This is a genomic window from Pseudomonas promysalinigenes (assembly GCF_014269025.2).
Lineage (GTDB): Bacteria > Pseudomonadota > Gammaproteobacteria > Pseudomonadales > Pseudomonadaceae > Aquipseudomonas > Aquipseudomonas promysalinigenes.
The window spans coordinates 3,539,853-3,655,195 of record NZ_CP077094.1 but is presented as its reverse complement, the minus strand read 5'-3'; the positions used below and the strand labels follow the sequence as shown (position 1 = coordinate 3,655,195).

General features: G+C 61.6%; 71 protein-coding genes and 6 tRNA genes (2 of these 77 cut by a window edge). 44 read left to right on the top strand and 33 right to left on the bottom strand.

The genetic code is table 11. The features are described from left to right. From HU725_RS16550 to HU725_RS16540, 3 genes are all read right to left on the bottom strand, one after another. On the bottom strand, positions 1-840 hold the 5' portion of the coding sequence (locus tag HU725_RS16550) for an HlyD family type I secretion periplasmic adaptor subunit (RefSeq protein ID WP_186478960.1). Its footprint begins 513 nt before the window's first position; only the first 840 of its 1,353 coding nucleotides appear in the window; the start codon lies at positions 838-840; the stop codon falls past the left edge of the window. A gap of 9 nt (positions 841-849) precedes the next feature. Then, entirely contained in the window at positions 850-2,985 is a 2,136-nt protein-coding gene (locus HU725_RS16545; protein WP_186478963.1) for a type I secretion system permease/ATPase, read from the bottom strand. A 75-nt stretch (positions 2,986-3,060) separates the two neighbouring features. Next, entirely contained in the window at positions 3,061-4,434 is a 1,374-nt protein-coding gene (locus HU725_RS16540) for a TolC family outer membrane protein (protein WP_186478961.1), read from the bottom strand. Between the two features lie 466 nt (positions 4,435-4,900). Here HU725_RS16540 and HU725_RS16535 point away from each other — a divergent pair, with 466 nt between their 5' ends. Next, positions 4,901-13,504 (top strand): retention module-containing protein, encoded by an 8,604-nt coding sequence (locus HU725_RS16535; protein ID WP_217872358.1) that lies wholly within the window; start codon positions 4,901-4,903, stop codon positions 13,502-13,504. Positions 13,505-13,595: 91 nt separating this feature from the next. Here the strand turns inward: HU725_RS16535 and HU725_RS16530 are convergent, their stop codons facing one another. Then, the gene (locus HU725_RS16530; protein ID WP_189658166.1) at positions 13,596-13,997 is read right to left on the bottom strand and encodes a YbaN family protein; all 402 of its coding nucleotides are present in this window, start codon (positions 13,995-13,997) and stop codon (positions 13,596-13,598) included. Next, positions 13,969-14,556 (bottom strand): YecA/YgfB family protein, encoded by a 588-nt coding sequence (locus HU725_RS16525; protein ID WP_186478984.1) that lies wholly within the window; start codon positions 14,554-14,556, stop codon positions 13,969-13,971. Before HU725_RS16525 ends, HU725_RS16530 begins: the two co-directional genes overlap by 29 nt. A gap of 244 nt (positions 14,557-14,800) precedes the next feature. Here HU725_RS16525 and recQ point away from each other — a divergent pair, with 244 nt between their 5' ends. Next, entirely contained in the window at positions 14,801-16,945 is a 2,145-nt protein-coding gene (gene recQ / locus HU725_RS16520; RefSeq protein ID WP_186478985.1) for a DNA helicase RecQ, read from the top strand. Positions 16,946-17,084: 139 nt separating this feature from the next. Continuing rightward, complete coding sequence (locus tag HU725_RS16515) at positions 17,085-17,522, top strand: MarR family transcriptional regulator (RefSeq protein WP_060480092.1); 438 nt, start codon at positions 17,085-17,087, stop codon at positions 17,520-17,522. A 32-nt stretch (positions 17,523-17,554) separates the two neighbouring features. Here the strand turns inward: HU725_RS16515 and HU725_RS16510 are convergent, their stop codons facing one another. Next, the gene (locus HU725_RS16510) at positions 17,555-19,741 is read right to left on the bottom strand and encodes a patatin-like phospholipase family protein (protein ID WP_186478986.1); all 2,187 of its coding nucleotides are present in this window, start codon (positions 19,739-19,741) and stop codon (positions 17,555-17,557) included. 68 nt (positions 19,742-19,809) lie between these two features. On the opposite strand from HU725_RS16510, the gene HU725_RS16505 reads away from it, so the two are divergent. Further along, positions 19,810-20,091: an Rdx family protein gene (locus tag HU725_RS16505; RefSeq protein ID WP_186478987.1), complete on the top strand. Its 282-nt coding sequence runs from the start codon at positions 19,810-19,812 to the stop codon at positions 20,089-20,091. Here the strand turns inward: HU725_RS16505 and HU725_RS16500 are convergent, their stop codons facing one another. Together HU725_RS16500 and HU725_RS16495 are read right to left on the bottom strand one after the other, a co-directional pair. Continuing rightward, a complete protein-coding gene (locus HU725_RS16500; protein WP_186478988.1) occupies positions 20,092-20,982 on the bottom strand; it encodes a DMT family transporter in 891 nt (296 codons plus the stop codon). 333 nt (positions 20,983-21,315) lie between these two features. Next, complete coding sequence (locus HU725_RS16495) at positions 21,316-21,627, bottom strand: Mpo1-like protein (protein WP_060480096.1); 312 nt, start codon at positions 21,625-21,627, stop codon at positions 21,316-21,318. 155 nt (positions 21,628-21,782) lie between these two features. Between HU725_RS16495 and HU725_RS16490 the strand changes: the two genes are divergently transcribed. Beyond that, complete coding sequence (locus HU725_RS16490) at positions 21,783-22,844, top strand: AraC family transcriptional regulator (RefSeq protein ID WP_186478989.1); 1,062 nt, start codon at positions 21,783-21,785, stop codon at positions 22,842-22,844. Here HU725_RS16490 and HU725_RS16485 read toward each other — a convergent pair. Next, positions 22,801-24,255: a TrkH family potassium uptake protein gene (locus HU725_RS16485; RefSeq protein ID WP_186478990.1), complete on the bottom strand. Its 1,455-nt coding sequence runs from the start codon at positions 24,253-24,255 to the stop codon at positions 22,801-22,803. The two genes, HU725_RS16490 and HU725_RS16485, sit on opposite strands and share 44 nt — an antisense overlap. A 102-nt stretch (positions 24,256-24,357) precedes the next feature. Between HU725_RS16485 and HU725_RS16480 the strand changes: the two genes are divergently transcribed. Beyond that, positions 24,358-24,915: an NAD(P)H nitroreductase gene (locus HU725_RS16480; RefSeq protein ID WP_186478991.1), complete on the top strand. Its 558-nt coding sequence runs from the start codon at positions 24,358-24,360 to the stop codon at positions 24,913-24,915. Positions 24,916-25,059: 144 nt separating this feature from the next. Here HU725_RS16480 and HU725_RS16475 read toward each other — a convergent pair whose 3' ends face one another. The 5 genes from HU725_RS16475 to HU725_RS16455 form a co-directional block, all read right to left on the bottom strand. Then, entirely contained in the window at positions 25,060-26,400 is a 1,341-nt protein-coding gene (locus HU725_RS16475) for a sensor histidine kinase (protein WP_186478992.1), read from the bottom strand. A 57-nt stretch (positions 26,401-26,457) separates the two neighbouring features. Further along, on the bottom strand, positions 26,458-26,874 hold the full coding sequence (locus HU725_RS16470; RefSeq protein ID WP_060480101.1) for a Spy/CpxP family protein refolding chaperone: 417 nt from the start codon (positions 26,872-26,874) through the stop codon (positions 26,458-26,460). Positions 26,875-26,998: 124 nt separating this feature from the next. Further along, positions 26,999-27,676: a response regulator transcription factor gene (locus HU725_RS16465; protein ID WP_186478993.1), complete on the bottom strand. Its 678-nt coding sequence runs from the start codon at positions 27,674-27,676 to the stop codon at positions 26,999-27,001. A gap of 131 nt (positions 27,677-27,807) precedes the next feature. Next, a complete protein-coding gene (locus HU725_RS16460) occupies positions 27,808-28,107 on the bottom strand; it encodes a YciI family protein (RefSeq protein WP_186478994.1) in 300 nt (99 codons plus the stop codon). 1 nt (position 28,108) lies between these two features. Continuing rightward, a complete protein-coding gene (locus HU725_RS16455; protein WP_186478995.1) occupies positions 28,109-28,702 on the bottom strand; it encodes a septation protein A in 594 nt (197 codons plus the stop codon). Positions 28,703-28,769: 67 nt separating this feature from the next. On the opposite strand from HU725_RS16455, the gene HU725_RS16450 reads away from it, so the two are divergent. From HU725_RS16450 to HU725_RS16425, 6 genes are all read left to right on the top strand, one after another. After that, the gene (locus tag HU725_RS16450) at positions 28,770-29,630 is read left to right on the top strand and encodes a PHP domain-containing protein (RefSeq protein WP_060480105.1); all 861 of its coding nucleotides are present in this window, start codon (positions 28,770-28,772) and stop codon (positions 29,628-29,630) included. Between the two features lie 13 nt (positions 29,631-29,643). Then, positions 29,644-30,273, top strand: a complete 630-nt coding sequence (locus tag HU725_RS16445) for an L-threonylcarbamoyladenylate synthase (RefSeq protein ID WP_060480109.1) — start codon at positions 29,644-29,646, stop codon at positions 30,271-30,273. Next, positions 30,270-31,106, top strand: a complete 837-nt coding sequence (locus tag HU725_RS16440) for a segregation and condensation protein A (protein ID WP_496197688.1) — start codon at positions 30,270-30,272, stop codon at positions 31,104-31,106. Before HU725_RS16445 ends, HU725_RS16440 begins: the two co-directional genes overlap by 4 nt. Continuing rightward, positions 31,093-31,863, top strand: coding sequence for an SMC-Scp complex subunit ScpB (gene scpB / locus HU725_RS16435; protein WP_186478997.1), 771 nt, complete (start codon positions 31,093-31,095; stop codon positions 31,861-31,863). The genes HU725_RS16440 and scpB overlap by 14 nt, the downstream gene beginning before the upstream one ends. Before the next feature lie 200 nt (positions 31,864-32,063). Then, positions 32,064-33,134 (top strand): 23S rRNA pseudouridine(2605) synthase RluB, encoded by a 1,071-nt coding sequence (gene rluB / locus HU725_RS16430; RefSeq protein WP_186478998.1) that lies wholly within the window; start codon positions 32,064-32,066, stop codon positions 33,132-33,134. Between the two features lie 1,041 nt (positions 33,135-34,175). After that, the gene (locus HU725_RS16425; protein WP_186478923.1) at positions 34,176-35,594 is read left to right on the top strand and encodes an amino acid permease; all 1,419 of its coding nucleotides are present in this window, start codon (positions 34,176-34,178) and stop codon (positions 35,592-35,594) included. A 158-nt stretch (positions 35,595-35,752) separates the two neighbouring features. On the opposite strand, the gene HU725_RS16420 is transcribed toward HU725_RS16425, so the two are convergent. Continuing rightward, a complete protein-coding gene (locus HU725_RS16420; RefSeq protein ID WP_186478924.1) occupies positions 35,753-36,637 on the bottom strand; it encodes a LysR substrate-binding domain-containing protein in 885 nt (294 codons plus the stop codon). A 151-nt stretch (positions 36,638-36,788) separates the two neighbouring features. On the opposite strand from HU725_RS16420, the gene ydiJ reads away from it, so the two are divergent. After that, positions 36,789-39,809 (top strand): D-2-hydroxyglutarate dehydrogenase YdiJ, encoded by a 3,021-nt coding sequence (ydiJ, locus tag HU725_RS16415; RefSeq protein ID WP_186478925.1) that lies wholly within the window; start codon positions 36,789-36,791, stop codon positions 39,807-39,809. 21 nt (positions 39,810-39,830) lie between these two features. Here the strand turns inward: ydiJ and HU725_RS16410 are convergent, their stop codons facing one another. The 5 genes from HU725_RS16410 to phhA form a co-directional block, all read right to left on the bottom strand. Then, positions 39,831-41,036, bottom strand: a complete 1,206-nt coding sequence (locus HU725_RS16410; protein ID WP_186478926.1) for an MFS transporter — start codon at positions 41,034-41,036, stop codon at positions 39,831-39,833. 104 nt (positions 41,037-41,140) lie between these two features. Further along, positions 41,141-45,325 (bottom strand): deaminase domain-containing protein, encoded by a 4,185-nt coding sequence (locus tag HU725_RS16405; RefSeq protein WP_186478927.1) that lies wholly within the window; start codon positions 45,323-45,325, stop codon positions 41,141-41,143. 154 nt (positions 45,326-45,479) lie between these two features. Further along, positions 45,480-45,608 (bottom strand): hypothetical protein, encoded by a 129-nt coding sequence (locus HU725_RS22975; RefSeq protein ID WP_261743855.1) that lies wholly within the window; start codon positions 45,606-45,608, stop codon positions 45,480-45,482. A 256-nt stretch (positions 45,609-45,864) separates the two neighbouring features. Then, positions 45,865-46,221 (bottom strand): 4a-hydroxytetrahydrobiopterin dehydratase, encoded by a 357-nt coding sequence (locus HU725_RS16400; RefSeq protein ID WP_060480176.1) that lies wholly within the window; start codon positions 46,219-46,221, stop codon positions 45,865-45,867. Between the two features lie 38 nt (positions 46,222-46,259). Continuing rightward, the gene (phhA, locus tag HU725_RS16395; RefSeq protein WP_186478928.1) at positions 46,260-47,048 is read right to left on the bottom strand and encodes a phenylalanine 4-monooxygenase; all 789 of its coding nucleotides are present in this window, start codon (positions 47,046-47,048) and stop codon (positions 46,260-46,262) included. A 257-nt stretch (positions 47,049-47,305) separates the two neighbouring features. Here phhA and HU725_RS16390 point away from each other — a divergent pair, with 257 nt between their 5' ends. Beyond that, positions 47,306-48,865: a sigma-54-dependent transcriptional regulator gene (locus HU725_RS16390; RefSeq protein WP_186478929.1), complete on the top strand. Its 1,560-nt coding sequence runs from the start codon at positions 47,306-47,308 to the stop codon at positions 48,863-48,865. Positions 48,866-48,960: 95 nt separating this feature from the next. On the opposite strand, the gene HU725_RS16385 is transcribed toward HU725_RS16390, so the two are convergent. Further along, on the bottom strand, positions 48,961-49,215 hold the full coding sequence (locus tag HU725_RS16385; RefSeq protein ID WP_060480179.1) for a DUF2790 domain-containing protein: 255 nt from the start codon (positions 49,213-49,215) through the stop codon (positions 48,961-48,963). A 414-nt stretch (positions 49,216-49,629) separates the two neighbouring features. Between HU725_RS16385 and acs the strand changes: the two genes are divergently transcribed. The 22 genes from acs to mgtE all read left to right on the top strand — a co-directional run bounded on the left by acs (position 49,630) and on the right by mgtE (position 71,529). Continuing rightward, complete coding sequence (acs, locus tag HU725_RS16380) at positions 49,630-51,591, top strand: acetate--CoA ligase (protein ID WP_060480180.1); 1,962 nt, start codon at positions 49,630-49,632, stop codon at positions 51,589-51,591. Positions 51,592-52,175: 584 nt separating this feature from the next. Next, positions 52,176-52,961 (top strand): ABC transporter substrate-binding protein, encoded by a 786-nt coding sequence (locus HU725_RS16375; RefSeq protein WP_186478930.1) that lies wholly within the window; start codon positions 52,176-52,178, stop codon positions 52,959-52,961. A gap of 92 nt (positions 52,962-53,053) precedes the next feature. Further along, positions 53,054-53,743, top strand: coding sequence for an ABC transporter permease (locus tag HU725_RS16370; RefSeq protein WP_186478931.1), 690 nt, complete (start codon positions 53,054-53,056; stop codon positions 53,741-53,743). Beyond that, entirely contained in the window at positions 53,740-54,438 is a 699-nt protein-coding gene (locus HU725_RS16365) for an ABC transporter permease (protein WP_186478932.1), read from the top strand. Before HU725_RS16370 ends, HU725_RS16365 begins: the two co-directional genes overlap by 4 nt. A 22-nt stretch (positions 54,439-54,460) precedes the next feature. Next, positions 54,461-55,225: an ABC transporter ATP-binding protein gene (locus HU725_RS16360; RefSeq protein WP_186478933.1), complete on the top strand. Its 765-nt coding sequence runs from the start codon at positions 54,461-54,463 to the stop codon at positions 55,223-55,225. A gap of 98 nt (positions 55,226-55,323) precedes the next feature. Further along, positions 55,324-56,304, top strand: a complete 981-nt coding sequence (gene argR, locus HU725_RS16355) for a transcriptional regulator ArgR (protein WP_186478934.1) — start codon at positions 55,324-55,326, stop codon at positions 56,302-56,304. 339 nt (positions 56,305-56,643) lie between these two features. Continuing rightward, positions 56,644-57,864, top strand: a complete 1,221-nt coding sequence (locus HU725_RS16350; protein ID WP_186478935.1) for an aspartate aminotransferase family protein — start codon at positions 56,644-56,646, stop codon at positions 57,862-57,864. 133 nt (positions 57,865-57,997) lie between these two features. Further along, positions 57,998-59,017, top strand: a complete 1,020-nt coding sequence (gene aruF / locus HU725_RS16345; protein ID WP_186478936.1) for an arginine/ornithine succinyltransferase subunit alpha — start codon at positions 57,998-58,000, stop codon at positions 59,015-59,017. 63 nt (positions 59,018-59,080) lie between these two features. Next, a complete protein-coding gene (gene astA / locus HU725_RS16340) occupies positions 59,081-60,109 on the top strand; it encodes an arginine N-succinyltransferase (protein WP_186478937.1) in 1,029 nt (342 codons plus the stop codon). After that, positions 60,110-61,573: a succinylglutamate-semialdehyde dehydrogenase gene (gene astD, locus HU725_RS16335; RefSeq protein ID WP_060480420.1), complete on the top strand. Its 1,464-nt coding sequence runs from the start codon at positions 60,110-60,112 to the stop codon at positions 61,571-61,573. Between the two features lie 23 nt (positions 61,574-61,596). Further along, positions 61,597-62,946 (top strand): N-succinylarginine dihydrolase, encoded by a 1,350-nt coding sequence (astB, locus tag HU725_RS16330; protein ID WP_060480421.1) that lies wholly within the window; start codon positions 61,597-61,599, stop codon positions 62,944-62,946. A 15-nt stretch (positions 62,947-62,961) separates the two neighbouring features. Next, the gene (locus HU725_RS16325; RefSeq protein WP_060480422.1) at positions 62,962-63,252 is read left to right on the top strand and encodes a hypothetical protein; all 291 of its coding nucleotides are present in this window, start codon (positions 62,962-62,964) and stop codon (positions 63,250-63,252) included. A 10-nt stretch (positions 63,253-63,262) separates the two neighbouring features. Further along, a complete protein-coding gene (gene astE / locus HU725_RS16320; protein WP_186478943.1) occupies positions 63,263-64,270 on the top strand; it encodes a succinylglutamate desuccinylase in 1,008 nt (335 codons plus the stop codon). A gap of 351 nt (positions 64,271-64,621) precedes the next feature. Continuing rightward, a complete protein-coding gene (gene alaS / locus HU725_RS16315; protein ID WP_186478938.1) occupies positions 64,622-67,246 on the top strand; it encodes an alanine--tRNA ligase in 2,625 nt (874 codons plus the stop codon). 85 nt (positions 67,247-67,331) lie between these two features. After that, entirely contained in the window at positions 67,332-68,567 is a 1,236-nt protein-coding gene (locus tag HU725_RS16310; protein WP_060480425.1) for an aspartate kinase, read from the top strand. A gap of 166 nt (positions 68,568-68,733) precedes the next feature. Next, positions 68,734-68,922, top strand: a complete 189-nt coding sequence (csrA, locus tag HU725_RS16305) for a carbon storage regulator CsrA (RefSeq protein ID WP_003254503.1) — start codon at positions 68,734-68,736, stop codon at positions 68,920-68,922. A gap of 72 nt (positions 68,923-68,994) precedes the next feature. Further along, positions 68,995-69,085 (top strand) — tRNA-Ser (locus HU725_RS16300). A 106-nt stretch (positions 69,086-69,191) separates the two neighbouring features. Then, positions 69,192-69,268, top strand: a tRNA-Arg gene (locus HU725_RS16295). 72 nt (positions 69,269-69,340) lie between these two features. After that, a tRNA-Arg gene (locus HU725_RS16290) sits at positions 69,341-69,417 on the top strand. A gap of 69 nt (positions 69,418-69,486) precedes the next feature. After that, positions 69,487-69,563, top strand: a tRNA-Arg gene (locus HU725_RS16285). Between the two features lie 69 nt (positions 69,564-69,632). Continuing rightward, positions 69,633-69,709: transfer RNA gene (locus HU725_RS16280), tRNA-Arg, on the top strand. A gap of 377 nt (positions 69,710-70,086) precedes the next feature. Then, entirely contained in the window at positions 70,087-71,529 is a 1,443-nt protein-coding gene (mgtE, locus tag HU725_RS16275) for a magnesium transporter (protein ID WP_060480426.1), read from the top strand. A gap of 49 nt (positions 71,530-71,578) precedes the next feature. Here the strand turns inward: mgtE and HU725_RS16270 are convergent, their stop codons facing one another. Then, complete coding sequence (locus HU725_RS16270; RefSeq protein WP_060480504.1) at positions 71,579-71,815, bottom strand: hypothetical protein; 237 nt, start codon at positions 71,813-71,815, stop codon at positions 71,579-71,581. A gap of 175 nt (positions 71,816-71,990) precedes the next feature. Continuing rightward, positions 71,991-72,317, bottom strand: coding sequence for an Arc family DNA-binding protein (locus tag HU725_RS16265; protein WP_060480503.1), 327 nt, complete (start codon positions 72,315-72,317; stop codon positions 71,991-71,993). Between the two features lie 349 nt (positions 72,318-72,666). Between HU725_RS16265 and phnN the strand changes: the two genes are divergently transcribed. The 7 genes from phnN (at position 72,667) to HU725_RS16230 (ending at position 100,739) form a co-directional block, all read left to right on the top strand. Beyond that, positions 72,667-73,281: a phosphonate metabolism protein/1,5-bisphosphokinase (PRPP-forming) PhnN gene (gene phnN, locus HU725_RS16260; RefSeq protein ID WP_186478939.1), complete on the top strand. Its 615-nt coding sequence runs from the start codon at positions 72,667-72,669 to the stop codon at positions 73,279-73,281. 138 nt (positions 73,282-73,419) lie between these two features. After that, positions 73,420-73,491: transfer RNA gene (locus HU725_RS16255), tRNA-Arg, on the top strand. A gap of 315 nt (positions 73,492-73,806) precedes the next feature. Further along, the gene (locus HU725_RS16250) at positions 73,807-74,784 is read left to right on the top strand and encodes a TauD/TfdA family dioxygenase (protein ID WP_186478940.1); all 978 of its coding nucleotides are present in this window, start codon (positions 73,807-73,809) and stop codon (positions 74,782-74,784) included. Between the two features lie 168 nt (positions 74,785-74,952). Continuing rightward, the gene (locus HU725_RS16245) at positions 74,953-78,357 is read left to right on the top strand and encodes a non-ribosomal peptide synthetase (protein ID WP_186478941.1); all 3,405 of its coding nucleotides are present in this window, start codon (positions 74,953-74,955) and stop codon (positions 78,355-78,357) included. A gap of 2 nt (positions 78,358-78,359) precedes the next feature. After that, positions 78,360-86,126, top strand: coding sequence for a non-ribosomal peptide synthetase (locus HU725_RS16240; RefSeq protein ID WP_217872357.1), 7,767 nt, complete (start codon positions 78,360-78,362; stop codon positions 86,124-86,126). Continuing rightward, positions 86,119-99,732, top strand: coding sequence for a non-ribosomal peptide synthase/polyketide synthase (locus HU725_RS16235; protein WP_217872356.1), 13,614 nt, complete (start codon positions 86,119-86,121; stop codon positions 99,730-99,732). Before HU725_RS16240 ends, HU725_RS16235 begins: the two co-directional genes overlap by 8 nt. A 59-nt stretch (positions 99,733-99,791) precedes the next feature. Then, positions 99,792-100,739, top strand: coding sequence for an alpha/beta hydrolase (locus HU725_RS16230; protein WP_186478779.1), 948 nt, complete (start codon positions 99,792-99,794; stop codon positions 100,737-100,739). Positions 100,740-100,966: 227 nt separating this feature from the next. Here the strand turns inward: HU725_RS16230 and HU725_RS16225 are convergent, their stop codons facing one another. The 5 genes from HU725_RS16225 to pvdM form a co-directional block, all read right to left on the bottom strand. Continuing rightward, positions 100,967-103,444, bottom strand: a complete 2,478-nt coding sequence (locus tag HU725_RS16225) for a TonB-dependent siderophore receptor (protein WP_186478780.1) — start codon at positions 103,442-103,444, stop codon at positions 100,967-100,969. Positions 103,445-103,528: 84 nt separating this feature from the next. Then, entirely contained in the window at positions 103,529-105,187 is a 1,659-nt protein-coding gene (locus tag HU725_RS16220) for a cyclic peptide export ABC transporter (protein ID WP_186478781.1), read from the bottom strand. Positions 105,188-105,339: 152 nt separating this feature from the next. Continuing rightward, entirely contained in the window at positions 105,340-106,194 is an 855-nt protein-coding gene (gene pvdO, locus HU725_RS16215; protein WP_186478782.1) for a dihydropyoverdine dehydrogenase, read from the bottom strand. A 25-nt stretch (positions 106,195-106,219) separates the two neighbouring features. Next, the gene (pvdN, locus tag HU725_RS16210; RefSeq protein WP_060476968.1) at positions 106,220-107,509 is read right to left on the bottom strand and encodes a pyoverdine-tailoring periplasmic protein PvdN; all 1,290 of its coding nucleotides are present in this window, start codon (positions 107,507-107,509) and stop codon (positions 106,220-106,222) included. After that, complete coding sequence (gene pvdM / locus HU725_RS16205) at positions 107,509-108,867, bottom strand: pyoverdine-tailoring dipeptidase-like protein PvdM (RefSeq protein ID WP_186478783.1); 1,359 nt, start codon at positions 108,865-108,867, stop codon at positions 107,509-107,511. The genes pvdN and pvdM overlap by 1 nt, the downstream gene beginning before the upstream one ends. Positions 108,868-109,039: 172 nt before the next feature. Between pvdM and pvdP the strand changes: the two genes are divergently transcribed. Beyond that, the gene (gene pvdP, locus HU725_RS16200; RefSeq protein ID WP_186478784.1) at positions 109,040-110,671 is read left to right on the top strand and encodes a pyoverdine maturation tyrosinase PvdP; all 1,632 of its coding nucleotides are present in this window, start codon (positions 109,040-109,042) and stop codon (positions 110,669-110,671) included. Between the two features lie 68 nt (positions 110,672-110,739). Here the strand turns inward: pvdP and HU725_RS16195 are convergent, their stop codons facing one another. The 5 genes from HU725_RS16195 to HU725_RS16175 form a co-directional block, all read right to left on the bottom strand. Continuing rightward, a complete protein-coding gene (locus HU725_RS16195; RefSeq protein ID WP_186478785.1) occupies positions 110,740-111,699 on the bottom strand; it encodes an endonuclease in 960 nt (319 codons plus the stop codon). A gap of 138 nt (positions 111,700-111,837) precedes the next feature. Further along, complete coding sequence (locus HU725_RS16190) at positions 111,838-112,164, bottom strand: AzlD domain-containing protein (protein ID WP_186478786.1); 327 nt, start codon at positions 112,162-112,164, stop codon at positions 111,838-111,840. Continuing rightward, on the bottom strand, positions 112,161-112,880 hold the full coding sequence (locus HU725_RS16185) for an AzlC family ABC transporter permease (RefSeq protein ID WP_186478787.1): 720 nt from the start codon (positions 112,878-112,880) through the stop codon (positions 112,161-112,163). Before HU725_RS16185 ends, HU725_RS16190 begins: the two co-directional genes overlap by 4 nt. A 170-nt stretch (positions 112,881-113,050) precedes the next feature. Then, a complete protein-coding gene (gene lpdA / locus HU725_RS16180; protein ID WP_060476963.1) occupies positions 113,051-114,430 on the bottom strand; it encodes a dihydrolipoyl dehydrogenase in 1,380 nt (459 codons plus the stop codon). A 2-nt stretch (positions 114,431-114,432) separates the two neighbouring features. Further along, positions 114,433-115,343 carry the 3' portion of a dihydrolipoamide acetyltransferase family protein gene (locus HU725_RS16175; protein WP_186478788.1) on the bottom strand. It continues 358 nt past the right edge of the window, so the window shows 911 of its 1,269 coding nt (coding positions 359-1,269); its start codon lies off the right edge, out of view; the stop codon is at positions 114,433-114,435.

The following is a 115,343-nucleotide window of genomic DNA, read 5'->3' as shown; positions in this document are numbered from 1 at the left end:
GCGTTTGTCGTTGAGCTCTTTGGCTGCGTCCGAGCGGAAGCTTGCTTCGGACTCTTCGATCTTGCTCTTGATCTCGGCGATCGCCGCTTCGGCCCGTGGGATGGCCAGGCTGGTGGCGTTGAGTTGGCCACGTGCCTCCACGGTGCGCTGTTTGAGGCGAAGAATTTCCACTGGGGAAATGGCCCCTTTGCTGACCAAGGGCGCCGACATGTCCGTTTCCTGCTGCAGCAGCGCTACCGCCGAGCGGTATTGATCGACTTTGGAGCGAAATTCGGCAAGCTCCTGGTTCTTCTGCCGTAGTTGCTCGTTGAGGGTTTGTTTTTCGCTGGCCAGGCGTCGCTGACGCGAGCCATACAGGGCAATCTCGTCTTCAGCGACCTGGGGGGCTTTGGCGCGCACTTCGTCCGACAGCACGAAGGGCCGCCCCTCGGCCTCTGCCGCTAGGCGCTCGACCTGGGCTGTCAGGGCGTATCGGTCGGCTTCGCTTTCGCCTTTGTTGGACTTGAAGCGGGTGTCGTCCAGACGCAGCAGCGTGGCACCTTTCTCGACCATCTGGCCTTCGCGCACGAAGATTTCGGTGACGATACCGCCTTCAAGGTTCTGCACCACCTGCACTTTGCTTGATGGGATGGCCTTACCTTCACCTACCGTCACTTCGTCGAGCACCGCCAGGCTCGCCCAGACCAGCGCCGCCAGTAACAGTGCTGCAGCCAGCCATACGGTCAGGCGCGAGAAGCGAGGCGAATCCTGTAAGGTGGCGCCGGCCAATTCCGGCATGTAGTCATGTTCGGCCCGTTTGTCGGTGCCATGGCCGCTGCGTACGTTGTGCGTGAGAGGCATGGTGAACTCCTACAAAGCAGAGCCAATACGACCTTTGCGCAGGGCGTCGACAACGGCATCTTTCGGCCCGTCTGCGACGACTTTGCCGTTGTCCAGCACCACCAGGCGGTCCACCAGGCTGAGCATGGAGGTGCGGTGGGTGACCAGCAGCAGGGTTTTACCGGGCACCCAGGCAAGCAGACGCTGGCGCAGTTGCTCTTCGCTGCTGTTATCCATGTGGCTAGTGGGTTCGTCCAGGATCAGGATCGGCGGCTCCAGCAGCAGTGCGCGGGCCAGCAGCACGGCCTGGCGCTGGCCGCCGGACAGCAGCTGCCCGCGTTCGCCCACTGGGCGATCGAAGCCGTTGGGGTGCTGCCTGGCCAGTTCGCTGACCCCGGTCAGTTCGGCTACTTCCAGCATGCGTGCATCGCTGATGTGGCGTGCGCCCAAGGTCAGGTTGTCACGCAGGCTGCCGGCCAGCAGTGATAGGTCATGGGCAACGTAGCCGATCTGGCTGCGCAAGTCGGCGATGTCCAGTTGGCGCAAGTCGAGGTTGTCCAGCAACACCTGGCCCTCATCGGGGTGGTGAAAACCCATCAGCATGCGGCCCAAGGTGCTTTTGCCCGAACCGCTGCGGCCGATGATGCCGATACGCTCGCCCGGAGTTACCACAAGGCTCACATCCTGCAGGGCTGGGTTTGTCTGCCCTGGGTAGCGGAAGCTGACGTGGCTCAGCGCCAACTCGCCTTTGAGCGTGGTGTGCTCCAACGCTTGCTGGTCGGGCTGACGTTCCTGGGGCAGGGCCATCAGGGCGTCGGTGCTGCGCATGGTCAGCTGTGCCTGCTGGTAGCGGGTGATCAAGCCGGCGATCTGCCCCAGCGGTGCCAGTACCCGGCTACCGAGCATATAGCTGGCGACCAGCGCGCCGACGCTGAGGTTACCGGCGATGATGCTGTACACGCCGGCAACGATGGTGGCCATGCCGCAGAACTGCTGGATGAACAACGTGCCATTGCTGGCCAGCGATGACAAGTTACGGGCATGGGCATCGAGCCGGGCGATGGCGGCGTTGGTGTGTTCCCATTGGTACTGACGCTCGCTTTCTGCACCGCAGGCTTTGAGGGTTTCCAGGCCGCCAAGGGTTTCGATCAGAAGCGCCTGGCGCACGGCGCCCAGGCTCAGGCTTTTTTGCACGGTGTCGCGCAGGCGGGCTTGGATCAGCAAGGCAAAGCCTACCGCCACCGGGAAGGCGATCAGTGGTATGGCTACCAGCCAGCCGCCGAGCAGGCCGATCACCAACAGCATCAGGGCGACGAAAGGCAAGTCGATGATGCTGGTCAGGGTGACCGCGGTGAGGAATTCACGCAGGCCCTGGAAGTCGTGGATACTTTGGGCGAAGCCACCGATGGTGGCGGGCTTGGCCTTCATCGCCATCCCGGTGATGCGTTCGAACAGCGTGGCGGAGAGAATCAGGTCAGTCTTCTTGCCGGCTTGGTCGAGCAGGTGGGCGCGGACCATGCGCAGCACCAGCTCGAAGGCGGTGCCGATGAACAACCCGGCCACCAGCATCCACAAGGTCGACAGTGCCTGGTTGGGCACTACCCGGTCATAGGTCTGCATGACGAACAGCGGCACCATCAGGCCCAGCAGGTTGATCAGCAGGCTGGCCAGCAAAGCGTCGCCGTACAGCCAGCGGGAATGGCGCAAGGTATCGCGGAACCAGGCGTTGACCCTAGGGAGCAAGGGGGCGCGCACGTCTTCCAACGTATGCCGCGGGCGGGCGAACAAGGCGTGGCCGTTGTAGGCTTGCTCCAGCGCCTGACGCTCTACCCATTGCTCACCACCGTCGGCCTCGCAGGGCAGAATCAGCGCGCGGCCGTCTTCCCCCCAGCGCTGCAAGACCGCGCTGCGGCCATTGCCTAGCAATAACAGCACAGGCAGGTTCAGTGCCGAGATGTCGTCCAGCGCCCGCTTGAGCACCCGTGCTTGCAAGCCTGCGCGTGCGGCCGCCCGTGGCAGCAGCGCTGGGCCCAGGCGCTGATGGGCCAGCGGCAGGCCGCTGCACAGGCCGGCCCGGCTGGCTGGCCGGCCGTGCAGCCGGCATAGAATCAGCAAGCCATCGAGCAGTGGGTCATCGACATCCGGGCGCGGCTGCGCACTTTGCATACTGGTCACGATGGCCTCCTCCCGTCAGGGTGGATGGGTAGCTGTGCGGGTGATGCAGGCCAGCGCGAACGAGGCTTAGCGCATATCGGGCAGCCTGGCCTCGGTGCGAACATCGTTAGTAGCGATGGCCTCTGGTGGTAGCGAGATGCGCTGCTTGCTCAGCAGTTCACCCATGGTCGCCAGCACACGGTACATCGAGAACTCTTCGGTGTAGCGCACTTCGGTGTAGCGACGGTTGGCGTTGTACAGCTCGTTCTCGCTGTCGAGCACATCCAGCAGAGTGCGCTGGCCAAGGCCGAACTGGTCTTGGTAAGCAGCACGGACGCGTTGGGTGGTTTCGGCGTACTCACGGGCAGTCGGTGTTTGTTTACGCGCGTTGTTCATCGCGTTCCAGGCCAGGCTGAGGTTTTCGGTCAGCTCGCGCAATGCATTGTTGCGGATGTCCAACGCCTGATTGATCTTGTGCGCATCCGATTGCAGGCGGGCCTTGTCACTGCCGCCGCGGAACAGGTTGTAGCTGAGCTCGACGCCAGCCTGCCAGTCGTTGTTGCTGTGGCCTTTCTCGCCACCCAGGTTGTTGTTGGCACCAGTGGCCAGCACTGCGTCCAGGCGTGGATAGAACGGCGATTTGGCGACTTCGTACTGCTTCTCGGCAGCGTTGACGTCAGCCTGGGCAGACTTGAGGTAAGGGTTGTTCTGGCGCAAGCCTTCACGTGCTTCATCGAGTGTGGTTGGCATCTCGATCTTTACCGACTGCGGCCCCTCCAGCTCGTCGGGCATACGGCCGACCACGCTGTAGAAGTTGGCTTCGGCATCGGCGAGGTCGACCTCGGCGGTGTCCAGGTTGTTTTCTGCCAGCGCGCGACGGGCACGGGACTGGTCGAGGTCGGCGGTGCTGCCGACGCCACGCTCACTGCGCAGGCCGATCTGATCGTTGACGCGCAAATGGGCTTGCAAGTTGTTCTTGGCCAACGTCACCAATTCACGACGCTTGAGCACTTCCAGGTAGACCTCGATGGCGCGCAAGGCAACGTCTTGAGCGACCGCCTGGGTGTAGTAGGCGCGAGAGGTGGCTACCGCTTCGGTGCGGCCCACTTCATTGGCAGTGTTGAAACCGTCGAAAATCATCTGCCGCAGGCGCAGCTCGGACTGGGTGTAGTTCAGGGTTTCCTTGTTGTGGTTTCTGCTGCCGTCGGCATTTAGGCCGCGGGTGTTGAGGTTGTCCGAGCGCTGGCGCCCGTAGCCTGCAACCAGATCCACGCTCGGGTAGTAGCCGCCCCGGGCAAATTTCACATCTTCATCGGCGGAAAGCTTGCTGTTGCGGTTCGAGCTGATTTGCGGGTGGTAGTCAACGGCGCTCTGGATAGCTTCGTTGAGGGACATCGCCTCGACGTTGGTGCATGCGATAGCTAGCAGCATCGCGCTGGCGAGGGGGGTTAAAACACGCATGGGGTTACTTCTCCCTGGTCACAAAAAAAATCTTGGATTCGCCAATAAAATGGCGATTTTTATAGTTCGAATAGTTTCACGTTTGTAACAACAGAGCTAAGAACATTTGACGTCCGACCTAAGAAGATTTTGTCATAAGTCCTATGCGAAAAAAAACTTATGCGGTCTATCAAAAGCAAGACATTGTTTCCTTCATGAGAATTCGCGAGCCTTTGCAGCCCGCGACTTACGAGCATTTTATAAAGTTCCATAGATTTTTGGCCAAGAACGCGAGACGGATAGGTGAAAGCAGTATTTGGCGACAGAAATTTGGCGCTTAGTTACGCCGGCTCTAATAGTTTCTATCGCCGCAGTAGTGCCTGAGAGAACGATTCTCACCGTTGAGATTTTTCGAACTCCATGCCCACACCTGCCTGCGCTAAGTCATTGGCTGAAATAGCTGATCAGGAAGGGGAGGCGTGCGCTCATGGCTAAGTTAGTCGGTGTGGTCAGTAAGGTGGTAGGTCAGGTCTTCGCCGTCGACACCGATGGTAGCCGGCGCGCATTGATCGAGGGCGATCGTCTGTTCGCGGGCGAGCAATTGGAAACAGGCTCGGCCGGTGCCGTGGCTGTTCGTCTGCAGAGCGGCGCCGAGTTGACCTTAGGGCGCGACAGCAGTTTGCAGATGACCACGGACTTGCTCGCGGGCAGAGCGCCTGATGTGCAGCCTCACGATGTAACACCAAACGACGCGCAATTGAGTGATGTAGAGCGTATCCAACGGGCTATCGCAGCCGGCGACGATCCTACCCAGAGCGCCGAAGCTACCGCCGCAGGGGCAAGCAATGGCGGTGCGCCAGGTGCGCTGGGAGGCGGGCACAGTTTTGTGATGTTGAGTGAAGTCGCCGCGCGGGTGGACCCCGAGGTAGGTTTCCCAACGGCCGGCTTCAATGGTTTGCCCGAACTGGCAAACCGCGAAGTGGGGGGGCTTGACCCAAGCAATGGCAGTGCTCTGAGTGCCCCTCCATCAGTTGATGCAGGCCCGAACCCCGCAGTACCTTCGTCTCCTACAGTAGATCAAAACCACCCGGTCACTTTACTTGGGCTGGATATCGCCCCTGCGGAACTTAACCTTCTCGAGGCCAACCTGCCGCTGGGCTCTGCCAGCAATGCCGCTGCATTGACGCAACAGGGTAGTTTCACCGTGACGGCGCAAGATGGTGTGCTTAACCTGAGCGTGGGCGGCATCAATGTGGTGGCTGGCGGCGTGGTGACCGGCATCGGTCAGTCGATCACGACCGGGTTGGGTAACATCCTTACGGTTACCGGCTACAACCCGAGCACTGGCCAGGTGAGCTATAGCTATACGCTCACTGAATCCGGGCAGCACCTCGAGAGCGATGGCGCCAAGTCGTTGACCGAGCAGTTTTCTGTGCAGGTCACTGACCGTGATGGCGATGTCGCTCAGGGTACGTTGAATGTCATCATTCACGACGACGCGCCGAAGGCTTTCGACGACAGCAATGCCGTGACCGCAACCGAACAGCAGATGGAGCTGACGGGTAATGTATTGACCAACGACGTGCAAGGCGCCGACCGTGTAGCAGGTGGGCCGGTGATTGCAGGCACCTTTAACGGAACCTACGGCACGCTGGTCCTGGCAGCCGATGGTTCGTACACCTACACACTTAACCCCAATGCACCGGGCTTCAAAAATCTGGGCGGTGGCGGCAGTGGCGTAGAGACCTTCGCCTACACAATCAAGGATGCCGATGGCGATACCAGCACGGCGACCCTGACGCTGAACGTCAACAACCTCGATGACCCGGTCACCCTTAACGGCTTGGATGTGCAGAGCGGTGAGTTGACCGTCTACGAGAAAAACCTCAGCGACGGCAGCGCGCCGGATGCCAATGCGCTGACCCAGCAAGGCACGTTCAAGGTCACCGCAGCAGATGGGCTGCAAAGCCTGACGGTGGGTGGTATTGCCGTGGTCACTGCTGGCGTGGCTGCAGGCTTCCCGCAATCGGTGATTACGCCTGAGGGCAATACCCTGACCGTCACCGGCTACGATTCCGCAACCGGTACTGTGAGCTACCGCTACACCCTGACTGGCAACGAAAGCCACCCAGACGGCGCCGGTAGCAACAGCATCGGCGAACACTTCGAAGTGGTGGCCAAGGATATTGATGGCAGCACTGCCACCGGTAGCCTGGACGTGAACATTGTCGATGACGTGCCCAAAGCCGTGGACGATAGCAACGCCGTGACCGCAACCGAACAGCAGATGGAGCTGACGGGCAATGTATTGACCAACGACGTGCAAGGCGCCGACCGTGTAGCAGGTGGGCCGGTGATTGCAGGCACCTTCACCGGTACCTACGGCACGCTCGTCCTGGCAGCCGATGGTTCCTACACCTACACACTCAACCCCGATGCACCGGGCTTCAAAAATCTGGGCGGTGGCGGCAGTGGCGTAGAGAACTTCGCCTACACAATCAAGGATGCCGATGGCGATACCAGCACGGCGACCCTGACGCTGAACATTAACAACCTTGATGATCCTGTCACCCTCAACGGCCTGGATGTGCAGAGCGGCGAGGTGACCGTCTACGAGAAAAACCTCAGCGACGGCAGCGCGCCGGATGCCAATGCGCTGACCCAGCAAGGCACGTTCAAGGTCACCGCAGCAGATGGGCTGCAAAGCCTGACGGTGGGTGGTATTGCCGTGGTCACTGCTGGCGTGGCTGCAGGCTTCCCGCAATCGGTGATTACGCCTGAGGGCAATACTCTGACCGTCACCGGCTACGATTCCGCAACCGGTACTGTGAGCTACCGCTACACCCTGACTGGCAACGAAAGCCACCCAGAAGGCGCCGGTAGCAACAGCATCGGCGAGCACTTCGAAGTGGTGGCCAAGGATATTGATGGCAGCACTGCCACCGGCAGCCTGGACGTGAACATTGTCGATGACGTGCCCAAAGCCGTGGACGACAGCAACGCCGTGACCGCAACCGAACAGCAGATGGAGCTGTCGGGCAATGTATTGACCAACGACGTGCAAGGCGCCGACCGTGTAGCAGGTGGGCCGGTGATTGCAGGCACCTTCACCGGTACCTACGGCACGCTGGTCCTGGCAGCCGATGGTTCCTACACCTACACACTTAATCCCGATGCACCGGGCTTCAAAAATCTGGGCGGTGGCGGCATTGGCATAGAGAACTTCTCCTACACAATCAAGGATGCCGATGGCGATACCAGCACGGCGACCCTGACGCTGAACGTCAACAACCTCGATGACCCGGTCACCCTTAACGGCTTGGATGTGCAGAGCGGTGAGTTGACCGTCTACGAGAAAAACCTCAGCGACGGTAGTGCGCCGGATGCCAATGCGCTGACCCAGCAAGGCACGTTCAAGGTCACCGCAGCAGATGGGCTGCAAAGCCTGACGGTGGGTGGTATTGCCGTGGTCACTGCTGGCGTGGCCGCAGGCTTCCCGCAAACGGTGACCACGCCTGAGGGCAATACCCTGACCGTCACCGGCTACGATTCCGCGACCGGTACTGTGAGCTACCGCTACACCCTGACTGGCAACGAGAGCCACCCCGACGGCGCTGGTAGCAACAGCATCGGCGAACACTTCGAAGTGGTGGCCAAGGATATCGATGGCAGCACTGCCACCGGTAGCCTGGATGTCATTATCGTCGACGATGTGCCCCAAGCTCGCAGTGACTACACCAGCGTGTACAAGGGCGATGAGGTGCGCGGCAACGTGCTGTACAACGACGTGGTCGGCGCCGATGTGCGCAGCGACGGCAATTACGTGGTGGGTGTGCGGGCAGGCAGTGACACGTCCACATCGGCCATCGGCCAGTTGAATACCCAGGTGAATGGCCAATACGGTTACCTGACGATCGATGAGCAAGGCAACGCGATCTATCACTCGAACCCAGATGTGGCCTCTGCCCGCGATGCCGTCGACACCTTCGTCTACACCATTCGCGATGCCGATGGCGATGAAAGCACCACGACCATCACCATCAACGTGCACAACTCGTTGATGGCGTGTGCCGATCGGGATGTGACGGTCTACGAAAATGCCCTTGATCTCAATAAGGACGGCAACGACCTGGCTGCCGGCAGCGTGACCGGCAGCGACCCGGACTCGACCCGGGAAACGGCCACCGGCACGTTGGTGGGTTCCGCCAGCGGCGGTGTTGGCGCGTTGACTTACAGCCTGGTAAGCGATGTCACTGGGCAGTACGGCCAGCTACACCTGAACGCCGACGGCACTTATACCTACACCCTGACTTCCCCGGCCGACTCGCCCACTCACGCCAATGACGGTGCCAATACCGTGACTGAAACCTTCACCTATCAGGTGAAGGACTCGGTCGGCAATTCGACCACCAGCACCATCGTCATCACCATCGTCGACGATGTGCCCCAAGCTCACAGTGACTACACCAGCGTTTACAAGGGCGACGAAGTGCGCGGCAACGTGCTGTACAACGACGTGGTCGGCGCCGATGTGCGCAGCGACGGCAATTACGTGGTGGGTGTGCGGGCAGGCAGTGACACGTCCACATCGGCCATCGGCCAGTTGAATATCCAGGTGAATGGCCAATACGGTTACCTGACGATCGATGAGCAAGGCAACGCGATCTATCACTCGAACCCAGATGTGGCCTCTGCCCGCGATGCCGTCGACACTTTCGTCTACACCATCCGCGATGCCGATGGCGATGAAAGCACCACGACCATCACCATCAACGTGCACAACTCGTTGATGGCGTGTGCCGATCGGGATGTGACGGTCTACGAAAATGCCCTTGATCTCAATAAGGACGGCAACGACCTGGCTGCCGGCAGCGTGACCGGCAGCGACCCGGACTCGACCCGGGAAACGGCCACCGGCACGTTGGTGGGTTCCGCCAGCGGCGGTGTTGGCGCGTTGACTTACAGCCTGGTAAGCGATGTCACTGGGCAGTACGGCCAGCTACACCTGAACGCCGACGGCACTTATACCTACACCCTGACTTCCCCGGCCGACTCGCCCACTCACGCCAATGACGGTGCCAATACCGTGACTGAAACCTTCACCTATCAGGTGAAGGACTCGGTCGGCAATTCGACCACCAGCACCATCGTCATCACCATCGTCGACGATGTGCCCCAAGCTCACAGTGACTACACCAGCGTTTACAAGGGCGACGAAGTGCGCGGCAACGTGCTGTACAACGACGTGGTCGGCGCCGATGTGCGCAGCGACGGCAATTACGTGGTGGGTGTGCGGGCAGGCAGTGACACGTCCACATCGGCCATCGGCCAGTTGAACACTCAGGTGAATGGCCAATACGGTTACCTGACGATCGATGAGCAAGGCAACGCGGTCTATCACTCGAACCCAGATGTGGTCTCTGCGCGCGATGCCGTCGACACTTTCGTCTACACCATTCGCGATGCCGATGGCGATGAAAGCACCACGACCCTGACTATCAACGTGCATGACCCCCGAATCGAAGTGTGCATGGACGGCACAGCCACTGTGTTCGAAAATGCTTTGGACTTGAACAAAGATGGCAGCGATCTCGCCGCAGGTACGGTCACTGGCAGCGACCCGGCGTCGCCCCTGGAAACAGCCTCTGGCAGCCTGGCCGGTTTGGCCAGCGGCGGCATCGGTGCGTTGTCTTACAGCCTGGTGGGAAGCGCCGTTGGTCAATATGGGCAGATTCAGCTCAATGCAGATGGCAGCTACACCTACACCTTGACGTCCCCGGCAAGCTCCCCGGTTCATACCAACGACGGCGCCAACACTGTCACAGAGTCCTTTACCTATCAGGTACAGGACGTCTATGGCCATTCGGCCACCAGCACCCTTGTCATATCCATCGTCGACGACGTACCACACGCACATAGCGATGAGGTCAGCGTGTACAAAGGCGACGAAGTGCGCGGCAACGTGCTGTACAACGACGTGGTCGGCGCCGATGTGCGCAGTGACGGCAACTACGTGGTGGGTGTACGGGCAGGCAGTGACACGTCCACATCGGCCATCGGCCAGTTGAATACTCAGGTGAATGGCCAATACGGTTACCTGACGATCGATGAGCAAGGCAACGCGGTCTATCACTCGAACCCAGATGTGGTCTCTGCGCGCGATGCCGTCGACACCTTCGTTTACACCATTCGCGATGCCGATGGAGACGAAAGCACCACGACCCTGGCTATCAATGTGCATGACCCAAGGCTCGAAGCCTGCACGGATCGTGATGTCACGGTGTACGAAAAAGCTCTGGACCTGCACAAGGATGGGAATGATTTGGCCGCAGGCAGCGTTACTGGCAGCGACCCGAGTTCGACCGGGGAAACGGCCAGTGGCAGCCTGGTAGGTTCGGTTGCCAATGCTGTGGATGCCCTAACCTTCAGCTTGGTGGGCAATGCGGTCGGCCAATACGGGCAGATCAGCATTCACCCCGACGGCAGCTATACCTACACACTTACCTCACCTGCCAACACACCTGGCGCTGATTCGGCAGTTGAATATTTCACCTACAAGGCCACCGATTCGCTGGGCCATAGCATCACCAGCAACATCGCCATCACCATCGTCGACGATGTGCCCAAGGCGGTGTGCGCCGAGCGCAGCATCACCCCCGGCCAGGTGGACTCCAACGTGCTGCTGGTCATCGATGTGTCCAGCAGCATGGCGGCTGCCTCCGGCGTACCGGGCATGACCCGGTTGGAAGCGGCCAAGCAGGCCATTGCTGCATTGCTCGATAAATACGATGACATGGGTGACATCAAAGTGCAGATCGTCACCTTCGGCAGCGGCGCGCAGGTACAGGCAGCCGAATGGGTCAGCATCGATGTGGCCAAGACCATCGTCAATGGACTGCACGCAGGGGGTTCGACCTATTATGACAGTGCAGCTAGCGCAGCCCAGACAGCCTTTGCCCAGAGTGGCAAGCTGGCCGGCGCGCAGAATGTCAGCTACTTCTTCTCCGATGGCGAACCGACCTTCGGGCACGCGATAACTGGAGCACGCGAGGCCAGCTGGGAAAGCTTCCTCGACAGTAATGGCATCAAGTCCTACGCCGTAGGTCTTGGCCGAGACATCAATGCGGGCAACCTCAATCCATTGGCCTACGACGGCAGTACTCACACCGACACTGATTCGGTGATCGTGACCAACCTCAACCAACTCGATAGTGTGCTTTCGGGTACTGTGCAAGGCTCACCGATCACCGGCAGCCTGCTCAGTGGTGGCACCTTCGGTGCCGATGGCGGCTTCATCAAGGCCCTGCTGGTGGACGGGACAACCTACACCTACGACCCCAAAGCCAATGCAGGGCAGGGTGGCTATCAGGCCAGCGGCGGCGCCGACCAGGCCAGCTTCGACAGCACTGCCAATACCCTGGCCATCAAGACCAGTATGGGCGGCAGCCTGCTGGTGAACATGGATAGCGGCGAGTATACCTACACGCCGCCCAAGGGCAGCGACAGTAGCCAGGCCGAGCACTTCGGTTTCACCGTCAGTGACAACGACGGCGATACCAGCAGTGCCAGCCTCGTCGTGCGTATCGATGGCAATCATGCACCGGTAGCGGTCGCCGACCACATCATTACCAATATCACTGGCGCCAATCTGACCGTGCCGTCCGAAGTATTGCTGGCCAATGACCAGGATGCCGACAACGACCGCCTGAGTGCTTCCCCCATCACCGTCAACACCGGCTTTGCCGACAAGGGTGCAGGCTTCAGCCTGGGCAGTGGCATCCCGACCATCACCTTCGATGCCCATGCCAACTCGTTCAGCAATCAGTTCAAAGCCCTGGAACGCAGCGCTTTCACCAGTGCCGCTGGCAGCATGAGTGCGGCGCTGGTGGTGCTCGGGTACCTTGGTGCTATCACTAGCAGCAACGCCAACAGTGAGGATGTGATCACCGTGAGCCTGCGCAAGGGCGAAACCTTGCAGGTTGACCACGATCGCCCCGACGGCAACCTCAGCCTTGAGTGGAAGGATGCCAACGGCAGCTACCAGGCGCTTGCCGACGGCGGCAGTTTTACGGCCAGCCATGACGGCATCTACAGCATCCATGTGGTCAATCAGATCAACCCATCAGACAACAGCAAAGCCGCCGAGAGCTATAAATTGAGCATGGTGGTCGACTACAGCAATGCTGTGAACGACGTGCACCAGGCCAGCTACGCGCTTACCGATGGCCACGGGGGTAATGCAACTGGCGCGGTGGACATCACCTACCATGCCGGCAGCACACTCGACGGCACTCCAGGCGATGATGTGCTGATGGCTAGCAACGCAGACGCTCTGCTCGATGGCGGGGAAGGCAATGATGTGTTGGTGGGGGGCGCGGGCAATGACACCCTGCATGGCGGCAATGGCAATGACCTGCTGATCGGCGGCCTTGGCAACGACCTGCTTGATGGCGGGGCGGGCAACGATACCGCCAGCTATGCCTCGGCCACTGCCGGGGTGACTGTCGACCTGAGCCTGAGCGGCCCTCAAGATACCGGTGCTGCCGGTGTCGACACCTTGACCGGCATCGAGAACCTGATCGGTTCAGACTATAACGACACTTTGATCGGCGATGCCGCCGACAATACCCTCAACGGAGGCCGCGGCAACGATGTACTCAAGGGTGGTGACGGCAATGACATCCTTGTTGGTGGGCCTGGCAACGATGTCATGACGGGTGGCAATGGCAATGACACCTTCGTCTGGCAGAAGGGTGACAGCGGGCATGACACGGTCACTGACTTCACGCCAGGCAGTGATCACCTGGATCTTTCGCAGCTGCTGCAGGGCGAGAATGCCACTGCCGCTTCCCTGGACGACTATCTGCACTTTAGGGTCAGTGGTAGCGGCAACGCGGTGGTTTCCACCATCGAAGTCAGCAGTGTAGCCGGGGCGGCAGCCACCCAGACCATCGACTTGGCAGGCGTCGACCTGGCCCAGCATTACGGCGTGACGGCAGGGGCGGGCGGGGTGATTTCAGCGGGGCAGGATACGGCGACGATCATCACCGGCATGATCAATGATCATTCGTTGAAGGTGGATACGGTGTGATGCTCACCTGCTCACACAGGTGCTGTGCTGCTTCAACCGCGGCACAGCACCCTGCGGATTCACGCGCCAAGGCGTGAGCTCAGGCAATACCTCAAAAGGGCCTGCGCAGGGTTTTCTGCTTGAGGATATACACGCTGACCAGCACGGCACTGGTCAGCATGAAAACTCTTGCCCAGAACAACGGCACCAGGTAGCAGGATAGACCGATGCTGGCCCACATCAGCCCGATGGCGTAAACCTTGCCTTTGAGCGGAATGCCTTCGCCATTGAGGTAATCCCGAATCCATGGCCCGAGCTTGGGATGGTTGACCAGCCACTCATGAAAGCGCGGCGAACTACGTGCGAAGCAAGCGGCCGCCAACAGCAGAAACGGGGTGGTGGGCAACACCGGCAGAAAGATGCCCAGCACCCCCAGCGCAACACTGAGCCAGCCCAGCGCCAGCAGCAGGTAGCGCACGGTCGACTCAGTGATGGCGCGGCTTGAGCAGTGCAGGCTTCTCTTCAGGTGCGTGCAGCAGCAGGAACAGCGCGCTCAACGCTTCAGGGATCTGCACGATCATATCGTCCTGCAGGTTGGCATTGCTGGCGATGTCGGCGAACTCGGGCTGTTCGTCGAACAGGCCGGACCCGACCATGATCGGCAGCAGCATCTCGCTGACTTCTTCCTCAGCATTTTCGAACCAGGCTTCTTCACGCAGGAATACACCCTCCATGAAGCCGATGCACCAGCCGCGCAGGTCGGAGTCGTCCGGCTCGTCGGTCAGGTCCAGGTCGCAGGGCAGGTCGAATTCCTCGTCGCTTGCCAGTTGGCGGGCGATGTGGCCTTTGAGGGCTGCCAGGGTCGCCTCGATTTCGGTGCGCTGCGCATCGCTGGCGTAGTGAGGCTCTTCAGCGAACAGCGCGTCGATCCATTCACGTTCGGGAACATCCTCGGAACAGATCGACAGCGCGGTCAGGTAGCCGTGTGCGGCGACGTAGTCCAGCGCTTCTTCGTGCAGCTCGTCGGCGTCGAGGAAGGCTTGCAGGCGGGTCAGTTGCTCGGCGAAGGACATTACAGGGCTACCTTGGGGAATAAACGATAGTGAATTCTAGCACCTTGCGGCGGCGGCGGGGCAAAGGGAACGTCTGTCACCGGGCATCCTGTAAGGGTCAGCACTGCGGTATACTCCGCCGTTTTTCATCCAAGGGCGAGATTTACCGGCCCTTGGTAAAAGCCGCTTACGCTTCTTGCGTGTGCGGAGCGGGTTTTTCGTCCAGCCTGTGTCCAGGGTGGTACGGCGATTTCTGGAGTTGCACATGCTCGAACAGGCTCAGCGCGTTCTCAAGGATATCTTCGGTTACGACAGTTTCCGTGGGCGCCAGGCAGCGATCATCGAATGCGTGGCCAATGGCGGCGATGCCTTGGTACTGATGCCTACCGGTGGCGGCAAGTCGCTGTGCTTCCAGGTGCCGGGCCTGCTGCGTCCGGGCCTCACGGTGGTGGTGTCGCCACTGATCGCGTTGATGGATGACCAAGTCGCCACATTGGACGAACTCGGCGTTCCCGCTGCAGCGCTGAATTCAACCCTGAGCCCTGAGCAACAGCGTGATCTGGCCGGGCGTCTGCGCCGGGGCGAGGTGAAGATGCTGTACTTGGCGCCAGAGCGCCTGGTTCAGCCGCGGATGCTGGATTTTCTGCGCGGGCTGGACATCTCGCTGTTCGCCATCGACGAAGCCCACTGCGTATCGCAATGGGGCCATGACTTCCGCCCCGAATATCTGCAACTGGGGCAATTGGCCGAGTTGTTCCCCCACGTACCGCGCATTGCCCTGACCGCCACCGCCGATATGCGCACCCGTGAAGAGATCGTCCAGCGCCTGCACCTGCAGGGCGCCGAGCGTTTCCTGTCGAGCTTCGACCGCCCCAACATCTTCTACCGTATCGTGCCCAAAGAGGCGCCACGCAAGCAACTGATGGCCTTCCTCGCCGAGCGCCGTGGCAACGCCGGTATCGTCTACTGCCTGTCGCGCAAGAAAGTCGATGAGACCGCGGCGTTCCTGTGCGATCAAGGCTTCCCGGCATTGCCGTACCACGCAGGGCTTGCCGCCGAAACCCGAGCGGCCAACCAGCATCGGTTCCTCAACGAGGAAGGGCTGATCATGGTCGCTACCATTGCCTTTGGGATGGGCATCGACAAGCCCAACGTGCGTTTCGTTGCTCACCTCGATTTGCCCAAGTCGCTGGAGGCCTACTACCAGGAAACCGGGCGTGCCGGCCGTGATGGGCTGCCCTCCGATGCCTGGATGGCTTACGGTCTGCAGGACATGGTGATGCTCAAGCAGATGCTGCAGAACTCCGAAGGCGACGAGCGCCATAAGCGCGTCGAGCAGCACAAGCTTGACGCCATGCTGGCCCTGTGTGAAGAAACCCGCTGCCGGCGCCAGGCGTTGCTGGCCTACTTCGATGAAACCCTCAAACAGCCCTGCGGCCATTGCGACAACTGCGTAGATCAGGTCCAGACCTGGGACGCCACCGAGCCTGCTCGCCAGGCACTGTCGGCGGTGTTCCGTACCGGGCAACGTTATGGGGTGGGTCACCTGATCGATGTGTTGCTGGGCAAGGACACTGAAAAGGTACGCAACTTCGGCCACGAAAAGCTCTCGGTTTTCGGTGTGGGCAAGGGCTTGTCCGAGGCAGAATGGCGTTCGCTGTTCCGCCAACTGGTGGCGCGCGGCTTGGTTGATATCGATCTTGAAGGTTATGGCGGCCTGCGCTTGTCCGACCGCTGCCGGCCGCTGCTGCGTGGGGAGGTGAACCTGCAGCTGCGTCGTGACCTCAAGCCACAGATCGTGGCCAAAACTTCCTCCAGCGGCGGCAGCCCGGCCAGCCAGCTGGTGCGCGCCGAGGAGCGCGAGCTGTGGGAGGCTTTACGCGCCCTGCGGCGCAAGTTGGCCGAAGAACACAGCGTGCCGCCCTATGTCATTTTCCCCGATTCCACCTTGCTGGAAATGCTCCGTAGCCAGCCTACTAGCCTCAGCGACATGGCTCAGGTCAGCGGTGTTGGGGCGCGCAAGCTGGAGCGCTATGGCCAAGCCTTCCTTGAAGTGCTCAACGGCGCAGGCGGTACTGCCGAAGCACCTAAGGTTGTGCTCGACCTGCGCCATGAATTGGTCAGCCTGGCTCGCGCTGGTATGACGCCAGCGCAAATCGCCGGCCAGCTCAACTGCAGCGAAAAGAACGTGTACAGCCTGTTGGCCGAGGCCCTTGGCCGCCAGGAGCTGAGCCTTGAGCAGGCGCTTGATCTGCCGCAAGATCTGATGATGGAGGTCCAGGATGCTTTCCTCGATGGCGAGGGCGAACTGCCGCCGGTTTCGGCAATTGCCCCCTTGTTTGGCGCACGGGTGCCAGAGGGTGTGCTGTATTGCATACGAGCAGCATTGGCGGCCGAGTTCGAGCTCTGATTGGGCGGCATTTCAGTCAAATACTGACGTTTGTCATGCTTTTTGACGATTTTCACACGTATCTTTAGAGGTCAGCCTTGCCTCATGCCATGGGGCATGGTTAGCTGGCTAATAATTAGTTCAAGTCTATGAGTTGCTTATGCCCCTGACCGACAATCAACACCGCTTCGGCATGCAGCTGGCGCAGATGTCCCGTGGCTGGCGTGCCGAACTGGACCGCCGTTTGGCCGGGCTCAATCTGTCCCAGGCGCGCTGGCTGGTGTTGCTACACCTGGCCCGCTTCGAGGAGGCGCCTACTCAGCGGGAGCTGGCGCAGAGCGTCGGTGTCGAGGGCCCGACCCTGGCGCGCTTGCTGGATAGCTTGGAAACACAAGGCCTGGTGCGGCGCCAAGCGGTTCTGGAGGATCGGCGGGCGAAGAAAATTCTGCTGTGCCCACCCGCCAAACCTTTGATCGAGCAGATCGAAACCATTGCTAATGCCCTGCGCATTGAGCTGTTCACCGGCGTAGACGAGGCGGACCTGCAAGTGTGCATGCGTGTGCATGCCAAGATTCTCGCCAACCTTGAAAGGTCCTGATGCCCCACGGCCTGCATGGCCGCGCCTGCAGGCTAGAATGTATGCCCAAGGTTGAGATACACCGCCTGTTCATGGGCGGTGTTGGCGCCATAGCTGAGGTTCAACGGGCCCAGCGGCGTCTCCAACCCTAGAAATATGCTTGCCGCATTGATATAGCCGCTGTCGAAGGCGTTGTCGTTATTCCACACCCGGCCTCTCTCAAGCGACCCACCCAGGTACAGTGGGAAGTCCAGTGGCAGGTAGGCCCGTGGGGTCAGGCGCCGGTAGTACACCACCCGCAGCAGGCTGGCGTTCTGCCCCGAAAGCGAGTCCTGGCGCAAGCCCGAAAGCTCCCTGGCCCCGCCCAGTACGAAGCTTGAGGTCACCACTTCAGTATCATCGAGTGTTCGCCCATAGCGTCCACCCAGCACGAAAGTGTTCGGGCCACTGCTGATCGCCTTGTCCACGTTCAGCAACCATTGCCGGTAATCGTAATCCGAATCCAGGGATTTGTCGTACTTGCGCAAGGTCAGGCTGATGTCTTCGCCACTGTGCGGAAAATACACATTGTCGAGTGTGTCGAAGGAGTATTTGAGCTCGTAGAAACCTTCATTGAAACTCACCGAAGGCAGGTCTTGTTCGCCTACTCGCACGTCAGCCTTACCCCAGGCTTTGCCCAGCCCCAGGCGGACCTCACCTGAGGTGCCGATCTGACGGCCAAGGTTCAGGCCAAAGCCGTAGCGTTCCAGGCGGTACTCGGCGATCGGGTCGTTATCCAGGGTCGCTTCGATGTTCTGAGAGCCCAGGTCCAGATAAGGAGCCACGAAGTAGCGCGACCCGACGTCAAGGGGCTGGTAGAACTCGCTGTAAAGTTCCTGTTGTTCGCCGATCTGGGCGCGCGTAAGCCATTCGGCGCCCAGCCGATTGATGCCGTTCATGCGGTAGCTGGCGCCGAGGTTGAAGGCACTGTCGCCGCGTAGGTCATCCGATAGATTAAGGCCTAAACGCAGATAGTCAGTGCCACCGCGCTTGCCTCGCGCATTGATGACCAGGATGTTGTCCTGGCCCTTGTGCACCACGCGGTACTGCACCCTGTCGAAGTAGTCCAGGCCGTACAGCGTGCCCATGTCGGTCTGCAGACGGTCGAGTGCCAGCGGTTCGCCAAGCGGCTGGCGGATGTAATAGCGGATCACATCGTCGCTGACCTTGGAGTCGTTTTCTATTCTGATCGCGGTGATCAGGGGCGTTCGCTGGCTTGAGGAGCGGGCTACGGCCAGGTTGGCGTCCCCATCGGGTTGGCGCAACACTGCCAGACGCGTGCCTAGTAAGCGGGTGGCTCTGTAGCCGGCATCGATCATGTCTTGAGCGCGGCCGAAGTCGGTGACACCGAAGGCGGCCAGTTGCGGCTGGATCAGAATGTCGTCGCGGTGCAGATTGGCCAGTTGTTCTTCGGAATTGCGCCGGGTCATCAGGGTGATCGACTGGTTGAGCACGTCGACCACTGTGGCCAGTTGCTTACGGTCGCGTAGCGGCGTACCAATATCGACGACGATGGCCAGATCCACACCCATTTCACGCGCCACATCAAGCGGAATGTTGTCGACCATGCCTCCGTCCACCAACAGCCGACCTTCCAGTTCGACAGGTGCGAACACGGCCGGGATCGACATGCTGGCGCGGATCACCTGGGGCAAGTGGCCACGGCGGAACACGACTTTTTCGCCACTGGCGATGTCGGTGGCAACGGCGCGGAAGGGTATCGGCAGCTTGTCGAAGTCGCGGGTGTCGGCTGTGTGCGCCAGCTTGCTTTCCAGCAGCAGCGCCAGGTTTTGACCCTGGATCACGCCAAGGGGCAGGCCCAGGCTGCCGTCGTCGCGAAAACTAAGTTTCTGCTTGACCAGAAAGTCGCGGTCATCTTGCTTGCGCCGGAATGGCACATCGCGACGTGGCGGGGCATCCGACAGTGCCTGTTGCCAGTCCAGCGTGGTGGCGAGCGTTTCCAGCTCTTGGACGCTGTAGCCCGACGCGTACAGCCCGCCGACCACTGCGCCCATGCTGGTGCCGGCGATGGCATCGATGCGCACGCCCTGTTCCTCCAGGGCCTTGAGCACGCCAATATGGGCCAGACCGCGAGCGGCGCCGCCAGATAGCACCAGGCCGATCTTAGGGTGCGCAGGCTCGGCGGCCCATACGGTGAGAGCGGTGGCGGTCAGTAAAAGGCATAACAGCAGGCGGCGCATCGTGAGTCTCAAACCGAAGGCGAAAGACCGCTAGTATAAGCGGCCCCTCACCAGGAGAGATCTCAGCAATGGCTGACAACAAGCCGCAAATCGTCATCACATATTGCACGCAGTGCCAGTGGTTGTTGCGCGCAGCCTGGCTTGCCCAGGAGTTGCTCAGCACCTTCAGCGACGACATTGGCCGGGTGGCGCTGGAGCCGGCTACCGGCGGCATATTTCGCATCACCTGCGATGGCGTGCAGATCTGGGAGCGCAAAGCCGATGGTGGTTTCCCCGAGGCGAAGGTGCTGAAGCAGCGCGTGCGCGACCAGATCGACCCTCAGCGCCATCTGGGCCATAACGACCGTTGATCATGGGGCTTGGGCCGGCACTTTGGGTCTGGTCGGTTGTTCGGCGGACATTCGGCTGGAAAGCACGATGGCAAAGATGATCAGCGCACCACCCAACAGCATGCGCAGGGTTGGCGTTTCGGCGAAGATCGCCCAGGCGACAGCGATACCGTAAACCGGCTCCATGGCGAACACGACAGCGGCGGTGCGCGCCTTGATCACCGCCAAGCTGGCCACGAACAGGCTATGGGCAATACCTGTGCAGAATACGCCGAGCAAGGCGATCCACAGCCAGTCCCGGCCCGCGACCTGGCTCAGGCCGGGGCCTGCGAACGGCAGCAGGCACACGCCGACCACCAGGTTCTGCCACAGCGCCGCCTGCACGGCTGGCAAGCGCCCAGAACCTGCACGGTTGGTCAGCGACAGCAGGGAGAACAGCAAGCCTGAAAGCAATGCCCAGAGCAGCCCGCCGGTGGCTTGGCTGGCCAGGTCGAATGATGGGGTAACCAGAATCAGCCCGATACTGACCAATAGCACTAGCACGCCTTCGTTGCGGCGGATGCGCTCACGGAACAACAGCCCCTCGAGTATCACGGTGAAGGCCGGGAAGCTGGCAAAGCCCAGTGTGGCGATGGCCACGCCGCCGACCTTCACGGCGATGAAAAAGCTGACCCAGTGGCCGGCCAGCAGCATGCCGCCAAAAAGCAGGCGGCGTGTGTCCTGGCCACTCAGGCGTTGCCAACCCGGCCCGGTCAGGCTGGCGAACAGCGCCAAGGCCAACACGGCGAACGCTGCCCGGCCGAACACGATGACCGCCGGGCTGGCGCTGGCTGCCAGCTTGCCGAAGACGCCGGTCAAACCGAAGAACAGCGCACCGAAGTGCAGGGCGGCGAGGGCAGTGCGGTGGTTCATTGCAAATCCTTGGGTCGTTTCTGGCAGCCTGTTAAGTGGCCTGATTTGCCAAAGCGCTGGTGCAGCGCAGTGTAAAACTTCTGAAGGGAGGTTGCTGGCGCTGTTGAGCCAGATACACGCGGCCTGGCCAGCAGCAGGCAAGGATGCATAAAGCACAAAAAAATCGCAGCCCAGGGCCTGTTTGCGCAGGGTAGGGCAAAAGCGTCACGGTGTTGGCGTTGATCAGGTGGGGAATGCCCGGCGTTGATCACGCATCAGCAGGGCAGTAAACAGCTGCGTGGCTTCGTTGATGCCAGGCGTGCAGGGGGGGCGGGCAGCGACCCGGGTTATCAGCTACAGGCTGATGCGCCCGAGGAGGATGTCGCGGAACATGGCGAAGTCACCCATCAGGCTGTACCAGGGGTGCTTGAACGTGGCCGGCTTGTTCCGCTCGTAGCAAAAATGCCCAACCCAGGCAAACCCGTAGCCGAAGACCGGTACTGCCAACAATAGCAACCATTTCCCACTGGCGATCGTATAGGCCAGCAGCGCTATCACCAGGCTGGTGCCCACGAAATGCAGGCGCCGGCAGGTGGGGTTGCTGTGTTCGCCCAAATAGTACGGATAGAACTCGGCGAAGGTGCGAAACGATGTAGAGGTGGCCATGAACAGTACTCCGGCATTATCACTTTTAGACGGGATACACAGCGTGGAGCCTGAATCGAGTCTAGAGTGAATGGCGGAGCCAGCCAGTGACAATCGGCGCCAAATGAGTATCCTTGGGGGTAACCGCACGAAGCGGTCAGCAAAAGAAGCCTGCCATGAGTGAAAGAACCACGTCCGCCAGCTGGGCATCAGGGATTGTCAAGGCGCTGGAGCTCGAAGGGCTCGACTGCCCGGCCATGTTCAAGCAATTGGGGCTTGATTTCGCCGCTCTCGACGACCCGGACGCGCGGTTTCCACAAGACGCCATGACCCGCCTCTGGCAGCTGGCGGTGGAGCTTTCTGGTAATGAAGCCATCGGCCTGAACATGGCCCGGGTAGTGCGCCCGGCTTCGTTTCACGTGGTGGGTTACGCGCTGATGTCCAGCCGTACGTTGGCCGAAGGCTTCGAGCGGTTGGTGCGCTACCAGCGAATCATTGCCGAAAGCTCTGACCTGAGTTTCACGCTTGGTCCTGAAGGCTACTCGCTGATTCTGACGGTACATGGCGATCACCTGCCCCCCACCCGGCACAGCGCCGAAGCATCGCTGGCCTGTGCCCTGGCGTTGTGCAAGTGGCTGAGCGGCAGGCCCGTGCAGCCTCGTCGGGTGCTGGTACAAGGCCCGCAGCCCAAAGATATCGAGCCATACAAGGTGGCGTTTCATTCACCTTTGGTGTTCGGCGCGCCCCACGATGCATTGCTGTTCGAGCGGGCCGACATGGAGGCCCCGCTGCCTACCGCAAATGAAGCAATGGCGATCCTGCACGATCGCTTCGCCGGTGAATACCTTTCGCGCTTTTCGGAAAGTCGCGTTACCCACAGGGTGCGCCAGGTGTTGTGCCGCATCTTGCCGCAGGGCGAGCCGAAGCGCGAAACCCTTGCCCGGGCGCTGCACCTTTCCGAACGCACCTTGCAGCGGCGTTTGCAGGAAGAAGGGACAAGCTTTCAGAACCTGCTCGACGACACTCGTCGCGAACTGGCCGAGCAGTATCTGGCGCAACCAGGCATGACGTTGTTGGAAACTGCCTACCTGCTCGGCTTTGCCGACCCGAGCAACTTCTACCGGGCGTTCCGCCGATGGTTCGATGAAACGCCTAGCGAATACAGAGCTCGGCTGGGCACCGAGCCCGGCGATGTCAGTGACGCCAGAACGCCGGCATACACAACACCAGCACCGTGATGATCTCCAGGCGGCCGAGCAACATGCCGGTGGCAAGAATCCACTTGGCGGCGTCTGGTAGCGTCGAGTAATTGCCAGATGGGCCAACCACCTCGCCCAGCCCCGGACCTACGCCCGATACCGTGCCGGCAGCACCGGTCAGTGCCGTCATCCAATCCACGCCCAGCAGCGACAGCAGCAATGCCATCACGCAGATAGTGATGGCAAAGAAGAACGAGAAGGTCAGAATCGAGCGCACGATCTCTTCGTCCAACCGATGACCGTTGTACTTCTGCTTGATCACTGCACGCGGGTGGATAAGCTGGTTGAGGCTGGCCTTGAGCAGAATGTAGGCCACCTGGAAGCGGAAGATCTTGATACCGCCGGCTGTCGAGCCGGAGCAGCCGCCGACAAAGCCCAGGTAGAAGAACAGCATCAGCGAGAAGTTGCCCCACAGGCTGTAGTCGCCCAAGGCGAAGCCTGTGGTTGTGACCACCGACGTCACGTTGAGCGCGACGTGGCGCAAGGCGTCGAGCCAATGAACGTTGGTGGTGTACCAGTACCAGGTGCCGAGCACCAGCCATGTCACCACCAGCATGCCCAGCAGGCCCTGAACCTGCTGGTCGCGCAACAATGCCCTGCGATTGCCGCGCAGGGTCGCTACGTACAGGGTGAAGGGCAGGCTGCCGAGGATCATTACCACCACCGCTACCCAGTGCACCGCTGGGATGTCCCACTTGGCAAGCGACTGGTCGGAGGTGGAGAAACCGCCAGTGGAGATGGCCGACATGGCGTGGTTGATGGCATCGAACGGGGTCATACCGGCCCACCAGAAAGCCAGTGCTCCCAGAATCGAGAAGCCCACGTACACGCTGACGATCGACTTGGCCACCATATGAGAGCGGGGCATGACCTTTTCCGAGCGGTCGGACGACTCGGTCTGGAACAACCGCATGCCGCCGATGCGCAGCAGCGGCAGAATGGCCACGGCCATGGCGATAAAGCCGATACCTCCGAGCCAGTGCAGCATCGAGCGCCACATCAAGATGCCTGGCGACATGTTGTCCAGCCCGCTCAGCACCGTTGCGCCAGTGGCGGTGATGCCGGACATGCTTTCGAAGAATGCGTCGGTGTAGCTGATGTGCTGGGTCAGCAGGAATGGCAGCGCGGCGAAAATGCACACCACAACCCAGCTGCTGACCGTCAACAGGTACATGTCCCGCGGGCGCAGGTGAACGTGCTCGGGGCGCCCCTGCACGACCAAGGCCAGGCCTGCGATGAAGGTAATCAGGCTGGACCACAGAAACGAGGGCATGTCGCGGGTGCGTTCGAAGATCACCAGGGTCGCCATGGGCACGGCCATGCCGACGGCCAGGGTGATCAGGAAGATGCCGATGATGAAACCAATGATCCTTAAGGTCGGCAACGCCATGTGATCTGCTCGGGCTCGAAACGGAAGGGCGCCATTCTACCTATGGTCCTGATGATGTAAACGCTAGAATGGCTGCACATTTACCTGCCAGGAGGGTAGCCGATGGAGGCTCTCGACGCATTGCTCAACCGTGTTTCCGTGCCACGCCTGACCGAGCCTGCGCCCAATCAGGCGCAGCGCGAGGCGCTGTTCCAGGCCGCGCTCAGGGCGCCGGACCACGGCCAGCTGCGGCCGTGGCGCTTTTTGACCATTGAAGGTCAGGGCCGTGAAAAGCTCGGTGAACTGTTCGCCCAGGCGTTGCAGAACAAGGGCGATGCGAGCCCGGCTGCGTTGGACAAGGCCCGTGCAAGGCCGCTGCGCGCGCCGCTGTTGATCGTGGTGATCGCCAAGCTGCAAGACCACTTCAAGGTTCCAAAGTCTGAGCAGCGTCTGGCCGCAGGTTGTGCCGCCCACGGCATTCTGATTGCGGCCCATGCCCAGGGAATTGGCGCGGTGTGGCGCACGGGCGATATGGCCTTTGATGCGCACGTTCATCAAGGCCTGGGCTTGGCCGAGAACGAAGAATTGATCGGTTACCTCTATGTCGGTACTCCGCTGACCGAGCCGCGCACGGCGCCGGTTCTGGAAACCGCAGATTTCGTGAGCGTTTGGGGCGCGTGATGGGTTGGAAGCTTCGCGCATGAACCCGCTTGCACAGTGGCTGCGCAGGTTTGGGCGTGAGCTGCTGCTACCGCCATATGGTCGGGCCGTTTCTGCCCGTGCAAGCGGGTTCACCCGCGAAGAGGCCGGCCAGGCCAGCCTCGCTTAACTGCCAGTCGTCACGGTTAGCGGCAACTCCAGACGGGCCACGAACCCGCCTTGGGGGTGATTCTCCAATACCAGGCCGCCGCCATGGCGCTCAGCGGCCTTGCGCGCAATCGCAAGGCCCAGCCCATGGCCTGCGGCTTCTTGCCCTGGGGCCCGGAAGAACGGCTCACCCATTTGCGCCAGGTGCTCCGGAGCAGCCCCCGGGCCATGGTCACGCACGCTCAGCACGACTTTCTCCTGCTCGCGCCTGGCGCTGATTTCGATCGGTTGCCCGGCAGGGTTGAAGCGCAGTGCGTTGCGTAGCAGATTGTCCACCGCACGCTCTATCAGAGTCGGCCAGCCTTGCAGTGTCAGCCCAGGCTGAGCCTCAAGCTTCACTTCCTGTTCCGGGGCGCTGAGTTGGGCGTCCTTGCGCACGCTGCCAAGCAGCGCGTTGATGTCCACCGGCTCGGCGTGGGCTTGCTCGGCATCGACCCTGGCCAGCGTCAAAATCTCGCTGATCAGGTCTTCCAGGCGGTCGCACTCACGGGTCAGGCGTGGCCACAGCGCCTGGCGCTGTTCGGTTTCGGCGCGCTCGGCCAGGGCCAAGGCGATGCGCAGGCGCGCCAGGGGCGAACGCAGCTCGTGGGACACGTCGCGCAACAGTTGGCGCTGGCTGCCGATCAGGCTTTGCAGGCGCGCGCCCATCTTGTTGAAGTCTGTGGCCAGCACGCCGAACTCGTCTCGCCGCGCGGCCAGGCGAGCGAGGCTGTTCTGCTGGTACGTGGCCTGGCCGAGGTCGTGCACGGCGCCGCGCAGGCGGCTGAGCGGGCGGGTGATGGACAACGTGACGAGCAGGCTGAATAAGGTCAGCACGACCAATGCGATGCCCAGCGCACTCAAAGGCCAAAGCAGGCTGTCGCGGTGCCAGGCGTCAAGCTCCGGGTGCGGGATGCGGTAGATCAGCAGGTAAGTTTCGCCTGTAGTGGGGCTGGTGTATTCCTCGGTCAAGCGCCGCCACGGCAGGCGCCGCTCGTCATTATGCTGACGGGCCTCGAAGGCGGCGGCGCGGCGCGGGAAGGTGCCGGGCACCACGGCGTCGCCGCTGTCGTCGAGCACCTGTACATCAATCTTGTAGCGCTGCTTGCGTTGCTCCAGGAAGGCTTGAGCGGACTCCAGGCCCTCATGCTCATAATGCTGAGCCCACTGGCTGGCCATGTTTTTAAGGCCCGGGTGGCGGCTAAGAATCCAGGCGTCCTGATTGAGCATGTGGCCCAAAAGGATCGACAGGCCCGCAACCAAGGCGATGGCCAGCCAGAAGCTGGCCAGGATGCGCCAGAACAAGGAACGCAAGAGCACCTCCTAAACGAGAAAAGCCCGGCCCGCTGGAGGGCGGGCCGGGTACAGAGGGACAGCTTACTGGGCCTTGGCGGCTTTTTCAGCTTTCCAGGCCTGGAACTCTTTCCATTCAGCTTTGCGTGCTTCGCGTTCTTTCTGCAGTTCGTCGAACTTCTTCTGCTGGTCAGGCTTGAGCAGCGCCCGCACTTGGCTGTCGGTCTTGTCGTGGCTGGCCTTGAGCTCGTCTTTCATGGCTTTCTGGTCGGCTGCTGGCAGCTTGTTCAGATAGCGCTCGGTGATTGCCCGGCGGTTCTGCATTTGCTCGCCCATCAGCTTGCCGATCTGCTGGCGTTGATCGCGGCTCAGATCCAGTTGCGCAAAGGCTGCGTCACCGCGATGGTGCGGGCCTTCGTGGCGTGGGCCGCCATCAGGCATTGCCATGGCCACGGTCGGCAGGGCGGCGGCGAACATCAGAGCGATAAGGGTCTTGCGCATGGTGTCTCTCCTTTCATGGGCCGGTTGCTACCGGATGAGCCCAGTCTAGGGAGATCAAGGTCAAGCGCCGTCAGTGCAGGGTAAAGGCAGGGTAAAGATGGGGCGCGGGCGGCCCCATGACGGTTTACAAGCTGTAGTAGTAGCCGCGGCTGCGCAATGCCACAATCCTTGGGCGCCCGTCGGCGTGGGGGCCGACCTTCTTGCGCAGGTTGCTCACATGCATGTCCAGGCTGCGGTCATACAGGGTCAGCTTGCGGCCCAGGGCTATCTGTGCCAGTTCCTGCTTGTCCAGCGGCTCGCCAGGCTGACGCAGAAGCGCTTCGAGGATACGGCTTTCAGACAGCGTCAGGCTCATGTCGCGACCCTCTATGCTGACCACGCCGCGCACCGGGCTGAAGGCAAGGTCACCGATTTCCAACTGGGTAGCGGTGGCCGTGGGGTGGCTGCGGCGCAGCACGGCACGCAGGCGGGCGGTGAGCTCGCGGGGGTCGCAGGGCTTGGCCAGGTAGTCGTCAGCGCCCAGTTCAAGGCCCAGAATGCGGTCCAGGGGTTCGCCCCGTGCCGACAACATCAGCACCGGGAGCTCGGCGTGTTCGCTGCGCAATTGCTTGAGCAGCTCAAGGCCGCTGCCGTCGGGCAGCATCACATCCAGTACGACTGCCGCCGGTGCCTGTTCGGCAAGCGCCTGGCGCGCGCTCTGGCCATCGTGGCAGGCGCGTACCGCAAACCCCTCCTGGGTCAGCCAGCTGCCGAGCAGCTCGCAGAGTTCCTGGTCATCATCAATCAGTAACAGCTCGCTCATGACTCACTCAATTCAACCATTGACGGCGTCTACGGTGTCCGCCAGTGGCAAAGATACCGCAGACTGAGCACGAGTGTGCAATTGCAGCGCATGTGCCACGCCGCCGGCTTGACCGGCGACGCGGGTGCAGGTCAAGGCAGGACTTGCTTGAAAGGCTTGACGATCACTTTGTCGTAGACACCCGCGGCGATATACGGGTCGGCATCGGCCCAGGCCTGGGCAGCGGTGAGGGAGTCGAACTCAGCGACGATCAGGCTGCCACTGAAGCCAGCTTCGCCTGGGTCGTTGCTGTCGATGGCCGGGTGCGGACCGGCCAGCACCACGCGGCCTTCAGCCTTGAGCTGCTGCAGGCGCTCGATGTGTGCAGGCCGGGCGGCCAGGCGTTTTTCCAGGGAGTTCGCGACGTCGCTGGCGATGATGGCGTAGAGCATGTCAATCCTTGGGTTTGGAAGGGGAAGGTTCATCGTGCAGGTGACGGGACAGGTATACGCCCTGCGCCACCAGGAAGAGCACGGTCATGCCCAGGCTGCCGAAGACTTTGAAGTCCACCCAGAATTCCTGGAAGGTAAAGGCTACGAACAGGTTGGCGGCACCGCAGAAAACGAAGAAAACGACCCACGCCACGTTCAGGCGTGACCAGATGGCGTCGGGGAGGGTCAGCGCATGGCCCATGATGCGCTTGATCAATACCCGGTCGCCGATGAAGTGGCTCCCGGCGAAGGCAAGGGCGAACAGCCAATTGACCACCGGTGCCTTCCATTTGAGGAAGGTTTCGCTATGGAACGTCAAGGTAAGGCCGCCGAACACCAAGCAGGCGATCAGGGTAAGCCACTGACCTTTCTCCAGCGTGCGCTGGCGCAGGAACAGGGCACCGTACACCACCAGCGAACTGACGATCAGTACCGCTGTGGCACTGTAGATACCGCCGAATTCGAAGCTGTGGCCAGCGACCTCCATAGGCCGTGGGTCAAGCTTGTAGACGATGAAGAACAGCAGCAGCGGGATGAAATCGATGAATTGTTTCACAATGGCAGCCAGAATCGGGATGTGACGGCATAATAACAAACATCGATTCCAGCGAAAGCGCTCCTCCATGAATGTTGATCTGCACTGTCACAGCACGGCCTCCGATGGCGCCCTGTCGCCCACGGACCTGGTCGCCCGGGCCCATGAGCACGGGGTGCAAACGCTGGCACTGACCGACCACGACACCCTCGAAGGCCTGCCCGAGGCACGCCAGGCCTGCGCGGCGCACGGCATGCACTGGGTCAGCGGGGTTGAGCTATCGTGCACCTGGGGTGGTGCGACCATTCACGTGCTGGGCTACGATTTTCCGCTCGATGCGCCCCCATTGCTGGAGGCTATCGAGGCCTTGCACCGGGGGCGTTGGCTTCGCGCCGAAGAAATCGACAAACGGTTGGCGGCCAAGGGCATGCCAGGCGCCCTCGAGGGGGCCAGAGCCGTGCAGCAGGAATTGGGCGACAGCGCCAACGCTCCAGCCCGCCCGCATTTCGCCGAATTTCTGGTGCGTGTCGGCCATGCCAAGGACCGCGGCGAGGCCTTTCGCAAGTGGCTGGGCGCCGGCAAACTGGGCGATGTCAAACAGCATTGGCCAACCCTCGAAGAAACTGTCGCCACCCTGCGCCAGTCCAAAGCATGGGTGAGCCTTGCCCACCCTATGCATTACGAACTGACGCGCAGCAAGCGCAGGCGCCTGATTGCCGACTATATTCAGGCAGGAGGGCAGGCACTTGAAGTCGTCAACGGGATGATGCCTGCCGAGCAGGTGGGCACTATGTCCATCCTGACCCGTGAGTTCGGCCTGCTGGCAAGTGCTGGCAGCGATTTCCACGGCCCCGGCACCTGGGGCGAGATCGGTGCCTATCGGCCATTGCCCGAGGACCTGCCACCTCTGTGGCGTCGATTCAGTCATGAACAGCCTATGGCGCTTTGAACAGGATGACTTCGTGAGCCAATTTTTCCAGATTCATCCGGAGAACCCCCAACCGCGCCTGATCCGTCAGGCAGTAGAAATCATCCGCAAGGGCGGGGTGGTGGTCTACCCGACCGACTCGGCCTATGCCTTGGGTTGCCAGATCGGCGACAAGGCGGCGATCGAGCGTGTGCGCCGCCTGCGGGGCCTGGACAAGACTCACAACTTTACGCTGATGTGCTGCGACATGTCGCAATTAGGGTTGTATGCCAAAGTCGACACCGGCACGTTCCGTCTGCTCAAGGCCCATGTGCCTGGGCCATATACCTTCATCCTCAATGGCACCCGCGAGGTCCCGCGCCTGCTGCTGCACGAAAAACGCCGCACCATCGGCCTGCGCGTGCCGGATCATGCCATCACCCTGGCGCTGTTGGCCGAACTGGGCGAGCCGTTGATGAGCGTGAGCCTGATCTTGCCGGGTGACAGCGAGCCGATGACCGACCCTTACGAGATTCGCGAGCGCCTGGAGCACCATGTGGACTTGGTCATCGATGGTGGCTTTGGCGACCTCAAGGCTTCGACCATCATCGACCTGTCCGGTGATGAACCTGAACTGATCCGCGAAGGTTGTGGCGACCCGACGCCATTCATGGTCAACGCGTGAGCCAGGTGGAGGCACCCGAGGCCTCGCCTCAGCAATTGCAGTTGGCCTTGGTCTACGGCGAAGCGTTGACTGAAATGCCGGTGGATTTGTATATCCCGCCAGATGCACTCGAAGTCATCCTCGAAGCCTTCGAAGGCCCGCTTGATTTGCTGTTGTACCTGATCCGCAAGCAGAACATCGACATCCTCGACATCCCCGTGGCGGAAATCACCCGTCAGTACATGGGCTACGTCGAGCTGATGAAAAGCGTGCGTCTGGAGCTGGCCGCCGAATACCTGGTAATGGCGGCCATGCTAGCCGAGATCAAGTCGCGCATGCTGTTGCCGCGTTCGGCTGCGATTGAGGAGGAAGAGGGCGACCCCCGCGCCGAACTGATCCGCCGCTTGCAGGAATACGAGCGTTTCAAGGCTGCCGCCGAAGGCATCGATGCACTGCCTCGGGTTGGCCGTGAAGTCGTGGTGCCGTGCCTGGACGCCCCGCAGGCCAAAGTGCGCAAACTGCTGCCGCAGGTCAGCCTGGAAGAGCTGCTGTTGTCCATGGCTGAGGTGATGCGCCGTAATGATCTTTTCGAAAGCCACCAGATCAGTCGCGAGACATTGTCCACTCGCGAGCGCATGAGTGATGTGCTGGAGCGCCTCAAAGGCGGCGCCTTCGTACCGTTCGTCGAGCTGTTTGGGGCTGAGGAGGGTAAGCTGGGGGTGGTAGTGACCTTCATGGCGATCCTTGAGTTGGTGAAGGAATCCCTAGTCGAACTGGTGCAGAATGCGCCGTTCGCGCCGATCCATGTGCGGCTGCGCCTCGAGACTGTCGAAGACCCTGATGAATCTGAATGAACCGCGCGACCTGGCGTCGCTGATCGAAGCCTTTCTGCTCGCCTCGGGCAAGCCGCAGTCGCTCGAGCGCCTGTACGAGCTGTTCGAGGAGGCCGAGCGCCCTGAGCCCAAGGTGTTCAAAAAGGCTTTGGAGGTGCTAGGGAAGTCATGCGCCGGGCGGGCCTTCGAACTCAAGGAGGTCGCCAGTGGCTTTCGCTTGCAGATCCGCGAAGACTTCGCCCCGTGGGTCGGCCGGTTGTGGGAGGAGCGCCCACAGCGTTATTCGAGGGCCCTGCTCGAAACACTGGCGCTGATTGGCTACCGCCAGCCCATCACCCGTGGTGAGATCGAAGATGTGCGAGGCGTTGCGGTCAACAGCAACATCATCAAGACCTTGATGGAGCGCGGGTGGATTCGCGTGGTCGGCCACCGCGAGGTTCCTGGCCGGCCGGCGATGTTCGCCACTACCAAGGCGTTTCTCGATCACTTCAACCTCAAAAGCCTGGACGAATTGCCTGCGCTGGCCGAATTGCGCGAAATGGAGCCAGCAACGGTGCTCGACCCCGATGACGCGCCGGTGCCTGCGCATCTGCAGGCTTTGGCCGATGCCAGCCTGGCAGAAGGCGAACAGGCCAGCGAACCTAAGGATGAAACCAGCTTCCGCAGCTTGCTGGTGGAACTCGATGCAATGGAGCAAGGCTTGAAGACCGATTTCGCTGACCTTCGCGATGAAGAACCCGAAGTTTCGGTTGAGCAACAAAGCAAGCCGCAGCTTTGAATGCGCAGTTTGTGCTCCCGGCCTTTTCGCGCAAAGGCCAGCAATCCTTGGCCATCGCCATTGGGCAGAATTCATGCGCAAAGCTTCCCAAACCTTCTACCCTCCAGTGCGTTCCTTCGCCGAACCGCGTATGATGCGCGGCCTTTTGGCGCATTCGTTGCCAAAACCCTGATTTCATTCCTACACCGGGAGGTGCCCAGATGAGTGAGCAAGACCTGAAAACTACCGAAATCACCCCTCCAGCCGGCGAAAAGCTGCAGAAAGTGCTCGCGCGCATTGGCGTCGGCTCGCGCCGTGACGTCGAAGCCTGGATCAGCCAGGGCCGCATCAAGGTCAACGGCGTCGAGGCCACCCTGGGCCTGCGCGTCGACCTGCATGACGCCATTACCGTGGACGGCAAGCTGATCAAGCGCGAAGAGGCCGCTGAGGCCACGCGCCGGGTGATCATGTACAACAAGCCCGATGGCGAGATCTGCACCCGCGACGACCCGGAAGGTCGCCCGACCGTGTTCGATCGCCTGCCGCGGCCAAAGGAAGGTCGCTGGATCAATATCGGCCGCCTGGACATCAACACCACCGGCCTGCTGTTGTTCACCACCGACGGCGAGCTGGCCAACCGTCTGATGCACCCGTCCTATGAGATGGACCGCGAATACGCCGTGCGCGTACGGGGTGAGGTCGACGACGAAATGATCGATCGCCTGAAGGCGGGCGTCATGCTCGAAGATGGCCCGGCAAAATTCACCGACATTCAAAAGGCACCCGGCGGCGAAGGCTTCAACCACTGGTATCACTGCGTGGTGATGGAAGGTCGCAACCGTGAAGTGCGTCGCCTGTGGGAGTCTCAGGGCATGGTGGTAAGCCGCCTGAAGCGCGTGCGTTTTGGCCCGGTATTCCTCAACTCCGACCTGCCGATGGGCCGCTGGCGTGAAATGACCCAGGGCGAAATTGACATCCTGGCCGCTGAAGTGGGCCTGCAGCCGGTTGCGCTGCCTGCCTTGAACCTCAAAGCCAAGGACAAGCTGGAGCGTCTGCAGCGCAAGTCGAGCCGGCCCATGGGGCGCAACGAGCGTGTGCGTAGCCTCCGCCCAGCCCACGAGGGCGCTGCTGGCGCTTCAGAGCGGCCGGCACGTCAGCCCCGTGAAGAAGCTCCGCGCAAAGGCAGCCGTGGCAGCACGGTGGCTGAGCGCCCGAGCGAGATGCGCAAGCGTCCAGGCAAATCTGAGGGTGACAAGCCAGCCGGTCGTGGCCGCGGCAAGCCGCGCGGTTGATCACGACACGCAGTACTCAAACCAGCCCTCGGGCTAATGCTGTTCACTTAAGCATTTGAGTCCGGCTTGGGGTCGAAATATCCGATACCAGGGGTCTGGTGTCGGATTTTTTTTGGGTTCAATCTAGCCGTTTAGTGCCTGTGAGATCGAGCGCCGCCCGCGCGGCGCATCGCGAGCTGCGCTCGCTCCTACGTTTGTTTCGGGCCAGTAACGCCTGTGGCAGATGCGCGCGACCGCCTGGTTCATACGACGCGATACCGCGCCATGCACCAAGGCGTCCGCGCGCAAATCCCGCAGGCATAATTGGCCCGAAACAAACGTAGGAGCGAGCGCAGCTCGCGATGCGCCGCGCGGGCGGCGCTCGATCTGCGCTCCACCGAAGAGCTCACGCCGAACCTCTAGGCTTAAATGGTCAGCATTAGCCTCGGGCTGGTTCTGATCTGCCCGTGCATCATGTGTCGTCTTTGCACAGCGCCCAACATATTGAGCCCAAAAGAATTTTTCGGACGACTGGCAATTTTCCAAACCACTCTGTAAAGAAATTTGTACGATATCGCTCAAATCAACCCATCAATTCGGAATTGTTCGGTTCTTGTAAACAGAACTTGCCGCAACTTACCCACCCAAGCCTGCCCTGCGTGCCTGCCCCGTCTTGCCCAAACCCCCGTAGCGCGGTGATATATCACTCATTGCCGTGTGCATAAGCCTGACCACAGAGCCAGGCCAACAGAACAACAAATGGAGGCGCCATGTACGCCGATCACTTCGCCTTTTTCGGCACTTACCACAGGATCGCTGCGTTTTTTCCAGAGGAAACGACGCAACGCGTTGACGCCTGCGCGTTTGCAGGGGTATACAGTGCGCCGCGTTTTACCTGTGACCCTCTTGCGTACCGCGCACTCTTGCCGACGCCTGGCTGATTCGCTTCGGCGGCACCGGTTGGCAGGAAATTCAAGGTAACCACCTTGCCCATTCCGCTGCGCCACGAGCGCGGTGGGTCCGATCCCGTCACAGATAAAAACAATGCAGGTGACTTCGTTCATGAGTGGACAAAACATGCATTCAGGCGAGCTCAAGCGGGGCCTGAAAAATCGCCATATCCAGTTGATTGCCCTGGGCGGTGCAATTGGGACTGGCCTGTTCCTTGGTTCGGCAGGCGTGATGAAATCCGCCGGCCCGTCGATGATCCTAGGCTATGCCGTGTGCGGCTTCATCGCTTTCATGATCATGCGCCAGCTTGGCGAGATGATCGTCGAGGAACCGGTGGCCGGCTCGTTCAGCCACTTCGCGCACACTTACTGGGGCGGTTTTGCCGGTTTTCTGTCGGGCTGGAACTGCTGGGTGCTGTACATCCTGGTGGGTATGTCGGAGCTGTCGGCGGTAGGCAAGTACGTTCACTACTGGTGGCCAGAGATTCCCACCTGGGTCACCGCGGCAGCGTTCTTCGTACTGATCAATGCCATCAATCTGATGAACGTGAAGTTCTTCGGTGAAGCCGAATTCTGGTTCGCCATCATCAAGGTCGTGGCGATCGTCAGCATGATCGGCCTGGGTGCCTATCTGTTGACCAGTGGCAATGGCGGCCCTGACGCTTCGGTCAGCAACTTGTGGAGCCATGGTGGCTTCTTCCCCCACGGCGTCAGCGGCCTGGTCATGGCCCTGGCATTCATCATGTTCTCCTTCGGCGGCCTGGAAATGCTCGGCTTTACCGCTGCTGAAGCGGACAAGCCCAAAACCGTCATTCCGAAGGCGATCAACCAAGTCATCTACCGTATTCTGATTTTCTATGTCGGCGCATTGGTCGTGCTGCTGTCGTTGACGCCGTGGGACAATTTGGTCGCCAGCATCGACGCATCCGGCGGCAGTTACGGTAGCAGCCCGTTCGTGCAGGTCTTCTCCATGCTCGGCAGCGATGTCGCAGCCAACCTGCTGAATTTCGTGGTCTTGACTGCTGCACTTTCGGTGTACAACAGCGGCACCTACTGCAACGCACGCATGCTGCTGGGTATGGCCGAACAAGGCGATGCACCGGCCTCGTTGGCCAAGGTCGACAAGCGCGGTGTGCCGGTGCGGGCGATTCTGGTGTCGGCGGCGGTAACGCTGATTGCGGTGCTGCTCAATTACCTGATGCCGCAGAATGCGCTGGAGTTGCTGATGTCGCTGGTAGTCGCCACGCTGGTGATCAACTGGGCGATGATCAGCTACTCGCACCTCAAGTTCCGCCAGCACCTTGACCGCACCGGCCAGAAACCGCTGTTCAAGGCCTTGTGGTACCCCTACGGCAACTACTTGGTGTTGGCCTTCGTAGTGCTGATCCTCGGTATCATGCTGATGATTCCAGGTATTCAGGTATCGGTGTACGCCATCCCGGTATGGCTGATAGCGATGTTTTTGGCGTATCTGGTCAAAGGCCGTCGTCAGCCGCAGGCCAAGGGTGTTGCCGGTGTCGTCGGCAAGTAAGCCTCCAGGCTAATGAAAAAACCCGATGTCAGGTGACTGGCATCGGGTTTTTTGTCGCCTGCTGCGGCCTCTAGGCGGGTGAACCCCCACTGCCACAACTTCTCAATGGCGATGAGTGCGTAGTAGCGGATTGACCCGCGAAGAAGCCACAGCAAGGTTCAAATTTGCTCAAGCAGCCAACTGCGAAATGCCCTCAATGAAGGCAGTGCCTCGTTGCGCGGCGGGTAGATCAGGTAATAACTGCGCTGGCTGGCAAACGCCGCCCCTGGGCTGAACAGCTCGCCCTTGGCCAGCTCTTCCTCGACCAGTATGCGCGGTACCAGACCGATGCCGATCCCGGCCCGCACCGCTTGTATCAGGTGCGAAGTCAGCTCGAAGCTTGGCCCTAACCGCATGGCCCGGTGCGCCAGGCCGTGGTGGGAGAACCACTCGCCCCAGGCATGGGGGTTGTTGGCCACGTTCAGCAAGACTTCTGCACTGATGCGTGCAGGGCTCCAGCCTTGCGCATCGTCGCCTGCCTGCGGCGGCAGAATGACCACCAACTGCTCAGCATGCAGCCGGTGGCAGATAAGGCCCGGCAGGTCATGGCTGGCCACGCCGATGGCGGCATCGATCTGGCTGGTGTCGAAGTCGATCGCTTCGATGCGTGAATGAATGTGCACCAGCATGCCAGGGTGGGCGCTGTAGAACGCATGCAAGCGCGGTAGCAGCCATTTGGAGCCGAAGGTGGGTAGCGTTGCCAGGCGCAGGGTGCCGACCCCCGACTGATAGGCCAGCGCCTGCAGCGTGGCGCTGCGGATGCGGCCCAACGCTTCGCTCAACTCGCGCTGGTACAACCGGCCGACGTCGGTCAGTTGCACTTGCCGGCCCTCGCGGCGAAACAGTGTCAGGCCCAGTTGCTGCTCCAGTGCCTGAACCTGACGGCTGACTGCGCTCTGGGTCAGCGCCAGTTCGGCAGCGGCACGGGTATAGCTTTCATGGCGAGCAGCAGCTTCGAACGCCAGCAGCAGCGACATGGACGGGGTGAGATGGCGGTAATTCATTCATGAAAGTCATCGATAGCGGCAGGATTATCCGTTTGCCCCTGAGGCGAAACTACAGGAACATTGGCTCATACGTCATCCCTGTGGGCCTAACCCATGCTGGGGCGGCAGGATTTCCGTGAATTAGCACTTATCAAGAGGCCATCCTTCGATGATCGCCCAGCTGTCTACCCTGGCGCCCGCCGCCAACTATCCCGAATTCCTCGAGGCCCTGCGCAGCAGTGGCTTCCGTGGCCAGATCAGCGCTGACTACGCTACCCGTACCGTACTGGCAACCGACAACTCCATCTACCAGCGTCTACCTCAGGCAGCGGTCTTCCCAATGGACGCCGATGACGTGGCGCGGGTCGCCACGCTGATGGGCGAGGCGCGCTTCCAGGCGATCAAGCTGACCCCGCGTGGGGGCGGCACCGGCACCAATGGCCAGTCGCTGACCGATGGTATCGTCGTCGACCTGTCCCGACACATGAACCAGATCCTGGAAATCAACGTCGAGGAACGCTGGGTGCGGGTGCAGGCAGGTACGGTCAAAGACCAGCTCAACGCCGCGCTCAAGCCCCATGGGCTGTTTTTCGCCCCTGAGCTGTCCACTTCCAACCGCGCCACCATTGGCGGCATGATCAACACCGACGCCAGTGGGCAGGGCAGCTGTACCTATGGCAAGACCCGCGACCATGTGCTTGAACTGCACTGTGTGCTATTGGGCGGCGAGCGCTTGCACAGCCTGCCGCTGGAAGATGATGCATTGGAGCAGGCTTGCGCGGCGCCTGGCAGGGTCGGTGAGGTGTACCGTATGGCCCGGGAAATCCAGGAAACTCAAGCCCAGCTGATCGAAACGACGTTCCCCAAGCTCAACCGTTGCCTGACCGGTTATGACCTTGCGCACCTGCGCGACGAGCATGGGCGTTTCAACCTCAACAGCGTGCTGTGCGGTGCCGAGGGTTCGCTCGGTTATGTGGTCGAAGCCAAGCTTAATGTGCTGCCCATTCCCAAATACGCCGTGCTGGTCAACGTGCGCTACACCAGCTTCATGGATGCGCTGCGCGACGCCAATGCCTTGATGGCGCTCAAGCCTTTGTCGATCGAGACGGTCGACTCCAAGGTGCTCATGCTGGCAATGAAGGACATCGTCTGGCACAGCGTTGCCGAATACTTCCCGGCCGACCCAGAGCGCCCGACCCTGGGCATCAACCTGGTGGAGTTCTGCGGCGATGAGCCGGCCGAGGTCAATGCTCGGGTCCAGGCCTTCATCGACCATTTGCAACGCGACACCAGCGTCGAGCGCCTGGGGCACACTTTGGCCGAGGGGGCTGAGGCGGTCACCCGGGTCTACACCATGCGCAAGCGCTCGGTAGGGCTGCTCGGCAACGTCGAAGGCGAGGTACGCCCGCAGCCGTTCGTTGAAGACACCGCCGTACCGCCTGAGCAGTTGGCCGATTACATCGCCGACTTCCGCGCGCTGCTCGACGGTTACGGCCTGGCCTATGGCATGTTCGGGCACGTCGATGCCGGCGTGCTGCACGTACGGCCAGCCCTGGATATGAAAGACCCTGCGCAGGCCGCATTGGTCAAGCCGATCTCCGATGCCGTTGCCGCACTGACCAAACGCTACGGTGGCCTGCTGTGGGGCGAGCACGGCAAAGGCTTGCGTTCGGAGTACGTGCCGGAATACTTCGGGGCACTGTATCCGGCGCTGCAGCGGCTTAAAGGTGCATTCGACCCGCATAACCAGCTCAACCCAGGCAAAATCTGCACGCCGCCAGACAGCGTTGAAGGCCTGACCAAGGTCGACGGCGTGACCCTGCGCGGTGACCTGGACCGCACCATCGACGAGCGAGTCTGGCAGGACTTCCCCAGCGCTGTGCACTGCAACGGCAATGGCGCCTGCTACAACTATGACCCCAACGATGCCATGTGCCCGTCGTGGAAGGCCACCCGTGAGCGCCAGCATTCACCCAAGGGCCGTGCATCCTTGATGCGCGAGTGGCTGCGCTTGCAGGGCGAGGCTAACATTGATGTGCTGGCGGCAGCGCGCAACCCGGTATCTTGGCTCAAGGGCCTGCCGGCGCGGCTTCGCAACAACCGCGCGCGCAACCAGGGCCAGGCAGATTTCTCCCATGAGGTATACGACGCCATGGCTGGCTGCCTGGCCTGCAAATCGTGCGCAGGGCAGTGCCCGATCAAAGTCAACGTACCGGACTTCCGTTCACGCTTTCTGGAGCTGTATCACGGCCGCTACCAGCGCCCGCTGCGCGACTATTTGATCGGCTCCCTGGAATTCACCATTCCGTATCTGGCTCACGCACCGGGCCTGTACAACGCAGTCATGGGCTCGCGATGGGTAAGCAAGCTGCTGGCGGACAAGGTCGGCATGGTCGACAGCCCACTCATCAGCCGCTTCAATTTCCAGTCGACCCTGACCCGCTGCCGCGTTGGCGTGGCTAGCGTGCCAGCGCTGCGGGAGCTGACCCCGGCCCAGCGCGAGCGCAGCATCGTGCTGGTGCAGGATGCTTTCACCCGTTATTTCGAGACGCCGCTTTTGGCTGCGTTCATCGAGTTGGCTCACCGCCTGGGCCATCGGGTGTTCCTTGCGCCGTACAGCGCAAACGGCAAGCCCCTACATGTGCAGGGTTTCCTGGGGGCGTTCGCCAAGGCGGCAATTGGCAATGCTACTCAGCTCAAGGCCCTGGCTGACTGCGGCGTGCCGTTGGTAGGCCTGGACCCGGCCATGACCCTGGTCTATCGCCAGGAGTACCAGAAGGTGCCTGGCCTGGATGAGTGCCCCAAAGTGCTATTGCCCCAGGAATGGTTGATCGACGTGCTTCCCGAGCAAGCACCTGTGGCCCCAGGCCACTTCCGTCTGATGGCCCATTGCACCGAGAAGACCAACGTTCCGGCCAGTACCAAGCAGTGGGAGCAGGTGTTCGCCCGTTTGGGGCTCAAGCTGGTGACCGAGGCGACCGGTTGCTGCGGCATGTCTGGCACTTACGGGCATGAGGCACGCAATCAGGCGACATCGCGCACCATCTTCGAGCAGTCCTGGGCGACCAAGCTGGACAAGGAGGGCGAGGCGTTGGCCACCGGCTACTCGTGCCGCAGCCAGGTCAAACGCATGACCGAACGGCAGATGCGCCATCCGCTGGAGGTGGTGCTGCAATACGCCAGGCGCTGACCTGGAGCAAGCTGGGGGGCGCTAAGCGCCCCCGGCGCTACGGCCGCGAGCACGGCGGGCTTGCCGATACAAATGCAGGCTCAGCACCAGCCCGCTGCAAGAGGCTGCAGCCGCGAACAGAAACATCGAAGCAAACCCGAACCCCGATGCCACCGCACCCACTAATGGCCCGGTGACCCCCAGCGACAAGTCGATAAACAGTGAATAGGCACCTACCGCTGCCCCGCGGTTGGCCGCTGATACCTGGTTGACCGCTTCCACCCCCAATGCCGGGAACACCAGCGAGAAGCCGAAGCCGCTCAGCGCCGCTCCTGCCAATGCCAGCTCGGCGTTTGGCGCCAGCCACAACATCAGTAACCCAAGGGTTTCGACTGACAAACAAGCGATTGCCACCCTGAAACCGCCGATCCGATTGATCAAATTGCCAAACAACAACCGCGCGCAGATGAAGCTTGCACCGAACAGGCTCAGGGTCAGCGCGGCATTGGCCCAGCCGCGGCTGGCGTAATACAGGGTGATGAACGTGGCGATGGTGCCAAAGCCGATGGACCCCAGCGCCAGCCCCGAACCATGGGGCAAGACTTTGCTCAGCACCTGCATGAACGGCAGGCGCTTGCCACTGACCACCGGGGCGGCACGTTTGGGCCAAGCCAGCAGTAGGCCAAAGCCGCACAGCAGCAGGATGCTCACACCCATGCTCCACAGGCCAAGGCTCTTGACCATCATCACACCCAATGGCGCACCGATGGCCAGTGCGCCGTAGCTGGCGATACCGTTCCAGGAAATGACCTTGGCGGTGTGCTGCGCCCCAACCCGGCCGATGCCCCAGCCGATCGAGCCGGAACCCACCAGGCTTTCGGCACTGCCCAGCACCAGACGCCCAAGCAGCAGGCATACCAGGCTAACCCATGGCAGATGGGTGAGAAAGGCGCAGGCGAGCATGAATACCCCACTCAAACCGCAGCCGAACAGGCCGTACATCACGGCTTTTTTGCTGCCCAGGTTATCGATGATGCGGCTGGCGGTAGGACGGCTGAGCAGGGTGGCGAGGTACTGGACGCTGATCACAAGGCCCGCGATCACGGCACTGAAGCCCAGGTCGTTGTGCACATAGCCAGGTAGCACGGCCAGCGGAATCCCAATATTCAGATAACCGATGAACGTGAACAAAACGATGGAAACGACTTGGCCAGTGATGGCAAAGGAGGAAGCGGCTTGCGGGGGCATGGGGGGTCCGTAGGGCTGTGGGCATGGCGCGCCTACATCATAACCGTGCCTGTACAGCTTGCGGGCAGCTCGTGCATGAACAACGGCTGCCCGCAGCGCTGTCGCTATTCTCGATAGTCAACCAACCAACTGACGCTGAACGCTGCCTTGTCGAAGTCAAGGCGTAGCCGCGGCAGCACGTAACCGCCGCACGAACGGCAGGTGCTGAACAGGGTGAACACCTGGATCGACCTGACCTGTTCGGGCCGTGCCAGCAGGTCTTCGCAAATCACCGTGGCAATCAGCCGTTCCGAGTCCAGGTGCCGATGGTGTTGTTGCACGTCGAGTGCCGTAGGGCGCCGCAGAATCGGCAGTTCGGTGAAGCGCGGCGACGGCGCTCTGCCCTCCATACGCTCCAGGGCATTGATGAAGGTGATGTTGAGGCTTTCGTCGGGCGGCGGGGTGGCGATCTTGAAGATACGCTTGCTTTTGCCGCCTGAGAGCGAGTAGTAAACGCGGCGTCTGCCATCCTCAAGGGCCACGGTGAAGAATGCAAGGTTCGCCCCCGGCAGGTGTTCGCGTAGGCTACGTGCGCCGGAATCGCTGAGCAATTGGTCTACGGTCATTGGGGTGAATGACTTTGGGGTGCCCGAGGCCGGTAGCAACCGGTTGAGGATATGGTTGGTGTGTGCCTGCTCGCTGACCGTGGCCTGAATCAATGGCCGCCAAGTCGGGATGATTTCTCGGTTCAGCCCCACCAGGCCGGATTTCATCACCCCGGTTAGGGCATCCTGGGCTTGGGAATTGGTGAGTATGTTCTTGGCGAATTCGGGCAGCATGCGGGCTTCTGCAGCGTCCAGCAGCTCTTGAAATGGGCTCATCCTGACCGGGCGCAAGGTACGACCGTGCTCCAGCCAGTCACGCAGCAGGGCGGTCAGATTGTCGACGTCGCGCTGCAGGTTAGAGCGTGTGGCTACGATCCGGTAGCTTTCGCTCAGGTCCAGATAACGCTGAATCAGATCTGGGTCGCGAACTCTGGATAGGATACGGCGTTGGTCGCGTGGTGGCATGGGCCGAGCCTCGGGCCCAATCGTATTGTCGAGCACTTGTTCCAACTGCCGCAGCTGCCAACGCCAGGGCTCATGCCGGGTTGCGTAGAACACACCGGTGTCCGCTTCGACCACCAGCCACTCAGCCTCCATCCATTCGATCAGGGCCGCCCTGATGATGCGCCTGTCGGCGATCGTCCTGGCCAGCCCGCCAAGCCTTACGGGCGGGGCGAAACGGGCAAGAATCTCTACGTTGAGCCGTGGGGTATCCTCCGGCAAGCCAAACCAGAACTCTGCTAACGGGTCGACAGTGATGCTGCGGTGATAGATAGGTGGCGTAATCACACCCAGGCTGACCTCGGCCCTGAGTTTTGGCAGGACTCTCACGGAGTTGATGTATTCGAGCACTTTGCCTTCGTGCACCATCACCTGGGCCAGCGCTAATTTTCCGACCACCACATCGCGTGCGCGAATCGGTGCAGGCTCCAGCCGGGTGGTCAGGAAAGCTCGGCTGGCGTGCTGGCCGAACAACGGCGTGCCTGCATTGACCTCGTCTGGCTTAAATAGCAAGGCGATGGTTGACTCATGCGGCCCGCTATAGGGTGTTTTCAGCACCTGCGGGTTCGTCTGAAATGTCGAGTTCGCGACCCTTTGCAGCACGTTACTTTTGTCTGAGGGCTGATAGCGATAGGCCTCGCCGTTGATGATCACATCAATCAGGTTATCGGCCCTGCTGATTGTGATAGGGCGTTGGGCGGTGCCCCAGGCCAGGGATAGGTCGGCTGGAGGGAGTCGATCAAGTATCAGCTGGCCCGGCGTTAGGCCTGGGGGCGGCATGCGGTCGAGTACGAAGGTATCTGGCCACTCGCCTGGGTGCGTGAGCTCGGGCGCGCTGTGCCAGCGCCGCAGGCCGATGGTGCGTTGGTAAAGAGCCGGAGGCAGCTCGCTTGAAAGCGCCCAGCGCTTGGCGATCGTTTCAAGGGTGGTACGTGCGACTTTTGCAGCTAGCTTGTTGCTGCCGAAAATCCGCGATAGCGAGCTTGCCGTGCGCAGGGCATTGCCAGTGAGGGTGCCGACGCCGCCTAGTACGTCCAACGCACAGCTGGCGGCATCCTCACTGTCTTTCACATCAACGCAGGCTACCAGGGGGACCGTGTTCTTGATCAGCTTCCACAAGTAAGCCCAGTCACTGACTTTACGTTTCTCGGCCAGAAAACGTTCGTAGGCGGTGGCGCCTTTGCCGGCCAGGTGCAGAGCAGCGCGGTTACCCAGTGCAATGGCAGTGGCATAGATACCGGCCAACGCGTCGAGTTTTGCGTTTTCAGGTGCCTCGCCCAAATGTTTCAAAGTGCAATAATGGTTGGCGACATCCCATGTGGGTGCTGCACCGTTGTAGTCCAGGTAGCTGAGGTTCATGCGCCCTGCCAGTTGTTCGAACGCCTTCGGTGCGCTGTACCAGACGCGATAGGCCAGGCGTTCGGGAAACAGCTCCAGCAGTGTGTCACGCTCTGGATCATGCACTCGGATGAATATGCCCCGGGTGCCAATTTCCTCATGCCAGAGATCTTGCGGGCTATCGCCATAGGGCGGCACCGGCTCAGGCCCGTGATAGCGAGGCCAGGTGGCGGCATAACAGGTCCAGTGCGCCTGGCCAAGCTGCTCGCGTTGTTCAGCGGGTAGGTGCCTTATCAGGCGTTGCAGCAGGCCCTGGTAGCGAACCTTGGCAGTTGCTTCCCAGCTGTCAAATTCACGCTCGTACCAAGCGGTGATATTTTCAAGGCCTCTATTGGCGTATCCCACGCGATCATCGACATAGGCTTCAAGATGCAGTTGCCCGTCGATGTTACGCCCTGCCGGGTCGATACCTTTGGCTTTCAGGCGCAGAGCGGCCTCGGTCATGCGATTGGGACGCTGCTCGATGGCCTCCATGTCCCAGGCATTGAGGTAATGGTCATACACCTTTTGCCATTGCAGCGCCGACCAAGGCGGCAAACTGTCGATATGCCCATGCAGCGGCCCCCAGTGGCTCAAGGTATCGCGCAGCGCTTCGTTAGCGGTGCTGTCATCGGCGGGGGTTTCGATGTTCATTTGAAAAGCCTGCTCAAATGACCCTGGCAATTGCCGTGCGCGCAGCAGCATTGCGCCTTGGCGCAGGGCAGCCCAGTCTAGATCAGGGCGGTAAGGGCTGTTGGTTGGTTGGCCGTCGAGCAGCAGTTCGGGGGCGAAACGGCGCATCAGCAATTCGCCGGCGAGCTCGGCCACGGCAGGTTGGCAGCCAAGGCTGGCCTGCACGCTATTGACCAGGTCAAGGCGGATCTGTGGGAAGGGCAGCAAGGTGTTGTGGGCGTTGAACAGCTCGAAATCCAGCAGGTAGCCTGGGCGTCGATCCTCAGGCGGGTAGAGCGTATCCGCGATTGCTTGCTCGGCAAGCGCTCGGCTGTGCGGGTTCGAGCCCAGCTGAATTGCCTCGCTAAGGCGCAGTGCCCAGCGGTCGAATGCCTCTGATTGCAACAAGGCGTCCAGCGCTTGGGATGCGGGTGCGTTCAGAGCTGCGCCGGGCAGCAGCACTTTCCCATATTGGTTAGGCACAAGCCCTGCTTGCAGCTCGCGCTGAGTTGGGGCCCGGTAGCGCGCCCCCTGGAAATACACATCAGCCTCAAGGGCCTCGAACAACTGGTCACCCTGGCTACGCCCCAGGGGCGCCGGTAACAGGTGGCGTACAAGCACATTGAGGTCGAGGTAGCCGTCAAGCTCCAGCGCTGGCATGGCAGGCAGTGGCGGCGGGGGAGTCGTAGACAGGTCGGCCAATAGCAGCAGGGCGGCCATCACAAAGGCATCGCGGCGTTTGTGACAGAGGCCTTTTGCCCACAGGGTTTGCGCCAGGCTGCACGCGCGGTAGGGCGTGATCGTTGCTGGCGGATCGCTCAGCGCTTTTGGGAGCGCACGCTTGACCAGCGTTTGCAGGAAGTAAGTGCATTCGTCGGGTGCAACAGGGCTGTGCGGCTCGCGTGCAAAAAACCGGTTGAGGTGGGCTGCTGCCAAGTCGCTGGCAAGTGCTTGCTCGAGCGCCAGGCGTAACTGGCAGTCTGCCAAGTCGTTGGGAAACAGATCGTCAAGGTTCAATGCCTGGTCAAAGTGCAGGCTAAGTGATGTCTTGAGATCGTAGGGGCCGGACAAGCCACTATCGAGCAGTACATCCTGCGAGGTGATCGCGTCGATCTGGCTGCGGCGCAGTGATGGGACTTGATGGAAAGGCAGCATGGCGCGGACTCCGGTATGAGGGTCCGTCAACATGGCCTTAGTCGAGCAGCAGTTTGAGGTATTGAGCTACTGCCGCATTCGGGACGGTGTGAAAACGTGATGACGGGGGAGCCCACAGGTCAGCCGTTTTCACACAGTCGCAGGGTTGCGCGGTTTATTCCTGGTCAGCGCTGGGTTGATCATCACCATCCTGATCGACGGCAGGCGTCGGCTCGGCGTGGACGGTAACGGTTGGCTCTTCTGGGTTCAGGCTTGGGAAGGGAAGATTCGGGATTTCATGCATCTCGTCGTTCCTCGCAAGTGTGAGTGAAAAGTCTGCGCCAGGCGCGTTTGGAGCTTCGTAAAGCTGGGGCAGGATACACAAGTCTGGATGACAGTTAGTAAATTTTCCTGGTCGCTTGTCGGTTTTGCGGGCGGATACCGGATGGTTTTCGCACAGGTGCAGGAGACGACTAGGGCTTTGCGGCTTGATGTCAGTCAGCTAGGGACTGATGCTTGGGGCCGCAGTGCGGCCCCAATTTGCAGCTCTGTTATTGATGTTATTTGCGGCCTTCAGCCGTCTCGGCCACTTTGTCGGTGCGCGCGCACATGATGAAGTCGTTGCGATGCAGCCCTTTGATCGAGTGGCTCCACCAGGTCACGGTGACTTTACCCCATTCAGTCAGCAGACCAGGGTGGTGGCCTTCAGCCTCGGCGATTTCGCCCACGGCGTTGGTGAACGCCAACGCGTGCTTGAAGTTCTTGAACAGGAACACGCGCTCAAGCTCCATATGGCCGTCGCGTACTTCGATGCTCCAGTCCGGTATCTGGCGAATCAGCTCGGCCAGTTCTTCGTCGGTGACCTTCGGTGCGTCAGCGCGGCACGCTTCGCAGTGGGCTTGGTTCAAGGCATTCATGGTGTGTTTTCCGCTTCGAGTTGTTATCTGCAAGGTGCTCAGGCAGCGACCTTGGGTGGAAACTTCGGCGCATGCAGCCCTAACTGCATGGCCTGGTGGACCATACCCATGATGTCTTCGTGGGCCAGGTCAAACAGGCGCTTCATGGTCGGTAGGACGAAATAAAGCGGCTGCAGGATGTCGATCCTATAGGGTGTGCGCATGCATTCGATCGGGTCGAAGGCCTGATGCTCCGGTTCGCCGCAAAGGCTGTAGACGGTTTCCTTGGGTGAGGAGAGGATGCCGCCACCATAGATCTTGCGCCCCTGCGCGGTTTCCATCAGGCCAAACTCTATGGTCATCCAGTACAGGCGCGCCAGATACACCCGCTCTTGCTTGGTCGCGGCCAGGCCGAGCTTACCGTAGGTATGGGTGAATTCGGCGAAGAAGGGGTTGGTCAGCAGCGGGCAGTGGCCGAATATTTCGTGGAAGATGTCCGGCTCTTGCAGATAGTCCAGTTCTTCGGGGGTGCGGATAAACGTCGCGACCGGGAAGCGCTTGCTGGCCAGCAGCTCGAAAAAGGTCTGAAAAGGGATCAACGCCGGTACACGAGCAACCTGCCAACCGGTGGTAGCGCCCAGCACTTTGTTGATTTCACCCAGCTGTGGAATGCGGTCGTGGGGCAGCTTGAGCTGGTCGATGCCGTCGAGGTACTCCTGGCAAGCGCGGCCCTCGATGACTTTGAGCTGGCGGGTGATCAAGGTATTCCATACCGCATGCTCTTGCTGCGGATAATCGATAAACCCGTGCGCATCGGGCTCGCGTGCCACGTATTGCGTCTGTTTCATGTGGCTCTCCTAGTGAGTGCTCTTTCTTGTTATGTCCACGACATGACCTAGGAATATCCCTTCACCGGACGTTTTGCACGATGGCTGGTTGCGCAGGGTAGCTACCTGAGATGCCTAGAATGTAACGATTATTTTACAAAAGGCCGTTGCTATCGGAAAATCCAGAGCATTGGGCTGGCATAGGTGCCATTTTTGTCAGCTTATCTTTACGATTTTTTCCACGCGACTGTGAAAAATCAGCCGCTTCGAGAGCATCCATGCGTATCAAAGTCCATTGTCAGAACCGGATCGGCATTCTTCGGGACATTCTCAATCTGCTGGTGGAATACGGCATCAACGTTCTGCGGGGGGAGGTAGGGGGCGATCATGGCAATGCCATCTATTTGCACTGCCCCAACCTGATCAATCTGCAATTCCAGGCATTACGCCCCAAATTCGAGTCGATTGCCGGTGTATTCGGAGTCAAGCGGGTGGGCCTGATGCCCAGCGAACGGCGCCACATGGAGCTCAATGCGTTGCTGGGCGCGCTGGACTTCCCCGTGCTGTCGATCGACATGGGCGGCAGCATCGTCGCCGCCAACCGCACCGCAGCGCAGTTATTGGGGGTGCGGGTCGACGAAGTACCGGGCATGCCGCTGGCACGCTATGTCGAGGACTTCGACCTGCCGGAGTTGGTCCGTGCCAACAAGTCGCGGATCAATGGCCTACGTATCAAGGTAAAGGGAGATGTGTTTCTGGCCGATATCGCGCCACTGCAATCAGAACACGATGACAGTGAGGCCTTGGCCGGTGCAGTGCTCACGCTGCACCGCGCAGACCGCATCGGCGAACGTATCTATAACGTGCGCAAGCAGGAGCTGCGCGGCTTTGACAGCATTTTTCAGAGTTCGAGGATGATGGCGGCAGTGGTGCGGGAGGCGCGACGCATGGCGCCTCTGGATGCACCTCTGCTGATCGAAGGTGAGACGGGTACCGGCAAGGAGTTGCTGGCGCGTGCCTGCCACCTGGCCAGCCCGCGGGGTCAGTCCCCGTTGATGGCGCTCAACTGCGCTGGCCTGCCTGAGTCGATGGCCGAAACCGAGTTGTTCGGTTACGGTCCTGGGGCGTTCGAGGGAGCGCGCGCCGAGGGCAAACTGGGGCTGCTGGAGCTCACAGCCGGCGGTACTTTGTTCCTTGATGGCGTGGGCGAGATGAGCCCGCGGCTGCAAGTGAAGCTGCTGCGTTTCCTACAGGATGGTTGCTTCCGCCGTGTTGGTAGTGACGAGGAGGTTTACCTGGACGTGCGGGTGATCTGCGCCACTCAGGTCGACCTGTCGGAACTGTGCAGCCGTGGCGAATTCCGTCAGGACCTGTATCACCGGCTGAACGTGCTGTCGCTGCACATCCCGCCGCTGCGTGAATGCATGGACGGGCTCGAAGGCCTAGTTCAGCACTTTCTCGACCAAGCCAGCCGACAGATCGGCTGCGCCTTGCCACGGTTGGCGCCTGCGGCCATGGATAAACTCAGCCAGTATCACTGGCCTGGTAATGTGCGGCAGTTGGAGAACGTATTGTTTCAGGCGGTTTCGCTATGCGAAGGCGGGATAGTGAAAGGTGAACATATTCGCTTGCCGGATTACGGTGCCAAGCAGCCGTTGGGCGAGTTCTCGCTGGACGGCGATCTTTCGCAGATCGTCGGGCGCTTTGAAAAGGCGGTACTTGAAAATTTGATGGGTGAGTTTCCAAGTAGTCGGGCACTAGGGAAACGGTTGGGGGTTTCTCATACGACAATTGCTAACAAGTTGCGCGATTACGCATTGGGGAAATCGCTGGATTAAATAAAATTTACTTAATCTTCTATTAATTTTTAAGTGTCGCTAAGTTGCAGCTGGCTGACACGCGACGGGGCCCATTTGGGCCCCGATTCGGGTTTTCAGCCGTTGGAGCAGCCGTTGCCCATCACGCGGTATTCAAGGATGTGCTTGTGCCCATTGGAGTCTTCATAGGTCATGCGGGCGGGCACTACCTCGCAGACGTTTGGCACTTCGCTCATTGAGATGACGCGGGCGATATCCAGGTGCTGGGAGTACGTGTACTGCTCAACCGGGATTTGTTCGACAGTGTTCGTTTCGCCGGCCATCGCCGTGCTGCAGAGGCCGCCGAGTACCAATACCAGTAACGCTTTCATGTTCAATTTACCTGTTTAAGGTCGTCAGGGGGGCACGCGGCGCTTGTGACGCCGCGAGTAGTACTGAATTTCAACTATCGGGATTAGAGTGGGATTAACAAATTGCCTTCGTGGGGGCTGTTTCCTGTAGTTAATCGCTTTGCCGTTGCTGGCGAGATCAATGTTATGCCTGGATAACTAAGGGAAACAGATAGCGTTTTGATAAAGCCTTTTGCCAAATTCTGTAACAATCCCTTGAACGGCATCCTTCGGTTTCTACTATGACGGGCCAGTAGCTGCGGGCTAGAGCCTCTGCTGCTGTGCGGGCCGCCAAGGGATTACCTGCGCTACTACCATCGTCGTATGGTTTTTCCAGCTCTGTTACAGTTACAAACGGTTCCATACAAAAACAACTATTACACCGAGGTATCACAGATGAGTGCGGCTCCACTGTATCCCGTTCGTCCCGAGGTTGCGGCCACTACCCTGACCGACGAGGCCACCTACAAGGCCATGTATCAGCAATCGGTGATCAACCCGGACGGCTTCTGGCGTGAGCAGGCCCAGCGCCTGGACTGGATCAAGCCGTTCACCAAGGTCAAGCAGACCTCCTTCGACGACCACCATGTGGACATCAAGTGGTTTGCCGACGGCACTCTTAACGTGTCCTCAAACTGCCTGGACCGCCACCTGGAAGAGCGCGGCGATCAATTGGCGATCATCTGGGAGGGCGACGACCCTTCCGAGCACCGCAATATCACCTACCGCGAACTGCACGAGCAGGTGTGCAAATTCGCCAATGCCCTGCGCGGCCAGGATGTCCATCGTGGCGATGTGGTCACCATCTACATGCCAATGATCCCGGAAGCGGTAGTGGCCATGTTGGCCTGTGCCCGCATCGGTGCTATTCACTCGGTCGTGTTCGGCGGCTTCTCGCCGGAGGCTCTGGCCGGTCGCATCATCGACTGCAAATCCAAGGTGGTGATCACTGCTGACGAGGGGGTGCGAGGCGGTCGTCGTACACCGCTGAAGGCCAACGTCGATCTGGCGCTGACCAACCCTGAAACCAGCAGCGTTCAGAAGATCATCGTGTGCAAGCGCACCGGTGGTGACATTGCCTGGCACCAGCATCGCGACATCTGGTACGAAGACTTGATGAAAGTCGCTTCCAGTCATTGTGCACCGAAGGAAATGGGCGCCGAGGAGCCGCTGTTCATTCTTTATACCTCCGGCTCCACCGGCAAACCCAAGGGGGTGCTGCACACCACTGGCGGCTACCTGGTGTATGCCGCGCTGACCCATGAGCGGGTGTTCGACTACCGCCCCGGTGAGGTCTACTGGTGCACGGCTGACGTTGGCTGGGTGACTGGGCACAGCTATATCGTCTACGGCCCGTTGGCCAACGGCGCCACCACCGTGCTGTTCGAAGGCGTACCGAACTACCCCGATATCACTCGTGTGTCGAAAATTGTCGACAAGCACAAGGTCAACATCCTCTACACGGCGCCGACCGCCATACGCGCCATGATGGCCGAAGGGCAGGCTGCGGTTGCGGGTGCTGACGGTTCCAGCTTGCGCCTTCTGGGTTCGGTCGGCGAGCCGATCAACCCTGAGGCCTGGAACTGGTATTACAAGACCGTGGGCAAAGAGCGTTGCCCAATAGTCGACACCTGGTGGCAAACCGAAACCGGTGGCGTGCTGATCAGCCCACTGCCGGGGGCCACGGCGCTCAAACCTGGCTCGGCAACCCGGCCGTTCTTCGGCGTGGTGCCAGCGCTGGTGGATAACCTGGGCAACCTTATCGAGGGCGCTGCCGAAGGCAACCTGGTAATCCTCGATTCCTGGCCGGGCCAGTCGCGTTCGCTGTATGGCGACCACGACCGTTTCGTCGACACCTACTTCAAGACCTTCCGCGGCATGTACTTCACCGGCGATGGTGCGCGTCGTGATGAAGACGGCTACTTCTGGATCACCGGCCGTGTAGACGACGTGCTCAACGTTTCCGGGCACCGCATGGGCACTGCGGAAATCGAAAGCGCCATGGTCGCCCATGCCAAGGTCGCCGAAGCGGCTGTGGTGGGTGTGCCCCACGATATCAAGGGGCAGGGCATCTATGTCTACGTCACCCTCAATGCTGGGGTCGAACCCAGCGAGCAACTGCGCATGGAGCTCAAGAACTGGGTGCGTAAGGAAATCGGCCCGATCGCGTCGCCCGACGTCATCCAATGGGCACCGGGGCTGCCGAAGACCCGCTCGGGTAAGATCATGCGCCGTATTCTGCGCAAGATCGCCACTGCTGAATATGATGGCCTGGGTGATATCTCGACCTTGGCAGACCCAGGCGTCGTGCAGCATTTGATTGACACCCACAAAGCGATGAACCTGGCCTCGGCTTGACTTAGCGCTCAGAGGCGATCGCCTAACCGGTGGGAGCGAGTTCGCTCGCGAAGAGGCCAGTGAGGTTGCTGACGGGCTTGCTCGTTACGCCCGCCCCGCTGGTTTAGCCACCTACCTCAAACCCCGCTCGGTCAGCCGGCGGGGTTTTTGCTTCACTGTTACCCGACATTCATCGGTAACTCTTCTGTCACCGATTTCGCACAGGATCGGGGCGTCGGGAAACAGGTCTGTCCGCTGCTGGTGCAATCGGGCGGCTTTTTTCTGCAAGGACAAACGCTGCACTTGCCGTAAAGCAAGGGTTTGCCAATAATAGGCCCGTTAATTGCTTTGCTTATAGGTTGTTCCTCTCGAGCTCTTGCATGATTTGCAACGGCTGTCAACATTGCTCGACGCGATTTCAAGCGCTTCTGTAACTAGTTGTCGCTTTGAAGAAATATCGACTACCGGGCTGTCGTTAAAATGCCACTCACTCGCTCGTGGTCTGCGACCTTGGTCGAAACCTGCGCGGCTCGCGTTGTACCCATTCGCATAGCGGGCAGCTGTTACCCCTGCCTCGTATTGCCCCGTACCGATGGAGTTACCTGATGAAGAAGCTCGCACTGCTTGGCGCCCTGGCGCTTTCCGTGTTTTCCCTGGTATCGCAAGCCGATGAAAAGCCGCTGAAAATCGGTATCGAAGCGGCTTACCCTCCTTTTGCCTTCAAGCAGCCTGATGGCAGCATCGCCGGTTTTGACTACGACATCGGCAATGCCTTGTGTGAAGAAATGAAAGCCAAGTGCACCTGGGTCGAGCAAGAATTCGACGGCCTGATCCCTGCGCTCAAAGTGCGCAAGATCGACGCCATCCTGTCGTCCATGTCGATCACCGAAGACCGTAAGAAGTCGGTGGACTTCACCAAGCGCTACTACCTGACGCCGGCGCGCCTGGTCATGAAGCAGGGCACTGCCGTGAGCGATAGCCTGGACGAGCTCAAGGGCAAGAAAATTGGTGTGCAGCGTGGCTCGATCCACGACCGCTTCGCCAAGGAGGTCCTGGCACCCAAAGGCGCCACTGTCGTGCCGTACGGTACCCAGAACGAAATCTACCTGGACGTCGCTGCCGGTCGCCTGGACGGCACCGTGGCAGATGCGACCCTGCTCGAGGATGGCTTCCTCAAGACCGATGCCGGCAAGGGCTTTGCTTTCGTCGGCCCGTCTTTCACCGACGTCAAGTATTTCGGTGACGGCGTAGGCATCGCTGTACGCAAAGGCGACGACGCCAACCGCGAGCGCATCAACAAGGCCATCGATGCGATTCGTGCCAACGGCAAGTACAAAGAAATCGAGAAGAAGTACTTCAACTTCGACATCTACGGTCCAGACTCGAACTAAGACGTCGGGTTTAACCTGTGCAATGGTGCAAACAGCAGAAGCTCTGAGGTTTGCACCATTTTTTCATTCCCAAGCCCTGAGGAATCCCAATCATGTTGAAAGGCTATGGGGCAGTCATCCTCGACGGGGCGTGGCTGACGCTGCAGCTCGCCCTGTCGTCGATGGCCCTGGCCATCGTCCTTGGCCTGATCGGCGTGGCCCTGCGTCTGTCGCCGGTGCGCTGGCTGGCCTGGCTGGGGGATCTGTATTCCACGGTGATCCGTGGCATCCCTGACCTGGTCCTGATCCTGCTGATCTTTTATGGCGGCCAGGACATCATCAACCGAGTGGCACCATTGCTCGGTTACGACGATTACATCGACCTGAACCCGCTGATCGCCGGTATCGGCACGCTGGGCTTCATTTTTGGTGCGTACCTGTCGGAAACCTTCCGTGGGGCGTTCCTCGGTATACCTAAGGGGCAGGCCGAAGCCGGCGTGGCCTATGGCATGAGTGCGCGCCAGGTGTTCTTCCGCATCCAGGTGCCGCAGATGATCCGCTTGGCCATTCCAGGCTTCACCAACAACTGGTTGGTGCTGACCAAAGCCACGGCGCTGATTTCGGTGGTGGGCCTGCAGGACATGATGTTCAAGGCCAAGCAGGCGGCTGATGCCACTCGTGAACCTTTCACCTTCTTCCTGGCCGTAGCGGCGTTGTACCTGGTGATTACCAGCGTTTCGCTGCTGGCGCTGAAGTATCTGGAGCGCCGCTACTCGGTGGGCGTCAAGGTGGCTGAACTATGATCTTCGACTACAACGTTGTCTGGGAGGCGATGCCACTGTATCTGGGCGGCCTGCTGACCACTCTCAAACTGCTGGCCCTGTCGCTGCTGTTCGGCCTGCTGGCGGCCATTCCGCTGGGCCTGATGCGTGTCTCCAAGCAGCCTGTGGTGAACGTCAGTGCCTGGTTGTATACCTATGTGATCCGTGGCACGCCGATGCTGGTGCAGTTGTTCCTGATCTACTACGGCCTGGCTCAGTTCGAGGCGGTGCGCGCGAGTGTCTTCTGGCCGTGGCTGTCCAGTGCCACTTTCTGCGCATGCCTGGCGTTCGCCATCAACACCAGTGCCTACACGGCCGAAATCATCGCCGGCAGTCTCAAGGCCACGCCCCATGGCGAAATCGAAGCGGCCAAAGCCATGGGCATGTCGCGCATGAAAATGTACCGCCGTATCCTGCTGCCTTCTGCGCTGCGCCGGGCGCTGCCGCAATACAGCAACGAAGTGATCATGATGCTGCAGACCACCAGCCTGGCCTCGATCGTCACCCTGATCGACATCACCGGTGCGGCACGCACGGTCAATGCTCAGTATTACCTGCCTTTCGAGGCCTACATCACGGCGGGCGTGTTCTACCTGTGCCTGACCTTCATCCTCGTGCGCCTGTTCAAGATGGCCGAACGCCGCTGGCTCGGCTACCTGGCGCCGCGCAAGCACTGACCGCTCTGTGAGAACCGACAGTATGTACAAACTTCAAGTCCAAGACCTGCACAAGCGCTACGGCAGCCATGAAGTGCTCAAGGGTGTGTCCCTGTCAGCCAAGGCTGGCGACGTGATCAGCATCATCGGCTCGAGCGGTTCGGGCAAGTCGACGTTCCTGCGCTGCATCAACCTGCTGGAGCAGCCCCATGCCGGCAAGATCCTGCTCAACAACGAAGAGCTCAAGCTGACCCCTGGCAAGGACGGAGCGCTCAAAGCCAGCGACCCGCGTCAGTTGCAGCGCATGCGTTCGCGCCTGTCGATGGTGTTCCAGCATTTCAACCTGTGGTCGCACATGACCGCCCTTGAAAACATCATCGAAGCGCCGGTGCATGTGTTGGGGGTGAACAAGAAAGAGGCGTTGGAGAAGGCCGAGCACTACTTGGCCAAGGTGGGCGTTGCTCACCGCAAGGACGCCTTCCCTGGCCATATGTCAGGTGGCGAGCAGCAGCGCGTGGCCATTGCCCGGGCCTTGGCCATGGAGCCTGAGGTCATGTTGTTCGACGAGCCCACCTCGGCGCTCGACCCTGAGCTGGTTGGTGATGTGCTCAAGGTCATGCAGGCCTTGGCCCAGGAGGGCCGGACCATGGTAGTCGTGACCCACGAAATGGGTTTTGCCCGCGAGGTGTCCAACCAGTTGGTGTTCCTGCACAAAGGCTTGGTCGAGGAAACCGGCTGCCCGCGTGAAGTGCTGGCCAACCCGCAATCGGAACGGCTCAAGCAGTTTCTCTCCGGTAGCCTGAAGTAAACACTGCCTCTTTGCACCAGAATAGGGCATGCTGCGCAGCAAACGCAGCCTGACCCTGCGTTACAGACTCGAACGAACCAGGTTTCGGACAGCACTTTATGACCATCCAGCGAATTGGTTTTCTCATCTGGCCTAGCACCAAGCCCTTGACCCTGGCGCTGGCAGAGGAAGTGTTGCTGGTGGCCCAGCGGGTGCATCCGGATGTGGTCTATGAGATTGCGTTCCTCCAGGCCGAGCCTGCCGCGGAGGGCGCTTGGCGCTTGCCTGGCGAGCCGTGGAGTGGGCGGCTGGAGGGGTGCAGCAAGTTATTGTTGCTGGCTGACGATTTGCCTCAGGCCGTGGGCCCGACGCTGTCAGCAGCGCTCAAGCAGTTGGCGCGCAGTGGTTGCATGATCGGCGGGCTGTCCGCGGGCGTGTATCCGCTGGCCATGCTGGGCCTGCTCGACGGTTACCGCGCGGCGGTGCACTGGCGCTGGCAGGACGACTTTGCCGAGCGCTTTCCCAAGGTCATTGCCACCAGCCATCTGTTCGACTGGGATCGCGATCGTTTGACAGCCTGCGGTGGCATGGCGGTGACCGATCTGTTGCTGGCAGTGCTGGCCCGCGACCATGGGGCGGAGCTTGCAGGGGCGGTGTCCGAGGAACTGGTGGTCGAGCGTATTCGTGAAGGTGGTGAGCGCCAGCGTATTCCGCTGCAGAACCGCCTGGGCTCAAGCCATCCGAAGCTCACTCAGGCGGTTTTGCTGATGGAGGCCAACATCGAGGAACCGCTGACCACGGATGAAATTGCCCAGCATGTGTGCGTATCGCGCCGGCAGCTGGAGCGCATCTTCAAACAGTATCTGAATCGCGTGCCGAGCCAGTATTACCTGGAATTGCGGTTGAACAAGGCGCGGCAAATGCTGATGCAGACCAGCAAGTCGATCATCCAGATCGGGCTGTCCTGTGGCTTTTCTTCGGGGCCGCATTTCTCCAGTGCCTATCGCAACTTCTTTGGCGCAACGCCGCGGGAAGATCGCAACCAGCGGCGCAGTAGTAGCCCGTTCGAACTGAGCTCGGCGCCGGCCGAGAAGGGCTGAGATACCGGGTTGGGCCTGGGTGCATGGCTTGGGTTAGATGGTGGTGCGTAAATCGAGCGCCGCCCGCGCGGCGCTCGATTTACGCCACAACACCACAACAACGATGTGCGCCCGCTGCTGCGCCCTGAATTGCCTGTGAACATCCGTTCACCCAGCTCCCTCTCTCCCGTACACTGCGCTATTGCGACAGTGTTTGTCGCATTGCCGAAATCCTTGGTGAAACTGGGTTTTGCGCTGTAACAAGTTGTCGCTTGGCCGCAAGGACAGGCGCGGATCAGTCCTTACAATCCCCCCATCGCTCGCCACTTCCAGGCCAGCGTTCCTCTTCAGGAGACTCAGATGTCCGTTGAGCAAGCCCCGGTGCTACGTGCCGATTTCGACCAGGTGATGGTCCCCAACTATTCTCCGGCGGCCTTCATTCCTGTGCGAGGCGAGGGTTCCCGAGTTTGGGACCAGTCGGGCCGCGAGCTCATCGACTTTGCTGGCGGCATCGCGGTCAATGCCTTGGGCCACTGCCATCCGGCGCTGGTCAAGGCTCTGACAGAACAGGCCAATACCCTCTGGCACGTCTCCAACGTTTTCACCAACGAGCCTGCACTGCGCCTGGCGCACAAGCTGGTCGAGGCCACCTTCGCTGACCGTGCGTTCTTCTGCAACTCTGGCGCTGAGTCCAACGAGGCTGCCTTCAAGCTGGCGCGCCGGGTCGCCCACGACCGCTTCGGCCCCGATAAGCACGAAATCATTGCCACCGTTAACAGCTTCCACGGCCGCACCCTGTTCACCGTCAGTGTCGGCGGGCAGCCAAAGTACTCCGATGGCTTCGGCCCGAAGATCACTGGCATCAGCCATGTGCCCTACAACGATCTGGAGGCGCTGAAGGCTCAGATCTCCGACAAGACCTGCGCTGTGGTGATCGAACCGATCCAGGGCGAAAGCGGCGTGGTACCGGCTGACAAGGCGTACCTGGAAGGCGCGCGCAAGCTTTGCGACGAGCACAACGCCCTGCTGATTTTCGATGAAGTGCAGACCGGCGTGGGCCGCACCGGCTCGTTGTACGCCTACCAACATTACGGCGTGACTCCGGACATCCTGACCAGCGCCAAAAGCTTGGGCGGCGGCTTCCCGATCGGCGCCATGCTGACCACTTCCGACATTGCCAAGCACCTGGCTGTCGGCACCCATGGCACCACCTACGGTGGCAATCCGCTCGGCTGCGCCGTTGCCTGCGCCGTGCTGGACGTGGTCAACACCCCGCAGACCCTGGCAGGCGTCAAGGCCAAGCATGAGCGATTCAAGGCCCGCCTGGAGCAGATCGGCCAGCAGTACGGGCTGTTCCGCAAAGTGCGTGGGGTCGGCCTGCTGATCGGTTGTGTGCTGAGTGACGCTTGGCAGGGCAAGGCCAAGGACGTGCTCAATGCTGCTGAAAAAGAAGGCGTGATGGTGCTGCAGGCAGGGCCTGACGTGGTCCGCTTCGCGCCAAGCCTGGTGGTCGAGGACGCCGATATCGACGAAGGCTTGGACCGCTTCGAGCGCGCGGTGGCGCAACTGACCAAGGGCTGATCAGCCCGCGGTCCTTTCACTGCCCGGTCAGCCCCGGCGCCGGGCAAGTGAAGACGAATTTCTGCGCGGGTGCTTTGCGCCCGCGGTTTTTCCGTGCCTTTTCAATGGCCCGTTTTTCCAAAGGAGTGACACCATGCTGGTGATGCGCCCCGCGCAAATGGCTGACCTGAACGAAGTGCAGCGCATGGCTGCCGACAGCCCCGTTGGTGTCACCTCGCTGCCGGACGACGCTGCTCGCCTTGGCGACAAGATTGCCGCGTCGGAAACTTCATTCGCCGCCGAAGTCAGTTTCAATGGCGAAGAGAGCTACTTCTTCGTGCTCGAGGACAGCGCCACCGGCAAGCTTGCAGGCTGCTCGGCCATCGTTGCTTCGGCGGGCTATTCCGAGCCTTTTTACAGTTTTCGCAACGAGACGTTCGTCCATGCCTCGCGAGAGCTGAAGATCCACAACAAGATCCATGTGCTGTCGCTGTGCCATGACCTCACAGGCAACAGCCTGCTGACCAGTTTCTATGTGCTGCCTGAGTTGGTCGACAGTGGCTGGGCCGAACTCAACTCCCGGGGGCGCCTGTTGTTCATGGCCTCGCACCCGGAGCGCTTCGCCGATTCGGTGGTTACCGAGATCGTCGGCTATAGCGATGAGCAGGGCGAGTCGCCGTTCTGGGACTCCATCGGGCGCAATTTCTTCGACCTCAACTACGCCCAAGCCGAGCGTTTGTGTGGGCTCAAGAGCCGCACCTTTCTTGCCGAACTGATGCCCAATTACCCCATCTATGTGCCGTTGTTGCCCGATGCGGCGCAGGAGGCGATGGGCCAGGTGCACCCGCGTGCGCAGATCACCTTCGATATCCTGATGCGGGAGGGTTTCGAGACTGAGCACTACATCGATATTTTCGACGGCGGGCCAACCCTCCATGCTCGAACCTCGGGTATTCGCTCTATCGCCCAAAGCCGCGTGGTGCCAGTGAAGGTGGACGATACCCCCGTCAAAGGAGGGCGCCATTATCTGGTTTGCAATGGCCAGCTTCAGGACTATCGCGCCGTGCTGCTGGAGCTGGACTGGGTGCCAGGCAAGCCGGTCAGCTTGAGCAGTGAAGCGGCCGAAGCCTTGGGTGTCGGCGAAGGCGCCAGCGTGCGGTTGGTCGCAGCCTGAGACAGGGCTGGGCTGCAACAGTGAGTTTCGCGGCAGGCACTGGTCGCCGCACAAGGAGATAGCATGATCGTTCGTCCCGTACGCAGCAGCGACCTTCCCGCGCTGATCGAGTTGGCACGCAGCACCGGCATGACTGGGCTCACGACCCTGCCGGCCAATGAAGAGCGCCTTGCCCACCGTGTCGCTTGGGCGGAAAAGAGCTTCCGTGGCGAAGCCGAGCGGGGTGACACCGATTACCTGTTCGTGCTGGAGAACGACGAGGGCCTGGTGGTCGGCATAAGCGCCATCGCCGGGGCCGTGGGGCTTCGCGAGCCGTGGTACAACTACCGGGTAGGCCTGACGGTCAGCGCCTCCCAGGAATTGAAGATCTACCGCGAAATCCCAACGCTTTTCCTGGCCAACGACCTGACCGGCAATTCCGAGCTGTGCTCGCTGTTCCTGCGCAGCGATCATCGCTGTGGCCTCAACGGGCGCCTGCTGTCCCGTGCTCGCATGCTGTTCATTGCCGAATTCCCTGAACTGTTCGGCAACAAGATCATCGCCGAAATGCGCGGCATGTCCGATGAGCAAGGCCGCTCGCCATTCTGGGAAAGCCTGGGCCGGCATTTCTTCAAGATGGAGTTCAGCCAGGCTGACTACCTCACCGGCGTGGGCAACAAGTCGTTCATTGCCGAGCTGATGCCTAAATTCCCGCTCTATACCTGTTTCCTGTCCGAGGCCGCGCGCAGTGTCATCGGCCGCGTGCACACCAACACCGAGCCTGCCCTGGCGATGCTCAAGCAGGAAGGCTTCAGCTATCAGGGCTATGTCGACATCTTCGATGCAGGGCCGGCCATCGAGTGCGAAACCTCAAGGATCCGCGCGGTGCGCGACAGCCAGACCCTGGTGCTGGCCGTAGGCACGCCTGGCGATGACGCAACGCCTTACATCATTCACAACCGCAAGCGCGACGACTGCCGTATCACCGCTGCGCCGGCACGTCTGGCCGCCGGCACCCTGGTGGTCGACCCGCTCACCGCCAAGCGCCTGCGTATGGGGGCTGGTGACAACGTGCGTGCGGTACCGCTGTCGGCAAGCCGGGAGGCCCAATAAATGACCACGCATTTCATCGCAGGCAGCTGGCTGGCAGGCCAGGGGGAAGCTCTGCAGTCGCTCAACCCGGTCACCCAGGCGCTGGTCTGGCAAGGGCAAGGTGCCGACGCTGGCCAGGTCGACGCTGCGGTCAGGGCTGCCCGCCAGGCTTTCCCGGCCTGGGCGCAACTGAGCCTGGAGGCGCGCATCGATCTGCTGGAAAAGTTCGCCGAACAGCTCAAACTGCATGCCCAGGCGTTGGCCCACTGCATTGGTGAAGAAACCGGCAAGCCCCTCTGGGAGTCGGCCACCGAAGTGACCAGTATGATCAACAAGGTGGCGATCTCGGTGCAGAGCTACCGAGAGCGTACCGGCGAGAAAAGCGGCCCGCTGGCCGATGCAACAGCCGTGCTGCGGCACAAGCCACATGGCGTGGTGGCCGTGTTCGGTCCCTATAATTTCCCAGGGCACTTGCCTAATGGCCACATCGTGCCGGCGCTGCTGGCGGGTAACTGCGTGGTGTTCAAACCAAGCGAACTGACGCCCAAGGTCGCCGAGCTGACGGTCAACTGCTGGATCGCCGCAGGCCTGCCGGCGGGGGTCCTCAATCTGGTGCAGGGGGCGCGCGACACGGGCGTGGCGCTGGCTGCCAACACCGGTATCGACGGCTTGTTCTTCACCGGCTCCAGCCGCACCGGCAACCTGCTGCACCAGCAGTTCGCCGGCCGCCCGGACAAGATCCTGGCGCTTGAGATGGGGGGTAACAACCCATTGGTGGTTGATGAGGTCAAGGACCTCGATGCTGCGGTGTACACCATCATCCAGTCGGCATTCATCTCTGCTGGCCAACGTTGCACCTGTGCCCGCCGTCTGCTGGTGCCGCAAGGGGGCTGGGGCGATGCGCTGCTCGCACGGCTGGTCGAGGTCTGCCGAAGCATCACGGTTGGCGCCTTCGATCAGGACCCGGCACCCTTCATGGGCTCGGTGATCTCGCTGCAAGCTGCACAAGCGCTGATGGCGGCTCAGGCCCAGCTGCTGGCCAAGGGCGGCGTCGCGCTGTTGGCAATGACCCAGCCCCAGGCCGACGCCGCCTTGCTGACCCCTGGCATCGTCGATGTCAGCGCCGTGGCCCAACGCCCGGACGAAGAGTTTTTCGGCCCACTGCTGCAGGTGATCCGCTACGCCGACTTCGATGCCGCCATCGACGAGGCCAACAACACCCAGTATGGCCTGGCCGCCGGCCTGTTATCCGATTCCCGTGCCCGCTATCAATACTTCTGGCTGCGAAGCCGCGCTGGCATCGTCAATTGGAACAAGCAACTGACGGGCGCCGCCAGCAGTGCGCCTTTCGGCGGCGTGGGTGCCAGTGGCAACCACCGCGCCAGTGCTTATTACGCAGCCGATTACTGCGCTTACCCCGTGGCTTCGCTGGAGACTGCCAGCCTTGCCCTGCCGGCGACCCTGACGCCGGGCGTCACCCTATAACAACAGGTCACGGAGCCTAGCCGATGAAATCCTATGAAGTGAATTTTGATGGCCTGGTGGGGCCAACCCACAACTATGGCGGCCTGTCCTACGGTAACGTGGCTTCGCAGAGCAACAGCCAGCAAGGGTCCAACCCCCGTGAAGCCGCGCGCCAGGGCTTGGCCAAAATGAAAGCACTGGCCGACATGGGCTTCAAGCAAGGTGTGCTAGCACCGCAGGAACGTCCGGATGTGGCGGCCCTGCGCCAGCTCGGCTTCAGCGGCAGCGATGCCGAGGTGATTCAACGTGCCGCTCGCGATGCCATGCCGCTGCTGGTCGCCAGCTGCTCGGCTTCGAGCATGTGGGTGGCCAATGCCGCCACCGTCAGCCCCAGTGCCGACACTGCGGATGGGCGTGTGCACTTCACTGCCGCCAACCTCAACTGCAAGTTCCATCGCAGTATCGAGCACCCCACCACCAGTCGCGTGCTGGCAGCGATGTTCAACAGCGACCAGCATTTCGCTCACCACCAGGCCTTGCCTGCCGTGGCTCAGTTCGGCGATGAGGGGGCGGCCAACCACACCCGTTTCTGTCGTGACTACGGTCAGGCCGGTGTCGAATTTTTCGTCTATGGCCGCAGCGCCTTCGACAGCCGCTATCCGTCGCCGCAGAACTATCCTGCGCGCCAGACCCTGGAGGCCTCCCAGGCCGTGGCCAGGCTTCATGGCCTGAGCGAGGACGGCGTGGTCTACGCTCAACAGAACCCGGCCGTGATCGACCAAGGGGTGTTTCACAATGATGTGATCTCGGTCGGTAACGGTGAGGTGCTGTTCTATCACGAAGACGCTTTCCTCGAGACCGACGCTGTGCTTGGCCAGTTGCAAGCTAAACTGGCCAGCAAGGGTGGAAACTTCCAGGCGATCCGTGTGCCGCGCGCTGCGGTGACGGTAGAGGACGCAGTGCGTTCTTACCTGTTCAACAGCCAGCTGCTCAGCCGTGAGGATGGTTCGATGATGCTGGTAGTGCCGGAAGAGTGCCGTAACAACGAGCGCGTCTGGGCCTATCTGGGCCAACTGACGGCCCAGAGCGGTGCGGTGAAGGAGGTCAAGGTATTCGACCTCAAGCAGAGCATGCAAAATGGCGGTGGCCCGGCTTGTTTGCGTTTGCGCGTGGCATTGAAAGAATCGGAACTGGCGGCGGTCAATCCAGGCGTTATCATGACCGCCCCGTTGTACGACACGCTGTTGCAGTGGGTGGACAAGCACTACCGCGATCGCCTCGGCGAGGCGGACCTTGCCGACCCGCAACTGCTGCTGGAGTGCCGTACCGCGCTGGATGAGTTGACCCAGATCCTGAAGTTGGGCTCGGTGTACCCGTTCCAACGCCAACCTTGATAGAGAGAGTTTGTAATGACCGACGCCCTGCGCCTGATCCTTGAAGATGTAGACGGCACCCAGCTGGAAACCTCCTGCACTCGTTTTGCGATTGTATGGCAAGGCAAGGAAATCTGGGTCCAGCAGGATGGCCGTGGCCAGCTGTTGATCGGCGTGGATGTCGAGGAAGGCGATGCCGAATACGCCAACTTGTTGCTGCGCCCGATGGCGACCAATCTGGTTAGCCTGCAGCTAGAAATGGAGCCGGCTGAGGTCGGCGAAGATGACGACCATGTCCATGGCCCTGACTGCGGCCACCACCACTAAGGAAGCGCCTATGCTTGCCCTTGGCAAATTGCTCGAGCTGACCCTGACCGATCACGAGCCGGCTGAGAAGACTCAAGTGACACCCAAGGGCGTGCGGTTGCGCTGGCTGGGGGAGGGCGCGCTGGAAGTGCGACCTCCCGAAAGCGAGGACTGTGGGCTGGACTTGCTGCTGTCGGCGGGCATCCACGGCAATGAGACGGCGCCGATCGAGCTGCTCGAAAGGTTGTTGCATGGTGTGGCTAACAGCACCATCAAGCCCCGCGCACGGATTTTGTTCCTGTTCGGCAACCCGGCCGCCATCCGCAAGGGTGAGCGGTTCATCGAACAGGACATCAACCGTCTGTTCAACGGTCGTCACGAGCTCTCCAGTGGTTTTGAGGCGCTGCGTGCCGCGGAGCTTGAGCAATTTGCCCGAGTATTTTTCAGCAAGCCTGAGCGCGGGCGCCTGCATTACGACCTGCACACGGCTATCCGCGGATCGAAGATTGAGCAGTTCGCGCTGTACCCTTTCAAAGAGGGGCGCAAACACTCACGGCGTGAGCTGGCCCGCCTGGCGGCAGCCGGCATGGAGGCCGTGCTGTTGCAGAGCAAGTCGTCGATCACCTTCAGTGCCTTCACCTATGAGCAATTGGATGCCGAAGCCTTTACGCTGGAGCTTGGCAAGGCACGGCCGTTCGGGCAGAACGAGCAGGTCAATCTCGACAAGCTCGAGCAGCGGTTGATTCGTATCATCGAAGGAACCGAGCCCGAGGTCGATGATGCTCTGGACGGCCTGAAGCTGTTCAGCGTGGCGCGCGAGATCATCAAGCACAGCGACAGCTTCCACCTGCACCTGCCAGCAGACATCGAAAACTTCGCCGAGCTGAGCAAGGGCTATCTGCTGGCCGAGGATCTGGCCGAAACGCGCTGGGTGGTCGAAGAGGAGGGGGCACGCATCATTTTCCCCAATCCCAAAGTCAAGAATGGCCTGCGCGCCGGGATCCTGATCGTGCCAGACTCGGGCCAGCGTCTGGGCTGAGTAAGGCTCTGTCTTGTTCGCGGGCCCGTTTCCATTCAAGCGTGTGCAAGCGGGTTCACCGCGAACAGGCGAGCTGGCCTGAACGTCAGGTGCTCATGAAAACCTTTTAATTCACCGCCTGTTCCATTTTCCCTTCCCTTGGGCGGTAATTGGCTTGCCAGTAGCGAAAGGCTGCATTTAGCATCCGGTCATGTCTTTTTCGTTTGCAAGCGCCGTAAAAGCCGTCCAATCGACGCTTTCTATCGCATAAACACACTGCACCGAGTTTGCAGGACCGATATAATGCGGCCCTTTGCCGTCGTTTCGTCGACGTGTTTGCCCCCAAGGGCCGCCGTTTCCGTGGAAGAACCTATGAAAAGCGCAGAAATCCGTGAAGCCTTCCTTCGCTTCTTCGAAGAGCAGGGCCATACCCGAGTCGCCTCCAGTTCGCTGATCCCGAACAACGACCCGACCCTGCTGTTCACCAACGCTGGCATGAACCAGTTCAAGGACTGCTTCCTCGGTGCCGAGAAGCGTGCTTATACCCGCGCTGTCAGCAGCCAGAAGTGCGTGCGTGCCGGTGGCAAGCACAACGATCTGGAAAACGTCGGCTACACCGCGCGCCACCACACGTTCTTCGAAATGCTGGGCAACTTCAGCTTCGGTGATTATTTCAAGCGTGATGCGATCACCTTCGCCTGGACTTTCCTGACCTCCGACAAATGGCTGAACCTGCCCAAAGAGAAGCTTTGGGTCACGGTCTACGCCTCTGACGACGAAGCCTACGACATCTGGACCAAGGAAGTTGGCGTGCCAGCCGAGCGTATGGTGCGTATCGGCGACAACAAAGGTGCACCGTACGCCTCGGATAACTTCTGGACCATGGGTGACACCGGCCCGTGTGGCCCTTGCACCGAGATCTTCTACGATCACGGCGCCGACATCTGGGGCGGCCCTCCTGGCTCGCCGGAAGAAGACGGCGATCGCTACATCGAGATCTGGAACAACGTCTTCATGCAGTTCAACCGCACCGCCGATGGCGTGCTGCACCCGCTGCCTGCTCCGTCTGTCGACACCGGTATGGGCCTTGAGCGCATCAGTGCGGTCATGCAGCACGTGCACTCGAACTATGAGATCGACCTGTTCCAGAACCTGTTGGCTGCCGCAGCCAAGGCCATCGGCTGCAGCAACGATGGCCAGGCTTCGCTGAAAGTGGTTGCCGACCACATCCGCTCCTGCGGCTTCCTGATTGCCGATGGCGTACTGCCGTCCAACGAAGGCCGCGGTTATGTACTGCGCCGTATCATTCGCCGCGCTTGCCGCCACGGCAACAAGCTTGGTGCCAAGGGCAGCTTCTTCTACCAGATCGTCGCCGCCCTTGTGGCCGAGATGGGGCAGGCCTTCCCAGAGCTGAACAGCCAGCAGGCGCACATCGAGCGCGTACTCAAGGCCGAAGAAGAGCAGTTCGCCAAGACCCTTGAGCAGGGCCTGCGTATTCTCGAGCAGGACTTGGCTCAACTTCAGGGCAACGTAGTGCCGGGCGATGTGGTGTTCAAGCTGTACGACACCTATGGCTTCCCAATGGACCTGACCGCCGATATCGCCCGCGAGCGCGAGCTGACCATCGACGAAGCGGGCTTCGAGCGCGAAATGCAGGCCCAGCGTGAGCGTGCCCGCTCTGCCAGTGCCTTTGGTATGGATTACAACAGCCTGGTGAAGGTCGACAGCGCTACCGAGTTTCTCGGTTACGAGGCCACCGAAGCCCAGGGCAAGATCATCGCCCTTTACAAGGACGGCCAGTCGGTCGACCAGTTGGGTGAAGGCGAGCAGGGCGTGGTGGTGCTCGATCGCACCCCGTTCTACGCCGAATCCGGCGGCCAGATCGGTGATACAGGTTATCTGCAGGCCGGTGCTGCGCGCTTTGACGTGCGCGATACCACCAAAACCGGTGGTGCCTTCCTGCATCACGGCGTGGTCGCCAGCGGGGCGCTGGTTATCGGCTCGCCGGTGCAGGCCAAGGTCGATGCCCAAGTGCAGCACGCGACCTCGCTGAACCACTCGGCCACTCACCTGCTGCACGAAGCCCTGCGTCAAGTGCTGGGCGAGCATGTGCAGCAGAAGGGCTCGCTGGTCGACAGCCAGCGCCTGCGCTTTGACTTCAGCCACTTCGAAGCGGTAACGCCAGCGCAGATCAAGGCCTTGGAAGAGATCGTCAACCGTGAAGTGCGCAACAACACGCCGATCGAAACCGAGCTGACCGACATCGAGACCGCCAAGGCCAAAGGCGCCATGGCGCTGTTCGGCGAGAAGTACGGCGATACCGTCCGTGTGCTGAGCATGGGTGGCGACTTCTCCGTCGAGCTGTGCGGCGGTATCCACGCCAAGCGTACCGGCGACATCAGCCTGTTCAAGATCATCAGTGAAGGCGGCGTGGCCTCGGGCGTACGCCGTATCGAAGCGGTGACCGGCGCCGCTGCACTGGCCTACCTGAATGCTGCCGAAGAGCAGGTCAAGGAAGCTGCGCAGTTGGTCAAAGGCAACCGTGACAACCTGATCGACAAGCTGTCGGCTGTGCTCGAGCGCAATCGCCAGTTGGAAAAGCAGCTCGAGCAGCTGCAGGCCAAGGCCGCCAGCGCCGCAGGGGACGATCTCTCCAGTGCGGCCGTTGAGGTCAAGGGTGCCAAGGTGCTTGCTGCCCGCCTGGATGGGCAGGATGGCAAGGCCTTGCTGGCCCTGGTCGATCAGCTGAAGAACAAGCTCGGCCACGCAGTGATCCTGCTGGGCAGCGAGCATGAGGGCAAGGTCGTGCTGGTGGCCGGCGTGACCAAGGACCTCTCCAGCCAACTCAAGGCTGGTGACCTGATGAAACAAGCCGCTGCGGCAGTGGGCGGCAAGGGCGGCGGGCGTCCGGATATGGCTCAGGGTGGTGGCGTCGACGTCGCTGCACTGGACCAGGCCCTGGCGCTGGCCGTGCCATTCGCAGAGCAGGGACTTTGAGATGATGGGGCGGCTGGTCTAGTCGGCCGCTCTTTCATGTTGGATGGTTTTTTTGGGGCCCTGTATGGGCTGAGGCACCATTGAAATGGCGTTGATCGTACAGAAATTTGGCGGCACCTCTGTCGGTTCCATCGAGCGGATCGAGCAGGTTGCCGAAAAGGTCAAGAAACACCGTGAAGCGGGCGACGACCTGGTGGTTGTCCTGTCGGCCATGAGCGGTGAAACCAATCGTCTGATCGATCTGGCCAAGCAGATTACCGATCAGCCGGTTCCGCGTGAGCTGGATGTGATCGTGTCAACCGGTGAGCAGGTGACCATCGCGCTGCTGACCATGGCCTTGATCAAGCGTGGTGTGCCAGCGGTGTCCTACACCGGCAACCAAGTGCGCATCCTCACCGACAGCGCGCACAACAAAGCGCGTATCTTGCAGATCGACGACCAAAAGATCCGTGCCGACCTCAAGCAAGGCCGTGTGGTCGTGGTAGCCGGTTTCCAGGGTGTCGACGAGCACGGCAGCATCACCACCCTGGGTCGTGGTGGCTCTGACACCACAGGTGTGGCCCTGGCGGCTGCGCTCAAGGCTGACGAGTGCCAGATCTATACCGACGTCGATGGCGTCTACACCACCGACCCGCGCGTTGTGCCCCAGGCCCGCCGCCTGGAAAAGATCACCTTCGAAGAGATGCTGGAAATGGCCAGCCTCGGCTCCAAGGTGCTGCAGATCCGCTCGGTGGAATTTGCCGGTAAATACAACGTTCCGCTGCGCGTGCTGCACAGCTTCAAGGAGGGTCCAGGCACCCTCATTACCATTGATGAAGAGGAATCCATGGAACAGCCGATCATTTCCGGTATCGCCTTCAACCGTGATGAGGCCAAGCTGACCATTCGTGGCGTGCCTGATACCCCAGGCGTTGCCTTCAAGATCCTCGGCCCGATCAGCGCCGCGAACATCGAAGTGGACATGATCGTGCAGAACGTTTCGCACGATAACACCACCGACTTCACCTTCACCGTACACCGCAACGAGTACGAGAAGGCCCATAGCGTGCTGGAAAACACTGCCCGTGAGATCGGTGCCCGTGAAGTGATCGGCGATACCAAGATCGCCAAGGTTTCAATTGTGGGCGTCGGCATGCGCTCCCATGCGGGTGTTGCCAGCCGCATGTTCGAAGCGTTGGCCAAGGAGAGCATCAACATCCAGATGATCTCCACTTCCGAGATCAAGGTATCGGTGGTCATCGAAGAGAAGTACCTGGAACTGGCCGTGCGTGCGTTGCACACCGCGTTCGAGCTCGACGCTGCTGCCCGACAGGGCGAGTAAGGCGTTGCCGGGAGGGCGCGGCCAAGCCGCGCCCTTCGCGTTTCTGATCGCCACGCAGGCCCTGTCCTGCCGGCGGGGCGGTCGACCAGGCGCGATGGGGTAAACCCCGCAAACGGCCTGACATCCCAAGACTGTATCCCTGAATGTTTTGCGTAAGGAGAAAGCTATGTTGATTCTGACTCGTCGGTGCGCCGAGAGCCTGATCATTGGAGACGGCGAGATCACCGTGACGGTGCTTGGTGTCAAAGGCAACCAGGTGCGTATCGGCGTCAGCGCCCCTAAAGAAGTGGCCGTACACCGCGAAGAAATCTACCTGCGGATCAAGAAAGAGAAGGACGAGGAGCCAAGCCTTTAATTTTTTTGAAGTTTTTTTCAAAAAAAGGGTTGCAAACGAGGAAGAGCCTGTTTAATATTCGCCTCGTGTTGCGGTGAGGTGGCCGAGTGGCCGAAGGCGCTCCCCTGCTAAGGGAGTATACCTCATAAGGGTATCGGGGGTTCGAATCCCCCCTTCACCGCCATTATTTGCGTAGGGCGCTGTAAACGGTAGGAGCGCTAAGTCGTTGAAGTTAAACGAAAAAGTTCTTGCAAAAATGTTTCAGCGAACTATCATGCGCGGCAAGACACGGACTCATAGCTCAGCTGGATAGAGTACTCGGCTACGAACCGAGCGGTCGCAGGTTCGAATCCTGCTGAGTCCGCCACTTTTGAAGTGGCTTTGCTTTTTAAGGCTGCTTCAAACCACCAGTGGTAATCTGGTCTAAAACTACCAAGACGGACTCATAGCTCAGCTGGATAGAGTACTCGGCTACGAACCGAGCGGTCGCAGGTTCGAATCCTGCTGAGTCCGCCACTTTTGAGGTGGCTTTGCTAGCAAGGTCGCTTCACTCACCAGCGGTATCTGGTCTAAAACTGCCAACACGGACTCATAGCTCAGCTGGATAGAGTACTCGGCTACGAACCGAGCGGTCGCAGGTTCGAATCCTGCTGAGTCCGCCACTTTTGAAGTGGCTTTGCTAGCAAAGTTACTTCACTCACCAGCGGTATCTGGTTTAAAACTGCCACCACGGACTCATAGCTCAGCTGGATAGAGTACTCGGCTACGAACCGAGCGGTCGCAGGTTCGAATCCTGCTGAGTCCGCCATATCATCAGAAAGCCCGCTCAAATGAGCGGGCTTTTTGCTTTCTGCTTCACGACTCTGTCAACCTTGGCTGGCTAGACTGCACAGAAACCACTGCAAAAGATATTTGCGCGGCAGATGTGTTTTTTGTCGCACGCCTGCCGTCGCACTGATGGCTTCGAGCGTTGTCCTAGCTTTACCACGCAAACGATTGTTCTAGCCAAAAATTTAGGCGATCTGACCGCTCAGGCAGTGTATGATTGCGCCCGTCAGCCCCGCCGGGGCTTGTGGAAAACCACCATGGACTTACCCAGTAGTTACTCCTTAACAAGATTCTTACAGCTAGATCTGACTGATTGATTCTCCCGGCGTGCTCCGCTGCTGGGAGTGGAGTTCGCCTATGACTGAAGTAGAAGTAAAGAAAGCGCAAGAGAGCTTGCAGGACCGCCTGGCCCAGGTGGTTGAACTGCTGCAGCGCCAGCGTGTTGTCGAAGACCTGACCCATCGCCAGGAAGGTCAGCACAACGACCTGGTAGAAAACCTCGTCCATCGCCAGAACTTGGTCGAATTGCAGCGCAAGCTCGACGACCTGCACCCGGCAGACATCGCCTACATCCTCGAAGCCTTGCCGCTGCAGGACCGCTTGACGGTCTGGCAGCTGGTACGCTCGGATCGCGATGGCGACATTCTCCTCGAAGTATCCGATTCTGTTCGTCAATCGCTGATCGCCGACATGGACGATCACGAGCTCCTGGCTGCGGCCAAGGAAATGGATGCCGACGAGCTGGCTGACCTGGCGCCAGAACTGCCGCGTGACGTCGTCCACGAACTGATGGAAAGCCTCGATGCTCAGCAGCGCGAGCGCGTGCGCTCGGCCTTGAGCTACGACGAAGAGCAGGTCGGTGCGCTGATGGACTTCGAGATGGTTACCATCCGCGAAGACGTCAGCCTCGAAGTGGTGCTGCGTTATCTGCGCCGCCTCAAGGAGCTGCCAAACCACACCGACAAGCTGTTCGTGGTCGACTACGAGGGTATCCTCAAGGGCGTGTTGCCTATCAAGCGTTTGCTGGTGAACGACCCGGAAAAGAAAGTCGCTGAGGTCATGGCAACCGATCCAGTGTCCTTCCATCCCGACGAAGACGCCTACGACGCCGCCCAAGCTTTCGAACGATATGACCTGGTGTCAGCCCCGGTGGTCGACAAGAGCGATCGCCTGATCGGCCGTCTGACGATCGACGAGATGGTCGACCTGATCCGCGAAGAGAGCGAAAGCGAAGTCCTCAACATGGCAGGTCTGCGTGAGGAGGAAGACATTTTCGCCTCGGTCTGGCGCTCCCTGCGTAACCGCTGGGCGTGGCTGGCAATCAACTTGATCACCGCTTTCGTCGCCTCCCGGGTGATCGGCTTGTTCGAAGGCTCGATCGAGAAGCTGGTGGCACTGGCTGCACTGATGCCCATCGTTGCCGGTATTGGCGGCAATTCGGGTAATCAGACCATCACCATGATCGTCCGCGCCATGGCGCTGGACCAAGTATCGCCAGGCAATACCAGCCGTTTGATGCGCAAGGAACTGGCGGTGGGACTACTCAATGGCCTGATCTGGGGTGGGGTGATTGGCGCGGTCGCCTTCTGGCTCTATGGCAGCTGGTCGTTAGGTGTGGTCATGACCGCAGCGATGACGCTGAACCTATTGTTGGCCGCCTTCATGGGCGTGCTCATCCCTATGACCCTCACCCGTCTGGGGCGTGACCCCGCCATGGGGTCGAGCGTCATGATCACTGCTGTGACCGATAGCGGTGGCTTCTTCATTTTCCTGGGGTTGGCCACGATTTTCCTGCTATGACCGGTTGCCACACTTCATTAAAAAGCCCGCTTAAGCGGGCTTTTTTGCGTCATTGAGTAAATGAAAAGCTGGTAATGATGGAGTTCTGGTTTACGTTGACATAAATCTGGTACCTCATCACACCGCTGTCTTCCGGGCCCACCACGTCATCCATAGAAAAGCCCGAAAGCCTGGCAATACTTTGCTTCAGATGCGTGCTGTAAGGTGTGCCGATCAAGTGCTGCAAGGCCGCGAGCGTTTCATCTTCCTTGGCCAGGATCGCAGATGATTTTTGCAAATTGAGCATGTCATATCTCCTGAAAGTAAGCTTGGCTGCCCGTGCAATCTTCCAGGTGGCTTGCGCCCTTGAGACGGTATTTGTGTATTCAATGCACAAAGTAAAACGCCCGATGACAGCAGCACCGGGCGTTTTTTCAGAGCCTTTTACCTGGCTAGCCAGGCACTCGTATATTGGTCAGCACTCAGGAGGCGTCGGCGGCCATCTCCACATCGTGGGCGATCAGCGCTACCAGCGCATTCTGCTGTCGGTGGGACAGCTGGCGGAAGCGTTGCAGCAGCTCCCGCTCGTGAAGCGACAGCTCTGGGCTATCCATGCGCATGCTCAGCTCATCGCCCAGCGCGCCTTCCTGGATAAGGCTCTGCTCCAGGCGCGCGATGATTTCGGAGTTCATGCTGCGGTGGTGGTTGCGCGCTACCTCGGCAATGCGCTCACGCATTCCGTCTGGCAGGCGGACGACGAACTTGTCAGCGGTGCGGCTCGAATAAATAGCCTGTTTCATTGGGCGCATATAAATTGACCGGATTTTACTGGTTCAGGGGAAGCGGTTCTCAAATTGGCCGCACGGAGTGGGAGATACGACCGTGGCGACGACAAAATGTTCAACCCGCACGTAAATTTGGATGGTCATCTTGCCTCATGGTCGCCGTTTCCTTGGCGTCAATTCTGTGACAAATAGTGAGCCGGGTGAAGGCTTTTTGCCAGTACCAATTATCAGAAATGAGCACTGGTTTGAAAAGTTTCACATTAACCAGCCCGCTACGCCGTCAGTCTTTTGCCGTCAAAAACCTGTAAAACGCGGCAAAACATCAAGAAAACCCCTAGAATACGAAGGTTTCCTTCCATAGAGCATAGTGGCTATGCAACATGACGCAAGCGTCATAAAGAGCGCACCAGCGCGGCTGATCTATTTGATAGGACCCTCAGGATCGGGAAAAGATTCACTGATCAATGCTTCTCGTATGCAACTGAGCGACGCGGGTATCAAGGTCGCTCGCCGAGTCATTACTCGCTCGGCCGAGGCCAGTGGTGAGGCTGCTCAAAGCGTGAGTGAGGAACAATTTGCGCAACTGCGCAACGAGGGCGCGTTTGCCATGCATTGGCGGGCCAATGGCCTGTCGTACGGTATTCCAAATGAGGTGGGTCAGTGGTTGGCGCAAGGGTGCTCGGTGCTGGTCAATGGTTCACGTGCCTATTTGCCATCCGCACGCCAGCGTTACCCTAACCTGTTGGCAGTTTGCATTGACGTTCAGCCCAGCGTGCTGCGTGAGCGCTTGTTATCACGCGGCAGGGAAACTTTGGAGCAGGTCGATCAGCGCTTGGCCCGCAGTGTCGAGCTGCAGCTAGAAGCATGGCAGGGTGTCCATCATATTGATAACTCCGGCCAACTGTCGACTGCGGTCGTGGCGTTACTTGAGCTGCTACGTAGGGAACACTTAATACCTGAGCGGGCCGGGAAAAACCTTACAGGGTGATGAGCGATTGCAGCATGACAGAAGTTAGCGTACTGGCTAACATGCTGGCCGTCTGGCTACGGCTACACGGTCGTGCGCAGGCTCTGGTTGAACGAACGGAAGCCTTTCTATAGAATCATTCGTTCTTACTCCCGCGATGTCTCCTTAGTTTAATGGATAGAACGAGCCCCTCCTAAGGGCTAAGTGCAGGTTCGATTCCTGCAGGGGACGAATCACCGCGCACTCGCTTCATCTCCCACCGACTCTCCACAAATCCCCCTAGGCGATATCCCCCTTGCCAGGCCGAGTTTGGGCTATATAAGTCAGCCCTCTGCTCGGTTGCCCATGCCTGCTAAATCCCGACCTTCGCCTCTCGTTTTCTTTACACAAGGCCGACGCACGCTGCGCGCGTATCGGCGCTTGCTGTCATTTCATCGAGGGTCGAAAGATGCTTGCCGCCACCTGCTCAAAGGCCAGCCAGCTGCTGCCTTTTGCCAATCCACTACCGCTCAGTTCGTTGCGGCCCTCCTGCGCGAGGGTTAAGCCATGAGCGCGCTGCTCGAGTTGATTGCTCGGCCATTGCAGCCTGGCCAGCGCAGCCTGCCGCTGCTGGTCGAAGCACCCCATGCAGGCCTTGACCTGAACGAGGCGCTTGAGCCGATCCGCGAGTTGGTCGACCGCCACTTGCTCGATGTTGGAGGCATCCTGTTCCGAGGGTTCCATGTGGGCGGTGCCGAGGCTTTTCGCAGCTTCGCCGCCGGCTTCGGTCACCCGCTGCTGAACTACGAGTTTGGCTCTACGCCGCGCAGCAACGTCACACAAGGCGTGTACACCTCCACCGAATACCCGCCGCACCAGAAGATCCCGCTGCACAACGAGCAGGCCTACACCCGCGAATGGCCGATGAAGATCTGGTTCTACAGCATGGTTGCCGCCCAGAGCGGAGGCGAAACGCCGATCGCCGACAGCCGCGAGGTATTTCGGCGCATCGACCCGCGTATTCACGAGCGTTTCAACCGTCATGGGCTGATGTACGTGCGTAATTTTGGTAACGGCCTGGATGTACCCTGGGAGCAGGTGTTCAACAGTGATGACCCGGCAGTGGTCGAGGCGTACTGTCGGCGCCATGCAATCAGCTGCGAATGGAAGGACGACGGCGAGCTGCGTACCCGGCAGATCTGCCAGGCGGTAGCCCGCCACCCACGTACCGGTGAAGATGTGTGGTTCAACCAAGCGCACCTGTTCCATGTGTCGAACCTGCCCTTTGAAGTACGCCAGAGCTTGCTGGAAATCGTCGACGAGCAAGACCTGCCGCGCAATGTCTATTACGGCGATGGCACTGTCATCGAAGATTCGATCCTCGACGAAGTGCGCGGTGTGCTGGATGAATGCACCGTAGCCTTTGCTTGGCAGGAAGGTGATGTGCTGATGCTCGACAACATGCTGGCCGCACACGCGCGCAGTACCTTCACCGGCACCCGCAAGGTCATCGTGGCCATGGCCGAAGGCCACGGCGCGGGCTGAACCTGCAAGCCGTTGGCAGCCAGCGCCGGTACGCCCTGCCGCGTACCGGCGCGCAACAATGATAGGCCGGACAGGTTTTGCAGCCCGTGCCTAAATGCGAGCCGGAATCATTCGTTCAACAGGTATCGCGGAGCCCAGGGCGGCTCCCTTCACCGGTTCGGACGACCTATGAGCACCCTCGATCAATCCCATAAGCTGGCGCGCCGCTTCATTGAACTGCCGCTGGACAAACGCCGTGTCTTCTACGCTGCCCTGCGCAATGAGCAGGTCGACTTCGCGCAATATCCGATCCCGGACTGCAGCGCGCTTGCCAGCCGCGACCAACTTTCCTATGCCCAACAGCGCATGTGGTTTCTCTGGCAATTGCAGCCAGACAGCGCCGCTTACAATTTGCCGGGGGCGGTGCGTCTGTTGGGTAACCTGAATCGTCAGGCCCTGGAGCTGGCTTTCGCTGACCTGGTTCAGCGCCACGAGTGCCTGCGTACCACGTTCGAGGCAATCGACGGGCAGGCATGGCAGCGTGTCGGTGACGGTGCCCAGATCAAGCTTCGCCATGTCGATCTATCTGCCTTGACCGTGGACCTTCGCCAGCAGCGCACCCGTGAAGAGGTCGCTCGCGAAGCCGGCCAGCCGTTCGACCTGCAGCAGGGCCCGCTGCTGCGCATAGCGCTGCTGCAACTGGCTGGCGATGAGCATGTGTTGCTGCTGACCCTGCATCACATCATCGCCGACGGTTGGTCGATGAATATCCTAATCGAAGAGCTCATGCGCTGCCTGGATGCCCGCAGTGCGGGCCACCAAGCCCAGTTACCGGCGCTTGCCGTGCAGTACCGCGACTATGCCTTGTGGCAACGCAGCTGGATGGAGGCCGGTGAGCAGGCGCGTCAGCTCGAGTATTGGCAGGCACAACTGGGCGATGAGCATGAGCCGCTCGAGTTGCCCAGCGATCGACCGCGCCCAGCCCAGCCGAGCCACGCAGGCGCGCGCCTGGAGTTCGCTATCGATCAAGAACTGCGCAATGGCCTCAAGGCACTGGCCCAGCGCCAGGGTGTGACATTGTTCGTGGTGCTGTTGGCGGCCTTCAAGGCCCTGTTGTATCGCTACAGCGGCCAGGGCGATATCCGCGTCGGCGGCCTGATCGCTAACCGTAACCGCGCTGAAGTGGAGGGGTTGATCGGCTTTTTCGTCAATACCCAAGTGCTGCGTAGCCAGCTCGATGGCCGCCAGACTTTCGCGCAGTTGTTGCAGGCGCTGCGTCAGACCACGCTGGACGCCCAGGCCCATCAGGAGTTGCCATTCGATGCGCTGCTCGAAGCGCTGCCGGCCAATCGCAGCCAGAGCCATAACGCCTTGTTCCAAGTGATGTACAACCACCAGCCGATGGTCACCGATATCCAAGGGATGCGCTTGGCTTGCGGCTTGCAGCTTGCGCACCTGCAGGCCGAGCAAAGCATGGCCGATGCCCGCAGCCATGCCGCAGCCAGCGATCTGATGCTGGAAACCCGCGAGGAAGGCGAGCGCTTGCTGGCGGCGTTCACCTACGCTACCGATCTGTTCGATGCAGCGACCATCAAGCATATGGCCGGGCACTGGTGCAACCTGCTGCGTAGCGTGCTGGCCGACCCGCAAAGCTGTATCGGCCAGCTGCCAATGCTCGCTGTGCCTGAGGCTCGCCAGTTGCAGCAGTGGGCACTGCGCGCACCTGCGCCGCAAGCGTCGGCCCTGGCTCACCAACGTTTTCAGGCGCAGGCGGCACGCACGCCGCAGGCTGTGGCACTGGTGCTGGCTGGCCAAGGGCAGGGCGCCTGCCTGAGTTACGCCGAGCTTGAACTGCGCAGCAATCAATTGGCTCAGCGCCTGGTGCAATCGGGTGTCGGCCCTGAGGTGCTGGTTGGTGTTGCGCTGCAGCGCTCGCTGGATATGGGGGTAGCCCTGCTGGCGGTGCTCAAGGCAGGCGGTGCCTATGTGCCTCTGGACCTGCAAGCGCCCAGCGAGCGTATCGCCCAGGTGTTCGCCGACAGCGGCCTGCGCCTATTGCTGACTCAATCGAACCTCTACAGCCAGTTGCCCCCGGCAGAGGGGATCGAAGTACTGTGCCTGGATCAAGCTCAACACCAGCTCAGCACGCAGCCTGCCTGTGCCCCCGAGGTATCGCTGCAGCCTGGCAACCTGGCCTATGTGATTTACACCTCTGGCTCCACTGGGCGCCCCAAAGGCGTTGCCATCAGCCACGGCGCGCTGGCCGAGTTCTGCGAACTGGCCTGCGATTATTCGCGCCTGAGCGCCGAGGATCGCGTACTGCAGTTTGCCACCTGCAGCTTCGACGGCTTCGTAGAGCAGTTCTACCCGCCGCTGTGTGCCGGCGCCTGCGTGGTGCTGCGCGATAGCCAGCTCTGGGACAGCGCCAGCTTCTTGCAAGCCGTGCAAACCCACGGCATTACCGTGGCAGACCTGCCCGCCGCCTACTGGCACATGCTGGTGCAGGATTACGCCCGTAACGCACCGCAGGCCTTCGCTGCGCTGCGTCAGGTGCATGTGGGTGGCGAGGCCATGTCGGTCGACGGCCTTGACTTGTGGCGCCGTGCCGGGCTCGGCGGTGTGCGTCTGCTCAACACCTACGGGCCGACCGAGGCTACGGTGGTTTCGAGCATTCACGACTGCACAGATCTCATGTCGCAGGATGTGTCCTGGCGGGGTATCCCCATTGGCAAGGGCTTGGCCGGCCGCCGTCTGGTGATCCTCGATGGCGAGCTGCAGCCGGTGCCGATTGGTGTCATCGGTGAGCTGTACATCGGCGGGCCGGGCCTGGCGCGAGGCTATCACGGCCAAGCCGGCCTCAGCGCCGAGCGCTTATTGCCCGACCCCGCATCGCCCGGTGAGCGCTTGTACCGCACGGGTGATCGCGCCCGTTTCAATGCGCAGGGTGACATCGAGTACATCGGCCGTGTCGACCATCAAGTCAAAGTGCGTGGCTTCCGGATCGAGCTGGGCGAAATCGAAATGCGCCTGCAGCAATGCGCAGGCGTGCGCGAAGCGGCTGTGCTGGCCTTGGACATGGCGGGCGGGCGACAACTGGTGGCCTATGTGGCCACCCAGGCCGATGGCATCGCCCCAGACGCGCAGCGCCAGGCGATTCGCCAGGCCCTGCGCGCGACGTTACCCGACTACATGGTGCCATCGCACTTGGTGCTGCTGGCAAAGCTGCCCCTGACACCCAGCGGCAAGCTTGACCGCAAAGCCCTGCCAGAACCCGACCCAAGCCATGTGCAGGCCAGCTTCCGGGCGCCGAGCAGTGAGCAGGAGCAACAGCTGGCGGCGATCTGGATGGACGTGCTGCAGGTCCCCCGCGTGGGCCTGGACGACAGCTTCTTCGATTTAGGCGGGCACTCGCTGCTGGCAGCCCAGGTCATCGCTCGCATCAAGTCCGAACTGGGTGTCGCGCTACCGATGCGCAGCCTGTTCGAACGCCCGCATCTGGCTGCTCTGGCGCAAGAGCTCAAGGCCCTGGGCGGCACCGCCGACGAGGACTGGGCCGAAATGGAAGCGTTCATCAATTCACTGGAGGAGGTTTGAGCATGACCCGCAACACGACGCTGCGTATCGCTGAAAAGTTTATCGCGATGCCGCTCGAACAACGCCGCCAGTTCCTCACCAAGCTTGGCCAGCAGGGCAAGGACTTCGGCCTGCTGCCAATTCCAGTCAGCCGCCATGGCCTGCAGGCGATACCGCTGTCCTATGCCCAGCAACGCCTGCTGTTCCTTTGGCAGCTCGACCCGCAAAGCGCTGCCTATAACATGGCCGCTGGCCTACGCCTGCGCGGCGAGCTCGACGAGTGCCGCTTGCAAGCTGCTTTCGACACCCTGATCGAGCGCCACGAAGCGCTGCGCACGGTGTTCCAGGTCGATGGCGAGCAGCCGCTGCAACGGGTTTTGCCGCCAGCACCGCTGGCGCTGCGCCGGGTCGATCTTGGCAACGCTGACGAAACGGAGCTGGCGCGCGTGGTGCAGGACGAGGTCGCTCGCCCATTCGATCTGCTCAATGGGCCGCTGTTGCGGGCCAGCCTGTTGCGCCTGAGCGCGGATGAACAGGTGCTAGTGGTGTGCATGCACCACATCGTCAGTGACGGTTGGTCGATGGATGTGATGGTCCGCGAGTTCGTGCAGTGCTACCAGGGTGGCGCCCAGCAACTGCCAGCCCTGCCGCTGCAGTATGCCGACTACGCCGTGTGGCAGCGCCGTTGGTTGGAAGCCGGTGAGGGCGAGCGTCAGTTGCAGCATTGGTGCGAACAATTGGGTGATGAACACCCGCTGCTGGATGTGGCTGCCGATTTCCCGCGCCCACCGGTGCAGAGCCTGCAAGGGCAGACGCTGAAGTTCGATTTTGGCCAGCCTTTGTCGCAACGTCTGCGCGATGCTGCCCGGGCCCAGGGCGTGACCCTGTTCATGCTCATGTTGACCGGCTATGCGCTGTTCCTGTCGCGTCACAGTGGCCAGCGCGATATTCGCATCGGTGTGCCCAACGCCAACCGTGGGCGCGAAGAAGTCGAAGGCCTGATCGGTTTCTTCGTCAACACCCAGGTGCTGCGCTGTGTGGTTGATGAGCGCCTGTCTTTCAGTGAAATGCTGGTGCGGGTGCGCGAAGCGACCTTCGCCGCCCAGGCCAATCAGGAGTTGCCGTTCGAACAACTGGTGGAAGTGCTCGCGCCGCAGCGCAGCCTTGGCCACAACCCTTTGTTCCAGGCCAAGTTCAACCAGAACGTCGGCGTGCAGAAACAGACCGCGCTGCAGTTGCCAGGGCTTAGCGTCTGCGAGTACCCGCTGCGCAAAGAGGGCACCCACTTCGACCTCGCGTTGGACATCACCGACGACGGTAGCCTGATACAGGGCGAGATGACCTACGCCAGCGACCTGTACCAACGCGCCAGCATCGAGGGTTTCATCGAGGTGTTGCGCGGGCTGTTCCAGACGCTGCTGGACGCGCCAGATGCGCCGCTGCATAGCTTGGTAAAGGCGCCTGCCGCCCAGTCCATCAGCCAGGGTGCGCAGCCGGCTTTGGTGCTGCAACGCTGGGACGAGCAGGTGCGCCGTCAGCCCAACGGCCTGGCCGCAGTTTGTGCCGGGCAGCGGCTCAGCCATGGCGAACTGGACAAGCAGGCCAATCGCCTGGCGCAGCACTTGCGCAGGCTGGGCGTGGTCAGCGGTGCGCCGGTCGCCTTGTTGATGGACCGCTCACTGGACTGGCTAGTGTGCCTGCTGGGTACTTTAAAGGCAGGCGGCGTGTACATGCCGCTCGACACCAAGGCGCCCACCGAGCGCTTGCAGGGCATGCTGCAACGCAGCGGGGCGGCGGTGCTGCTGTGCGAGGCGAATGAAGCCCGCCAGCAGGTGTTGGCCGAAGCAGGATGCCAGGTGCAGGTTTACGCACCACAGTGCTGGGCCTCGCTGCCGGATCACGCGCCATCGAGCCATATCTTGGAAGCCGCACCGGCCTATGTAATCCATACCTCGGGCTCCACCGGCCAGCCCAAGGGTGTGCTGGTCAGCCATGGTGCGCTGGCCAGCTACATCGATGGCCTGTTGCACCGGCTGGACCTGGCGGCAGATGCCAGCATGGCGCTGGCCTCGACCATTGCTGCCGACCTTGGCCATACGGTGCTGTTCGGTGCCCTGTGCTCCGGGCGTACCCTGCATGTGTTGCCGCAAGCCTTGGGCTTGGATCCTGATGCCTTCGCTGCCTACATGGCTGAGCAGCGCATCGGCGTGCTGAAGATCGTTCCAAGCCACCTGAACGGCTTGTTGCAGGCCGCCAACCCTGCGCAGGTTCTACCTGAGCATGCCCTTATCGTGGGCGGCGAGGCCTGCTCACCTGCGCTGTACCAGCACGTGCGGGCGCTCAAGCCCAATTGCCGCTTCATCAACCACTATGGCCCCAGCGAAACAACGGTTGGTGTGCTGACCTATGAGCTGCACGGTGAAGCTCAACAAGCGGTACCCCTGGGCACAGCGCTGCCCGGTGCCAGCGTGTGGGTGCTCGACGATGTACTCAATGAGTCGCCAGCGCGGGTGGCCGGTGAACTGTACATTGGCGGCCAGAGCCTGGCCCATGGCTATCTCGGCCAGGCAGCACTGACCGCCGAACGTTTCGTGCCTGACCCATTCGGCGCACCGGGCGCGCGCCTGTACCGCAGTGGCGACCGTGTGCAGCGTGATGATGCAGGTTTGCTGCATTTCATCGGGCGTGCTGACGACCAGGTGAAGATCCGCGGCTATCGTGTGGAGCCGGGGGAGGTTGCCCGTGTGCTGCGCGGCCTGGCCGGAGTGCATGACGCCGTGGTGCTGGCGCTGCCGCAAGGGGATGAACCTACGCAATTGCAGTTGGTTGCCTGGTGCGTGCCAAGCAACCCTGCGCTGAAGGTCCAGACCCTGCGCGAGCAGTTGCAGGCACTGCTGCCCGACTACCTGGTGCCGGCCCATCTGCTGTTGCTCGAGCGCCTGCCGCTGACCGCCAATGGCAAGCTCGACCGCCGCGCACTGCCGCCGCCGCTGGCGCCGCTCAAACGGCAGGTTGCCCCTGGCAGCGCGCTGGAGGAGCAGCTACTGGCCATCTGGCAAGCGGTGCTCAAGCGTGACGATATCGGCGTTGAAGACAACTTCTTCGAGCTCGGCGGCGACTCCATCCTTAGCTTGCAGATCATCGCCCGGGCCAAGCGTCAGGGCATCAAGCTCAGCCCGCGCCAGCTGTTCGAAAAACAGACCATCGTTGAATTGGCCCAGGTTGCCAAGCTGGTCGATGCAGTGGCCAAGCCAGCCGCTGCAGCTCAGGTCAGCGGCAGCATGCCGTTGCTGCCGGTGCAGGCGCGTTTCTTCGAAATGTCTATGCGCCAGCCCGCGCACTATAACCAGGCCGTCATGCTGCAACCGCGCCAGGCGTTGCCGGCGAACATCGTCGAGCAGGCGCTGGCGCTGCTGATCGCTCAGCATGATGCCCTGCGCCTGGCGTTCAGCAATGTGGACGGCAGTTGGCGCGCCGAACACCGAACTCACGTACCTGATGGGCTGCTTTGGCATCGCCAGGTGGCCGATGCCGAGCACTTGCAGGCCATCGCCGAACAAGCCCAGGGCAATCTCGACCTGGCCCAAGGGCCACTGCTGCGCGCCGTGCTGTGCGACCTTGAGGAAGGGGGCCAGCGCCTGCTGCTGGTCATCCACCACCTGGTTGTGGACGGTGTTTCCTGGCGGGTGCTGCTGGAAGACCTGGAGCACGTCTGCAACGCCCTGCTGGCCGGGCGAGCACCGTCGCTGGCGGAAAAGGGCAGCGCCTTCAAGGCCTGGGCCGAGCGCCTGGCAAGCTGGGCCCAGGCGCCTGCCGTTGCTCAAGCACTGGCCTACTGGCAAGCGAGCCTTGACGGGCTAAGTGGCGAACTGCCTGCTGCCCGTTGCGACGCCAAGCTGCAAGTGCGCGACGCGCGTACCGTGCACTGCCGGTTGCCGGCCCACATCACCGAGCAGTTGCTGCAACAGGCGCCGGCTGCCTATCGCACGCAGGTCAACGACCTGCTGCTCACCGCGCTGGCGCGAGTGTTGTGCCGGTGGACTGGGCAGCCTAGTGCGTTGGTACAGTTGGAGGGCCATGGCCGCGAGGACCTGTTCGACGACGTTGACCTGAGCCGCTGCGTAGGCTGGTTCACCACGTTGTTCCCGGTTGCACTGACCCCGACCGATGACCTGGCAGGCTCGCTCAAAAGCATCAAGGAGCAGTTGCGCGCCGTGCCTGAGCGCGGGATGGGTTATGGCGTGCTGCGTTACCTTGGCAGCCAGGCGCAGCAGGCGGCGTTGCAAGCGTTGCCGCAAGCGCGGGTGACTTTCAACTACCTCGGCCAGTTCGACCAGGCCTTCGGTGACGAGCGGCTTTTCGCACCTGCGCTGGAAAGCGTCGGCCCTACCCAGGCAGCCGATGCCCCACTGGGCAACTGGCTGAGCGTCAATGGCCAGGTGCTGGGCGGTGAACTGGAGCTTGGCTTCACCTTCAGCCAGGCGATGTTCGACGAACCTGAGATCAGTGCGCTGGCAGGTGACTATGCGCGTGAACTCAGTGCCCTGGTCAGCCATTGCCTGGACGAGCAGGCTGGCGGTGCCACACCGGCCGACTTCCCACTGGCAGGCTTGAGCCAGGCGCAGCTCGATGCCCTGCCGGTCGACCTGCGACAGGTCGAGCAGATCTACCCGTTGGCGCCGATGCAGGAAGGCATGTTGTTCCATAGCCTGTACGACGGCCAGCCCAGCAGCTATGTCAACCGCCTGCGCCTGGACCTCGACGACCTGGACCCGGAACGGTTCATCCAGGCTTGGCAGCGGGCGCTGGACCAGCACGAGGCATTGCGCGCCGGGTTTGTCTGGGAGCAGGGCCTGGAAGCGCCACGCCAAGTGGTATTGCGCCATGTCGAGCTGCCGGTGCAGCGTTTCGACTGGGTTGGCGAGGCCGATATCGAAGCGCGCCTGCAAGCGCTGACGCAAGCCGAAACGCTGCGCGCTTTCGACCTTGGCCAAGCGCCGCTGCTGCGCCTGGTGCTTGTGCGCACAGGGCCACAGCGTCATCACCTGATCTACACCAGCCACCACATTCTCATGGACGGCTGGAGCAATTCGCTGCTGTTCGCGGCCGTGATGCAGGCATACGGCGGGCAACCTGCGGCGCCTTTGCAGGCACCGCGCAGCGACTACCTCGGTTGGTTGCAGCAGCAGGACCGTGCAGCTGCCGAGGCATTCTGGAAAGCCCAACTGCGGGATCTGGACGGCCCATCGCTGCTCGGCACCGGCCATGCTGCCAGCCAGTCGGGGCAGGGCGCGGTCGTGCTCGAGCTGGGCCAGGCATTGAGCCAGGGCCTCAAACGCTTCGCACAGGCTCAGCAGGTAACCCTCAACAGCGTGCTGCAGGCTGCCTGGGCGCTGCTGCTGCAGCGCCGTACCGGCCAGCGCCGGCCGTGCTTCGGTGCCACGGTGTCCGGGCGCCCAGCCGAGTTGCCGGGGATCGAGCAGCAGTTGGGCCTGTTCATCAACACTTTGCCGGTGGCGGCCGAGCCGCGAGGGCAGCTGACGGTTGCTGACTGGGTGCGCGAGATACAGGCGCTGAACCTGCGCCTGCGTGAGTACGAATTCCTGCCGTTGTATGCCATTCAGGCGGCGGCTGGGCGCAATGGCGAGGCATTGTTCGACAGCCTGCTGGTGTTCGAAAACTACCCATTGGCGCAGAGCCTGTCGGACAGCAGTGCCGGGCTGCGCCTTTCGGGGCTGCACTATCAGGAGTACAGCGGTTACCCGTTGACGCTGATTGCCGAAGCACGCGAACAGATGCAGTTGACCTTCGCTTTCCAGCGCCAGGTCTTCGTCGATGAGCAGGTGCAGCAGATTGCAGCCGAGCTACGTCATCTGCTGGAAGGCTTTGCCACTGCGCCGCAGGCGTTGATAGGCAGTTTCGGGCTGGTGAATTCGGCGGACTACTCACGCATCGTGCAGGGCTGGAACGCCACGGCGCGCAATTACCCAGGCACGCCTTATGTGCACCAGTTGTTCGAGCAGCAAGCCGCCCGTCAACCGCAGGCCCCAGCCCTGAGCTTCGCCGACCGTACCCTGAGCTATGCCGAACTGAACACCCAAGCCAACCGCCTGGCCCAGCACCTGCGCGGCATGGGCGTAGGCCCGGATGTACTGGTGGGCATCGCCGCCGAGCGTTCGATTGAAATGGTGGTCGGCCTGCTGGCGGTGCTCAAGGCCGGTGGCGCCTATGTGCCGCTGGACCCTGAATACCCCCAGGACCGCCTGGCCTATATGTTCCAAGACAGCGGTATCGCCTTGCTGTTGACCCAGGCGCACCTGCGCGAAGGCCTGCCGATTCCCGAAGGCTTGAGCGTGCTCGATCTGGACCGGGCCCAGGCCTGGCAAGGCCTGGATGCCGGCAACCTGAACGTAGCGCTGCACCCGGAGAACCTCGCCTACGTCATCTACACCTCCGGCTCCACGGGCAAACCCAAAGGCGCCGGCAACCGCCATGTCGCCTTGCACAACCGCCTGGCCTGGATGCAGGAGGCTTATCAGCTGTCAGCCGCAGACAGCGTGTTGCAGAAGACGCCGTTCAGCTTCGATGTGTCGGTGTGGGAGTTCTTCTGGCCGCTAAGCGAAGGCGCGCGCCTGGTGATGGCGCTGCCCGGTGACCACCGCGACCCGGCGCGCCTGGCCGAGCTGATCACCCGCGAGCGCATCAGCACGCTGCACTTCGTGCCGTCGATGCTGCAGGCCTTTGTCGGCGATGAAAACGCCGCCCGCTGCACCTCGCTGCAACGGATCATCTGCTCCGGCGAAGCCCTGCCGGTGGAGCTGCAACGCCAGACCCTGGCGCTGTTGCCGCACAGCGGTTTGTACAACCTGTATGGCCCGACCGAAGCGGCCATCGACGTGACCCACTGGACGTGCGTGGAAGAAGGCAAGGACGCCGTGCCGATCGGGCAACCCATCGCCAACTTGCAGACCTACGTGCTGGACGCTGAGTTGAACCCTGTCAGCCCCGGTGTGACCGGCGAGCTGTACCTGGGCGGTGTTGGCCTGGCACGCGGTTACCACCGGCGCCCGTCACTGACCGCTGAGCGCTTCGTCACCAGCCCATTTGGCGCAGGCCAGCGGCTGTACCGCACGGGCGACCTGGCCCGCCAGCGGGAGGGCGGGGTGATCGAATACGCCGGGCGTATCGACCACCAGGTGAAGATCCGCGGCCTGCGCATCGAACTGGGCGAGATCGAAGCGCGCCTGCAAGAGCAGGCTGACGTGCGCGAAGCGGTGGTGGTGGCCGCCGAAGGACAGCTGGTGGCGTATCTGGTCGCTGAACAGCCTGACAGCCTGGCGGCGATCAAGGCACACCTGGCCGCCGTGCTGCCGGACTACATGGTGCCAAGCCAGTGGGTGCTGCTCGAGCGCATGCCGCTGTCGCCCAACGGCAAGCTCGACCGCAAGGCCTTGCCCAAACCGCAGCTGGGCCAGTCCTCACGCGAATACCAGGCGCCGCAGAGCGAACTGGAGCAACGCCTGGCCGGCATCTGGCAGGACGTGCTGAAGGTCGAGCGGGTGGGCTTGAACGACAACTTCTTCGAGCTGGGCGGGCATTCGCTGCTGATGGTGCGCCTGGTTTCCCGGATCAAGAGCGAGTTGTCCATCGAGTTGCCGATCCAGCACGCCTACCTCGCCGAGAACCTTGCCGCCATGACGGCCTTGGTTGCAGGCCAAGCAAGCCCGTTAGAGCAAGACTACGACGCGATTTTTGACGCCTTGGACGAACTGGAGGCATTTGATGCTTAAGCAAGGGACCCAACAGGGCAATGAGCTGGTCCAGCGGATCAGCGGGCTAGGCCATGACAAGCGCGTGGCACTGTTCAAGCGACTGTTGGAGAAGGGTATCGATCTGGGCCGCCTCCCCATCGTGCCGCTGGCCGACGGCGAAATGCCCCGTCTCTCTTACGCCCAGCAACGCCAGTGGGTGCTCTGGCAGCTGGACCCGGAGGGCGCTGCCTACAATATGGTGACCGTGTTGCGCTTGCGCGGGGCACTTGACCTTGACGCCCTGCGCCAGTCCTTCGCTGATCTTGCAGCACGGCATCAGACGCTGCGCACGCGCATTTTCATCGATGGCGATGGCCAGCCCCGCCAATGCATCGACCCCGTTGGAGCGGTGGCGGTCGATACGCGCAGTTTGCTGCACGCCGATGAGGTGGCGTTGTTGGCTGCCATCGAGGCAGAGGCCACCGGCCCGTTCGATCTGGAGGCAGGCCCTTTGCTGCGGGTAGCGCTGCTAGAGGTGAGCGAGACGGACAGGGTCTTGGTGTTGACTCAGCACCATATCGTCTCTGACGGCTGGTCCATGCAGCTGATGGTCGACGAGCTGATCACCTTCTATCAGGCACATTGCCAAGGCCATGCGGCTCAACTGCCGCCCTTGCCGATTCAGTATGCCGATTACGCCGCCTGGCAGCGCCAATGGCTGGCCGCTGGTGAGCGCGAGCGGCAACTGAGCTATTGGACGCAACGGCTGGTCGGCGAGCAAGGCCCGCTCGAGTTGCCGTTCGACCGCCCGCGGCCTGCGCGTCGCAGCAGCCAGGGTAGCCGCGAGATTCTCCAATTGCATCCGCCGTTGCTGCAAGGCGTGCGGCAGTTGGCCCAGGCCCAGGGCTGCACACCGTTCATGGTGTTGCTGGCATCCTTCCAGCTATTGCTGCACCGCTACAGTGGCCAGCAAGACATCCGTGTTGGGGTGCCTTCGGCCAACCGCAACCGCGCCGAAACCGAGCGCCTATTGGGCTTCTTCGTCAACACCCAAGTACTGCGTGCGGACATCGATGCCCAAGCGAGCTTCCTCGACCTGCTCAAACAAGTGCGCCGGGCGTCCTTGGAGGCACAGGCCCATCAAGACCTGCCGTTCGAACAACTGGTCGAAGCCTTGCAGCCAGAGCGCAGCCTGAGTCACAGCCCGCTGTTCCAGGTGATGTTCAACTATCAGGTGAGCGATGGGGCTATCGATGAAGGCCTGAAACTGCCGGGTTTGGAAGTGGCGCAGATGCAGTGGGCCATGCCCACCGCGCAGTTCGATCTGAGCTTGGATTGTACTGAACACCCGCAAGGCCTCAGTGCATCGCTGATCTACTCGACCGACCTGTTCGATGCCCCGCGCATCCAGCGCATGGGCGTGCACTGGCAGAACCTATTGCGAGCAATCATCGCCAGTCCAACACAACGTATGGGCGATTTGCCCATGCTGCAGGATGACGAGCGAGCGCTTGCGATCACCGGTTGGAATGCCACGGCGCGCAATTACCCAGGCACGCCTTATGTGCACCAGTTGTTTGAGCAGCAAGCCGCCCGTCAACCGCAGGCCCCAGCACTGAGCTTCGCCGACCGTACCCTGAGCTATGCCGAACTGAACACCCAAGCCAACCGCCTGGCCCAGCACCTGCGTGGCATGGGCGTAGGCCCGGATGTACTGGTGGGCATCGCCGCCGAGCGTTCGATTGAAATGGTGGTCGGCCTGCTGGCGGTGCTCAAGGCCGGTGGCGCCTATGTGCCGCTGGACCCTGAGTACCCCCAGGACCGCCTGGCCTATATGTTCCAAGACAGCGGTATCGCCTTGCTGTTGACCCAGTCGCACCTGCGCGAAGGCCTGCCGATTCCCGAAGGCTTGAGCGTGCTCGATCTGGACCGGGCCGAGGCCTGGCAAGGCCTGGATGCCGGCAATCTGAACGTAGCGCTGCACCCGGAAAACCTCGCCTACGTCATCTACACCTCCGGCTCCACGGGCAAACCCAAAGGCGCCGGCAACCGCCATGTCGCCTTGCACAACCGCCTGGCCTGGATGCAGGAGGCTTATCAGCTGTCAGCCGCAGACAGCGTGTTGCAGAAGACGCCGTTCAGCTTCGATGTGTCGGTGTGGGAATTCTTCTGGCCGCTGAGCGAAGGCGCGCGCCTGGTGATGGCGCTGCCTGGTGACCACCGCGACCCGGCGCGCCTAGCCGAGCTGATCACCCGCGAGCGCATCAGCACGCTGCACTTCGTGCCGTCGATGCTGCAGGCCTTTGTCGGCGATGAAAACGCCGCCCGCTGCACCTCGCTGCAACGGATCATCTGCTCCGGCGAAGCCCTGCCGGTGGAGCTGCAACGCCAGACCCTGGCGCTGTTGCCGCACAGCGGTTTGTACAACCTGTATGGCCCAACCGAAGCGGCCATCGACGTGACCCACTGGACGTGCGTGGAAGAAGGCAAGGACGCCGTGCCGATCGGGCAACCCATCGCCAACTTGCAGACCTATGTGCTGGACGCTGAGCTGAACCCTGTCAGCCCCGGTGTGACCGGCGAGCTGTACCTGGGCGGTGTCGGCCTGGCACGCGGTTACCACCGGCGCCCGTCACTGACCGCCGAGCGCTTCGTCACCAGCCCATTTGGCGCAGGCCAGCGGCTGTACCGCACGGGCGACCTGGCCCGCCAGCGGGAGAACGGGGTGATCGAATACGCCGGGCGTATCGACCACCAAGTGAAGATCCGCGGCCTGCGTATCGAACTGGGCGAGATCGAAGCGCGCCTGCAAGAGCAGGCTGGCGTGCGCGAAGCGGTGGTGGTGGCCGCCCATGGCCCAAGCGGCAAGCAACTGGTGGCCTATGTAGTGCCGGAGCCAACCTCGCTGGCACGCGCTGAAGCTGAGATCCAGGGGGGGTACCTGCAAGGCGTCAAGGCGCAGCTGCTGGAAGCGTTGCCAGATTACATGGTCCCCGCGCAATGGATGTTGCTGGAGCAGATGCCGCTGTCGCCCAACGGCAAGCTCGACCGCAAGGCGCTGCCTAAGCCGGACCCTGCGCAAACGCGCACCGAATACCAGGCGCCTGGAAACGACCTCGAGCAACGTCTGGCCTTTATCTGGCAGGACGTACTGCGTGTGCAGCAGATAGGTATCGACGACAATTTCTTCGAGCTGGGCGGTGATTCGATCATTTCCATCCAGATCGTCAGCCGGGCGCGCCAGGCCGGCATCCGCTTGGCCCCACGTGACCTGTTCCAGCACCAGAGTATCCGCCGCCTGGCAACAGTTGCACAGTTGAGCGAAACCTTGCAGATCGACCAGGGCCCGGTGCTTGGTGATGCACCGTTACTCCCGATCCAGCAAGCTTTCTTCGCCAGTGAAGTACCCAACCGACAGCACTGGAACCAGTCATTACTGCTGGCTCCGGCCGAGCCGCTGGACAGCCAACGGTTGACCACTGCGCTGGCCGCACTGCTGCTGCACCATGATGCGCTGCGCCTGCGTTATCGCCAGGTCGAGGGAGCCTGGGTACAGACCCATCAGCCACAGGCGAGCGCCGAAGGGCTCATCTGGACCCACCAGTTGCGCAGCCTTGATGATCTGCCGGCGTACTGCACCGAGGTGCAACGCAGCCTGGACCTGACCGCAGGCCCGATGCTGCGCCTTGCATTGATGACCCTGCCAGACGGTACCCAGCGCCTGCTGCTGGCTGTTCACCACTTGGTTATCGATGGCGTCTCCTGGCGTATTCTGCTGGAGGATCTGCAAACCGCCTACCGTCAACTGCAAGCGGGGCAGGCGCTGCAATTACCGGCCAAGACCACCGCTTACAAGGCCTGGGGCGAACGCCTGAGGCAACATGCCCGTTCCGAATCCATGGCCCAGCAGCTCAGTTACTGGCAGCGTGTGCTCGATGGTGCGCCACAGGATCTGCCGCGCGACAACCCCGACGGCGCCATGGACAACCAGCATGCGCGCAGCATAACTACCCGCCTGGACGCCACCCGTACCCGTCAACTGCTGCAAGAAGCGCCCGCGGCGTACCGTACCCAGGTCAACGACCTGCTGCTGACAGCCTTGGCGCAGGTGATCTGTGCCTGGAGCGGCGAGTCATCGGCGCTGGTACAGCTTGAAGGGCACGGCCGCGAGGACCTGTTCAGCGATATCGACCTGTCGCGCACGCTGGGGTGGTTCACCAGTATGTTCCCGGTGCGCCTGACGCCGGCCGGCGAGCTTGCCGCGTCCATCAAAGCCATCAAGGAACAACTGCGCGCTACCCCGGACAAAGGCCTGGGGTACGGCCTGCTGCGCCACCTGGGCAGCGCGCAGGCGCGTTCAGCCCTGGCAGCCTTGGCACAGCCGCGCATCACCTTCAACTACCTAGGGCAGTTCGATGGTGATTTCGCCGAGGGCGCGCTTTGGGTGCCCGCCCACGAAGGGCGTGGTGCCGGGCAAGATGCCCGGGCACCGCTGGGCAATTGGTTGAGCGTCGATGGCCAGGTGTTTGCTGGCGAGTTGAGCTTGAACTGGACCTACAGCAGCCAGATGTATACCGAGGCGACCATCACGCGACTGGCCCAAGCCTATCAACACGCCCTGGAGACGTTGATCGCACATTGCCTGGCACCCGCCCACGCCGGCCTGACGCCTAGCGATGTACCGTTGGCCAAGCTTGACCAGGCCCAGCTCGATGCATTGGCGCTGCCTGCTCGAGCGATCGCCGATATCTACCCGCTGTCACCGATGCAGCAAGGCATGCTGTTCCACAGCGTGTATGAAGCCAATGGCCGCGCTTACCTCAACCAGATGCGCTTGGATATCCGTGGCCTGGACATCGAGCGCTTCGCCAGTGCCTGGCAGCAGGCGGTCGACCGTCACGAACTGTTGCGCGCAGGTTTCCTCTGGGATGCCGGGCTGGATGCTCCGCGTCAGGTGATACACCGCCAGGCAAGCCTGGAAATCAACGTCGAGGATGCCGACGAGGTGACTGCCAGCCTGCTTGATGAGCGTGCTCGTCAGGAGTTGGAGCGCGGTTTCGACCTCGCCTGCCCACCGCTGTTGCGCCTTTGCCTGGTACGCACCGGCGTTGCAAGCCACCACCTGATCTACACCAGCCACCACATCCTGATGGATGGTTGGAGTAACTCCCGCCTGCTCGGCGAGGTACTGCAAACTTATGCCGGCCAGGCTGTTCTCGCGCCTGAAGGTCGTTACCAGGACTACCTGGCATGGTTGCTTGGGCAAGACCAAGCGGCCAGTCATGGCTTCTGGCAAGGCCAGTTGGCGCCTTTGGAAGAGCCCACCCGGCTGGCGCTGGCCTGCGCTCGGACGGATCTGGCCAAACCAGGCCAGGCCCTGCACAGTGCCCGGCTGGACGTTGAACAGACTGGCCGACTGCAGGCGTTCGCCAGGCAGCAACAGATAACCTTGAACACCTTGGTGCAGTCTGCATGGTTGCTGCTGTTGCAGCGCTACACCGGCCAGCGCACGGTTGCGCTGGGTGCCACCGTATCCGGTCGCCCCGTTGAGCTGCCTGGAATCGAGCAGCAACTGGGCCTGTTCATCAACAGCTTGCCAGTGATTGCCACACCGGATGGCGCGCTCAGCGTTGCCCAATGGGCCCAGGTGGTGCAAGCACAGAACCTGGCCTTGCGTGATCATGAGCATACGCCGCTGGCAGATGTGCAACGCTTGGCCGGGCGCAACGGCGAGGCGCTGTTCGACACGCTGCTGGTGTTCGAAAACTACCCGGTTTCCGAAGCCCTGCAGGCTGCGCCAGGCGACCTTGCCTTCAGCAATCTGCGTTACAGCGAGCAGAGCGGTTATCCCTTGACTCTGATCGCCCAGGTCGGTGATGAGCTGGAGCTGGCCTTCCATTACCTGACTCAGCACTTTGCCGAGCCGAGCATTCGCCGCATGGCCGGGCAATTGTCCCAGTTGCTGCTGCAGTTCATGGCTCAGCCCGACAGCCCCCTGGGTGAACTTGCGTTGTTACAGGAAAGCGATCGCCAGCAGGTGGTCGAGCAGTGGAACGCCACGGCGCGCACTTACCCAGGCACGCCTTATGTGCACCAGTTGTTCGAGCAGCAAGCCGCCCGTCAACCGCAGGCCCTAGCCCTGAGCTTCGCCGACCGTACCCTGAGCTATGCCGAACTGAACACCCAAGCCAACCGCCTGGCCCAGCACCTGCGCGGCATGGGCGTAGGCCCGGATGTACTGGTGGGCATCGCCGCCGAGCGTTCGATTGAAATGGTGGTCGGCCTGCTGGCGGTGCTCAAGGCCGGTGGCGCCTATGTGCCGCTGGACCCTGAATACCCCCAGGACCGCCTGGCCTATATGTTCGAAGACAGCGGCATTGCCTTGCTGTTGACCCAGTCGCACCTGCGCGAAGGCCTGCCGATTCCCGCAGGCTTGAGCGTGCTCGATCTGGACCGGGCCGAGGCCTGGCAAGACCTGGATGCCGGCAACCTGAACATAGCGCTGCACCCGGAGAACCTCGCCTACGTCATCTACACCTCCGGCTCCACGGGCAAACCCAAAGGCGCCGGCAACCGCCATGTCGCCTTGCACAACCGCCTGGCCTGGATGCAGGAGGCTTATCAGCTGTCCGCCGCAGACAGCGTGTTGCAGAAAACGCCGTTCAGCTTCGATGTGTCGGTGTGGGAGTTCTTCTGGCCGCTGAGCGAAGGCGCGCGCCTGGTGATGGCGCTGCCCGGTGACCACCGCGACCCGGCGCGCCTGGCCGAGCTGATCACCCGCGAGCGCATCAGCACGCTGCACTTCGTGCCGTCGATGCTGCAGGCCTTTGTCGGCGATGAAAACGCCGCCCGCTGCACCTCGCTGCAACGGATCATCTGCTCCGGCGAAGCCCTGCCGATGGAGCTGCAACGCCAAACCCTGGCGCTGTTGCCGCACAGCAGTTTGTACAACCTGTATGGCCCGACCGAAGCGGCCATCGACGTGACCCACTGGACGTGCGTGGAAGAAGGCAAGGACGCCGTGCCGATCGGGCAACCCATCGCCAACTTGCAGACCTACGTGCTGGACGCTGAGTTGAACCCTGTCAGCCCCGGTGTGACCGGCGAGCTGTACCTGGGCGGTGTTGGCCTGGCACGCGGTTACCACCGGCGCCCGTCACTGACCGCTGAGCGCTTCGTCACCAGCCCATTTGGCGCAGGCCAGCGGCTGTACCGCACGGGCGACCTGGCCCGCCAGCGGGAGGGCGGGGTGATCGAATACGCCGGGCGTATCGACCACCAGGTGAAGATCCGCGGCCTGCGCATCGAACTGGGCGAGATCGAAGCGCGCCTGCAAGAGCAGGCTGACGTGCGCGAAGCCGTGGTGGTGGCCGCCGAAGGACAGCTGGTGGCGTATCTGGTCGCTGAACAGCCTGACAGCCTGGCGGCGATCAAGGCACACCTGGCCGCCGTGCTGCCGGACTACATGGTGCCTAGCCAGTGGGTGCTGCTCGAGCGCATGCCGCTGTCGCCCAACGGCAAGCTCGACCGCAAGGCCTTGCCCAAACCGCAGCTGGGCCAGTCCTCACGCGAATACCAGGCGCCGCAAAGCGAACTGGAGCAACGCCTGGCCGGCATCTGGCAGGACGTGCTGAAGGTCGAGCGGGTTGGCCTGAACGACAACTTCTTCGAGCTCGGTGGTGATTCCATCGTCTCGATTCAGTTGGTTAGCCGCGCCCGTCAGCAAGGCCTGCACTTCACGCCAAAAGACGTTTTCGAGCTTCAGACCCTGCAGCGTTTGGCCGGTGTCACTGAACAAGGGCAGGCCAGCCAGGCCGAGCAAGGGCCGGTGACTGGCGAGGCCCCGTTGCTGCCGATTCAGCGGCTGTTCTTCGACACCGAGATCAAGGCCCGTGATCACTGGAACCAGGCCCTGGTGCTAGAGCCAATCGACGCCTTGGATGCCGAGGTACTGAGCGCTGCGCTGGCACAGGTCACCCTGCACCACGATGCCCTGCGTCTGCGCTATCGCAGAGGCGCCGAAGGCTGGGTGCAGTATCATGCCGACGTCGATCAGGCCGTGCAGTTGGACTGTGTGCAGGTCGGTGACTTTGCGCAGGTTGCCGCTGAGGCTCAGCGCAGCCTGTCGCTTGAGCACGGGCCAGTGTGCCGTGTGCTCTTGGCCAGCCTGGCCGATGGCAGCCAACGTTTGCTATTGGTAGCCCACCACCTGGTCATTGATGGTGTGTCCTGGCGCATTCTGCTGGAGGACTTGCAAAGCGCTTACCAGCAGTTGCTACAAGGCCAGGCGCTGCGCCTGCCAGCCAAAACCAGCGCCTACAAGGTCTGGGGCGAGAAACTGGTCGCCCATGCGCAATCGGCGCAGCTGCGTGCCGAGCTCAGCTACTGGCAGGCCCAGCTTGCCGAGGGCGCAGAAGGCATCACGGCCGACCACCCTGATGGCAGCCAGGCCAAACGCCATGCCCGAACCCACACCAGCCGTTTCGACACTGCCCTGACCCGCGCGTTGCTGCAACAGGCGCCAGCGGCCTATCGTACGCAGGTCAACGATTTGTTGCTGACCGCCCTGGCCCAGGCCCTATGTACGTGGAGCGGCGAGGCCTCGGCGTTGGTGCAGTTGGAGGGGCACGGGCGCGAAGCGATGTTCGACGGCATCGATCTGTCGCGTACCCTAGGTTGGTTCACCAGCCTGTATCCAGTGCGCCTGCAGCCTGGCGCCGATATCGGCGCCTCGATCAAACGCATCAAGGAACAACTGCGCAATGTGCCCAACAAAGGCCTAGGCTATGGCTTGCTACGCCACCTGGGTGCGCTGGCTGACCGTGAAGCATTGGCAGCCCTGCCTCAGCCGCGTATCACCTTCAACTACCTTGGCCAGTTCGATGCAGGCTCTGCAGAGCATGCCTTGTGGCGCCTGGCCCAGGAGTCGGCCGGTAGCGGTATCGACGAGGATGCCCCCCTGGGCAACTGGTTGAACCTTGATGGCCAGGTTCACCAAGGCGAGTTGAGCCTGAGCTGGACTTACAGCGCATGCACTTTCGAGCCAGGCCGGGTTCAAGCGCTGGCAGACGCCTTCGAAAGCGCTTTGCGGGCACTGGTTGAGCATTGCTTGCAACCGGGCAACCACGGCGTGACGCCTGGGGATTTCCCGCTGGCCGGGCTCGATCAGGCCCAGCTCGATGCCTTGCCTGTTGCGGTACCAGATATCGAAGACCTGTACGCTCTGTCACCGATGCAGGAGGGCATGCTGTTCCATACGCTGTCCGACAATGGTTCGGCGTTGTACGTGAACCAGGTCTGTCTGCCGGTGGAGGGCCTGGATCCACAACGCTTCGCGCAGGCCTGGCAGCGCGTCATGGCACGCCACGATATCCTGCGCACCAGTTTTCACTGGCAAGGGCTGCCGCGCCCAGTGCAGGTTGTGCATCGCCAGGCTCGCCTGGACTTCGAGCTGCTCGACTGGCGCGGCGAGGCGGTAGACCAGCAACGGCTGGCCGAGCGCTTCGAAGCGCAATGCGCCCGTGGCTTTGACTTGACCTGCGCGCCGTTGCAGCGTTTGCTGCTGATCCGCGTTGCCGAGCACAGCTATCACTTGGCCTGGACCAGCCACCACATTCTCATGGATGGCTGGTCCAGCTCGCAGTTGTTTGGCGAGGTGATGGAGCAGTATCACCATGGCAGCAGCAGCGCTGAGGTGGGCCGCTATCGCGACTTCATCGGCTGGCTGCAGCGCCAGGACCAGGGCGCCCTCGAGCGCTTCTGGAAAGGCCGCCTGCAACGCCTGGACGAGCCGACTTCCCTGAGCCAAGCCATGCATCCGCGCCATGTCAGCGACGAACAGGGCCACCATGCGCTGTACACCCGCTGGGATGAGGAACGCACCGCGCGCCTGCATCAACGTTGCCGCGAGCTGCGCATCACCGCCAACACCCTGGTGCAAGGTGCCTGGCTGCTGTTGCTGCAGCGCTATACCGGCCAGGCAGCGCCTTGCTTCGGCGCAACGGTGGCCGGTCGCCCTGAAGGCCTGACAGGGGCCGACCGAATGCTGGGCCTGTTCATCAACACCCTCCCGGTCATCGGCCGAATGGACCCTCAGCAGCCATTGCTTGACTGGTTGCAGGCCCTGCAGCACGACAACCTGGAACTGCGCGAGCACGCCCATGTGCCGCTGGCCGACGTGCAGCGGTGGTCGGGGCAGGGAGGCCAGCCGTTGTTCGACAGCATCATCGTCTTCGAGAACTACCCGATCGATCAGCGCCTGGGTGACAGCGCCGCCAGTGGCTTGAGCTTTGGGCAGTCGTCCAACCACGATGTCACCAACTTCCCCATGGACCTGGCGGTGCACCTGGGTGAGCAGTTGTCGATCGAATACCTGTACCTGCGCGGTTGTTTCAGCGAACCGGCGGTGCAGAGCATTCGTGAAACGATGGAGCACCTGCTCGAAGAAATGCTCGCCAATGCGCACGTCGCGCTGGGTGATTTGCAGCGCTTGCCGCAGGCGCAGCGCACCGCGCTGCACTGCTGGAGCGCCCAACCCGGCCGTAGCTGGCAGGCGCAATCATTGGTCGAGCTGATTGCTCGGCATGCCGTGCAGCGTCCACATGCAGTGGCGGTGCAGTGCGGCGCAGAGCAGCTCGATTACCTGCAGTTGGAGCGGTCTGCCAATCGCCTGGCCAACCGGTTGCAGGCGCTGGGGGCCGGCCCTGAATGTGTGATTGGGGTAGCCCTGCCACGTTCGGTGCGAACCCTGGTGACATTGTTGGCGGTGATGAAGACAGGCGCTGCCTACCTGCCTCTGGACGTCGACTACCCTGCCGAGCGCCTGGCGTACATGGTCGAGGACTCTGGGATGGCGTTGCTGGTGACTGAGGGTGCCTTGCAGGCGCGGATACCCGCACCGGCTAATCTTCAAAGGGTACTGCTCGACGCCGCCGATGAGGGCCAATGGCAGGATACCGCGCCGCCGTCGCAAGCCCTGCCAGGCAACCTGGCTTACCTGATCTACACCTCAGGTTCCACTGGCCGGCCGAAAGGCGTAGCAGTCCCGCAAGGGCCGCTCAGCATGCATTGCCAGGCTATCGCCGAGCTGTACGAGATGCAGCCAGGCGTGCGCGAGTTGCACTTCATGTCATTCGCTTTCGACGGCGCCCACGAGCGCTGGCTGACCACGCTGATGGTGGGAGGCACGCTGGTGATTCGCGATGGCAGTTTGTGGACCCCAGAGCAGACTTGCCAGGTATTGCACGAGCAACGTATCGACATCGCCTGCTTCCCACCGGCTTACCTCAAGCAGATCGCCGAGTATGTCGAAGGCAGCAGTACGCCCGCGCCGCCTGTGAGCATTTACTGCTTCGGCGGTGATGCAGTGCCGGAGCGCAGCTTCGAGCAGGTTCGCGCGGCGCTGCGCCCACGCTACTTCACCAATGGCTATGGCCCCACCGAAACCGTGGTAACTCCGTTGCTTTGGAAAGCGGCGAGCGATGAGCCTTGCGGCGCCGACTATGCGCCCATTGGCCGTGCTGTGGGCGAGCGCAGCCTGCATGTGTTGGACGAGCAGCTCAATCCGTTGCCGGTGGGCTTGGCCGGTGAACTGTACATCGGTGGCGAGGGGGTTGCCCGTGGCTATCAGAACCGGCCCGGGCAGAGCGCCGAACGCTTCGTGCCGGACCCGTTCGGTAGCCCAGGCGGGCGGTTGTACCGCACCGGTGACCTGGTGCGCCTGCGCGAGGATGGCATCCTTGATTACCTGGGGCGGATCGACCAGCAGGTGAAGATACGCGGTTTCCGCATCGAGCTGGGCGAAGTCGAAGCTGCGCTGCGCCGTGAGGCAGGTGTGCGGGATGCTTTGGTAATCGCCCGGGACAGTGCCTCGGGCAAGCAGTTGGTGGGGTACGTGGTGGGCGAGCATTCACTGTCAGGTGACAGCCTTAAAACGGCCCTGCGCGCCACCTTGCCTGACTGGATGGTGCCGGTGCAGGTCATGGTCATGGCCACCTTCCCGGTCACCCCCAACGGCAAGCTCGATCGCAAAGCGCTGCCGGAGCCAAGCTTCCAGCAGCAGGCTTATGTGGCGCCTCGCAATCTCCAAGAGCAACTGCTGGCTGAGGTCTGGGCGCAGGTGCTGCAGGTCGAGCAAGTCGGTATCGAAGACAACTTCTTCGAACTGGGCGGTGACTCGATCCTCAGCCTGCAAGTGGTTTCACGGGTCAAGAACCACCCTGTGCTGAACCTGGACTTGAAACTACGCGATCTGTTGCGTTATCAGACTATCGTCGGCATCTGCGAGCGTCCGGCTGAAGCAGCCAGTGGCCCAGTCGAGGACAACAGCCGTGAGGTCAGGGAAGGCGCATTCCGCCTGCTGCCGATTCAGGAGTGGCTGTTCGCCGAAGAAATGCGCGAGCCGCAGCACTTCAATCAGGCGCTGATGCTCAAGGCCCGTGGTTCGCTCGACCTGGATGCGTTGGAGCAAGCCCTGGGGATAATCGAGCGGCACCACGATTCACTGCGCCTGCGCTTTACCCGGGACAGTGGCCGCTGGCTGCAGCATTATTGTGCCGAGCACCTCAGCGCGCCGCAGCTGTGGCGGCGCGAAGCCGCCGATGCACAGGCGCTGGAGCGATTGGCCAACCAAGCGCAACGCAGCCTGGACTTGGCCGACGGGCCGATGTGGCGTGCCATGCACGTGAGCATGGCCGATGGCCAGGCACGACTGCTGCTGGTCATCCACCATCTGGTGGTGGACGCCGTGTCGTGGCGTGTGTTGCTCGAAGACTTGCGCAGCGCTTACGAGGCTTGCTGCCAAGGGCAGGAACCTCGCCTGCCCATGCGTAGCAGCAGCTACCGCACTTGGGTTGAACATCTGGCCCAGGATGCCGGGCGGATCGCCGCCGAGCAAGCCGACTGGTGGCTACAGCAACTGGACCGCCCGGTTCAGGAGTTGCCTTGCGACAACCCTCGTGGTCGCAACCAGGTCAGTGAACAGGCGGTGGCCAGGGTCGTGCTGGACATCAGCTCGACCAGCCGCCTGCTCAAGCAAGCGCCTGCTGCCTATGGCACGCAGATCAACGACCTGTTGCTGACTGCCTTGGGCCGCGTGCTGTGCCGCTGGAGCGAGCAGGAGTCGGTGCTGGTGCAACTGGAGGGGCATGGCCGCGAAGACTTGTTCGAGAACATCGACTTGTCGCGCACGCTGGGCTGGTTCACCAGCATGTTCCCGGTACGTCTGCAGCCAGAGAGGGATATGGGCGACTCGATCCTGGCCATTCAGGGGCAACTGCAAGCTGTGCCGAACAAAGGCATCGGTTATGGCGTGCTGCGTTACCTGGGCGAGCCTGATTTGAGAGAACGCTTGGCCCGCTTGCCGCAGGCCCGAGTCACCTTCAACTACCTGGGCCAGTTCGACCAGAGCTTTGACGACAAGGCGCTGCTGGTGCCCGCTGGCGAAGGTACGGGGGACTGCTACAGCCCCGCTGCACGTCTTGGCAACTGGCTGGAAATCATCGGCCAGGTCTATGACGGCTGCCTGGCGTTGCGCTGTGTGTACAGCACGCGCCGTTACCGTCCCGAAACGGTGCAGACGTTGATGGACGACTACTGCAACGAGCTTGAGCTGTTGGTCGAGCACTGCCTGCAACGTCTGGGCTGATCCTTTTCGTCATTCAACCGGGGAGGCCTGCCTAGGCCTCACCCTAATCGAGGCACTCCATGCTACATCCTGAACTTGAAGCGTTTCTGGACCTTGCTCAAGCCAATGCTGACAACCTACCCATGCATCAGCTGAGCCCTGCCGAGGCCCGGCGGGCCTTCCAGCAATCTACCGAGCAATTGCAATGGGCTGCGCCGGATGAGCTGGCTGTCGAAGCACTGAATGCGCCGGCCAGGGACGGTGCACTCATCCCGCTGCGCCTTTACAGGCCGCCGCAGGCAGACGACCTGTTGCCAGTACTGGTGTATTTCCATGGCGGCGGGTTTGTTGTAGGCAGCCTGGATAGCCACGACGGCGTTTGCCGCGAGCTGTGTGCCAGGGCTGGTTGTGCCGTGTTGGCGGTGGGTTACCGTCTGGCACCGGAGCATCGTTTTCCGGTTGCCGTGAACGACGGCGAGGATTGCCTTGAGTGGCTGGCCAGCCAGGCAGCGGCGCTGGGCCTTGACCGTGCCCGTGTTGCATTTGGTGGCGACAGCGCAGGCGCGACCCTGGCGACGGTGCTGGCCATTGCTGCTGCCCGGCAGGGGGAGCGCGCACGGCTTGTCCCTCGCGCTCAGTTGCTATGTTACCCAGTGACCGATGCTAGCCGGCAGAGTGTCTCGCGCACGCTGTTCGGCGAAGGTTACCTGCTTGAGAGCGATACCCTGGAGTGGTTCTATGACCATTACGCGCGTACCGCGAAAGACCGTGAAGACTGGCGCTTTTCACCGCTGCTGGCCGAGGACCTGAGCGGTGTGGCGCCGGCCATCGTCGCCTTGGCCGGGCTCGATCCGTTGCTCGATGAGGGGCGGGCCTACGTGGAGCGGTTGCGCCAGGCTGGGGTTGCGGTCCAGGTGATGGAGCTGCCGGGGCTGACCCATGATTTGCTGCGCATGGCCGCGGTACTGCCGCAGGTACTGCAGGTGCATGAGCGACTGAGTGCGGCGCTGGCTCGAGCTTTGGGGTAAGGGAGATCAGGGGGGCGCTTTGGGTGTTTAGCGCCTGGGAGAGCGAGCACCGCTTGTGCGGTGCATCGCGAGCTGTGCTCGCTCCTACACGTTCGCGCATGTCTCAAGGCCTGCGCAGGCCCGGAGGGTCTAGCTGCGAAGAGTTCTGCGGGGTGGATGGCACCGGCTAAGCCCGTATTCGCGGCTAAAACCGCGAATACGGGCGGGTGCCTGACTTGGCCGGGAACTCAGAAATCGCCTTTCAAAGTCACCATGAAGTTACGGGGCTCGCCGTAATAGTTGCCCCACCCGGTGGCCCCGATGGTGCTGTAGTACTTCTTGTCGAACAGGTTGTTGCCATTGACCGCAACGGTCCAGTTCTGGTCGATGCGGTACTGCACACGGCCACTGAACAGCGTGTAGCCCGGCTGCTCGATGCGCGTGGTGCCCTGACGGCGGAAGTTATCGCTCTGGCTGGTCACTCCCGCGCCCAGGGTCCAGCGGTCCAGCGCGCCGTCAAGCTGGTAGTCACCCCAGACTTTGACCATGTGGCGTGGAATGAAGCTTGAGGTGAACGTCAGTTCCGTTGGGTCGGTATCGTTGATGGTTTTCAGGTATTTGGTCTGGGTATAGGTGTAGCCAGCCAGCAGTTGCAGGCGATCGATCGGCGATCCGCTGATCTCAGCCTCGAAGCCCTGAGCACGCACCTTGCCACTGTCGCTGTAGCAGTAACCGTCACTGGAGCCGCCGCAGACATTTTCATAGTCGGTTTCTGCGCGGTGATCCTCGATGGTACGGAACAGATTGAACGAGGTGTTCAGGTTGCCGTCGAGCAGCTCGCCTTTGATACCCAGCTCATAACTGCCACCGGTTTTGGGCTGCAGTGATTTGCCATCGGCAGTGGTCAGGTTGCCTTGTGGCTGGAAGATCTGCGCGTAGCTGGCGTAGGCGGTCCACTGGTCGTTCAGGTCGTAGAGCAGCGCGCCGAAGGGGGTGACTTCACCATTTTCCTTGCTGCGAATATGTTCCCAGGTATCCCAGCGCTGGGTATACGAGTCGCGATCGTTGCGGTACCAGCTGACGCGGCTACCCAGCACCAGCGTAAGGGGTTCGGCCAGTTTCAGCCGCAGGTTGGCATAAGTGCCCCACTGAGTGGTGGTGGAATCGGTAGGGAACGGCCCGCCACGGAGGGTGCCGGTCTGGTAGTCGGCTTTGCTAGGGCGCGGGAAGTTATCCGATGGGTCGAAGGGGTTTTGCGTGCCGCTCAGAGCCAGTAGCGCGAAATAGTCGTGATTCTTCTGGCGACTGGCATTGGCCCCGATAATCAGCTCATGCTCCAGGCCGAAGGCCTCGAACTTGCCATCGATGTAGCTATCGAAGCCGTAGTCGGTCTGGTCGTAATCGAAGCGACCGGCGTAACGGCCCATAGCGCCAGTGCTAGCGCCTACCGGCACGGCGCCTTCAGAGTAACCGTACTCGATGTTCTGATTGTTGTGGGTATACACCGAGGCGAAGTTAAGCGACCAGTCATCGTTGAAGCGGTGTTTGAGGTCAGCGAAGCCTGTGATGCGCTCGCTTTGCAGGTCGTTCCAGCTGGCGCCCAGGCAAGTCGAGCGGGATAGCTTCAGGTCGCTGCCGTTGGCGTATCGTGGCAGGCCATGATAGCAAGGTGAGGCATCGACATCCTCGTAGGCAAGGCCCAAGCCCAGGGTCGTGTCGGGCGTCACATCCCAGTCGATGGCGCCGTAAGCGACACGGTCCTGACGATCGGCGTTGTCGTAGAAATACTGTTTGTCCTGAAGCGCCGCTACCGCTCGGCCGCGCACGGTTCCCGATTCGTTAAGCGGCCCACCCACATCCACTTGGCTGCGGTAGTTGTCCCAACTGCCGGCGGACAGGGTAACGCTGGTGTGTGCCTTGTCTTGCCCCCGCTTGCGCACGAAGTTCACGCCGCCGGCCGAGGAGCCGGAGCCCTTCATCATGCCGGCTGCGCCCTTGAGGATTTCCACGCGGTCGTAGAACGCCATGTCGCTGGAAAAACTGTTGGCCTGCACGTAGTTGCCACCCACATCCAAGGGCACGCCGTCGTACTGGTACTGGCCGTCGAGGTTGAAGCCGCGCGAGTAGAAATACTTGCCGCCCATGGGCGAATCGTAGGTGGTGATACCGGGCGTCTTGTCCAACACCTGCTCGAGGGTGTTGAGGTTTTGGTCATCGAGCATCTTGCGGGTCATGACCGTGACCGACTGCGGCGTTTCTTTGAGCGTGTGCACGCCTTTGCCGATGGTCACGGCACGTGCAGCGTACGAGTTGGTCCCCTCACTGGTGGCGCTGAGTGTGTTGGCGTCGATGTTCAAAGGTCCCAGCTCCATCGCCGATGACGCCGATGCGCCAGTCAGGATCACCGTCTGGCCGTCGAGCTGGTAGTTCAGGCCGCTGTCACGCAGCAGCAGGCGCAGTGCCTGTTCAGGCTCCATAGTGCCCTTGATAGCGGGGGCGGTGGTGTTACGCACGCTTTGCGGGCTGTAGAGCAACTGCAGATCAGCCTGTTGCGCCAGAGCATTGAGTGCGCCGGCGAGCCCCTGCGATGGGATGTTGAGCTGTACGGGTTCGGCGTAAGCATGCATCGAGGCGGCCAGCGCACAGGCCAGTAGCGTCGGAGATGCCAAGGTCAAGGATTTCCTGCGAACCGCCCGGGCGAGCGGCGAAACCGTATTAGTGATCATGCGGATACTCAGTGTTAGCAGATAGATTACTTATGAGAGTTATTTGCATTTATGTAACGTTCGGATGCCCCAGAACCGGAAAGCTCAATGTGAAAATTCTGTGATTTCTTCTTCCACGCGCTTGCCGTTGCGCAGGCGCAGCAGGTGGTCGGCCACATCGAAGTAGCGATCGTCATGGCTGATGACGATGATGGTCTTGCCCATACGCTTGAGCCCCGGCAGCAGCTCGGTATAGAAGATGCGCCGGAATGTCGGGTCCTGGTCGGCCGCCCATTCGTCGAACACCAGCACAGGGCGCCGCTCCAGCCAAGCGTTGATCAGCGCCAAGCGTTTGCGTTGCCCGGTGGACAAATCCGTGGTGGTGAAGGCCCCGTCGCGGATCTGCACCTTGTGGGCGATTTCCAGTCGTTGTAAATAGTTGCCGGCGTCCTCGGGCAACGCCTGGCCGTCCTGCAGCAGGTCATCGAACAGGTAATAGTCGGCAAACACGGTGGTGAACAGCTGGCGGTAGTCGTCGCGGTTGCTGGCGGTAACGCTCTGGCCGTCCAGTACTATCTCGCCTTCATGGGGCGCGTACAGGCCCAGCAGCAGCTTGATCAGGGTGGTCTTGCCGCAGCCGTTCTCGCCGACGATGAACAGGATGTCGCCCTGTTCTATTCGCAGGTTGATCGGCCCAAGGGCGAAGGGCGCAGCACCTTCTACTGGCGGGAAGGCAAAGCGCACATTGCGCAGCTCCAGGCTTTGGATTTCCCGGTCAGGCACATCAGGGGCATCGAGCAGCAGGTGCGGTTCGGGCGAGGAAAACTGCTGCGACAGCTCGGCAATGCGACGCAAGGCAATCTGCGCGCGGCTGACGATGGGCAGGGTCGAGACCAAGTGCTCAAGTGGCCCTTTCATGTACAGCAACACCAGCACGAAGCCGCTGGTCACCTTGGGGTCGCTGACCAGTTGCGCCTGTTGCAGGGCCAGCACCAGGCCGATCACCACAAAGAACAGCATCGAGCCAAGGCTTTTGGCGATGACGAAAATGTTGATCGAGCGCACGTGAGTGTCGCGGATGTAGTTCGCCGTACGGCTGATGCGGTCGTTGAACATACGCTGGCGACGCGGGCGGCTGATGCGCAGTTCCTTGGCACCAGAAGCTACACCGTCGTAATGCTTCTGCAATTCGTCTTCAGCTTCACGCGCCGCATTGAACCCCCGGATGCCACGTATGCGTGCGATGTATTGCACGCCTGTACCTATCAGCACCGCAAGCGCGGCGATCAGAAACATAGGCCAGGATAAGTGCGCCAGATACCCCAGGCAGCCCAGGGTCACCGACAGCGAGATGGCCAGCGGGGCGAACGCGAAGGCGAAGTCACTGATGGTGTCAACGTCATGGGTCAGCACCGGTATCAGGCGGTGGCTGCGGTAGCGCTCGATCTGCTCGATCGGCGCACTGAGCACTTTTTCGCCCAGGTCACGGCGCAAGCTCGCGATCACGTGCTGGCCGACATAGTTGGTGCCGATGTCCGAAGCGATGGAGGCGCCCAGCGCCACCAGGCAAATGCCCGCGAACGCCAGCACCACGCCCCAGCTCAGTGCGCCAGGGGTATGCAAGAGGTTGTTGATGTTGGCCAGCAGCACGGTAATGCAGAGGCCGCCCACGATACCAAGGCCGATGGCAGCGGCGACAATCAGGCGGTAGGGTTTGAGCAAGCCGAGGAGTTCGCGAAGTGCGCCAGGGGACGATCGGTTCATTGTGGGTTCCTGGTGGATGCGCGCGAGCGCTTTGGGCGCTGCGTCAGGCAGGCGCCGTGCGGGCCATTGCCCTGTGAGGAAGACGTTCGAGAAGGGTTCTTATTTAGCAAGCCCAGGCTATCGAGCCTGGGTCGTCTGGATGACCGCGCGGGTTACAGCTCTCGAGCTACCCGAAACCCCAACCAGTCGCCGCGTACATAGGGTTCGCGGTAGTTGCGGTTACCCGAGCGGGAAAACACCGGCGCTTCACTGTAGTCGTTGCCGCGGATGTGGTTGTACTCGCAGCTTGCTTCCATCCACGCGCTGCCATCGCTGGGCGCGCCTACGTAGCTGTCGTGCATGCAGTCGGCTACCCATTCGTAGACGTTGCCGTGCATGTCGTAGAGGCCGAAGGCGTTAGCCGGGAAGCTGCCGGCAGGCGAGGTGTAGTTAAAGCCGTCGGCGGCGCCGTAGGTGTTGGCGTGTTTGGCGATGCTGTATTGCTTGCCTTCGTCGAACGGGAACGGGAATGGGCCGCTGGAGCCTGCACGGGCGCCATATTCACGTTCGGCCTCGCTGAGCATGCGGTAGTGCTTGCCGGTTTTCTTGGACAGCCAGGCAACGTAGGCCTTGACCTCGTCATAGCTGATGCATACCGCCGGTTGGTCCGGGCCTTGCGGGTAGCTAGGCTTGCCATTGGTGCAGCGCCGGCCTGGGCGGTCGTCGCCGTCGGGCAGGGTGACCTTGGCTTCGCGTTGCCAGGCTTGCATCTGCTTGGCCTGGACCTGGAAGCGGCTGACCGCAAAGGGCTTGGCGAAGGTCACGGTGTGCATCGGGCCTTCGTCGGGCTGGCGGCCCACTTCATCATCCGGCACGCCCATGGTGAAGCTGCCGGCGGGCAGCACCACCATCTCCGGGCAATCCTTGCAGTCCTTGAAAATCTTGCCGGGTTTGGGCGCGTCGGCGGCCAAGGCCGGGGCGCTGGCGAACAGGGCGGCCATCAGGGCCAAGGGTTTGAACATAGCCATAGGGTTCTCTTTAAAGGCAACAATGTCAGGTGAGTTGTGGCGCGAGGATCGCCATCAACCGGTCGATCTCGGCTTCGTCGTTGAGCAGGCTTGGGGCCAGGCGCACCACTGGGCCCACGTCACGGTCGACGGCATCACTGATGACCTTGTTGGCCATCAGGTGGCGGGCGACGGCGTCGCAGTCGCGGCCTTCGACGCGAAAGAAGGTGAACCCTGCGGAAAGCTGGCTGCTGCGAGGGGTGACCAGCTGCACCTTGGGGTGCTCGGCCAGCCGCTGCTTGAGGTAGTCATTGAGTTGATGCACGCGAGCCTGGACATCGGCCTTGCCCAGTTGCAGGTGCAGCTCGAACGCTTTGCCCAGGGCCAGGCGATGATCGAAGGCGTGGTAACCGCCAGGGGTCATCAAGGTGCCGAAGTTTTCACCTTTGGTGAACGTCGGCAGGCTCGGCACCAGGTAAGGCTGTGGCTTGGCGTGGCGAGCGATGATCACGCCGGTACCGCGTGGGCCGAACAACCACTTGTGGGTGCCGGCGATGAAGTAGTCGCAGTTGAAGTCAGCGAAGGTTACGTCCTCGATGCCGAACCCGTGTACGCCATCCACCACGTAGATGATTCGGTCCTGCTCGTCGCGTTGCTGGTTGAGCTGGTTCACCAGTTCACCGACCTCGCGGATCGGCAGCTTCACGCCGCTGCCAGACTGCACCCAGGTCATGCCCAGCACACGGGTTTCGGGGCGGATGGCCTGGCGGATATTGCCGAGTATTTCGTCCACCGAAACCTGGTGCGGGTCCTTGAACAGCGCCACCCGGCGCACCTTGGTACCCATAAGCCGTTCGCGGTAATCCAGCCGAGTGTTGGTCGAATAGTGCTCATGGGCGCTGACCAGGATCTCCTTGCCCGGCGCCACCTGCAGGCCGCCATAGATCATCGACAAGCCCTCGGTGGTGCTGCCTGTCAGGGCCACCTGGCCTGGCTGTACGGCGAAGTAACGCCCAGCCCAGGCACGCACCTGGTTTTCGTAGCCCCACAGTTCTTCGCGGTCCCAATCGACCATTTCGCCGGGGTTCTGATCCAATCGAGTGCGAAAACGGGCGATGGCCTCAGTTACCACGCGCGGGTGGGAGGCGAGCAGGAAATTGCAAAAGTGCAGGTAGGCCGGGTCCAGGTCGAACTGCTGGCGCAGGGCTTGCCATTTGTTCTGGTCGGGCGTTGCCAGCGGCGTGACGGCCAGCGCCGTCTGGGCAAAATTGCCGGTCAGCGGTAGGGCGGCGGCCAGCAGGCCTGCCTGTTTGAGAAAGCGCCGACGTGCGTTCATCAGCCGCGCTCCGCTGGTTTGATGGCACTGGGTTTGGCCAAGCTTTGCACGGTGTCCCACACGCGCAGGAAATTGCCGCCCCACAGCTTGGCGATGTCCGCGTCAGAGTACCCGCGCTGAATCAGCTCGGCGGTGACGTTGCGCGATTCACCGACGTTCATCCACCCCGTGACGCCGCCGCCATCGTTGAAGTCCGAGGCGATGCCAACATGGTCGATGCCGATTTTGCGCACGGTATAGTCGATGGCGTCGACCAGGTCCTTGACCGTGGCGCGGGGCTCTTCGTCGAGGATGGCGTACAGCGCGCTGGCGTACTCACCGAACCGCTTTTCCGGCCAGATGGCAATGATCGCATCGCCCGGCATCAAGGCATTGGCAAGGCCCGTCAAGGGCTGCAGGTGGAAGCGTTTGCGCAGCGCGTTGAGTTTGTCCAAGGTGCCTTGGCTCAGGGGCTTGAGGTAGGCGGGAAAACCCACCACCTGAACCACACCGCCGCTGCGTTTGATCGCTTGCAGTTCGTGGTCGCTCAAGTTGCGCGGGATATCTACCAGCGCTCGCGGTGCCGAGTGGGAGGCGACCATCGGCGCACGGCTCAGGCGGGCCACGTCTTCCAGGGCCAGGGTCGACATCTGCGAGACATCGATGATCACGCCAAGGTCGTTGAGCCGAGCCACCGCTTGCTCACCCAGCGGCGATAGGCCGCCCAGGGCGTCAGGGGTGTCGTTGAGAAACGGCAGCGGGCGCGAGGAGTCGGCCCAGTCATTGTTGCCCACGTAGCTGAAACCGAACATGCGCATGCCGCGCGCAGCCCAGGTGTCCAGGGCATCGAGGTCGTGCCCCAGGGGATAGGCGTTGAGCATGCTGAGGAAGATGGCAAATTTGCCCTCGCCATGCAGGCGGCGAAAATCGGCGGGGGTATAGGCGATGGCAACCTGGTTGGGGTAATCGCGGACCATGCCGGTAAGGATCTTGTAGCGCATTTCCTGCTGCAGGCGCGCTTCATCGACAAAGGCCGCGGTGGGGCGATGGGGCGCGTTGTCGCCGTTCCAGATTTCCGGCCAGCCAAAGATCGTCAGCGCAGCGCCTGACAAACGCCCCCGCCCAGCCTTGACCAGGTCGAACTGGCCGCTGCCATCCTTGTCGGCCTCTTTGCCTTCGGTGCCAAAATCCAGCGGTACGGTGATGTGGCTGTCGAAAGAAAGGATGCGCTCTTGCAGTTGCTCGGCGTGTTTGATCACCTCGCGCGGGTAACCGGCGGGCAGGTAGATGAAGAAATACCAGGCTGCGGCGCCTGCGGCTGCGAGGATCAGGGCCAGGGCTGCGAGGTAGGGGGCCTTGCGCAAGCGTGTCGTATTCATTGCCATCCCGTTGGTTGCCAGGGTCGATACGGCAGCCGCGCTTACCGGGCTTGCCTGTCACGGAGGGACGAGGCCGGCAGCCGGAAATTTAGCAGCGCGCCGGCGTTAAATTTGCCGCGCGGCGTCTCGTTCTAGCTCGATAGGCGTGGCTGACACGGGTACGGATGTGGCGATGAGGTTTTCCAGGCGTGGGTTCATGGTGGGGCTAGCGGTTGCGGGGGCGGCGGGCTCGGCTGCGTGGTATGCGCGCCAGCCCCAGGACAACGACGAGCCGCTGGGCAAGGATGAAGTGCAGACAGCGGGCGAGGCCATTGTCGAAGCAGCCAGCGAGCCCGGCATGCGCATCGCCGACAAACTGCGCGGTATCTGGGACCTGCGCTTGACTGGTGCCGATGCTGGGCTTGAGGGCTTGCCGCTGCAGGGCCTGCAACTCCTGCTCGATGTCGGGCCGACGGGCCGCGCGCTGCGCGGCTTTGTCGATGTCGCACAGCAACTGCGCGGCAACGAACAGCCTCGCTACCGAGTGCTGGGCGAGCTGGTTGCTGCCGATGCGGGCAACGTGCGCTGGCGCCTGGTGCCGGCGGGGGCGTCAGCACCTAGCCATGAGCTGGAGGCGACCCTCGATGAGGTATGGGCCTCATGGGGCAATGCGGGCGCAGGCACCCTGACCGGCCGCATCCGGCGCATCGATCGGCCACTGCTGAGCCCTGAGCCTGACAACCAGTTCGTTGCCAGCAAACGCGCCTTCCCCGAAGCACGCCAGGTCACGCCGTTGGCACCCACGCTCATGGCCTGGCTGAACTCCCCGGAGCACCGCCTGTTCCATCAGGTATGGCATGCCACTCGGGACAAATGGCACCGCTTGCCCGAGGCCAAGCGCGATGCCCTGCGAGGCGCTGGCTGGCAACCAGGCCCGCGTGACGCGGAACGCAGCGCTCGGGGCCGGCGCAAGCACCTCAATGGGTCCGGCGAAGATTTTCTGTTCATGCACCGGCACATGCTGGGGCATGCACGCGGCCTGCAGCCTGGCCTGCCGAACTGGACGCAATTGCCACTGCCGTCACCGCAGCTGGAGTACGACCGCGTGGGGTTCATCCGCTATCAGGAGAACCACGATGGCAACTCGGTGCCACCGGCCTGGGTGGCGGCTGATGATGAAGAACTCAGCCAGTGGTTGCATGGCATCAAGGCGGCACAGACTTTCTTCAGTAACTTTCAGGTGTGGGAGTCGCAGTATCAGGACCCGGACTACCTCAGCCGCCTGACCCTGGGGGAATTCGGCTCACAGGTGGAACTGAACATTCATGACTGGTTGCACATGCGCTGGGCCACCGTCACCCGCGACCCCTCCAACGGCGCCCCGGTGATGGGTGACCGCGACCAGACCGATTACGCTGCGCGCTGGTTCCGTGAGGAAAACGACTTCCTGGGCGACCCGTTTTCGTCCCACGTGAACCCAGTGTTCTGGCGCTTTCATGGCTGGATCGACGATCGCATCGAAGACTGGTACCGGGCCCACGAGCGCGCCCATCCGGGTGAAGTGCAGCGCCGGCAGGTCAACGGTGTGTCCTGGTTCGCACCGGGGCGGTGGGTGCAGGTCGGTGACCCATGGCTCGGGCCGATCACCCATGGCTGCGGTGGCATTTCCGATGCTGGAGGCGGGGCGGGGGAGATGGAAGTCGAAGCCATGAAGCTTGCGCTGCGCATTGCCTTCAGCGGTGAGCGGGACGTGGACCCCTTGCTGCGGCGCACCCCGCGCAGGCCTTGGTATGCCCGGCATATCAAACTGCCGGGCAAGGTCTGAACGAGGCCTCTAGCGCGACGGGTATCGCGCCCAGCGGTGGCCTGGGCTCCAGCCGACCTGCAAGCCGCTTATCTGCAATTACCCGCCTTGCGATACCCTGCCGCTTGCGCTTGGGCTTCGCTGCCAAACGCCACTTGGTTCTTCTGCGACACCTGGCTGTAACCTGGGCAGCCAGTGGCCAGGTGATAGACATGGCTATTGCGGTTACCCAGCACCGCGCCAGCGCTTAGTGCATTGGCCAGTGTCGGCTCGGCCGGCGCCGGTTTGGCAGCCGGTGCCGAGGCAACGCCAGCACCTTGTGGCGTGTAACCCAGCGCCCACTTGCGCTCACCGGTCACGAACGGGTTGCTGTGGCCCATGATCGCGGCAATGCGCTGATCCCGCTGCTTTTCCCAGGCCGTTACCGGGTGCTGCTTGTCCCAGGCCATTAACACCTGTTGCTGCTGGCGCGACATGCTGAGCTTGTAGCGATCGAACATATAGAACGTGGTGCGCGCTACCAAGCCTTTGACCTCGTCGCGTGGCTCGGCGGTTTTCTGTTGGAAGTCGATCTTGGTGGTGCATTGGCCATACTGCGGCGCAACCCCAGACACCATGCCGTAGTTGAAATTGCTGCGGTCACCATTCACTTCGCCCACCGATGGGTAGAGGTTGAACAGATCGGCCTCCATCGCGCGGAAGGTTGGGTCGCTGTCGACACAATGCTCGCGCCCGCCGTTCTGCCAGCATTGGCGCTGGTGGCCGAAGGTCCAGGCCGGGACGATATGCTCCCATTCGGTACGCTCGGCGCGGGTCTGCTGCTTGCGGGTTTCATAGCCGCAGGATTTCAAATCGATGCGCCCGCCTGACTTGCCTACCCAGGTCCACTTGCAGCCACAGTACAAGTCGCCGGTGGCGCTGTTGCTTTGGTCAAGGTAGATCTTCTGTTTCGCGACCACCTTGGCTTCGGTGAAGGTGGCGGGTGGGCTGGCGAAGGCGGCGGGTAGGGCGGCGAAGGCAAGTGCGACGGCGCAGAGCAGTTTCTTCATTGAATTACGTCTTAGGCTTACAAAAAGACGCGATTATACGGATTGTGCCCTGGGGTAGAAGCGGTGAAAGGCTTGCGGTTGAGCGCTGCGCGGCTGTGCAAAGGCGTTCGACAGCTCTCGAGGATACTCGCGCAGAGCTTAATAGCCCCAGTACTGCAGCCCCCACAGCACACCCATGCCAACCCCCAGGGTCAGCAGCGTGCTGCGTGTGCGCCAGGCGACCAGCGCGGCGACGATCGCCGCAGGTAGCTGCGGGTTGCCTATGTCGATGCCAGGCTGCCCGGCCTGGAACACCACCGCCGGCAGTACCAAGGCGGCCAGTACGCTGGCTGGCACGTACACCAGCGCGCGGCGCAAAACCGGTGGAATGCGCAGTGCACCATAGAATTCGATGAACGACAGCCGTATCGCGAAGGTGCCCAGGCCGATCAGGGCGAAGGTGACCCAGGGGGATAGCTCGGTCATGGCGTCTGCGCTGCCTTGTTTGCGTCTTTGCGAAGGTGCTCGATGGTCAAGCCGCTGATCACCCCGCCCAGCGACGCGGCCAGCAAACCCAGGTTGTAGGGTAGGTCATGTGCCAGAACCGCCAGCGCACCGCCCGCCACCGCTGCGCCCAACATTGCCGGGTTACGGATGCTCGGCACCAGCAGGGCCAGGAACGACAAGGGAATGGCAAAGCCCAGCGACCAGGATTGCGGGATGCCGGCACCCAAGTACACACCGGCCAGCACAGCCAGGTTCCAGCCGACCCACATCGGCAGGGCTGTTCCCATGTAGTACGCGAAGGCAGATCGGCCCACCGGGCCGGCGCCGAACTTCAGGCTGCACAGTGCAAAAGCCTGATCGGAGAGCACGAATGCCAACGGCCAAGTCTTGCGCCGCGGCAGGTTGCTGAGATGGGGCGCCAGGGCTGCGCTGTACATCACAAAGCGCAGGTTGATCACCAGTGCGGTCACCACCATGGTCAGCGGCAGCGCACCGCTGTGCATCAGTTGTAGCACCACCATCTGCGCAGACCCGGAATAGAACAGCAAAGTCATGCCCATGGCATCGGCAGGCGACATACCGATACCTATGGCCGTCACTCCGGTGATCAAGCCAAAGGGCAGCATGCCGGTCATCAATGGCAGGACCGCGCGGGCACCTTCGCTGAAGGCGGGCATCGCGCCTGGGTGTGACATGGGGTATTCCTTGACGCTCATCGGGGCTGCACAAAGTAAAGGGCGCAGCGCATTGTCACAATGGCTTTTTCGAAACGATCGGTCTGCGCGAGGGCACGCAGGCGTTAGCGGATAAAAAAGACCCGCAGCGCCAGGGCGAGCGGGTCAAATCGGCCTTGGCCGCTCCAGTGTCAGATATGCAGTGCGTGGCCCAGCGCACGCAGCGCCGCTTCCTGCACCGCCTCGCCCAGGGTCGGGTGGGCATGGATGGTCCCGGCTACATCCTCCAGCCTTGCGCCCATCTCCAGCGACTGCGCGAATGCAGTACTGAGCTCGGACACGCCCACCCCCACCGCCTGCCAACCGACGATCAGGTGATTGTCACGGCGTGCCACCACGCGCACGAAACCGCTGGTCGATTCCAGCGTCATGGCCCTGCCGTTGGCGGCGAACGGGAATTGCGCGACGATGCAGTCGAGCCCAAGCTGGCTGGCTTGCTCGGGCGTGTGGCCCACCACCACCACTTCCGGGTCGGTAAAGCACACCGCGGCGATGGCTGCAGGTTCGAACCGTCGCGCTTTGCCAGCGATGATTTCGGCAACCATCTCGCCCTGCGCCATGGCACGGTGGGCAAGCATCGGCTCACCGGCCACGTCACCAATGGCCCAGACGTTGCGCATGCTGGTCTGGCAGCGCGCATCGATGGCGATCGCAGCGCCGTTCATCTTCAGGTCCAGGCATTGCAGGTTGAACCCTTGGGTGTGTGGCCGACGGCCTACTGCCACCAGCACCCGGTCGGCCTCAAGGCGCAGTTGCCCGCCCTGGCCATCGCTGGCCAGCAGGCAGCCGTCTTCATAGCCCTCTACGCTGTGGCCCAGGTACAGGCTGATGCCCAAAGTCTTCAGAGCCTGCGCTACGGGGGCGGTCAGCTCGCTGTCATAGGTCGGCAGAATGCGTTCGCGCGCCTCCACGACGCTCACCTGTGCGCCAAGCTTGCGATAGGCGATGCCCAGTTCCAGGCCGATGTACCCGCCACCCACCACCACCAGATGCTTGGGTAGCGTTGAGGGCGCCAGGGCTTGGGTGGATGAAATGATCGGCCCACCCAAGGGGAGCATTGGCAGTTCGACGCTGGTGGAGCCAGTGGCCAGCAGCAGGTGTTCGCACTGTATACGCTGGCCGTCGACCTCGACCTGCTTGCCATCGAGGATCTTGGCCCAGCCGTGAATCACCTTCACGCCATGTTTCTTCAGCAAGGCAGCCACGCCTGTGGTCAGGCGGTCGACGATGCCATCCTTCCAGGCCACGCTCTGGGCGATATCCAGGCGCAGGTTGTCGACGCTGATGCCCAGTGGCGAATGCCCGGCCAAACGTGCGGTCTGATGGAATTGCTCGGCCACATGGATCAGCGCCTTGGACGGGATGCAGCCAATGTTCAGGCAGGTGCCGCCCAGGGCCTGGCCTTCGATCAGCACCGTAGGAATGCCCAGTTGCCCGGCACGGATAGCGGCTACATAACCTCCCGGGCCACCGCCGACGATCAGCAGGGTAGTATCGATGATCTGCGACATGCTCACTCCAGGAACAGACAGGCAGGTTGTTCGAGCAGGCCGCGCACGGCCTGGATGAACTGCGCGGCGTCCATGCCATCGACCACCCGATGGTCGAATGAGCTGGACAGGTTCATCATCTTGCGCACGACGATCTGGCCGTCGATCACCACCGGCCGTTCGACGATACGGTTGACGCCGACGATCGCCACTTCCGGTGTGTTGACCACCGGTGTGCTGACGATGCCGCCCAAGGCACCGAGGCTGGTCAGGGTGATGGTCGAACCGGTCAACTCTTCACGGCTGGCCTTGTTGCTGCGCGCAGCGTTGGCCAGGCGTGCGATCTCGCTGGCGTTGGCCCACAGGCTGGCGGCTTCGGCGTGGCGCAACACCGGGACCATCAAACCGTTGTCCCCCTGGGTGGCGATGCCCACATGCACCGCGCCATGGCGGGTGATGACCTGTGCTTCGTCGTCGTATGTGGCGTTGATCTGCGGATAGTCGCGCAGGGCTACCACCAGAGCGCGTACCAGAAACGGCAGCAGCGTCAGCTTGCCACGCGTGTCGCCATGCTTGGCGTTGAGCTGCTGGCGCAGGGCCTCCACGGCGGTGACGTCGATCTCTTCTACGTAACTGAAATGCGCGACCCGGCGCTTGGCATCCTGCATGCGCTGGGCGATCTTGCGGCGCAGGCCCATCACCGGCACCTGCTCACTGTCGGTGCGCTTGGCATAGCCCTGCGGGGCCTGGCCGGCAGCGCTGTGCGGCTTGCTCATGAACGCGTCGAGGTCTTCGTGCAGGATGCGCCCGGCCGGGCCGCTGCCATGCACATAGCGCAACTCGATGCCGGCATCCAGTGCGCGTTTGCGCACGGCAGGCGAAGCCAGCGGTTTGTCGCCAGGCTGGCGCGGCACGATCGGCGCTTGGGCAAGCT

What these genes read in the sequence shown, in the direction of transcription:
- HU725_RS16235 (WP_217872356.1), top strand. Translation starts at nt 86,119, where the DNA reads ATGCTTAAGCAAGGGACCCAACAGGGCAATGAGCTGGTCCAGCGGATC.
- HU725_RS16365 (WP_186478932.1), top strand. Translation starts at nt 53,740, where the DNA reads ATGATCTTCGACTACAACGTTGTCTGGGAGGCGATGCCACTGTATCTG.
- HU725_RS16405 (WP_186478927.1), bottom strand. Translation starts at nt 45,325, where the DNA reads ATGCTGCCTTTCCATCAAGTCCCATCACTGCGCCGCAGCCAGATCGAC.
- HU725_RS16525 (WP_186478984.1), bottom strand. Translation starts at nt 14,556, where the DNA reads ATGTCCTTCGCCGAGCAACTGACCCGCCTGCAAGCCTTCCTCGACGCC.
- HU725_RS16490 (WP_186478989.1), top strand. Translation starts at nt 21,783, where the DNA reads ATGAGTGAAAGAACCACGTCCGCCAGCTGGGCATCAGGGATTGTCAAG.
- astD (WP_060480420.1), top strand. Translation starts at nt 60,110, where the DNA reads ATGACCACGCATTTCATCGCAGGCAGCTGGCTGGCAGGCCAGGGGGAA.
- HU725_RS16390 (WP_186478929.1), top strand. Translation starts at nt 47,306, where the DNA reads ATGCGTATCAAAGTCCATTGTCAGAACCGGATCGGCATTCTTCGGGAC.
- mgtE (WP_060480426.1), top strand. Translation starts at nt 70,087, where the DNA reads ATGACTGAAGTAGAAGTAAAGAAAGCGCAAGAGAGCTTGCAGGACCGC.
- HU725_RS16360 (WP_186478933.1), top strand. Translation starts at nt 54,461, where the DNA reads ATGTACAAACTTCAAGTCCAAGACCTGCACAAGCGCTACGGCAGCCAT.
- HU725_RS16505 (WP_186478987.1), top strand. Translation starts at nt 19,810, where the DNA reads ATGGCTGACAACAAGCCGCAAATCGTCATCACATATTGCACGCAGTGC.
- phnN (WP_186478939.1), top strand. Translation starts at nt 72,667, where the DNA reads ATGCAACATGACGCAAGCGTCATAAAGAGCGCACCAGCGCGGCTGATC.
- HU725_RS16195 (WP_186478785.1), bottom strand. Translation starts at nt 111,699, where the DNA reads ATGAAGAAACTGCTCTGCGCCGTCGCACTTGCCTTCGCCGCCCTACCC.
- pvdN (WP_060476968.1), bottom strand. Translation starts at nt 107,509, where the DNA reads ATGAACGCACGTCGGCGCTTTCTCAAACAGGCAGGCCTGCTGGCCGCC.
- HU725_RS16540 (WP_186478961.1), bottom strand. Translation starts at nt 4,434, where the DNA reads ATGCGTGTTTTAACCCCCCTCGCCAGCGCGATGCTGCTAGCTATCGCA.
- recQ (WP_186478985.1), top strand. Translation starts at nt 14,801, where the DNA reads ATGCTCGAACAGGCTCAGCGCGTTCTCAAGGATATCTTCGGTTACGAC.
- pvdM (WP_186478783.1), bottom strand. Translation starts at nt 108,867, where the DNA reads ATGAATACGACACGCTTGCGCAAGGCCCCCTACCTCGCAGCCCTGGCC.
- HU725_RS16325 (WP_060480422.1), top strand. Translation starts at nt 62,962, where the DNA reads ATGACCGACGCCCTGCGCCTGATCCTTGAAGATGTAGACGGCACCCAG.
- ydiJ (WP_186478925.1), top strand. Translation starts at nt 36,789, where the DNA reads ATGATCGCCCAGCTGTCTACCCTGGCGCCCGCCGCCAACTATCCCGAA.
- pvdP (WP_186478784.1), top strand. Translation starts at nt 109,040, where the DNA reads ATGAGGTTTTCCAGGCGTGGGTTCATGGTGGGGCTAGCGGTTGCGGGG.
- astB (WP_060480421.1), top strand. Translation starts at nt 61,597, where the DNA reads ATGAAATCCTATGAAGTGAATTTTGATGGCCTGGTGGGGCCAACCCAC.
- HU725_RS16500 (WP_186478988.1), bottom strand. Translation starts at nt 20,982, where the DNA reads ATGAACCACCGCACTGCCCTCGCCGCCCTGCACTTCGGTGCGCTGTTC.
- HU725_RS16460 (WP_186478994.1), bottom strand. Translation starts at nt 28,107, where the DNA reads ATGCTCTACGCCATCATCGCCAGCGACGTCGCGAACTCCCTGGAAAAA.
- HU725_RS16480 (WP_186478991.1), top strand. Translation starts at nt 24,358, where the DNA reads ATGGAGGCTCTCGACGCATTGCTCAACCGTGTTTCCGTGCCACGCCTG.
- HU725_RS16265 (WP_060480503.1), bottom strand. Translation starts at nt 72,317, where the DNA reads ATGCGCCCAATGAAACAGGCTATTTATTCGAGCCGCACCGCTGACAAG.
- phhA (WP_186478928.1), bottom strand. Translation starts at nt 47,048, where the DNA reads ATGAAACAGACGCAATACGTGGCACGCGAGCCCGATGCGCACGGGTTT.
- HU725_RS16510 (WP_186478986.1), bottom strand. Translation starts at nt 19,741, where the DNA reads ATGCGCCGCCTGCTGTTATGCCTTTTACTGACCGCCACCGCTCTCACC.
- csrA (WP_003254503.1), top strand. Translation starts at nt 68,734, where the DNA reads ATGTTGATTCTGACTCGTCGGTGCGCCGAGAGCCTGATCATTGGAGAC.
- lpdA (WP_060476963.1), bottom strand. Translation starts at nt 114,430, where the DNA reads ATGTCGCAGATCATCGATACTACCCTGCTGATCGTCGGCGGTGGCCCG.
- HU725_RS16225 (WP_186478780.1), bottom strand. Translation starts at nt 103,444, where the DNA reads ATGATCACTAATACGGTTTCGCCGCTCGCCCGGGCGGTTCGCAGGAAA.
- HU725_RS16450 (WP_060480105.1), top strand. Translation starts at nt 28,770, where the DNA reads ATGAATGTTGATCTGCACTGTCACAGCACGGCCTCCGATGGCGCCCTG.
- HU725_RS16410 (WP_186478926.1), bottom strand. Translation starts at nt 41,036, where the DNA reads ATGCCCCCGCAAGCCGCTTCCTCCTTTGCCATCACTGGCCAAGTCGTT.
- HU725_RS16370 (WP_186478931.1), top strand. Translation starts at nt 53,054, where the DNA reads ATGTTGAAAGGCTATGGGGCAGTCATCCTCGACGGGGCGTGGCTGACG.
- HU725_RS16470 (WP_060480101.1), bottom strand. Translation starts at nt 26,874, where the DNA reads ATGCGCAAGACCCTTATCGCTCTGATGTTCGCCGCCGCCCTGCCGACC.
- HU725_RS16420 (WP_186478924.1), bottom strand. Translation starts at nt 36,637, where the DNA reads ATGAATTACCGCCATCTCACCCCGTCCATGTCGCTGCTGCTGGCGTTC.
- HU725_RS16270 (WP_060480504.1), bottom strand. Translation starts at nt 71,815, where the DNA reads ATGCTCAATTTGCAAAAATCATCTGCGATCCTGGCCAAGGAAGATGAA.
- astA (WP_186478937.1), top strand. Translation starts at nt 59,081, where the DNA reads ATGATCGTTCGTCCCGTACGCAGCAGCGACCTTCCCGCGCTGATCGAG.
- astE (WP_186478943.1), top strand. Translation starts at nt 63,263, where the DNA reads ATGCTTGCCCTTGGCAAATTGCTCGAGCTGACCCTGACCGATCACGAG.
- HU725_RS16240 (WP_217872357.1), top strand. Translation starts at nt 78,360, where the DNA reads ATGACCCGCAACACGACGCTGCGTATCGCTGAAAAGTTTATCGCGATG.
- scpB (WP_186478997.1), top strand. Translation starts at nt 31,093, where the DNA reads ATGAATCTGAATGAACCGCGCGACCTGGCGTCGCTGATCGAAGCCTTT.
- HU725_RS16220 (WP_186478781.1), bottom strand. Translation starts at nt 105,187, where the DNA reads ATGAACCGATCGTCCCCTGGCGCACTTCGCGAACTCCTCGGCTTGCTC.
- HU725_RS16485 (WP_186478990.1), bottom strand. Translation starts at nt 24,255, where the DNA reads ATGGCGTTGCCGACCTTAAGGATCATTGGTTTCATCATCGGCATCTTC.
- pvdO (WP_186478782.1), bottom strand. Translation starts at nt 106,194, where the DNA reads ATGGCTATGTTCAAACCCTTGGCCCTGATGGCCGCCCTGTTCGCCAGC.
- HU725_RS16250 (WP_186478940.1), top strand. Translation starts at nt 73,807, where the DNA reads ATGAGCGCGCTGCTCGAGTTGATTGCTCGGCCATTGCAGCCTGGCCAG.
- rluB (WP_186478998.1), top strand. Translation starts at nt 32,064, where the DNA reads ATGAGTGAGCAAGACCTGAAAACTACCGAAATCACCCCTCCAGCCGGC.
- HU725_RS16375 (WP_186478930.1), top strand. Translation starts at nt 52,176, where the DNA reads ATGAAGAAGCTCGCACTGCTTGGCGCCCTGGCGCTTTCCGTGTTTTCC.
- HU725_RS16190 (WP_186478786.1), bottom strand. Translation starts at nt 112,164, where the DNA reads ATGACCGAGCTATCCCCCTGGGTCACCTTCGCCCTGATCGGCCTGGGC.
- HU725_RS16385 (WP_060480179.1), bottom strand. Translation starts at nt 49,215, where the DNA reads ATGAAAGCGTTACTGGTATTGGTACTCGGCGGCCTCTGCAGCACGGCG.
- HU725_RS22975 (WP_261743855.1), bottom strand. Translation starts at nt 45,608, where the DNA reads ATGCATGAAATCCCGAATCTTCCCTTCCCAAGCCTGAACCCAGAAGAG.
- HU725_RS16465 (WP_186478993.1), bottom strand. Translation starts at nt 27,676, where the DNA reads ATGAGCGAGCTGTTACTGATTGATGATGACCAGGAACTCTGCGAGCTG.
- HU725_RS16185 (WP_186478787.1), bottom strand. Translation starts at nt 112,880, where the DNA reads ATGTCACACCCAGGCGCGATGCCCGCCTTCAGCGAAGGTGCCCGCGCG.
- HU725_RS16245 (WP_186478941.1), top strand. Translation starts at nt 74,953, where the DNA reads ATGAGCACCCTCGATCAATCCCATAAGCTGGCGCGCCGCTTCATTGAA.
- argR (WP_186478934.1), top strand. Translation starts at nt 55,324, where the DNA reads ATGACCATCCAGCGAATTGGTTTTCTCATCTGGCCTAGCACCAAGCCC.
- HU725_RS16495 (WP_060480096.1), bottom strand. Translation starts at nt 21,627, where the DNA reads ATGGCCACCTCTACATCGTTTCGCACCTTCGCCGAGTTCTATCCGTAC.
- HU725_RS16545 (WP_186478963.1), bottom strand. Translation starts at nt 2,985, where the DNA reads ATGCAAAGTGCGCAGCCGCGCCCGGATGTCGATGACCCACTGCTCGAT.
- HU725_RS16230 (WP_186478779.1), top strand. Translation starts at nt 99,792, where the DNA reads ATGCTACATCCTGAACTTGAAGCGTTTCTGGACCTTGCTCAAGCCAAT.
- HU725_RS16535 (WP_217872358.1), top strand. Translation starts at nt 4,901, where the DNA reads ATGGCTAAGTTAGTCGGTGTGGTCAGTAAGGTGGTAGGTCAGGTCTTC.
- HU725_RS16310 (WP_060480425.1), top strand. Translation starts at nt 67,332, where the DNA reads ATGGCGTTGATCGTACAGAAATTTGGCGGCACCTCTGTCGGTTCCATC.
- HU725_RS16350 (WP_186478935.1), top strand. Translation starts at nt 56,644, where the DNA reads ATGTCCGTTGAGCAAGCCCCGGTGCTACGTGCCGATTTCGACCAGGTG.
- HU725_RS16425 (WP_186478923.1), top strand. Translation starts at nt 34,176, where the DNA reads ATGAGTGGACAAAACATGCATTCAGGCGAGCTCAAGCGGGGCCTGAAA.
- HU725_RS16400 (WP_060480176.1), bottom strand. Translation starts at nt 46,221, where the DNA reads ATGAATGCCTTGAACCAAGCCCACTGCGAAGCGTGCCGCGCTGACGCA.
- alaS (WP_186478938.1), top strand. Translation starts at nt 64,622, where the DNA reads ATGAAAAGCGCAGAAATCCGTGAAGCCTTCCTTCGCTTCTTCGAAGAG.
- aruF (WP_186478936.1), top strand. Translation starts at nt 57,998, where the DNA reads ATGCTGGTGATGCGCCCCGCGCAAATGGCTGACCTGAACGAAGTGCAG.
- HU725_RS16515 (WP_060480092.1), top strand. Translation starts at nt 17,085, where the DNA reads ATGCCCCTGACCGACAATCAACACCGCTTCGGCATGCAGCTGGCGCAG.
- acs (WP_060480180.1), top strand. Translation starts at nt 49,630, where the DNA reads ATGAGTGCGGCTCCACTGTATCCCGTTCGTCCCGAGGTTGCGGCCACT.